The sequence below is a fragment of the Salipiger bermudensis genome (assembly GCF_017309175.1).
GTDB classification, from domain to species: domain Bacteria; phylum Pseudomonadota; class Alphaproteobacteria; order Rhodobacterales; family Rhodobacteraceae; genus Salipiger; species Salipiger bermudensis.
Genome location: NZ_JAEKJV010000008.1, coordinates 1 through 111,795 on the forward strand (window position 1 = coordinate 1; position 111,795 = coordinate 111,795).

At 66.2% G+C, this 111,795-nt stretch carries 113 protein-coding genes (1 of these 113 only partly in view); 51 read left to right on the forward strand and 62 right to left on the reverse strand.

The genetic code is table 11. The features are described from left to right. Positions 1-430: 430 nt before the first annotated feature. A complete protein-coding gene (locus tag JF542_RS12010; protein ID WP_207076022.1) occupies positions 431-895 on the reverse strand; it encodes a hypothetical protein in 465 nt (154 codons plus the stop codon). On the opposite strand from JF542_RS12010, the gene JF542_RS12015 reads away from it, so the two are divergent. Continuing rightward, positions 894-1,496 (forward strand): Cap15 family cyclic dinucleotide receptor domain-containing protein, encoded by a 603-nt coding sequence (locus JF542_RS12015; RefSeq protein ID WP_207076023.1) that lies wholly within the window; start codon positions 894-896, stop codon positions 1,494-1,496. The two genes, JF542_RS12010 and JF542_RS12015, sit on opposite strands and share 2 nt — an antisense overlap. A 348-nt stretch (positions 1,497-1,844) precedes the next feature. Here JF542_RS12015 and JF542_RS12020 read toward each other — a convergent pair whose 3' ends face one another. Continuing rightward, positions 1,845-4,133, reverse strand: a complete 2,289-nt coding sequence (locus JF542_RS12020; protein ID WP_007793162.1) for an adenosylcobalamin-dependent ribonucleoside-diphosphate reductase — start codon at positions 4,131-4,133, stop codon at positions 1,845-1,847. Positions 4,134-4,290: 157 nt separating this feature from the next. Here JF542_RS12020 and JF542_RS12025 point away from each other — a divergent pair, with 157 nt between their 5' ends. Further along, positions 4,291-4,722: a DUF1489 family protein gene (locus JF542_RS12025; protein ID WP_007793165.1), complete on the forward strand. Its 432-nt coding sequence runs from the start codon at positions 4,291-4,293 to the stop codon at positions 4,720-4,722. A 9-nt stretch (positions 4,723-4,731) separates the two neighbouring features. Here JF542_RS12025 and JF542_RS12030 read toward each other — a convergent pair whose 3' ends face one another. The 10 genes from JF542_RS12030 to JF542_RS12075 all read right to left on the reverse strand — a co-directional run bounded on the left by JF542_RS12030 (position 4,732) and on the right by JF542_RS12075 (position 16,849). Next, the gene (locus tag JF542_RS12030; protein ID WP_242533729.1) at positions 4,732-5,247 is read right to left on the reverse strand and encodes a YdcF family protein; all 516 of its coding nucleotides are present in this window, start codon (positions 5,245-5,247) and stop codon (positions 4,732-4,734) included. Positions 5,248-5,457: 210 nt separating this feature from the next. Continuing rightward, positions 5,458-6,534, reverse strand: a complete 1,077-nt coding sequence (locus tag JF542_RS12035; RefSeq protein ID WP_007793173.1) for a BMP family ABC transporter substrate-binding protein — start codon at positions 6,532-6,534, stop codon at positions 5,458-5,460. Further along, positions 6,531-7,307 (reverse strand): ion transporter, encoded by a 777-nt coding sequence (locus tag JF542_RS12040; protein WP_242533730.1) that lies wholly within the window; start codon positions 7,305-7,307, stop codon positions 6,531-6,533. The genes JF542_RS12035 and JF542_RS12040 overlap by 4 nt, the downstream gene beginning before the upstream one ends. 27 nt (positions 7,308-7,334) lie before the next feature. Beyond that, the gene (locus JF542_RS12045; RefSeq protein WP_207076024.1) at positions 7,335-8,243 is read right to left on the reverse strand and encodes an ABC transporter permease; all 909 of its coding nucleotides are present in this window, start codon (positions 8,241-8,243) and stop codon (positions 7,335-7,337) included. Continuing rightward, on the reverse strand, positions 8,243-9,328 hold the full coding sequence (locus JF542_RS12050) for an ABC transporter permease (RefSeq protein ID WP_007793181.1): 1,086 nt from the start codon (positions 9,326-9,328) through the stop codon (positions 8,243-8,245). The genes JF542_RS12045 and JF542_RS12050 overlap by 1 nt, the downstream gene beginning before the upstream one ends. 87 nt (positions 9,329-9,415) lie before the next feature. Continuing rightward, positions 9,416-10,939: an ATP-binding cassette domain-containing protein gene (locus JF542_RS12055; RefSeq protein WP_207076025.1), complete on the reverse strand. Its 1,524-nt coding sequence runs from the start codon at positions 10,937-10,939 to the stop codon at positions 9,416-9,418. Further along, positions 10,906-11,856 (reverse strand): xanthine dehydrogenase accessory protein XdhC, encoded by a 951-nt coding sequence (xdhC, locus tag JF542_RS12060; protein ID WP_207076026.1) that lies wholly within the window; start codon positions 11,854-11,856, stop codon positions 10,906-10,908. The genes JF542_RS12055 and xdhC overlap by 34 nt, the downstream gene beginning before the upstream one ends. Continuing rightward, positions 11,846-14,302 carry a xanthine dehydrogenase molybdopterin binding subunit gene (locus tag JF542_RS12065; protein WP_207076027.1) on the reverse strand — a complete coding sequence of 819 codons (2,457 nt, stop codon included), beginning with the start codon at positions 14,300-14,302 and terminating at the stop codon, positions 11,846-11,848. The genes xdhC and JF542_RS12065 overlap by 11 nt, the downstream gene beginning before the upstream one ends. Further along, positions 14,299-15,681, reverse strand: a complete 1,383-nt coding sequence (xdhA, locus tag JF542_RS12070) for a xanthine dehydrogenase small subunit (protein WP_207076028.1) — start codon at positions 15,679-15,681, stop codon at positions 14,299-14,301. Before xdhA ends, JF542_RS12065 begins: the two co-directional genes overlap by 4 nt. A 193-nt stretch (positions 15,682-15,874) precedes the next feature. Then, complete coding sequence (locus tag JF542_RS12075) at positions 15,875-16,849, reverse strand: alpha/beta hydrolase (protein ID WP_207076029.1); 975 nt, start codon at positions 16,847-16,849, stop codon at positions 15,875-15,877. Between the two features lie 278 nt (positions 16,850-17,127). Here JF542_RS12075 and dnaE point away from each other — a divergent pair, with 278 nt between their 5' ends. Further along, entirely contained in the window at positions 17,128-20,652 is a 3,525-nt protein-coding gene (gene dnaE / locus JF542_RS12080) for a DNA polymerase III subunit alpha (protein ID WP_207076030.1), read from the forward strand. A 33-nt stretch (positions 20,653-20,685) separates the two neighbouring features. On the opposite strand, the gene JF542_RS12085 is transcribed toward dnaE, so the two are convergent. Beyond that, positions 20,686-20,892 (reverse strand): SlyX family protein, encoded by a 207-nt coding sequence (locus tag JF542_RS12085; RefSeq protein WP_207076031.1) that lies wholly within the window; start codon positions 20,890-20,892, stop codon positions 20,686-20,688. A 312-nt stretch (positions 20,893-21,204) separates the two neighbouring features. Here JF542_RS12085 and hisS point away from each other — a divergent pair, with 312 nt between their 5' ends. The 4 genes from hisS to JF542_RS12105 all read left to right on the forward strand — a co-directional run bounded on the left by hisS (position 21,205) and on the right by JF542_RS12105 (position 25,586). Further along, positions 21,205-22,677, forward strand: coding sequence for a histidine--tRNA ligase (hisS, locus tag JF542_RS12090; protein ID WP_207076032.1), 1,473 nt, complete (start codon positions 21,205-21,207; stop codon positions 22,675-22,677). After that, positions 22,668-23,756: an ATP phosphoribosyltransferase regulatory subunit gene (locus tag JF542_RS12095; RefSeq protein WP_207076033.1), complete on the forward strand. Its 1,089-nt coding sequence runs from the start codon at positions 22,668-22,670 to the stop codon at positions 23,754-23,756. The genes hisS and JF542_RS12095 overlap by 10 nt, the downstream gene beginning before the upstream one ends. After that, a complete protein-coding gene (gene hisG / locus JF542_RS12100) occupies positions 23,753-24,445 on the forward strand; it encodes an ATP phosphoribosyltransferase (RefSeq protein WP_007793209.1) in 693 nt (230 codons plus the stop codon). The genes JF542_RS12095 and hisG overlap by 4 nt, the downstream gene beginning before the upstream one ends. A 211-nt stretch (positions 24,446-24,656) precedes the next feature. Beyond that, positions 24,657-25,586, forward strand: coding sequence for an L-lactate dehydrogenase (locus JF542_RS12105; RefSeq protein WP_007793212.1), 930 nt, complete (start codon positions 24,657-24,659; stop codon positions 25,584-25,586). A 7-nt stretch (positions 25,587-25,593) separates the two neighbouring features. Here the strand turns inward: JF542_RS12105 and JF542_RS12110 are convergent, their stop codons facing one another. After that, positions 25,594-25,818, reverse strand: coding sequence for a YdcH family protein (locus JF542_RS12110; RefSeq protein ID WP_207076034.1), 225 nt, complete (start codon positions 25,816-25,818; stop codon positions 25,594-25,596). Positions 25,819-25,973: 155 nt separating this feature from the next. Between JF542_RS12110 and JF542_RS12115 the strand changes: the two genes are divergently transcribed. Next, positions 25,974-26,384: an Hsp20 family protein gene (locus tag JF542_RS12115; protein WP_007793217.1), complete on the forward strand. Its 411-nt coding sequence runs from the start codon at positions 25,974-25,976 to the stop codon at positions 26,382-26,384. 4 nt (positions 26,385-26,388) lie between these two features. Then, a complete protein-coding gene (locus JF542_RS12120; protein WP_007793219.1) occupies positions 26,389-26,616 on the forward strand; it encodes a DUF1150 family protein in 228 nt (75 codons plus the stop codon). 43 nt (positions 26,617-26,659) lie between these two features. Here JF542_RS12120 and ribD read toward each other — a convergent pair whose 3' ends face one another. From ribD to JF542_RS12140, 4 genes are all read right to left on the reverse strand, one after another. After that, on the reverse strand, positions 26,660-27,766 hold the full coding sequence (gene ribD / locus JF542_RS12125; protein ID WP_340689155.1) for a bifunctional diaminohydroxyphosphoribosylaminopyrimidine deaminase/5-amino-6-(5-phosphoribosylamino)uracil reductase RibD: 1,107 nt from the start codon (positions 27,764-27,766) through the stop codon (positions 26,660-26,662). Next, positions 27,763-28,233 (reverse strand): transcriptional regulator NrdR, encoded by a 471-nt coding sequence (gene nrdR, locus JF542_RS12130; RefSeq protein ID WP_007793225.1) that lies wholly within the window; start codon positions 28,231-28,233, stop codon positions 27,763-27,765. The genes ribD and nrdR overlap by 4 nt, the downstream gene beginning before the upstream one ends. 139 nt (positions 28,234-28,372) lie before the next feature. Beyond that, complete coding sequence (locus JF542_RS12135) at positions 28,373-28,792, reverse strand: secondary thiamine-phosphate synthase enzyme YjbQ (RefSeq protein WP_207076035.1); 420 nt, start codon at positions 28,790-28,792, stop codon at positions 28,373-28,375. Positions 28,793-28,851: 59 nt separating this feature from the next. After that, a complete protein-coding gene (locus JF542_RS12140) occupies positions 28,852-29,103 on the reverse strand; it encodes a hypothetical protein (RefSeq protein WP_207076036.1) in 252 nt (83 codons plus the stop codon). Between the two features lie 128 nt (positions 29,104-29,231). Between JF542_RS12140 and JF542_RS12145 the strand changes: the two genes are divergently transcribed. Then, a complete protein-coding gene (locus JF542_RS12145) occupies positions 29,232-29,906 on the forward strand; it encodes an SDR family oxidoreductase (RefSeq protein ID WP_207076037.1) in 675 nt (224 codons plus the stop codon). Between the two features lie 82 nt (positions 29,907-29,988). Here the strand turns inward: JF542_RS12145 and JF542_RS12150 are convergent, their stop codons facing one another. From JF542_RS12150 to JF542_RS12175, 6 genes are all read right to left on the reverse strand, one after another. Beyond that, on the reverse strand, positions 29,989-30,369 hold the full coding sequence (locus JF542_RS12150) for a hypothetical protein (protein WP_007793237.1): 381 nt from the start codon (positions 30,367-30,369) through the stop codon (positions 29,989-29,991). 48 nt (positions 30,370-30,417) lie between these two features. Then, positions 30,418-30,696, reverse strand: a complete 279-nt coding sequence (locus JF542_RS12155) for an HlyU family transcriptional regulator (RefSeq protein ID WP_207076038.1) — start codon at positions 30,694-30,696, stop codon at positions 30,418-30,420. Positions 30,697-30,726: 30 nt separating this feature from the next. After that, positions 30,727-32,712: an RNA polymerase sigma factor RpoD gene (rpoD, locus tag JF542_RS12160; protein ID WP_207076039.1), complete on the reverse strand. Its 1,986-nt coding sequence runs from the start codon at positions 32,710-32,712 to the stop codon at positions 30,727-30,729. 143 nt (positions 32,713-32,855) lie between these two features. Continuing rightward, positions 32,856-34,814 (reverse strand): DNA primase, encoded by a 1,959-nt coding sequence (gene dnaG / locus JF542_RS12165; protein WP_207076040.1) that lies wholly within the window; start codon positions 34,812-34,814, stop codon positions 32,856-32,858. 81 nt (positions 34,815-34,895) lie between these two features. Further along, the gene (locus JF542_RS12170; RefSeq protein ID WP_007793252.1) at positions 34,896-35,186 is read right to left on the reverse strand and encodes a hypothetical protein; all 291 of its coding nucleotides are present in this window, start codon (positions 35,184-35,186) and stop codon (positions 34,896-34,898) included. 95 nt (positions 35,187-35,281) lie between these two features. Then, on the reverse strand, positions 35,282-36,718 hold the full coding sequence (locus JF542_RS12175; protein ID WP_207076041.1) for a Glu/Leu/Phe/Val family dehydrogenase: 1,437 nt from the start codon (positions 36,716-36,718) through the stop codon (positions 35,282-35,284). Between the two features lie 389 nt (positions 36,719-37,107). On the opposite strand from JF542_RS12175, the gene JF542_RS12180 reads away from it, so the two are divergent. From JF542_RS12180 to JF542_RS12190, 3 genes are read left to right on the forward strand one after another with little or no spacing between them, the layout of a single operon-like run. Next, positions 37,108-38,487: a TadE/TadG family type IV pilus assembly protein gene (locus JF542_RS12180; RefSeq protein ID WP_224887934.1), complete on the forward strand. Its 1,380-nt coding sequence runs from the start codon at positions 37,108-37,110 to the stop codon at positions 38,485-38,487. Then, positions 38,484-39,020 carry a TadE/TadG family type IV pilus assembly protein gene (locus JF542_RS12185; protein ID WP_207076043.1) on the forward strand — a complete coding sequence of 179 codons (537 nt, stop codon included), beginning with the start codon at positions 38,484-38,486 and terminating at the stop codon, positions 39,018-39,020. Before JF542_RS12180 ends, JF542_RS12185 begins: the two co-directional genes overlap by 4 nt. 14 nt (positions 39,021-39,034) lie before the next feature. Then, the gene (locus JF542_RS12190; RefSeq protein ID WP_207076044.1) at positions 39,035-39,760 is read left to right on the forward strand and encodes a TadE/TadG family type IV pilus assembly protein; all 726 of its coding nucleotides are present in this window, start codon (positions 39,035-39,037) and stop codon (positions 39,758-39,760) included. 76 nt (positions 39,761-39,836) lie between these two features. Here the strand turns inward: JF542_RS12190 and JF542_RS12195 are convergent, their stop codons facing one another. Together JF542_RS12195 and JF542_RS12200 are read right to left on the reverse strand one after the other, a co-directional pair. Next, on the reverse strand, positions 39,837-40,328 hold the full coding sequence (locus tag JF542_RS12195) for a hypothetical protein (protein WP_207076045.1): 492 nt from the start codon (positions 40,326-40,328) through the stop codon (positions 39,837-39,839). Positions 40,329-40,350: 22 nt separating this feature from the next. Beyond that, positions 40,351-41,184 carry a prephenate dehydratase gene (locus JF542_RS12200; protein WP_207076046.1) on the reverse strand — a complete coding sequence of 278 codons (834 nt, stop codon included), beginning with the start codon at positions 41,182-41,184 and terminating at the stop codon, positions 40,351-40,353. A 131-nt stretch (positions 41,185-41,315) separates the two neighbouring features. Here JF542_RS12200 and JF542_RS12205 point away from each other — a divergent pair, with 131 nt between their 5' ends. The 5 genes from JF542_RS12205 to JF542_RS12225 all read left to right on the forward strand — a co-directional run bounded on the left by JF542_RS12205 (position 41,316) and on the right by JF542_RS12225 (position 47,843). Beyond that, positions 41,316-41,825 carry a c-type cytochrome gene (locus tag JF542_RS12205; protein ID WP_007793272.1) on the forward strand — a complete coding sequence of 170 codons (510 nt, stop codon included), beginning with the start codon at positions 41,316-41,318 and terminating at the stop codon, positions 41,823-41,825. A 209-nt stretch (positions 41,826-42,034) separates the two neighbouring features. Then, positions 42,035-43,939: an extracellular solute-binding protein gene (locus JF542_RS12210; RefSeq protein WP_207076047.1), complete on the forward strand. Its 1,905-nt coding sequence runs from the start codon at positions 42,035-42,037 to the stop codon at positions 43,937-43,939. Positions 43,940-43,946: 7 nt separating this feature from the next. Then, positions 43,947-45,032 carry a microcin C ABC transporter permease YejB gene (locus tag JF542_RS12215; RefSeq protein ID WP_207076048.1) on the forward strand — a complete coding sequence of 362 codons (1,086 nt, stop codon included), beginning with the start codon at positions 43,947-43,949 and terminating at the stop codon, positions 45,030-45,032. Between the two features lie 97 nt (positions 45,033-45,129). Further along, the gene (locus tag JF542_RS12220; RefSeq protein WP_040545067.1) at positions 45,130-46,254 is read left to right on the forward strand and encodes an ABC transporter permease; all 1,125 of its coding nucleotides are present in this window, start codon (positions 45,130-45,132) and stop codon (positions 46,252-46,254) included. Continuing rightward, the gene (locus JF542_RS12225) at positions 46,251-47,843 is read left to right on the forward strand and encodes an ABC transporter ATP-binding protein (RefSeq protein WP_207076049.1); all 1,593 of its coding nucleotides are present in this window, start codon (positions 46,251-46,253) and stop codon (positions 47,841-47,843) included. The genes JF542_RS12220 and JF542_RS12225 overlap by 4 nt, the downstream gene beginning before the upstream one ends. 54 nt (positions 47,844-47,897) lie before the next feature. Here the strand turns inward: JF542_RS12225 and hemN are convergent, their stop codons facing one another. After that, positions 47,898-49,253, reverse strand: a complete 1,356-nt coding sequence (hemN, locus tag JF542_RS12230) for an oxygen-independent coproporphyrinogen III oxidase (protein WP_207076050.1) — start codon at positions 49,251-49,253, stop codon at positions 47,898-47,900. A gap of 106 nt (positions 49,254-49,359) precedes the next feature. On the opposite strand from hemN, the gene fnrL reads away from it, so the two are divergent. Continuing rightward, positions 49,360-50,106 (forward strand): transcriptional regulator FnrL, encoded by a 747-nt coding sequence (gene fnrL, locus JF542_RS12235; RefSeq protein WP_007793291.1) that lies wholly within the window; start codon positions 49,360-49,362, stop codon positions 50,104-50,106. Between the two features lie 9 nt (positions 50,107-50,115). Here the strand turns inward: fnrL and JF542_RS12240 are convergent, their stop codons facing one another. Together JF542_RS12240 and JF542_RS12245 are read right to left on the reverse strand one after the other, a co-directional pair. Then, entirely contained in the window at positions 50,116-50,466 is a 351-nt protein-coding gene (locus tag JF542_RS12240) for a DUF1428 domain-containing protein (protein WP_207076051.1), read from the reverse strand. Between the two features lie 160 nt (positions 50,467-50,626). After that, a complete protein-coding gene (locus JF542_RS12245; protein WP_207076052.1) occupies positions 50,627-51,466 on the reverse strand; it encodes a universal stress protein in 840 nt (279 codons plus the stop codon). Positions 51,467-51,669: 203 nt separating this feature from the next. Here JF542_RS12245 and ccoN point away from each other — a divergent pair, with 203 nt between their 5' ends. Genes ccoN through ccoP form a run of 4 tightly spaced genes read left to right on the forward strand, consistent with a single transcriptional unit; the run spans position 51,670 to position 55,129 of the window. Continuing rightward, the gene (ccoN, locus tag JF542_RS12250) at positions 51,670-53,283 is read left to right on the forward strand and encodes a cytochrome-c oxidase, cbb3-type subunit I (protein ID WP_007793301.1); all 1,614 of its coding nucleotides are present in this window, start codon (positions 51,670-51,672) and stop codon (positions 53,281-53,283) included. A 14-nt stretch (positions 53,284-53,297) separates the two neighbouring features. Beyond that, positions 53,298-54,026, forward strand: coding sequence for a cytochrome-c oxidase, cbb3-type subunit II (ccoO, locus tag JF542_RS12255; protein WP_207076053.1), 729 nt, complete (start codon positions 53,298-53,300; stop codon positions 54,024-54,026). A 9-nt stretch (positions 54,027-54,035) separates the two neighbouring features. Then, entirely contained in the window at positions 54,036-54,236 is a 201-nt protein-coding gene (locus JF542_RS12260) for a CcoQ/FixQ family Cbb3-type cytochrome c oxidase assembly chaperone (RefSeq protein WP_007793304.1), read from the forward strand. Between the two features lie 11 nt (positions 54,237-54,247). Further along, positions 54,248-55,129, forward strand: coding sequence for a cytochrome-c oxidase, cbb3-type subunit III (gene ccoP, locus JF542_RS12265; RefSeq protein ID WP_007793306.1), 882 nt, complete (start codon positions 54,248-54,250; stop codon positions 55,127-55,129). A gap of 202 nt (positions 55,130-55,331) precedes the next feature. Here the strand turns inward: ccoP and JF542_RS12270 are convergent, their stop codons facing one another. Then, the gene (locus tag JF542_RS12270) at positions 55,332-55,469 is read right to left on the reverse strand and encodes a hypothetical protein (RefSeq protein WP_007793308.1); all 138 of its coding nucleotides are present in this window, start codon (positions 55,467-55,469) and stop codon (positions 55,332-55,334) included. 99 nt (positions 55,470-55,568) lie between these two features. On the opposite strand from JF542_RS12270, the gene JF542_RS12275 reads away from it, so the two are divergent. The 5 genes from JF542_RS12275 (at position 55,569) to ccoS (ending at position 60,822) form a co-directional block, all read left to right on the forward strand. Then, positions 55,569-56,444 carry a LysR substrate-binding domain-containing protein gene (locus JF542_RS12275; protein WP_207076054.1) on the forward strand — a complete coding sequence of 292 codons (876 nt, stop codon included), beginning with the start codon at positions 55,569-55,571 and terminating at the stop codon, positions 56,442-56,444. Positions 56,445-56,539: 95 nt separating this feature from the next. Next, positions 56,540-57,973, forward strand: coding sequence for a cytochrome c oxidase accessory protein CcoG (gene ccoG / locus JF542_RS12280; protein WP_007793315.1), 1,434 nt, complete (start codon positions 56,540-56,542; stop codon positions 57,971-57,973). Then, on the forward strand, positions 57,973-58,434 hold the full coding sequence (locus JF542_RS12285; RefSeq protein WP_207076055.1) for a FixH family protein: 462 nt from the start codon (positions 57,973-57,975) through the stop codon (positions 58,432-58,434). The genes ccoG and JF542_RS12285 overlap by 1 nt, the downstream gene beginning before the upstream one ends. Before the next feature lie 4 nt (positions 58,435-58,438). Beyond that, positions 58,439-60,625, forward strand: a complete 2,187-nt coding sequence (locus tag JF542_RS12290; RefSeq protein ID WP_207076056.1) for a heavy metal translocating P-type ATPase — start codon at positions 58,439-58,441, stop codon at positions 60,623-60,625. Between the two features lie 35 nt (positions 60,626-60,660). Continuing rightward, positions 60,661-60,822, forward strand: coding sequence for a cbb3-type cytochrome oxidase assembly protein CcoS (gene ccoS / locus JF542_RS12295; RefSeq protein WP_007793324.1), 162 nt, complete (start codon positions 60,661-60,663; stop codon positions 60,820-60,822). Positions 60,823-61,069: 247 nt separating this feature from the next. Here ccoS and JF542_RS12300 read toward each other — a convergent pair whose 3' ends face one another. Together JF542_RS12300 and JF542_RS12305 are read right to left on the reverse strand one after the other, a co-directional pair. Further along, positions 61,070-62,650 (reverse strand): GMC family oxidoreductase, encoded by a 1,581-nt coding sequence (locus JF542_RS12300; protein ID WP_207076057.1) that lies wholly within the window; start codon positions 62,648-62,650, stop codon positions 61,070-61,072. A gap of 121 nt (positions 62,651-62,771) precedes the next feature. Then, positions 62,772-63,230: an Lrp/AsnC family transcriptional regulator gene (locus tag JF542_RS12305; protein WP_207076058.1), complete on the reverse strand. Its 459-nt coding sequence runs from the start codon at positions 63,228-63,230 to the stop codon at positions 62,772-62,774. Positions 63,231-63,366: 136 nt separating this feature from the next. On the opposite strand from JF542_RS12305, the gene ald reads away from it, so the two are divergent. After that, on the forward strand, positions 63,367-64,479 hold the full coding sequence (ald, locus tag JF542_RS12310) for an alanine dehydrogenase (protein ID WP_207076059.1): 1,113 nt from the start codon (positions 63,367-63,369) through the stop codon (positions 64,477-64,479). A gap of 77 nt (positions 64,480-64,556) precedes the next feature. Here ald and JF542_RS12315 read toward each other — a convergent pair whose 3' ends face one another. The 3 genes from JF542_RS12315 to JF542_RS12325 form a co-directional block, all read right to left on the reverse strand. Further along, the gene (locus JF542_RS12315) at positions 64,557-65,444 is read right to left on the reverse strand and encodes a cation diffusion facilitator family transporter (RefSeq protein WP_224887923.1); all 888 of its coding nucleotides are present in this window, start codon (positions 65,442-65,444) and stop codon (positions 64,557-64,559) included. Between the two features lie 122 nt (positions 65,445-65,566). Further along, positions 65,567-65,989: a large conductance mechanosensitive channel protein MscL gene (gene mscL, locus JF542_RS12320; protein WP_007793342.1), complete on the reverse strand. Its 423-nt coding sequence runs from the start codon at positions 65,987-65,989 to the stop codon at positions 65,567-65,569. A 372-nt stretch (positions 65,990-66,361) separates the two neighbouring features. Continuing rightward, entirely contained in the window at positions 66,362-66,811 is a 450-nt protein-coding gene (locus JF542_RS12325) for a YtoQ family protein (protein ID WP_207076060.1), read from the reverse strand. Positions 66,812-67,048: 237 nt separating this feature from the next. On the opposite strand from JF542_RS12325, the gene JF542_RS12330 reads away from it, so the two are divergent. From JF542_RS12330 to JF542_RS12355, 6 genes are read left to right on the forward strand one after another with little or no spacing between them, the layout of a single operon-like run. Then, the gene (locus JF542_RS12330) at positions 67,049-68,095 is read left to right on the forward strand and encodes a rod shape-determining protein (RefSeq protein ID WP_040544317.1); all 1,047 of its coding nucleotides are present in this window, start codon (positions 67,049-67,051) and stop codon (positions 68,093-68,095) included. A 42-nt stretch (positions 68,096-68,137) separates the two neighbouring features. Continuing rightward, on the forward strand, positions 68,138-69,046 hold the full coding sequence (mreC, locus tag JF542_RS12335) for a rod shape-determining protein MreC (protein WP_007793351.1): 909 nt from the start codon (positions 68,138-68,140) through the stop codon (positions 69,044-69,046). Further along, positions 69,039-69,578 (forward strand): hypothetical protein, encoded by a 540-nt coding sequence (locus JF542_RS12340; protein ID WP_007793354.1) that lies wholly within the window; start codon positions 69,039-69,041, stop codon positions 69,576-69,578. The genes mreC and JF542_RS12340 overlap by 8 nt, the downstream gene beginning before the upstream one ends. Then, positions 69,575-71,494 carry a penicillin-binding protein 2 gene (gene mrdA, locus JF542_RS12345; RefSeq protein ID WP_207076061.1) on the forward strand — a complete coding sequence of 640 codons (1,920 nt, stop codon included), beginning with the start codon at positions 69,575-69,577 and terminating at the stop codon, positions 71,492-71,494. The genes JF542_RS12340 and mrdA overlap by 4 nt, the downstream gene beginning before the upstream one ends. Next, entirely contained in the window at positions 71,491-72,630 is a 1,140-nt protein-coding gene (rodA, locus tag JF542_RS12350; RefSeq protein ID WP_007793361.1) for a rod shape-determining protein RodA, read from the forward strand. Before mrdA ends, rodA begins: the two co-directional genes overlap by 4 nt. Before the next feature lies 1 nt (position 72,631). Further along, positions 72,632-73,564, forward strand: coding sequence for a 2-hydroxyacid dehydrogenase (locus JF542_RS12355; RefSeq protein WP_207076062.1), 933 nt, complete (start codon positions 72,632-72,634; stop codon positions 73,562-73,564). 179 nt (positions 73,565-73,743) lie between these two features. Here the strand turns inward: JF542_RS12355 and JF542_RS12360 are convergent, their stop codons facing one another. From JF542_RS12360 to ccrA, 5 genes are all read right to left on the reverse strand, one after another. Then, entirely contained in the window at positions 73,744-74,139 is a 396-nt protein-coding gene (locus tag JF542_RS12360) for a PaaI family thioesterase (RefSeq protein ID WP_207076063.1), read from the reverse strand. Then, positions 74,136-75,671, reverse strand: coding sequence for an ATP-dependent DNA helicase (locus tag JF542_RS12365; RefSeq protein ID WP_207076064.1), 1,536 nt, complete (start codon positions 75,669-75,671; stop codon positions 74,136-74,138). The genes JF542_RS12360 and JF542_RS12365 overlap by 4 nt, the downstream gene beginning before the upstream one ends. 60 nt (positions 75,672-75,731) lie before the next feature. Beyond that, a complete protein-coding gene (locus tag JF542_RS12370; RefSeq protein WP_207076065.1) occupies positions 75,732-76,403 on the reverse strand; it encodes a helix-turn-helix transcriptional regulator in 672 nt (223 codons plus the stop codon). Positions 76,404-76,407: 4 nt separating this feature from the next. Beyond that, entirely contained in the window at positions 76,408-76,734 is a 327-nt protein-coding gene (locus JF542_RS24410; RefSeq protein ID WP_224887917.1) for a hypothetical protein, read from the reverse strand. Between the two features lie 86 nt (positions 76,735-76,820). Next, positions 76,821-78,107, reverse strand: a complete 1,287-nt coding sequence (gene ccrA, locus JF542_RS12380) for a crotonyl-CoA carboxylase/reductase (protein ID WP_007793377.1) — start codon at positions 78,105-78,107, stop codon at positions 76,821-76,823. Positions 78,108-78,538: 431 nt separating this feature from the next. On the opposite strand from ccrA, the gene JF542_RS12385 reads away from it, so the two are divergent. From JF542_RS12385 to deoD, 3 genes are all read left to right on the forward strand, one after another. Continuing rightward, positions 78,539-80,536 carry a protein meaA gene (locus JF542_RS12385; protein ID WP_207076066.1) on the forward strand — a complete coding sequence of 666 codons (1,998 nt, stop codon included), beginning with the start codon at positions 78,539-78,541 and terminating at the stop codon, positions 80,534-80,536. 176 nt (positions 80,537-80,712) lie between these two features. Then, on the forward strand, positions 80,713-81,024 hold the full coding sequence (locus JF542_RS12390) for an H-NS histone family protein (protein WP_007793383.1): 312 nt from the start codon (positions 80,713-80,715) through the stop codon (positions 81,022-81,024). Continuing rightward, a complete protein-coding gene (gene deoD / locus JF542_RS12395; protein ID WP_007793387.1) occupies positions 81,024-81,728 on the forward strand; it encodes a purine-nucleoside phosphorylase in 705 nt (234 codons plus the stop codon). The genes JF542_RS12390 and deoD overlap by 1 nt, the downstream gene beginning before the upstream one ends. 22 nt (positions 81,729-81,750) lie before the next feature. On the opposite strand, the gene JF542_RS12400 is transcribed toward deoD, so the two are convergent. The 8 genes from JF542_RS12400 to JF542_RS12435 form a co-directional block, all read right to left on the reverse strand. Next, positions 81,751-82,596, reverse strand: coding sequence for an urea carboxylase-associated family protein (locus JF542_RS12400; protein WP_207076067.1), 846 nt, complete (start codon positions 82,594-82,596; stop codon positions 81,751-81,753). Positions 82,597-82,666: 70 nt separating this feature from the next. Next, positions 82,667-83,353, reverse strand: coding sequence for an ABC transporter ATP-binding protein (locus JF542_RS12405; protein WP_007793396.1), 687 nt, complete (start codon positions 83,351-83,353; stop codon positions 82,667-82,669). Next, positions 83,350-84,099: an ABC transporter ATP-binding protein gene (locus tag JF542_RS12410; RefSeq protein WP_207076068.1), complete on the reverse strand. Its 750-nt coding sequence runs from the start codon at positions 84,097-84,099 to the stop codon at positions 83,350-83,352. Before JF542_RS12410 ends, JF542_RS12405 begins: the two co-directional genes overlap by 4 nt. After that, entirely contained in the window at positions 84,092-85,072 is a 981-nt protein-coding gene (locus JF542_RS12415; protein WP_207076069.1) for a branched-chain amino acid ABC transporter permease, read from the reverse strand. The genes JF542_RS12410 and JF542_RS12415 overlap by 8 nt, the downstream gene beginning before the upstream one ends. Further along, positions 85,069-85,989 (reverse strand): branched-chain amino acid ABC transporter permease, encoded by a 921-nt coding sequence (locus tag JF542_RS12420; RefSeq protein ID WP_207076070.1) that lies wholly within the window; start codon positions 85,987-85,989, stop codon positions 85,069-85,071. The genes JF542_RS12415 and JF542_RS12420 overlap by 4 nt, the downstream gene beginning before the upstream one ends. A gap of 48 nt (positions 85,990-86,037) precedes the next feature. Further along, positions 86,038-87,174, reverse strand: a complete 1,137-nt coding sequence (locus tag JF542_RS12425) for an ABC transporter substrate-binding protein (RefSeq protein WP_207076071.1) — start codon at positions 87,172-87,174, stop codon at positions 86,038-86,040. A 197-nt stretch (positions 87,175-87,371) separates the two neighbouring features. After that, positions 87,372-87,569: a hypothetical protein gene (locus JF542_RS12430; protein WP_007793410.1), complete on the reverse strand. Its 198-nt coding sequence runs from the start codon at positions 87,567-87,569 to the stop codon at positions 87,372-87,374. A 70-nt stretch (positions 87,570-87,639) separates the two neighbouring features. Beyond that, positions 87,640-87,798, reverse strand: coding sequence for a hypothetical protein (locus tag JF542_RS12435; RefSeq protein ID WP_007793412.1), 159 nt, complete (start codon positions 87,796-87,798; stop codon positions 87,640-87,642). A gap of 269 nt (positions 87,799-88,067) precedes the next feature. Here JF542_RS12435 and JF542_RS12440 point away from each other — a divergent pair, with 269 nt between their 5' ends. Further along, positions 88,068-88,844 carry a transglutaminase-like domain-containing protein gene (locus tag JF542_RS12440; protein ID WP_207076072.1) on the forward strand — a complete coding sequence of 259 codons (777 nt, stop codon included), beginning with the start codon at positions 88,068-88,070 and terminating at the stop codon, positions 88,842-88,844. Positions 88,845-88,911: 67 nt separating this feature from the next. On the opposite strand, the gene JF542_RS12445 is transcribed toward JF542_RS12440, so the two are convergent. From JF542_RS12445 to JF542_RS12495, 11 genes are all read right to left on the reverse strand, one after another. After that, the gene (locus tag JF542_RS12445; RefSeq protein WP_007793417.1) at positions 88,912-89,691 is read right to left on the reverse strand and encodes a succinate dehydrogenase iron-sulfur subunit; all 780 of its coding nucleotides are present in this window, start codon (positions 89,689-89,691) and stop codon (positions 88,912-88,914) included. Between the two features lie 139 nt (positions 89,692-89,830). Beyond that, a complete protein-coding gene (locus tag JF542_RS12450) occupies positions 89,831-90,151 on the reverse strand; it encodes a hypothetical protein (protein ID WP_007793422.1) in 321 nt (106 codons plus the stop codon). A gap of 10 nt (positions 90,152-90,161) precedes the next feature. Then, positions 90,162-90,404, reverse strand: a complete 243-nt coding sequence (locus tag JF542_RS12455) for a hypothetical protein (RefSeq protein ID WP_242533734.1) — start codon at positions 90,402-90,404, stop codon at positions 90,162-90,164. A 188-nt stretch (positions 90,405-90,592) separates the two neighbouring features. Continuing rightward, a complete protein-coding gene (sdhA, locus tag JF542_RS12460) occupies positions 90,593-92,398 on the reverse strand; it encodes a succinate dehydrogenase flavoprotein subunit (protein ID WP_207076073.1) in 1,806 nt (601 codons plus the stop codon). Between the two features lie 18 nt (positions 92,399-92,416). Then, positions 92,417-92,788, reverse strand: a complete 372-nt coding sequence (locus JF542_RS12465) for a succinate dehydrogenase, hydrophobic membrane anchor protein (protein ID WP_007793430.1) — start codon at positions 92,786-92,788, stop codon at positions 92,417-92,419. A 14-nt stretch (positions 92,789-92,802) separates the two neighbouring features. Continuing rightward, a complete protein-coding gene (gene sdhC, locus JF542_RS12470) occupies positions 92,803-93,198 on the reverse strand; it encodes a succinate dehydrogenase, cytochrome b556 subunit (protein ID WP_007793433.1) in 396 nt (131 codons plus the stop codon). Between the two features lie 230 nt (positions 93,199-93,428). After that, on the reverse strand, positions 93,429-93,632 hold the full coding sequence (locus tag JF542_RS12475) for a hypothetical protein (protein WP_144266889.1): 204 nt from the start codon (positions 93,630-93,632) through the stop codon (positions 93,429-93,431). 99 nt (positions 93,633-93,731) lie between these two features. After that, complete coding sequence (locus tag JF542_RS12480; RefSeq protein ID WP_207076074.1) at positions 93,732-94,763, reverse strand: MaoC family dehydratase; 1,032 nt, start codon at positions 94,761-94,763, stop codon at positions 93,732-93,734. Next, the gene (locus tag JF542_RS12485; protein ID WP_207076075.1) at positions 94,763-94,966 is read right to left on the reverse strand and encodes a DUF1737 domain-containing protein; all 204 of its coding nucleotides are present in this window, start codon (positions 94,964-94,966) and stop codon (positions 94,763-94,765) included. Before JF542_RS12485 ends, JF542_RS12480 begins: the two co-directional genes overlap by 1 nt. Before the next feature lie 16 nt (positions 94,967-94,982). Beyond that, a complete protein-coding gene (locus JF542_RS12490) occupies positions 94,983-95,528 on the reverse strand; it encodes an NnrU family protein (RefSeq protein WP_207076076.1) in 546 nt (181 codons plus the stop codon). 42 nt (positions 95,529-95,570) lie between these two features. Next, positions 95,571-96,422 carry an HpcH/HpaI aldolase/citrate lyase family protein gene (locus JF542_RS12495; RefSeq protein ID WP_207076077.1) on the reverse strand — a complete coding sequence of 284 codons (852 nt, stop codon included), beginning with the start codon at positions 96,420-96,422 and terminating at the stop codon, positions 95,571-95,573. 283 nt (positions 96,423-96,705) lie between these two features. Between JF542_RS12495 and JF542_RS12500 the strand changes: the two genes are divergently transcribed. The 12 genes from JF542_RS12500 (at position 96,706) to lpdA (ending at position 109,736) form a co-directional block, all read left to right on the forward strand. Beyond that, positions 96,706-97,026: a hypothetical protein gene (locus tag JF542_RS12500; protein ID WP_007793449.1), complete on the forward strand. Its 321-nt coding sequence runs from the start codon at positions 96,706-96,708 to the stop codon at positions 97,024-97,026. 275 nt (positions 97,027-97,301) lie between these two features. Further along, complete coding sequence (gene mdh / locus JF542_RS12505; RefSeq protein ID WP_207076078.1) at positions 97,302-98,264, forward strand: malate dehydrogenase; 963 nt, start codon at positions 97,302-97,304, stop codon at positions 98,262-98,264. 62 nt (positions 98,265-98,326) lie between these two features. Next, complete coding sequence (locus JF542_RS12510; RefSeq protein WP_207076079.1) at positions 98,327-99,163, forward strand: putative nucleotide-diphospho-sugar transferase; 837 nt, start codon at positions 98,327-98,329, stop codon at positions 99,161-99,163. Positions 99,164-99,648: 485 nt separating this feature from the next. Continuing rightward, positions 99,649-100,842, forward strand: a complete 1,194-nt coding sequence (gene sucC / locus JF542_RS12515; protein ID WP_007793459.1) for an ADP-forming succinate--CoA ligase subunit beta — start codon at positions 99,649-99,651, stop codon at positions 100,840-100,842. An 87-nt stretch (positions 100,843-100,929) separates the two neighbouring features. Then, complete coding sequence (locus JF542_RS12520) at positions 100,930-101,280, forward strand: hypothetical protein (RefSeq protein ID WP_007793462.1); 351 nt, start codon at positions 100,930-100,932, stop codon at positions 101,278-101,280. A 145-nt stretch (positions 101,281-101,425) separates the two neighbouring features. After that, positions 101,426-102,310 carry a succinate--CoA ligase subunit alpha gene (sucD, locus tag JF542_RS12525; RefSeq protein WP_007793465.1) on the forward strand — a complete coding sequence of 295 codons (885 nt, stop codon included), beginning with the start codon at positions 101,426-101,428 and terminating at the stop codon, positions 102,308-102,310. Positions 102,311-102,503: 193 nt separating this feature from the next. Then, positions 102,504-105,476, forward strand: coding sequence for a 2-oxoglutarate dehydrogenase E1 component (locus JF542_RS12530; RefSeq protein ID WP_207076080.1), 2,973 nt, complete (start codon positions 102,504-102,506; stop codon positions 105,474-105,476). A 4-nt stretch (positions 105,477-105,480) separates the two neighbouring features. Then, a complete protein-coding gene (odhB, locus tag JF542_RS12535) occupies positions 105,481-107,019 on the forward strand; it encodes a 2-oxoglutarate dehydrogenase complex dihydrolipoyllysine-residue succinyltransferase (RefSeq protein ID WP_007793471.1) in 1,539 nt (512 codons plus the stop codon). A gap of 200 nt (positions 107,020-107,219) precedes the next feature. Continuing rightward, the gene (locus JF542_RS12540) at positions 107,220-107,456 is read left to right on the forward strand and encodes a hypothetical protein (RefSeq protein WP_207076081.1); all 237 of its coding nucleotides are present in this window, start codon (positions 107,220-107,222) and stop codon (positions 107,454-107,456) included. Positions 107,457-107,458: 2 nt separating this feature from the next. Next, positions 107,459-107,851: an MAPEG family protein gene (locus tag JF542_RS12545; RefSeq protein ID WP_007793478.1), complete on the forward strand. Its 393-nt coding sequence runs from the start codon at positions 107,459-107,461 to the stop codon at positions 107,849-107,851. Between the two features lies 1 nt (position 107,852). Further along, the gene (locus JF542_RS12550) at positions 107,853-108,242 is read left to right on the forward strand and encodes an MAPEG family protein (RefSeq protein WP_207076082.1); all 390 of its coding nucleotides are present in this window, start codon (positions 107,853-107,855) and stop codon (positions 108,240-108,242) included. Positions 108,243-108,341: 99 nt separating this feature from the next. Beyond that, on the forward strand, positions 108,342-109,736 hold the full coding sequence (gene lpdA, locus JF542_RS12555) for a dihydrolipoyl dehydrogenase (protein WP_007793485.1): 1,395 nt from the start codon (positions 108,342-108,344) through the stop codon (positions 109,734-109,736). 82 nt (positions 109,737-109,818) lie between these two features. Here lpdA and JF542_RS12560 read toward each other — a convergent pair whose 3' ends face one another. The 3 genes from JF542_RS12560 to JF542_RS12570 all read right to left on the reverse strand — a co-directional run. Further along, on the reverse strand, positions 109,819-110,613 hold the full coding sequence (locus JF542_RS12560) for an intradiol ring-cleavage dioxygenase (protein WP_242533735.1): 795 nt from the start codon (positions 110,611-110,613) through the stop codon (positions 109,819-109,821). 84 nt (positions 110,614-110,697) lie between these two features. After that, positions 110,698-111,300, reverse strand: a complete 603-nt coding sequence (locus JF542_RS12565; protein ID WP_207076083.1) for a pyridoxamine 5'-phosphate oxidase family protein — start codon at positions 111,298-111,300, stop codon at positions 110,698-110,700. Further along, positions 111,287-111,795, reverse strand: the 3' portion of a protein-coding gene (locus JF542_RS12570) for a lysophospholipid acyltransferase family protein (protein ID WP_207076084.1). It continues 226 nt past the right edge of the window; the window shows 509 of its 735 coding nt (coding positions 227-735); the start codon falls outside the window, past its right edge; its stop codon occupies positions 111,287-111,289. The genes JF542_RS12565 and JF542_RS12570 overlap by 14 nt, the downstream gene beginning before the upstream one ends.

Below are 111,795 nucleotides of genomic sequence, written 5' to 3' on the forward strand. Positions count from 1 at the left end.
AGCTCCATCAGAGCCATTCTGTCGTCGGTCATCGTCATCTCCGTCTCAGGTTTCAGGTGTCGCAACCCGAACCTTCTCCGAAGATCGACGGTGACCGCCAGCGTCGCATGTGGCGACGCCCGCGGATTCCTACACCACGCTATGGGGCACTATCGATCAATTTATTCAGGTTTTGCATCAAGTAGACATTTGATCAGACATTTCAGCGCGAAACTGCACACTGCCGGAAGTCAACTCAACCACATTCAAGCATCGGAAATCCGTCCCGTCAGCGCATGTCCAGAATTCGGGCTACCTGCATACTGCAGCATTTGCACTACGTGCTGAGTGTCCGCCGCGGGCCGCTACTACTAGGACAGGCCAATGGGTTGATTATGGCAGGGCGCCAATGGATGAGGACGCTAATACGCTTGAAAGGGGCGATTGTTTGTCATCTTAGTAAAATGTGGTGTCCGTGCACGAATTTACTGACGGTATTATTAGATGCCAAGTAAACTGCGTCGATGCCCTCAACCGTCGACATCGCGAGTCCACTGTTGAAAGCCGAGCCGCGGTTCGCCTCTTGGCAGGCCCCATTGTGAGGAGGAAAAAGGCGGTATGACCAACCTCGGATGGCATAATCTTCAGAGGTGCGGCTTCTCCCTACCAAAATTGCTCCATCGTGGACAGCGGGGTTCAGCTCAATGGCAGCGTCAATTTGGACATGAAAACTGTCCATAACGCTTGAGGCAATGGGGGGCGCAGGCACCCTCAACATCGCAGCTGTGTGTGGTGGAGCTCCTTCACCTGTGAAAAAACACACGATCAGAGTTGAGTGCGACTGGCGCTCATCGACAGTGGCCAGCATAAGTTGATCAAGATCATCACCATCGTCGCAATCTTGAGTATCCACCATGCTTCACCTTTTGCCTTTTAAAATTATGTCTATTGCCTTGATTGCAGGCGTGACGTCACTGGTCATGCTTATGGTATACTTAGGCGTTTACGGGAATAACGTCGTAGACGACTACTTGTCGATAATGAAATTGGTATCCTACGGCATCACCGGCTTTCCGCTGCTATTCTATCTAGCGTGGCGTTGGGTGCCGCAAGTGCAAGCAGTCATATTCCCCTACTTGGGAGGCGTCTGGGAAGGGTCGCTCACATATGATGGCATAAACGGGAAAGGTGAGCGCAAAATCACGCTGACCATCAATCAAACTCCGTTCCACGTGAGCTTGATCCTTGATAGCGAGGAGTCCGTCTCGAGGACCCTATCCGCTCAAGCAGATCGTGATGCAGGCGCAAACCGAGATCGTGTATATTACGTCTTCCAGAACGAGCGCAAGGAGGGGGCAAAAAACCCCGGCATCAAGTATCGAGGGCTTGCCGTTTTGGGTATTCAGGCTGGCACTCAGCTCACCCTAGCTGCAGATTACTTCACGGAGACCAGAAGTACGGGGCAACTACACCTTTTTACTCAGAAACCTCACCCTTGGTGGAGCCTCTGGAAATAAGTTCACTCTCTTGTGAGACGTCGGGCGATCTTTTGGTTCGGAGGGTGCTGCGTAGAAAACGGCAAGGTCGGGTTCGAGAGAGCTGCGCTGCGGCACCCGTGGCGCAACGTCGGCAATGGACCGCACCCACTTTCTGCGCCTGACTTCGTTCATACGATCACATGACGCGCAACGAATGTCGACTTGGCCTGCTGCCCAGAACAACACCACCAGGCGTCGCCACAGCCAGACATGCAAACGGCCTCGGGTGCTCCCCGAGGCCGTTTCTTGATCATCTCAGCCAAAATGACCTTGTGAGACGGTTAGGTCATGTCGCGTGGCACGCCACATATAAGTAACCCCTTCAGCTCACCCACACTTCGAGTGCCCGCAGCTCGAGCAGGTCATGCAGCCCTCGACCATCATCATCGAGAACTGGCCGCAGGACGGGCACGCCTTGCCGCGGGGCGCGTCGAGGCCGACGACCTTGGCCTGCGGATCGGTCTTGAGACCCATGCCCTCGCCCTCGAGAAAGCCGGTGGCGATCAGGTGACGCTCGATCACGCCGCCGATGGCCGCCAGGATCGACGGGATGTACTTGCCCTGCACCCAGGCGCCGCCGCGCGGGTCGAACACCGCCTTGAGCTCCTCGACCACGAAGGACACGTCACCGCCGCGCCGGAACACCGCCGAGATCATCCGCGTGAGTGCCACGGTCCAGGCGTAGTGCTCCATGTTCTTCGAGTTGATGAAGACCTCGAAGGGGCGGCGATGACCGCCGACGATGATGTCGTTGATCGTCAGGTAGATGGCGTGCTCGCTGTCGGGCCACTTGAGCTTGTAGGTCTGCCCCTCGAGCGCCTGCGGACGGTCCAGCGGCTCGGCCATGTAGATCACGTCGCCATGCGGCTGGTTGGGCTCTGCCGCCGGCGTCGCGACCGCCTCGGGCGCCGCCTTCTTCTCCTCCGACACCGACAGGACCGAGCCGGTCACGTCGTTCGGACGATAGGTGGTGCAGCCCTTGCAGCCGGTCTCGTAGGCCTGCATGTAGACGTCCTTGAACGCCTCGAAGGAGATGTCCTCGGGGCAGTTGATGGTCTTCGAGATCGAACTGTCGATCCATTTCTGCGCCGCCGCCTGCATGCGCACGTGATCCTGCGGATCAAGCGTCTGGGCGTTGACGAAGTAGTCCGGCAGCTCGGCGTCGCCCTTCAGGTCGCGCCACATCTGGACCGCGTAATCGACCACCTCTTCCTCGGTCCGGGTGCCGTCCTTCTGCAGCACCTTGCGCTTGTAGGCATAGGCGAAGACCGGCTCGATGCCCGACGAGACGTTGCCAGCATAGAGCGAGATCGTCCCGGTGGGCGCGATCGAGGTCAGCAGCGCGTTGCGGATGCCGTGGGTGCGGATCGCCTCGCGCACGTCCTCGTCCATGTTCATCATGTTGCCCGAGGCGAGGTACTTCTCGGCGTCGAAGAGCGGGAAGGCGCCCTTCTCTTTCGCCAGCTCGACCGAGGCAAGATAGGAGGCGCGGGCGATGCGGTGCAGCCAGTCCTCGGTCTGGGCGGCGGCCTCCTCGGAGCCGTAGCGCAGCCCCTTCATCAGCAGCGCGTCGGCAAGACCGGTGACGCCAAGGCCGATGCGGCGCTTGTTCTGAGCTTCTTCTTCCTGCTCGGGCAGCGGGAAACGCGAGGCGTCGACCACGTTGTCCATCATGCGCACGGCGGTGGCGACGAGCGTTTCCAGCGCCGCGTCGTCGATCTCGGCCGCGTCGGTGAACGGGTCGGTGACCAGCCGCGCGAGGTTGATCGAGCCCAGCAGGCAGGCACCGTAGGGCGGCAGTGGCTGCTCGCCGCAGGGGTTGGTCGCGGCGATCTGCTCGACATAGTTGAGGTTGTTGGCCTCGTTGATGCGGTCGATGAAGATCACGCCGGGCTCGGCGTAATCATAGGTCGCCTTCATGATCTTGTTCCACAGGTCCCGCGCCTTGACGGTGTGATAGACCTTGCCGTCGAACTTGAGATCCCAGGAGCCGTCCGCCTTCACCGCTTCCATGAACGGATCGGTGACCAGCACCGACAGGTTGAACATGCGCAGCCGCGCGCTGTCGGACTTGGCGGCGATGAACTGCTCCACGTCGGGGTGGTCGCAGCGCATGGTGGCCATCATCGCGCCGCGGCGCGAGCCCGCCGACATGATGGTGCGGCACATGGCGTCCCAGACATCCATGAACGAGAGCGGCCCGGAGGCGTCGGCGGCAACCCCGTGCACGATCGCGCCCTTGGGCCGGATGGTCGAGAAATCGTAGCCGATTCCCCCGCCCTGCTGCATCGTCAGCGCAGCCTCCTTGAGCATGTCGAAGATGCCCGACATGCTGTCCGGCACGGTGCCCATGACGAAGCAGTTGAACAGCGTCACCGAGCGCGCGGTGCCGGCGCCGGCGGTGATGCGGCCTGCGGGGAGGTATTTGAAATCCTCAAGTGCCTCGAAAAACGTCTCTTCCCAGCGCTCGGCGTCTTTCTCGACAGAGGCGAGCGAACGCGCGATGCGGCGCCAGCTGTCCTCGACGCTCATGTCGATCGGGGTACCGTCCGCCTCCTTGAAGCGGTACTTCATGTCCCAGATCTGTTCGGCAATGGGGGCGGCGAAACGGCTCATGGCAGCGGAATCCTCTTTGGCAGAACAGGCCTGATAGCAGGCACGAAGCTAGCACGTCCAGAGCCTTCGAGACAGACTCGCATCGACGTTACGCCACCACTACTTGCAACCGATCCGGGGCAAACTACAATATGCTGCGGCATCTGTGGAGGACTCTGTGGACAAGTTCACGCACCTGATAAAGCTCAGCGCCGGGACCGAAAGCCTCGAGACGCTCGCGGCCTGGCAGGCCAGCCGCGCCGCCCAGACCGAGGACGGCCTGCCGCGCCACGTCACCCGGATGTGGCCGCGCCGCGAGGCCGAGGTGCTGAACGGCGGCAGCATCTACTGGGTCTTCAAGGGTCTGATCCAGTGCCGCCAGCCGATCCTGCGGCTCGATCCGGTGACCGGCTCGGATGGCGTGGAGCGCTGCGCCATCGTGCTGCAGCCGGGGCTGATCCGCGTCACCACGGCGCCGCGGCGACCGTTTCAGGGATGGCGCTACCTCGCCCCGGAGGATGCCCCCCGCGATCTTCCAGCCAACCGCCAGGACGAGGACGCGCTGCCGCCGGAACTGGCCGGTGCGCTGGCCGAGATCGGCGTGCTCTGAGCGGCCACGCTAGCGCCCTGCCCCACGCAGCCAGTACCAGACAAACGCCGGGATCTCGCGCAGCACCGCCCTTGCCTGAGCGCGCACCCGCGCGCCCCGGAGGCCCGGCGCCGCCCCGCGTGCCCTGAGCCCCAGCCGCCGCGCCACCAGCAGCGCTCGCGGCAAGTGATAGGCCTCGCTGACGATCACCACGTCGCGCGCGCCCATCTCTTCCAGAACCGGGAGCGCGAGACGCAGGTTCTCCTCCGTCGTGGTCGACCGGTCCTCCCGGAAGAGCGCCTCCTCCGGCACCCCCGCCTCGCGCGCCAGCCGGCAGATCACCTCGGCCTCGGACGGCGCATGCGCGCCCTCTCCTCCACAGCCGAGGATCGCCCCGACCTCGTCCGACTGCCACAGCGCCACCGCGCGCTTCGCCCGCCGCCGCAGCGTCGGAGACGGCTCGCCGCCCGGCCACACCGCTGCCCCGAGCACCACCGCCACCGGCAGCGCCGACCTCTGCTCTTCTCTACGTCGACAAATACTCAAATCCCGACCATCCCGGCCCTCACCACCACTGGGCACACGCACCGCAGCGCCCGCCCGATCCCGCAGCCACCCCGCGCCCCACCTCCTTCGAGACGCGCCGCGCTCCTGTCTTCTCTACGTCGGTAAATACTCACATCCCGACCGCCCCAAGCAAAAGCACCGCCGGGCAGATGCGCCGGCGGTGCCAGTGACCAGTCAAAGCCCAAGAGCTCAGTTCGGGATCGAGCCGCTCACGCCTTCGACGTAGAAGTTCATGCCCGCCAGCGTGCCGTCATCGGCGACTTCGCCCTCGGCGAGCCAGGCCGAGCCGTCCTGCTTGTTGATCGGGCCGGTGAACGGGTGGTAGGCGCCGGACGCGATGTCGTCCTTCATCTGCGTCACGTGGGCCAGCACGTCCTCGGGGATCGGGCCGGTGAACTCGCCGATGCCGACCATGCCGTCACCAATGCCCTGCCAGGTGTTGTGGCTCTCCCAGGTGCCGTCGAGGACCGCCTGCACGCGCTCGATGTAGTAGGGTGCCCAGTCGTCGATGATCGACGAGATCCGCGGCGTCGGCTTGTACTCGGCCATGTCGGCGGCCTGGCCGAAGCCGTAGGCGCCGGCCTTCTCGAGCACCGCCAGCGGCGCGGTGGAGTCGGTGTGGGCCAGCACCACGTCGGCACCCTGGTCGAGCAACGCCTGCGTTGCGTCGGCTTCCTTGGCCGGGTCGAACCAGGTGTTGAGCCAGACCACGGCGATCTCGACATCGGGGTTGGCCTGCTTGGCGTGCAGGTAGGAGGAGTTGATGCCGCGGATCACTTCCGGGATCGGGAAGGAGCCGATATAGCCGATCTTGTTGGTCTCGGACATCGCGCCGGCAAGATAGCCGGTGATCGCGCGACCCTCGTAAAAGCGCGCCGAGTAGGCCGAGACGTTGTCGGCGGTCTTGTAGCCGGTGGCGTGCTCGAACTTCACGTCAGGGAACTTCTCGGCGACGTTGATGGTGGGGTCCATGTAGCCGAAGGAGGTGGTGAAGATCAGGTCGGCGCCGGACAGCGCCATCTGGGTCAGCACGCGCTCGGCATCGGCGCCCTCGGGCACGCTCTCCTGCTCGATCACCTCGATGGCATCGCCGAAATGCTCCTTCATCTGCATCGCGGATTCGTGGTGGTGCTGCGACCAGCCCCCGTCGTTCACCGGCCCCACATAGACGAAACCGATCTTCGGCACGTCCTGTGCGAAGGCGGTCCCGCCCATCACGAGGCCGAGCGCCGCGGAGGCGGCGAGAAGCGTTCTGCGTTTGATCATTCTTGGTCTCCCATTGGTTTTTCAGTCTTTGTTGGTGTTTCGGTCTGCGTACCCTGCGAAGGGCGCTCCGGGCGCGGCTTCTGCCGCAGCAGTTCCGAGGTGATGATCCCGGCCGGAATGGCGACGATACCCACCCCGATCAGCACCGTGAGCCCAGTGAAGATGCGCCCCCCCGCGGTGATCGGGTAGACATCGCCATACCCCACCGTGCTCAGCGTTGCGAGCGCCCACCACATGCATTTCGGGATCGACCCGAATTTCTCCGGCTGCGCCTCGTGCTCGAAGAAATGGATCCCCACCGACGCCACGAAGAGCACCAGCACCGCCACCGCGGTGAACAGGATCAGCTCCTCGCGCGAGGCGCGCAACGCGTCCTCGAGCCGGCGCGAGGCGCGGCGCAGACGCAGCAGCTTCAGCAGCCGGAACACCCGCATCAGGCGCAGCACGCGCAGGCTCTGGGTCTGCGGTTGCAGAAGCAGCAGCCCCGGAAGCACCGAAAGCAGGTCGACGATACCCCAGAAGCTCAGCGCGTAGCGCCATCGCGACGGCGCCGCCCAGAGCCGCAGAAGGTACTCCCCTGCGAACACTCCGAGGATGGCGAACTCGGCCCAGCCGAGCAGGCGATGGATCAGCGGAGGCAGGCTGTCCATGCTCTCCAGCGTAAGCACCACCGCCGAGAGGATGATCACCCCGTAAAGCCCCCAGAGAATGCGCGCGCCGAAGCGCGGGTCGCGCCCGTCGAGCGCCGCCTGCACCCGCGCCTTGCCCTTCATATGCCTTTCCCTCCCCGGCATCGCGCCTCACGAGCTGGCGTGGAACGGCCGGCCAAGCGAGCCCGGCGCGCCATGCGCCCCGCGCGCCGAGATGACGACCAGCACGAGGATGGTGATCAGGTAGGGCGACATCGACAAGAGTTCGACCGGCACCGTGGTGCCAGCAGCCTGCAGGTTGAGCTGGATCACCGTGACGCCGCCGAACAGGTAGGCCCCCACCAGAACGCCCAGCGGCCGCCACGACGAGAACACCACGATGGCCAGCGCGATCCAGCCGGCGCCGGCGGTCATGCCCTCGGTCCATTGCGGCACCCGCACGAGGCTGACATACGCGCCGCCGAGCCCGGCGCAGGCGCCGCCGAAGGCGATCGCCGCCATGCGCACCCGCACCACCTTGTAGCCCAGCGCGTGGGCGCTCTCGTGATCCTCCCCCACCGCGCGCAGGATCAGGCCGGCGCGGGTGTACTTGAGGAAGGCCCAGACCGCGACGACCAGCGCGAGACTCAGGTAGACGACAAAGTCATGCGAGAACAGCATCCGCCCGAGCACCGGGATGTCGCCCAGCACGGGGATGTCGAGCTTGGGCAGGTTCGGCGCCCGCTGGCCCTCGTAGTTGGAGCCGATCAGCGCCGAGAGGCCCAGCCCCACCAGCGTCAGTCCGAGGCCGGTGGCGACCTGGTTCGACAGGAGGTACTGGGTCAGGAGGCCGAAGCTCAGCGACAGCACCGCCGAGGCGACGGCCGCGCCGAGAAAGCCCAGAAGCGGCGAGCCGGTCGAGACGGCGATGGCAAAGCCCATCACCGCGCCGGTGATCATCATGCCCTCGACCCCGAGGTTCAGCACGCCGGATTTCTCGGTCACCAGCTCGCCGATGGCGGCCAGCAGGATCGGCGTCGCCGAGACCATGATCGAAGCAACGAGAAGAACGGGATCCATCACGCCACCTCCCGTCCGACAAAGCGGATGCGGTAATTCGTGAACACGTCCGTGGCGAGCAGGAAGAACAGCAGCATGCCCTGAAAGAGCTGGATCGATGCGCCGGGCAGGCCCAGCATGAGCTGCGCCAGCTCGCCGCCGATATAGGTCAGCGCCATCAGCAGTCCCGCGAGCAGTATGCCGAACGGGTTGAGCCGTCCGAGAAAGGCAACGATGATCGCGGTGAAGCCATAGCCCGAGCCGAAATCGATGCTGATCTGACCCGCGGGCCCGGTGACCTCGAACAGCCCCGCCATGCCGGCCAGCGCCCCCGAGACGCCAAGGCAAAGCAGCACGATGCGCACCGGGTTCACCCCCGAGAAGCGCGCCGCGCGCGGTGCCTCGCCGGTCAGGCGGATGTTGAAGCCCTGGATGTGGCGCGCCATCAGCACGTAGGCGCCGATCACCGCGATGAAGGCCGCGACCACGCCCCAGTGCATGCCGGTATTGGCGATGAGCTCGTCATTGAACACCGCCGGCCATTGCTTGAAGTTGCGCGAGCCCGGGAAGCCCTGCCCCTCGGGATTGCGCAGCCAGCTCGAGGAGGCCGAGGCGAGGATGTTCTCGGCCACGTAGACCAGCATCAGCGAGACGAGGATCTCGTTGGTGCCGAAGCGCGTCTTGAGCAGTGCCGGGATCATCGCCCAGAGCCAGCCGCCCAGCGCGCCCGCCACCACCATCAGCGGAAACAGCAGCACGCTGTCGGACGGGTAGAAGGCGAGCCCCACCGCGGCGCCGATCACCGCCCCCATGATGTATTGCCCCTCGGCCCCGATGTTCCAGATCCCTGCCCGGAAGCCGACCGAGAGCCCGATGGCAATGAGGATCAGCGGCCCCGCCTTCACCAGCAGCTGCGGCCGCGAATACGAGGCGAATTGCGGGTGAAACAACGGATCCCAGAAGATCGTGCGGATCGCCTCGAGCGGCGGCTTGCCGAGCGCAGCGAACATGATGCCGCCAACGATCATCGTCAGCAGCACGGCCAGCACCGGCGTCAGCGCGGTCCAGAGCGTCGAGGGCTGCGGGCGTTTCTCCAGCCGGATCATGCGCGCGCCTCCGGAAGATTTTTCGCAGGAAAAATCTTCGCGTCCGCCCTCGAGTCACAGAGTTTTCGGACGAAAACTCTGCTGCGGTCAGCGATCCACATGGGCCACCTCCATGTCATGCGCACCGCCCATCATCAGGCCGATCTTCTCGATATCCAGCTCGCTCACCGCGCGGGTCGGCGACAGCCGCCCCTCGTTCAGAGCGCCGAAGCGGTCGGAAATTTCCATCAGCTCGTCCAGATCCTGGCTGATGCAGATGATCGCCGCGCCCTTGGCGGCCAGGTCGAGCAGCGCCTGACGGATCGCCGCCGCCGCCGCCGCATCCACGCCCCATGTGGGCTGGTTCACCACGAAGACATCCGGATCCTGCTGGATCTCGCGGCCGACCACGTATTTCTGCAGGTTGCCGCCCGACAGCGCCCGCGCCGCCGTGCCCGGCCCCGGCGTGCGCACGTCGAAGCGCTCGATCACCTCCTCGGCAAAGCCCGTGGCACGGCCCCAGTCGATGAAGCCGTTCGAGACCAGTCCCTTCCGCCGCGAGGCGGTCAGCACGCCATTCTCGGTCAGGCTCATATTGGGGGCCGCCGCATGTCCGAGACGTTCCTCGGGCCCAGACAGAAGCCCCGCGTCGCGGCGCGCCATAGGCCCGGCCCGGCTGATGTCCTCACCCTTGAACCAGATCGCCCCCTTGGGCGCCAGCCGCTCGCCCGACAGCGCCATCAGCAGCTCGTCCTGCCCGTTGCCGGCGACGCCGCCGATCCCCAGCACTTCGCCCGCGCGGACCTCCAGCGAGACCTCCCGCAGCGGCGTGCCGAAGGCGCCCGGTGCCGGCATCGAGAGCGCGTCGCACTTGAGCAGCACCGCGCCCTTCTCGGCGCTGCGCGCCTCGGGCGTGGCAAAGCTCGAGCCCACCATCATCTCGGCCATCTGCCGCGCGGTGACGTCGCGCGGCGTGCAGGTGCCGACATTCTTGCCCAGCCGCAGGATCGTCGCCTCGTCGCAGAGCGTGCGGATCTCTTCGAGCTTGTGCGAGATATAAAGGATGGACGTGCCCTCCGCCTTCAGCTTGGCCAGCGTCTCGAACAGGATCTCCACCTCCTGCGGCGTCAGCACCGAGGTCGGTTCGTCCATGATCAGGAGCCGCGGGTGCTGCAGCAGGCAGCGGATGATCTCGACCCGCTGGCGCTCGCCCGCCGACAGCGTGCCCACGGTGCGCGAAGGATCGAGCGGCAACCCGTAGGTCTCCGAGACCTCGCGGATCTGCCGCGCCAGATCGCGGGGTTTGGGCGGGTTCTCCATGCCCAGCGCCACGTTCTCGGCCACGTCCAGCGCCTCGAAGAGCGAGAAATGCTGGAACACCATCGCCACGCCCGCCCGGCGCGCGTCCGAGGGCTTGCCCGGCGTGTAGGCGCTGCCGTCGAGCAGCATCTCGCCGCGATCGGGCTTCACCAGGCCGAAGATCATCTTCACCAGCGTCGACTTGCCGGCGCCGTTCTCGCCCAGCAACGCGTGGATCTCGCCTTTCTGGATCTCGAAGGAGACGTCGTCATTGGCCACGACGCCCGGATAGGCCTTGGTCAGGCCCCGGATGCTGAGAAGTGTGTCTGCCACGCCTGTCCATCCCCTGTTTCACGGTTGAGTAGATGCGCAGCCACCCCGATGGCAATGGCCTGCGGGTGCTTGCCGTAGGATTTCTGCCCAATTGGGCAGCAGATGCGCGCGATCCGGGCATCAGGATGACCCAGCGTCGCCAATCGCTTGCGGAACCGGGCCCATTTCGTCTCGGACCCGATCAGCCCGGCAAAGCCGAACCCGTGCTCCAGCAATGCATGGCACAGCGCGAAATCGATCTCGTGGCTGTAGGTCAAGATCAGGTGCTCGGCGCTCTCGGGCGCGTGGCGCACCAGACGCTCCGGCTGCGCCGCCGGCACCACGGTCACCCCCTCGGGCACCTCCTGCGGAAACCGCTCGGGCGCGGTGTCGATCCAGGTGATCGCCAGCTCCGGCAAGGGCGCCAGCGTCGCCACCACGGCGCGTCCCACATGGCCCGCGCCCCAGATCCAGAGCTGCCGCTCGGCCCGTGCCACCGGCTCGACCATCCAGCCCTGCACCAGCTGCGGCTCGGGGCGCACGCCCTGTCCCCGCGCCCGGTCGATGAGCCGCCGCACCGCCAGCGGCATCTCCCCCGGCCCGCGCACGATCACCTCCTGCCCCCCGAGCGCCGCGACCCGCGCGGCATCGAAATGCTCGGTCAGCAGCACCACCGCGCCGCCACAGCACTGCCCCAGAGACGGCCCCAGCGGATGGCGTGTCAGCCCCTCGCGACCCAGCGCCGCCTCCGCCGCCGCCAGCTCGAGCGCGCCGCCACCGATGGTGCCGAACTGCGCCAGGCCACCGCCCTCGGCCCAAACCAGCATCGCCGTGCCCGGGCCGCGTGGCACCGAGCCCGCGACCTCGGCCACGACCACACGCGCCACCCGCCCATGCCGGTCCACCGCGCGGCGCAACGCCTCCAGATCAAAGCTCATCGCGCACCGCCCGGATTGCCTTCAGCACGCGCTCCGGTGTCGCCGGCGCGTCGAGCGCCGGGTAGCGCGTGCCGCAGGCCGCCACCGCGTCCGACAGCGCCAGGAAGGCCGAGATGCCCAGCATGAACGGCGGCTCGCCCACCGCCTTGGAGCGATAGATCGTCTCTTCCTCGTTGCGGCCTTCCCAGAGCGCCACGTTGAAGATCTCGGGCCGGTCGGAACAGGCCGGGATCTTGTAGGTCGAGGGCGCATGGGTGCGCAGCCGCCCGTCCTCGTCCCAGACCAGCTCCTCGGTGGTGAGCCAGCCGGCGCCCTGCACGTAGCCGCCCTCGATCTGGCCGATATCCAGCGCCGGGTTCAGCGAGGCGCCGCAATCGTGCAGGATGTCGGTGCGCAGGATGCGGTACTCGCCGGTCAGCGTGTCGAGCACCACCTCGGTGCAGGCCGCGCCATAGGCGAAGTAGAAGAACGGCCGCCCCTGCCCCTTGATCCGGTCCCACGCGACCTTGGGCGTCTTGTAGAACCCGGTCGACGACAGGCTCACCCGCCCCTCGTAGCAGAGCTTGGCCGCCTGCGCGAAGCTCATCGTCTCGCTTCCGACCGTGACCTCCCCGCCGGCAAAGACCACTTCCGAGGTCTTGGCCTGGAATAGCCCCGCCAGGTGCTCGGCCATGCGGTCGCGGATGGTGTCGCAGGCGGCCTTGACCGCCATGCCGTTCAGGTCCGAGCCCGAGGAGGCGGCGGTGGCCGAGGTGTTGGGCACCTTGGCGGTGTCGGTCGCGGTGATCCGCACCATATCGAGCGGCAGGCCGAACCGCGCCGCCGCCACCTGTGCCACCTTCTGGAACAGCCCCTGCCCCATCTCGGTGCCGCCATGGTTCAGCGCCACCGAACCGTCCTGGTAGACATGCACCAGCGCACCGGCCTGGTTGAGATGGGTGAGCGTGAAGGAGATGCCGAACTTCACCGGCGTCAGCGCGATGCCGCGCTTCAACAGCGGCGTGTGGGCGTTCCACTCCGCCACCGCCGCGCGCCGCGCCGCGTAATCGCAGCTCTCCGCCAGCCGCTCCGTCAGCCCGCCGAGGATGAAATCCTCCACCGGCTGACCGTAATGCGTCACCTGCCCCCACGCCGGAACCGCCGGCGCAGCCCCCTCCGGCACGCTCGAAACCGCCCCGCGCGAGGTCAGGTCCTCTTCCGCGGCAGCCTGTTTCTCCTGGCCGGAAATATCCTCGGGGGGAGGTGCCTGCTCCGCAGGCGCCCGGGGGGCAGACAGCCCCCCGTCCGGGCTCTCGACCGCGCCGACATCGGAGTAATAATTCAACCGCCGGATCTCGAGCGGATCGCGCCCCAGCGCATGGGCCACGTGGTCGAGCACCCGCTCGATCCCCAGCATGCCCTGCGGCCCGCCAAAGCCGCGATAGGCGGTGGCGCTCTGGGTGTTGGTCTTCAGCCGGTGGCTCTCGACCCGCAGGCTGGGAATGTCATAGGCGTTGTCCGAGTGCAGCATGGCCCGGTCCGCAACCGGCAACGACAGATCCTGCGCCCAGCCGCAGCGCGCATATTGCACGAAATCCACCGCCTTGAGGCGCCCGTCGCCGTCGAAACCGGCGCTGTACTCGATACGGAAATCATGGCGCTTGCCGGTGATCACCATGTCATCGTCGCGGTCGTAGCGCATCTTGGCGGGCCGTCCGGTCTCGGCCGCCGCCACCGCGCAGGCAATGGCCAGCGCGTTGCCCTGGCTCTCCTTGCCGCCGAAACCGCCGCCCATGCGCCGGGTCTCGACCCGCACGCCATGCATCGGCAGGTGCAGCGCGTGCGCAACCTTGTGCTGGATCTCGCTCGGGTGCTGGGTCGAGCTGTGCACCAGCAGGTCGCCGTTTTCCTGCGGCAGAACCATGGCGGCCTGCCCTTCGAGGTAGAAATGCTCCTGCCCGCCCATCTCGAGCGTGCCCGAGACCGTGTGCTCCGCCTCGGCCATGGCGGCGTCGGCGTCGCCTTTCTCCCAGATCCGCGGGCCGTCCTCGAAGCGGCTGTCGGCGGCCATCGCCTCGTCGACGGTCAGCACCGCGTCGCGCGGCTGGTAGCTGATCTTCGCCTTGCGCACCGCCTTGCGGGCAGCAAGATGGCTGGTCGCGGCCACCATGAAGACCGGCTGGCCCACGTAATGCACCGAGGCCCCGGAAAGCAGCGGCTCGTCATGCAGCGAGGGAGAACAGTCGCAATCCGAGGGCAGGTCCTTGGCCTCCCAGACCTTCACCACGCCGGGCGCACGGCGCACCTCGGAAAGGTCGATCTCGCGGATCCGGCCCGAGGCGATCTCCGACAGACCGAAGGCCATGTGCAGGCAGTTCGACGGCACGGGGATGTCGTCGATGTAGCGGGCCTTGCCGGTCACATGCAGCGGCGCCGCGTCATGCGGCAGCGGTTTCGTAACGCTCATGCCCGCACCTCCCGGACGTCTGTGGCCGCGCCCATGTCCTCGAGCAGGCAGCGGGTAAGCATGTTGCGCGCCGCGGCGAGCCGGTACTCGGCATTCGCCCGCATGTCCGAAAGCGGCGCGAAATCCTGCTCCCACGCGTCCCACGCGGACACCACCGCCTCGTCATTCCACGGCTTGCCGGTCAGCGCCGCTTCGACCGCGGCGGCGCGCTTGGGGATGCCCGCCATGCCACCAAAGGCGATGCGGGCCGTCACGACCTTGCCGTCCTCGACGGTCACGTTGAACGCGCCGCAGACCGCCGAGATGTCCTGATCGAAACGTTTCGAAAGCTTGTAGACCTTCAGCCGATCGGGCTGGCGCGGGATCGTCACCGCCTCGACGAACTCGCCCGGGTAGCGATCCTGCTTGCCGTACTCGATGAAGAACTCCTCCAGCGCCATCTCGCGCCGCGTGTCGCGGAAGCGCAGGTGCAGCCGCGCGCCCAGCGCGATCAGCGCCGGGGGGTTGTCCCCGATCGGCGAGCCGTTGGCGATGTTGCCGCCGATGGTGGCGGCGGCGCGCACCTGCGCCGAGCCGTAGCGGCGCAGCATCCCGGCATAGCTCGGGTAGTGCTCCCGCATCAGATCGAGCACCCGGTCCATGGTGACGCCGGCCCCGATCCGAATGGCCTCATCCGTGACCTCGATCTGCTGCAGGTCCTCGCAGCGGTTGAGAAAAATCACCTCCGGCAGCTCGCGCAGCTGCTTGGTAACCCAAAGCCCGACATCGGTGGCGCCGGCGACGATGGTGGCCGAGGGGTGCTTGGCCACCAGCTCGGCCAGCTCATCGCTGCTTGAGGGCGAGTGCGCGCTGAGATCGGCGGACGAGACCTGCCCGGCCACCTCGGGAAGCGCGGGCTCTTCCATCCAGTCCGGCACCGGCGCGTCGGCGGCGGCCTCGGCCGCGCGCACGATGGGGGCGTAGCCGGTGCAACGGCAGAGATTGCCCGCCAGCGCGTCATCGAAGTGGGTGTCGCCGACCTTGTGCGCCTTGGCCATCGAGACCACGAATCCCGGCGTGCAGAAGCCGCATTGCGAGCCGTGATGCGTGACCATCGCTTCCTGCACCGGGTGCAGGCTGCCGTCGGGGCCGGCGAGCCCCTCGACGGTGCGCAGCGCCTTGCCATGCAACTGCGGCAGGAACAGGATGCAGGCGTTGAGTGCCCGCGAGCCGTGCGCGTCGGTGACCATCACCGTGCAGGCGCCGCAATCGCCTTCGTTGCAGCCTTCCTTGGTGCCGCTGAGACCACGCTCCTCGCGCAGCCAGTCGAGAGCCGTGCGCGTCGGGGATACGCCGCGCAGCTCCACTCTTTCCCCGTTCAGAAGAAAGCAGATATCCATATGAAGAACCCGCCGCGATACCCCGTCCCTGTCATGCACACCCTCGATGCGGCGTAGAAAGCGTGCGGACCTTTATCGATCCGCTACAGGCTAGGTTCCGGGTTTCCCGCTTGGCAAGAGGAAAATGCCCATTTGAGAGGCAGATGGGCGGAGGGTGCCACCAAACTTGGCGTCACCCTCCAAGGTCGCGCCATCAGCTGGCGCCGGCCTCATCGGGTTGGCGGAAATCGCGAGTGAGGAAGTCGGTGACGCACTGCACCGGCGCGGACTGGCCGACGATGGTGTTGTGATCCGCGTTCTCGAAGATCTCGATTCGACCTTCGGCCCAGACATCCGCCAGCGGCTCGAGATCCTCTGCCGGAGCAGCGTAGTCGTTGCGCGCATGCACGGCGAGCATCGGCTCGGAACGCGTTGCGGCGATGGCACGCCATGGCGCCTCGGCCGGGTACGGGGCGCTCAGACGGACGACCTCGTCGACGAAGCGCTCGAGACAGTCGCCTTCGATGCCGTATTGGGAGCCGCCGAGCCGCAGCAGCTTGCGCTGGTCGAGTGGCGCCGAGATGAGCACCACGCGGCCGCATTCTAGCCCGTCCTCGAGCGCGAAGATCAGACCGTTGGCACTGACGCAATGGGCGATCGCTCCGTCATAGGGGCCATGGGTCCGGGCGCAGTCGTGGATCGCACGGGTGATGTCGGCGATGCTGCACGGGTCCCGATCGGGCTCGATATGGCCCGGAAGCAGCAGCGCATCGACTTCGGCGCCCGCGTTCTGCAGCGCGCGGATCATGCGGCCGAACTGGCGCACATTGCCGTCATGGCCATGCACCAGAAGGATGCGCTGACCGGTGGGCTCGGCCATCGGAGCGTGGCGCAGCACCGCCGCCGCCTCGCCCGAGGGCAGGAACTCGGCCTTGCCCGCACCGCAGAGCCGGGCACGGTCGATATTGGCTGCAGAGCACAGGTAGCGCTTCGCCAGATGCCGGGCGGTCAGGCCCGGTGCCAGCTTCGCCGCAGCCAGAAGCGCCTTGCGGCGGCGCTCGCTGGTCCGGGTCGAGAGGCCCGCGCGCCGCTCGGGCGTTTGGCCGTAGGTCGGCATCTGGCCGGCGCCGGTCTCGGCGAAGGTCATGCCAGTGATGTCGGGAGAATAGGAATCGAGAGCCTTGTCCATTGCCATATGCCGCGCTCGGAAGGGGGAGAAACCCGGACCGTCTATGTAGGACCGCAGCGCAACACAAGGCGCCACGGCAGGGAAGAAGTGTCGTGTCACCCAAAGTCACCAGAAACTGAGGGGAAAATTGGGCAAACTCGCTATCGAAATGTGGTGATTGGGGTGGATTCCGTCCGACCATGGCCCTCACCGAGCGATGCCGCAGGCGCGCGGCGCGAAGACACCGGGGCGTGAGTCGGGTCTTTCGCCGGGCGCGGGCGCGCCATAATGTCGGGCGCATGGCAGATCCCCGATTCATCCACCTCCGCGTTCACACCGAATACTCCCTGCTCGAAGGCGCCATCCGCCTGAAGAAGCTTCCCGGCCTCTGCGAGGCCATGGAGATGCCCGCCGTGGCGGTGACCGACACCAACAACCTGTTCTCGGCGCTCGAGTTCTCGGTGACCGCGAGCGGCGCCGGGGTGCAGCCGATCGTCGGCTGCCAGGTCGATCTGCGCTACGTGCAGCCGGCCCCGGGAGAACGCCCGAAGGCGCCGGCGCCGGTGGTGCTGCTGGCCCAGAACGAGCGCGGCTACGAGAACCTGATGAAGCTCAACTCGTGCCTCTACCTGCGGCGCGACGGCGAGCTGGCACATGTGCTGCTGGACGAGCTCGAAGAGTATGGCGAGGGCGTGATCTGCCTCTCCGGCGGACCAGACGGCCCGGTCGGCCGCCTCCTGCGCGAGAACCACCGCGCCGCGGCGCAGACCCTGCTGACCCGGCTGCACCAGATCTATCAGGACCGGCTCTATGTCGAATTGCAGCGTCATCCCGGCGAGGACGGCCTGCCCGAGGCCGAGCGCCTGACCGAGCGCGGCCACGTGGAGATGGCCTACGAGATGGGCATCCCGCTGGTGGCGACCAACGACGTGTATTTCCCTAAGGAGAACATGTACGAGGCGCATGACGCGATGATCTGCATCGCCGAGGGCGCCTATGTCGACCAGCAGGAGCCGCGCCGGCGGCTGACCCCGCAGCACTACCTCAAGACCCCGCAGGAGATGGCGACGCTCTTCGCCGATTTGCCCGAGGCGCTGGAAAACACCGTCGAGATCGCCAAGCGCTGTGCCTTCATGGCCTACCGCCGCGATCCGATCCTGCCGAAATTCGCAGATGACGAGGTGGTCGAACTGCGCCGTCAGGCCAACGAGGGTCTGCAGAAGCGCCTGTCGGTGATCCCGCACGCGGTGACGGTGGAGAAATACCAGGAGCGGCTCGATTTCGAGCTCGGCATCATCGAGGGCATGGGCTTTCCAGGCTACTTCCTGATCGTTGCCGACTTCATCAAATGGGCCAAGGATCACGACATTCCCGTCGGTCCCGGCCGGGGCTCGGGCGCGGGCTCTCTGGTGGCCTACGCACTGACCATCACCGACCTCGACCCGCTGCGCTATTCGCTGCTGTTCGAGCGCTTCCTCAACCCCGAACGGGTCTCGATGCCGGACTTCGACATCGACTTCTGCATGGACCGCCGAGAAGAGGTGATCCGCTACGTTCAGGAGAAATACGGCCGCGACAAGGTGGGCCAGATCATCACCTTCGGCGCGCTGCTCTCCAAGGCCGCGGTGCGCGACATGGGCCGGGTGCTGCAGATGCCCTACGGCCAGGTCGACCGGCTGTCGAAGATGATCCCCGTGGAGGGCGTGAAGCCTGTCTCGATCGAAAAGGCGCTGCAGGACGAGCCGCGCCTGCGCGAGGAGGCCGAGCGCGAGGAGGTCGTCGACCGGCTGCTGAAATACGGCATGCAGGTCGAGGGGCTGCTGCGCTCCGCCGGCACCCACGCCGCCGGCGTGGTCATCGCCGACCGCCCCACCGACGAGCTGGTGCCGCTCTACCAGGATCCACGCTCGGACATGCCGGCGACCCAGTTCAACATGAAATGGGTGGAACAGGCGGGTCTGGTGAAGTTCGACTTCCTCGGCCTGAAGACGCTCACGGTGATCCAGAACGCCGTCGACCTGATCCTCAAGTCCGGCCGCCCCATCCATGTCGCCGCCGACGGCACCCAGCTCTACGAGCCGGCCGAGGGCGGCGAGAACCAGATGAACCTCATCCCACTGGATGACGACAAGACCTACAAGCTCTACGCCTCGGCCAAGACCGTCGCCGTGTTCCAGGTGGAATCCACCGGCATGATGGACGCGCTCAAGCGCATGAAACCGACCTGCATCGAGGACATCGTGGCCCTCGTGGCGCTCTATCGTCCCGGCCCGATGGAGAACATCCCGGTCTATTGCGAGGTCAAGAACGGCCAGCGCGAGATCACCTCCGTGCACCCCTCGATCGACCACATCCTTGCCGAGACCCAGGGCATCATCGTCTACCAGGAACAGGTGATGCAGATCGCCCAGGAGATGGCGGGCTACTCGCTCGGCGGCGCCGACCTGCTGCGCCGCGCCATGGGCAAGAAGATCAAGGAGGCGATGGACGCCGAGCGCCCGAAGTTCGAGTCCGGCGCCGCCAAGAACGGCGTCGAGAAGAAGAAGGCCACCGAGGTCTTCGACCTGCTCGAGAAATTCGCCAACTACGGCTTCAACAAGTCCCACGCCGCCGCCTACGCGGTGGTGAGCTACCAGACCGCCTGGCTCAAGGCGAACCACCCGGTCGAGTTCATGGCCGGCGTGATGAACTGCGATATCCATCTCACCGAGAAGCTGGCGGTCTATTTCTACGAGACCAAGAAGGGCCTCAAGCTCGACTACATCCCGCCCTGCGTGAACCGGTCCCAGGCGAGCTTTGACGTCGAGGACGGCAAGCTGGTCTATGCGCTCGGCGCGCTGAAGAATGTCGGGCTTGATGCGATGCGGCTGGTGGTCGAGGGGCGCCGCTCCGTGCCCGAGGACCCCAGGAGCCCCGACAAGCCTTTCGTCAACGTCTACGATTTCGCCCGCCGGGTCGATCTCAAGCGCGTCGGCAAGCGGCCGCTCGAGATGATGGCGCGGGCCGGCTGCTTCGACCAGCTCGACCGCAACCGCCGGCGGATCTTCGAATCGCTCGACGCGCTGGTCGCGTATTCCGCCGCGATCCACGAGCAGAAGGCCTCGGCGCAGGTGTCGCTCTTCGGCGAGGCCGGCGACGACCTGCCCGAGCCGCGGCTGTCGCCGGCGCCCGACTGGCTGCCCGCCGAGCGGCTCTCGGAAGAGTTCAAGGCGATCGGCTTCTATCTCTCGGGCCACCCGCTCGACGATTACATGCCGGCGCTCAAGCGTCGCGACGTGCTGACGCTGGACGAGGTCGAGGACAAGGCCCGCGGCGGCGCCTGTATCGCCAAGATGGGCGGCGTGGTGGCGGGCCGGCAGGAGCGCAAGTCGGCCAAGGGCAACCGCTTCGCCTTCGCCCAGCTCTCGGACCCGAGCGGCGCCTACGAGGTGACGATCTTCTCGGACACGCTGGAAAAGGCGCGCGACCTGCTGGAGACCGGCACCAAGGTGGTGGTCACCGTCGAGGCGACGATGGAGTCGGACCAGCTGAAGCTGCTGGCCCGCTCCTTCGGACCGGTCGAGCAGGTCGTGGCCGATGCCGGCGCCGCGGGCATGAAGATCTACATCGAGAATCCCGACACCGTGGCGCAGGTCGCCTCGGTTCTGGGCCGCGCCGCCGAGCAGATGCCGCGCGCCGGGCGCGGCCCGGTGCGGCTGTGCTTCGCAGGCTCCGGCTTGCCGGGTGAGGTCGAGATGGATCTCAGGCAGGAATTCCCCGTCACCCCCGAGATCAAGGGCGCGGTGAAATCGCTCGACGGCGTGATGGCGGTGGAGGATTTCTGAGCCGGACGCCTCACCCCGGCCGCGCGCCGCGCCTCAGTAGTGCGGCGGGCGCTCGTCGCCCATCACCACCGCGCCGACCCCCTCGTCCTGCCGCGCCGCCTCGCGCTCGAGCAGCAGCGCCACACGACGGGTGAGCAGCGCGATGTCGCAGTCCTGACGCGCCACGGTCTCGGAAAGATCATCCACCGCCCGCTCGAGATAGGCGATGCGTTCCTGCAGGCTGTCGGTGTCGCTTGGCATGTCTCCGGCTCCTTTTGTCGCGCCACATAGGCCGCGCCGCTTATGCCGCGCCGCGCGGCTTGGAAAGGGCGTATGGGGGCGCTGCCCCCCCGGCCTGGCGGCCTCCCCCCGGGATATTTTGTGCCAGAAGAAACCAGGGCGGGTGGGGAGCGCGGCGCCCCTGTCTTCTTCTGGCTCTAAATATCCCCGCCGGAGGCACCCGACGCAAGCCGCAGGATGTAACGCCGGGCCGCTGCACACCGCCGGTCGCTTGCCCCCGCACGCGCAAGCGGCTAAGGGGGGCGCGCAATCTGGACGAGCCCGGAGCCCGCCATGGCCAAAGTGAAAAAAGCCCCCCGCCCCAAGGCACAGACGCCGAAGGGCTTCCGCGACTATTTCGGTCCCGAAGTGACCGAGCGCGCCGAGATGCTCGAGGCCATCGCCGGGGTGTATCATCGCTACGGCTTCGATGCGCTGGAATCGAGCGCGGTGGAGACCGTCGAGGCGCTCGGCAAGTTCCTCCCCGATGTCGACCGGCCCAACGAGGGCGTGTTCGCCTGGCAGGACGAGGACGAGAGCTGGATGGCGCTGCGCTACGACCTGACGGCGCCCTTGGCGCGGGTCTATGCCCAGCACCGCAACGACCTGCCCCTGCCCTATCGCCGCTACGCCATGGGCCCGGTCTGGCGCAACGAGAAGCCCGGCCCAGGCCGCTTCCGCCAGTTCTACCAATGCGACGCCGATACCGTGGGCGCCGCGAGCGTCGCGGCGGATGCCGAGATCTGCGCCATGCTGGCCGACACGCTGGAAGTGGTCGGCATTCCGCGCGGCGACTATCTGGTGCGGGTCAACAACCGCAAGGTGCTGAACGGCGTGCTCGAGACCATGGGGCTCGAGGATGACGCGCAGCGCGACGCGGTGCTGCGCACCATCGACAAGTTCGACAAGGTCGGCGAGGCCGGCGTGCGCGAGCTGCTCGGCAAGGGCAGGCTCGATGCCTCGGGCGCCTATATCGACGGCGTGGGCCTGTCGGACGCGCAGGCCGAGCCGGTGGTCGCCTTCCTGACCTCCAAGGGTGCCGATGCCGCCGCCACGGTGGCCAACCTCCGCGCCGCTGTCGGCAGCTCCGAGATCGGGGCCGAGGGGGTCGACGAGCTCGAAGAGATCGGCGCGCTGCTGGCGGCGCAGGGCTATGGCCCCGACCGCATCGAGATCGACCCCAGCGTCGTGCGCGGCCTTGGATATTACACCGGCCCGGTCTTCGAGGCCGAGCTGACCTTCGAGATCTTCGACGAGAAGGGCCGCAAGCGCCAGTTCGGCTCGGTGGCCGGTGGCGGACGCTACGACGATCTCGTCAAGCGCTTCACCGGTCAGGCGGTGCCTGCCACCGGCGTCTCCATCGGCGTCGACCGGCTGCTGGCAGCGCTGCGCGAGAAGGGCCGCATCGGCGGCGCCGTGCAGGGCCCCGTGGTGGTGACGGTGATGGATCGCGACCGCATGGCCGATTACCAGGCCATGGTGGCCGAGCTGCGCAACGCGGGCATCCGTGCCGAGGTCTATCTCGGCAATCCGAAGAATTTCGGCAACCAGCTCAAATATGCCGACAAGCGCAGCTCGCCGGTCGCCGTCATCGAGGGCGGCGACGAGAAGGAGCGCGGCGTGGTGCAGATCAAGGACCTGGTCCTCGGCGCCAAGCTGGCCGAGAGCGCCAGCCTCGAGGAATGGAAGGAGCGCCCCTCGCAATACGAGGTGGCGCGCGGCGATCTGGTCGCCAAGGTGAGAGAGATCCTGAACCAATGGGCGTGACCACCGCGCAGGAACGCGCCGAAGCCGTCCGCCTGCGGGCCCGGTTTCTCGAGGCCGGGGCCGAGAATGTCGACTGCGCCATCCTGCAGCCGGCGGAAACCCTGCTCGACCTTTATGGCGAGGACATCCGCGCCCGCACCTACGTGACCCACGACCCCGCCCGCGGCGAGGTCATGCTGCGGCCCGACTTCACCGTGCCGGTGGTTCAGATGCACATGGAGACCGGCGCCGCGCCGTCGCGCTACACCTATGCCGGCGAGGTCTTTCGCCGCCAGGAAGAGCATCCCGAGCGCGCGCCGGAGTATTTCCAGGTCGGCTTCGAGCTGTTCGCCGATGACGATCCGGCGCAGGCCGATGCCGAGGTCTTCGCGCTTTTCGCCGAGACGCTGGCGCCCTATCGGCTGCGCGCGGTGACCGGCGATATCGGCATCCTGACCGCCGCCGTGGCCGGGCTCGAGACCTCCGAGCGCCGCCGGTCCGCGCTGATGCGCCACATCTGGCGTCCGCGCCGGTTCCGCGCTCTGCTCGACCGCTACTCGGGCCGCAGCCCGGTGCCGCCGTCGCGCAAGGCCTTGCTGGCCGCAGAGAACCCGATGGACACCGCAGCCCCGGCGATCGGCCTGCGTTCGGAGACCGAGGTCGCCGCGCGCATCGCCGCGCTGCGCGAGGACGCCGCCGAAGGCCCGCTCTGCGAGAGCCAGGTGGCGCTGATCGACACGCTGCTGGCGGTGCGCGAGACCTGCTCCTTTGCGTTGGAACAGCTGCATGACATCGCCGTCGACATGCCGGCGCTGCTGCCGGCGGTCGAGCGCTTCGAGCGCCGCTGCGAGGCGCTTGCGGCACGCGGGATCGACGTGGCCACGCTGGAATTCGAGGCAAGCTACGGGCGCAGCTCGATGGAATATTACGACGGCTTCGTCTTCGGCTTCGTGCCCACCGCGCGCCCCGACCTGCCCCCGGTGGCCACCGGGGGGCGCTATGACGCGCTGACCGAGCGGCTGGGCAATGGCCGCGCCGCCCCGGCCGTGGGCGGGGTCATCCGTCCGGGGCTGCTTCTGCAGACGGGAGAGCGGGCATGAGTGTGAAGCTTGGGGTGCCCTCGAAGGGCCGCCTGATGGAGAAGACCTTCGACTGGTTCGGAGCCCGTGGCGTGGGCCTTGCCCGCACTGGCAACGACCGGGAATATGCCGGCGCGGTGGACGGGGTCGAAGGCGTCGACCTGGTGCTGCTCTCGGCAGGAGAGATCCCGCGCGAGCTGGCTGCCGGGCGCATCCACCTTGGCGTCACCGGCACCGATCTCATCCGCGAGAAGCTGGTGCAGTGGGACCAGAAGGTCGAGCCGCTGGCCGAGCTGGGCTTCGGACAGGCCGACCTGATCGTCGCGGTGCCCGCCTGCTGGGTCGATGTCGATACGCTCGACGATCTCGACGCGGCGGCGGCGGCGTTCCGCGCCGAACACGGCTTCCGGATGCGGATCGCCACCAAGTATCACCGGCTGGTGCGCGAGTATCTGCGCCATGGCGGCGTGGCGGATTACCAGCTCGTGGACTCGCAGGGCGCCACCGAGGGCACGGTGAAGAACCTTACCGCCGAGGCGGTGGCCGACATCACCTCGACCGGAGACACGCTGCGGGCCAACCACCTCAAGGTGATCGACGATGAGCCCGTGCTGCGCAGCCAGGCGACGCTGTTCCGCAGCCGCACCGCGAAGCTCGATGAAGACGAGCGCACGGTGCTGCGCACGCTGATGGCAAAGCTCGACGTCTGAAGGGCGCTGGCTCCGCCGCCTTTCATTCTCAGGCACTGCAGATCGAGGCGGGCTTGAATCCGCGCAGGCGGCGCTCGGAGCTTTGCCGAGGCCACTTCTCGCCAATTCTCTGGGCCATCCCTGCCCCGAAGACCCGCACAAGGACCCCCGCCCCTATCGCCCTCGCCGTTAGCGTGCAAACCTCCTCCCGACAGCACTGAGGAGAATCGTCATGAAGATCGGGATCGTGGGCGCGGGCATGGTGGGCTCCGCGGCGGGCTACGCGCTCGCACTGCGCGGCGGCGCCAGCGAGATCGTCCTCGTCGACCGCAACATGGCACTCGCAGTGGCGCAGGCCGAGGACATCGCCCATGCGGTGCCCTTCGCCCATCCCTGCCGGGTCTCGGCTGGCGACTACGACGCGCTCGAGGGCGCCGATCTGGTGATCCTCGCCGCCGGCGTCGCACAGAAGCCCGGAGAAGACCGGATCAGCCTTCTGTCGCGCAACGCCGAGGTCTTCGCGCAGGTCATCGCGGGCGTGCAGAAGGCCGCCCCGGAGACCATGTTGCTGGTGGCCTCGAACCCGGTCGACGTGATGACCGAGGTGGCGCTGCGCATCTCGGGCCTGCCGCGCGAGAAGGTCATCGGCTCGGGCACCATCCTCGATACCGCGCGTTTCCGCAGCCTGCTGGGCGACCATCTCGGCGTGGCGCCGCAATCGGTGCATGCCTACGTGCTGGGCGAGCATGGCGACTCGGAGGTGCTGGCCTGGGCCTCGGCGCGGGCCGGCTCGGAGCCGGTGGCGCGCTTCGGTGTGCAGGTGGGTGCCGCGATCACCCAGTCGGTGCGCGAACGCATCGATGAGGGCGTGCGCCGCGCTGCCTACCGCATCATCGAGGGCAAGGGCGCCACGTGGTACGGCATCGGCGCGGGGCTTGCGCGCATCGTGCAGGCGGTGCGCGACGACCAGCGCAGCGTGCTGTCGGTCTCGATCGTGACACCGGAGGTCGAGGGCGTGACCGATGTGGCGCTCAGCCTGCCCCGCGTGGTCGGCCGCAGCGGCGTGATGACCACACTGCTGCCGGAACTGGCCGAGGACGAGGCAAGCGCGCTGCGCCGCTCGGCGGAGATGCTCAAGCAGACCGCGCTCAGCCTCGGCTGAGCAGCCCTCAGGCGATGATGTCGGGGGTCAGCCGGTCTTCGATGAGGGCGATCTTGTCCTTCAGGAACAGCTTCTTCTTCTTCAGACGTTGAAGCGTCAGCTGGTCGCCCATGCCGCGGTCCTGCAGGGCCGCGATGGCGTCGTCGAGATCGCGGTGTTCGCGTTTGAAGACCTCAAGCTCGACACGCAGCACTTCCTCGGTTTTCATCGAGATGTCTTGCGGCGTCTCCATGCGGGCAAACTCCTTGCGATACAGACCCCTTAGATAGCAAGTCCAATCGCTCTGGCAAAGCCCTTGCGGATATTCCGGGGGCTTCCCATATTGATTTCAGTCGGGTTGCCGAATGCGGGGCCCGGCGGACGGTCGCTTTCTGCAAAGGACATGTCATGAGCAAGATGACTTTGGGTTCCTACCCGCACATGCTCGGCTTCGAGCAACTCGAGCGCCTGCTGGAACGCACGGCGAAATCGAGCGAGGGCTATCCGCCCTTCAATATCGAACAGACCTCGGAACGCTCCTACCGGATCACGCTTGCCGTGGCCGGGTTCTCGGAAGACGACCTGTCGATCACTGTCGAGGATCGCCAACTGGTGATCCGCGGGCGGCAAGGTGACGACGGCAGCGAACGCATATTCCTGCATCGTGGCATTGCCTCGCGACAGTTCCAGCGCAGTTTCGTCTTGGCCGACGGCGTAGAAGTGGGCGAGGCTGTCATGGAGAATGGCTTGCTGCACGTGGATCTGACCATCTCCCGACCCGAGACGGTGGTTCAGACGATCTCGATCAGAAAGGGGTAATTCGATGAATACCAAGTACGAATTCCAGACACCGGGCGAAGAGCGCATCGTCTACGTGCGTGCCGTCGCCGCCGGAGACCTCCCGGAAGAGATCCAGGGCCAGCTTGGCGGGCTTGAGACGCTCTATGCGGTGCACAATGCGGAAGGCGAGCGTCTTGCGCTGGTCAAGGACCGCAAGCAGGCCTTCATCCTCGCGCGGCAGAACGATTTTGCGCCGGTGACGGTGCACTGAGTGCACATGCGGCGGGGCTGAGCCCCGCCAGCCTTGGGGCCGGTCAGCGTTGTGCGGCCCCGCCGCGGCGCCAGCGATGCAGAACATCGCCGCCGACCGCCCGAACCTCTTCCAACTCGAAACGCGGTGCCTCGGCCAAACGGTCGACACCCATGGCGCCGATCCCCGGACGGCCCTCGGCGCCCACGGCGATGCCGGCGGTAAAGCCCACGAGCTCGTCGACCAGATCCGCCGCCAGGAGCGAGGCGGCCAGCTGCCCCCCGCCCTCGCAGAACACCCGCGTCAGCCCTTCCTTGCCCAGCGCCGAAAGCAGCGCATGGGGGTCGATGCGGCCACCAGAGACTTTGCACTGAAGCAGCTTGGCGCCGCAACTCTGCCATGCCCGCTTCGTCATCGACGCTGCGTCCGAGCCGTGCGCCAGCCAGACTGGCACCTCGCGGGCAGAGCTGGCCAGCGTGCTCATCAGCGGCACGTCGATGAGCCGCGAGACGATCACCCGCACCGGCTGCTGCACCTCGCCCCAGCCGCGCACGGTGAGCGCCGGATCGTCGGCGCGCGCCGTCCCTGCCCCCACCATCACCGCGTCATGGCTGGCCCGCAGGCCGTGCACGTAGCGCCGCGCCTCGGGTCCGGTGATCCACTGGCTCTCGCCCGTGGCGGTGGCGATGCGGCCGTCGAAACTGTTCGCAAGCTTCAGCGTCACCAGCGGCCGCCCGTGATCGTTGCGCAGGAAGAAGCCGGCGTGATCGCGGGCCGCCTCCTCCGCCAGCACGCCCGTGGTCACCTCGATGCCATGCTTGCGCAGATGCGCAAACCCCTGCCCCGAGACCCGCGCGTCATTGTCCGCAAGCGGTGCGACGACCCGCGCCACGCCGGCCTTCACCAGCGCCTCGGCACAAGGCGGCGTCTTGCCGTGATGCGAGCACGGCTCGAGCGTCACGTAGGCGGTGGCGCCGCGCGCCGCCTCGCCGGCCTGCGCCAGCGCCTGCGGCTCGGCATGGGGCCTGCCCCCGGGCGCGGTGGCGCCACGTCCGACGACGCGTCCATCCTTGACGATGACACACCCAACCGCCGGGTTGGGCCAGCACTGGCCCATCCGTCTCCGGCCCAACCGCAGGGCGTGGGCCATGTGCCGGAGGTCGTCGGTCACTTCTCGGCAGTCGTCGCGTCAGGGCGCAGTTCGCTGACGAACTTGTCGAAATCGTCCGCCGCCTGGAAGTTCTTGTAGACGCTGGCAAAGCGCACATAGGCGACAGTGTCGATGCGGGCGAGCGTCTCCATGACGATCTCGCCGATCTGCTTCGAGGGGATGTCGGTCTCGCCGAGGCTCTCGAGGCGGCGCACGATGCCGCTGATCATCTGATCCACGCGCTCGGGCTCTATGGGGCGTTTCTGCAGCGCGATGCGGATCGAGCGTTCGAGCTTGTCGCGATCGAAATCCTCGCGCCGTCCGTTCGACTTGATCACCACGAGATCGCGCAGCTGCACCCGCTCGTAGGTGGTGAAACGGCCACCGCAGGCCGGGCAGAAGCGACGGCGCCGGATCGACACGTGCTCTTCCGCCGGTCGGGAATCTTTCACCTGCGTGTCGATATGTCCGCAAAACGGGCAGCGCATGCCTGTCCCCCTATCCGTTTGGTGTCTGCCTCGGCGTGGGGTTACGCCCCACTTATCCACAGCCACTATAGGGGAGCCGCCAGAGATTGGGTAGAGGATAATTTGAGCAACTAGATGAGGGGGGGTGAGCGCCCAGCCCTCAGGCGAGATGTGCGGCGACCTCGCGCCGGTGCGCTGCATCCCGATGTTCGAAAAGGTAAATTCCCTGCCACGTTCCAAGCACCATGCGGCCCCGGCTGACCGGGATCGATAGCGAAACCGGCATCATTGCAGCCTTGATATGGGCCGGCATGTCGTCCGGCCCTTCGTAGGTATGGGTGAGGTAATCCATCGACGGATCACTCGAAGGCGGCACCAGCCGATGGAAGTAGTTTCGCAGGTCGGTCTGCACCTCGGGATCGGCATTCTCCTGTATCAGCAGTGAGGCAGAGGTGTGGCACACAAAGAGCGTGAGCAGCGCATCGTCCCGCTTTTGAGCAGAGACCCAACTCGCCACCTCGCGAGTGAACTCGTAGAGCCCTTGCCCACTGGTCTGTATCGAGAATGTCGTTTGCGCCATGCGCGTGCCCCTTTACCCGCTTTCTAGCGCGGAAGCAGGCGGGCGGCCAGCCGAGCCGATCAGGCCTCGCTCACGACGCAGGCAACCTGCGGCAGCTCGGCGGTGTCGTCAAACAGGATCGGCGAGCCGCCATCGGTCACTGCGGGCATCTGACCAACTTCGCGGAGTGTTTCGCGGCAGTCTGCAAGCTCGTCCGCCGACACGCTGATTTCGATCACCTCGGGCTCGTCGGTCATCAGCGCTTCGGTCGCAGCGAAGGCGGCGACGGAAACGCAGGTGGCTGCGGCGGTCAGGACGAAAAGGCGGGTCATGGCAGAAGATCCTCCGATGTTGCCCATTTAACGCAGTCTGGCGCGGCTTGGTTCCGACCAGCTTGAGAGCATCCGCAACCACACGACCTCACAGGCGTTGTGGGACAGAAGAAAATCGGAGGTTTCAAATGACCCGCAAGACCCTCTTCATCACTGGCGCAAGCTCGGGCATCGGCGCCGAAACCGCGCGCAAGGCGGTCGCGGCCGGCTGGAATGTCGGCCTCTTTGCCCGCTCCGAGGATAAGCTCTCGGCGCTGGTGGACGAGCTTGGCGAGCACGCGCTGTCGCTTCCGGGCGACGCCACCTCGCTCGAGGCGCAGACCAAGGCGATGGCGAAGCTCGCCGAACACTTCGGCGATGTAGATGCCGCCTTCGCCAATGCCGGCATGGGCGTCTCGGGCGCTGGAACACTGGCCGGTGACCCCGAGGAGTGGCAGAGCATGGTCCAGCTCAACGTGATGGGCGTGCTGTGGACCGCCAAGGCCGCCTCGACCTACTTCAAAAAGAATGGCGGGCACCTGCTGCTGACCGGCTCCGCGGCGGGCCGCACGCACATCAAGGGCTCGGTCTATAGCGCGACCAAGTGGTTCGTGCATGGCTATGGCGGCAATCTCGCGGAGGAATTCCGCGAGTGGGGCGCACGGGTGACCGTGGTGGCGCCCGGCATGGTCGACACGCCGTTCTTCGACGAGGCCAAGCCCGACAAGCTCAAGCCCGAGGACATCGCCGAGGCCGTGGTCTACGCGCTCGGCGCCAACAAGCGCGCCAATGTGCAGGAAGTCTTCGTCGTGCCGAGCGGCTGAGGTCCTTCATAGCCGCAAAGAGAAAGGCCCTCGCGAACCATCGCGAGGGCCTTTCAGTGTCCGCTCCGGTAGAAAGCGCCTGTCAGGCCGTCTCGCGCGAGCGCAGGTGCGGAACGAGGCTCGCGGCCAGCACCAGCTCGGCCGCGACCGTGAGCCATGTCAGCCACCCCGCGACGCCCCGCAGCGTCGCCTGGGCGCCGATCAAGGCGAGCCCGAGATAGACGATGATCAGGCCGATCACGATCGCCTGTCGCGCCTCCGAGCGCGGCGCGTTACGCGACAGCATGAGCATCGCCGCGATGCCAAGGAAGACCACCGAGGCACGGCGCGTCATGAAGACGGCACCCGGCAGAGCCTCCTGTCCGAACACCCACAAGGGCGCGAAGGGCAGCAGCAGGTAGGTGGCGAACAGCGCCGCGAGCACGGCGGCATGGATCTGGCAGGTGGTGCGATAATCAGGCATGAGCCGGAGTTAGCGGCCGCTGCCCCGCCGTCAAGCCTTGGGGCGCGCTCAGCCGAAGAGCCGCGCGCCCTGCTCGTCGATCATCTGCTTGGCCTTGCGGATCGAGGCCTGCTCGGCCTCTTCCCGGTCACGGATGACATCGGCACGGACGAGGTGATGGGTCTTCATTTCCCCATCGACCTCGGCCTCGATCAGCGCCGCGATGCGGAACTGGCCCTCGGCGGGCATGGGTTCCGGAGTGATCCGGAACCCGTTGTAGTCGATGGTTTCGGCCTTGGGTTCCGGTTTCGGACCGCCACCGCCGAAGAGACGCGACAAGAGCGACATCTGCCCTCTCCTTCCCGGCCCGCGCGGGCCTTACTGGTCGAGGAAGCTGCGCAGCTTGCGCGAGCGGCTCGGATGCTTGAGCTTGCGCAGCGCCTTGGCCTCGATCTGACGGATCCGCTCGCGCGTCACCGAGAACTGCTGGCCGACCTCTTCCAGCGTGTGGTCGGTGTTCATGCCGATGCCGAAACGCATCCGCAGAACCCGCTCCTCGCGCGGGGTGAGCGAAGAGAGTACGCGGGTGGTGGTCTCCTTGAGGTTTTCCTGAATGGCGCTGTCGAGCGGCAGGATGGCGTTCTTGTCCTCGATGAAATCGCCAAGCTGCGAATCTTCCTCGTCGCCGATCGGCGTTTCGAGCGAGATCGGCTCCTTGGCGATCTTCATCACCTTACGGACCTTCTCGAGCGGCATCTGCAGCTTCTCGGCCAGCTCCTCCGGGGTCGGCTCGCGGCCGATCTCGTGCAGCATCTGGCGGCCGGTGCGGACCAGCTTGTTGATCGTCTCGATCATGTGCACCGGGATACGGATGGTGCGCGCCTGGTCGGCGATCGAGCGGGTGATCGCCTGGCGGATCCACCACGTCGCGTAGGTCGAGAACTTGTAGCCCCGGCGATACTCGAACTTGTCGACAGCCTTCATCAGGCCGATGTTGCCTTCCTGGATCAGGTCGAGGAACTGCAGCCCGCGGTTGGTGTATTTCTTGGCGATCGAGATCACCAGGCGCAGGTTGGCCTCGACCATTTCCTTCTTGGCCTGGCGCGCCTCTTTCTCGCCCTTCTGCACCTGACCGACGATGCGGCGGAATTCGCTGATATCGAGGCCGACATACTGACCGACCTGCGCCATGTCCGAACGCAGCCCCTCGATCTTGTCCTCGAAACGCTCGATCAGCATCTGCCAGCCGCGACCAGGCTTTTCCGACATCCGCTCCACCCAGTTCGGGTCGAGCTCGTGGCCGCGATACTCGTCGATGAACTCGCGACGGTTGATGCGGGCCTGATCGGCAAGCTTCACCATGCTCGAGTCGATCGACATGATACGGCGATTGATGCCGTAGAGCTGGTCGATCAGCGCCTCGATGCGGTTGTTGTGCAGGTGCAGGCCGTTCACCAGCTCGACGATCTCGGAGCGGAGCTGCTGGTACTGGGCCTCGTCGGCCTGCGAGAAGGACCCGTCCTCGTTCAGCGTCGCGCTGATGCGGGCGTCCTGCATGGCGGCGAGCTGCTCGTAATCGCCGGCAATGCGCTCGAGCGTCTCGAGCACGCGCGGCTTGAGCGCGGCCTCCATCGCGGCGAGCGACATGTTGGCCTGCTCTTCGTCGTCGTCATCATCGTCGCGGGCGATGGGATTGCCGTCGGCGTCGTATTCCGGCTCGTCCTTCTTGGGCTTTTCAGCGGTGGCGGCCGTGGCGTCGACAACCGGCTCCTCGAGCCCGCCCTCTTCGTCCATCTGGTTGCCGAAGGTGGTCTCGAGGTCGATCACGTCGCGCAGCAGGATCTCTTCTTCGAGAAGTTCCTGGTGCCAGATGGTGATCGCCTGGAAGGTCAGCGGGCTTTCGCAAAGCCCGAGGATCATCGTGTTGCGGCCGGCCTCGATGCGCTTGGCGATGGCGATCTCGCCCTCGCGCGACAGCAGCTCGACCGAGCCCATCTCGCGCAGGTACATGCGCACCGGGTCATCGGTGCGGTCGAGCTTTTCATTGGCGCCCGAAGACAGCGCGACGTCACGCCCCTTGGAGGCGTCGACCAGTTCGGTCGAGCCCTTGTTGGCGTCTTCCTCGGCCTCTTCGTCTTCCTCGGTGACTTGGATGCCCATTTCCGAGAGCATCGACATCACATCCTCGATCTGGTCGGACGAGACCTGATCGGGGGGAAGGACCTGGTTGAGCTGGTCGTAGGTGATGTAGCCACGCTCGCGCGCCTCGGCGATCATCTTTTTGACCGCGGCCTGGCTCATGTCGAGGCTGTGAGCATCGTCCTGAGTTTCCGGCTTGGCGTCGTCGTTGTCTTTGGCTGCCATTTAGAGCTCCGTCAAAGGGAGGCGGCCGGACTGGCCGGCGGTCGCAAAGGATAGATTGATTCGTTGCTGCGAATCATGGGGGGAATCAACTGATTCGGCCACCCGTTTACCCCGTTTTCCTCCAGTTTTCCCTCTCCGCACAGTTAGTTCCCGTGCTTGGAAAAGCGAATCTGTTCCGTTAGCGCCTTGAAGGCGTCTCGTTCGTCCTTGTCCAATCGGGCCCCGTTGGGCCCGAAATCGTAATCCATCTCGCCCTCGTCCTTGCGCAGCACCGCCTCGTTGCGGGCCTTTGCGGCCTGGGCGAGGCGCCAGGTCAGCGCCTCGTCGGCGAGGTGTTCCAAGTCTTCCTCGGCTTCGGCGATCTCGGCCGCGGCGCCGGAGCGCGCGGTGATCTTCGACAACTCCTCGGCCACGGTCATCCGTGCCAGTTCGATGTCACCGGGTCGTCGCACACAGGGAACGACCGCGACATGGCGTGCCGCGAGCAGGTTTTCAAGGGGCTCGGGCCCGATTCTGTACTCCGCCTCCTCGCGCAGGGCGGCGGCGCTGTCGGCATTGTTGCGCAACAGCACGTCGCGCAGCGAGGCGCGTACCGGGTCGGTACAGTTGAGCATTTCCAGCCCCTGCTCGAACTCGGCGATCAGCTCGGGCGTCGAGAGCAGCACGGCGAGGATCACCGCCTCGCGCAGCTCGTTCTCCGCGGTGTCGCCGGCGGCGACCAGCAGCGAGCTCTTGACGCTGGCGCTTGGCGGCGCGGGCGCATTCCAGGCGCGGCGCGGGCCGCCAGAGCCGCCGCCAAACGCCCGCTTGGGGCGTTGCGGGCGGAACAGCTGGAAGCGCAGTTCCTTGATCTCGTCACCGTAATGGCGCCGCAGGCCCGGGTCCTGGATCTGGCGCAGCACGTCGCGCAGCCGCGCATCGAGCGCCGCCTTGCGCTCGGGGCTGTCGAACACCTTGCCCTCGGTCTCGCGCCGCCAGAGCAACTGCACCATCGGCATGGCGCCCTCGAGCACCTTGCTCACCGCCCCCGCCCCTTCGGCGCGCAGCAGGTCGTCCGGATCCTTGCCCTCGGGCATCAGCGCGAAACGCAGCGTCTTGCCCGCCTGCAAGAGCGGCAGGGCGAGGTCGATCACCCGGTAGGCGGCGCGCAGCCCTGCCTTGTCCCCATCAAGCGCCACGATCGGCTCGTCGGTGATGCGCCAGAGCAGCTGCATCTGGGTCTCGGTCACCGCCGTGCCCAGCGGCGCCACCGAGGCGCCGAACCCGGCCTCGGAGAGCGCGATCACGTCCATGTAGCCCTCGGCCACGATCAGCGGCTGGCCCTTGCCCGCCGCCTCGCGCGCGGGCGCATGGTTGTAGAGGTTGCGCCCCTTGTCGAAGAGCTCGGTCTCGGGTGAGTTGAGGTACTTGGCGTTGTCGCGCGGATCCATGGCGCGGCCACCGAAAGCGATGGCGCGGCCACGGGCATCGCGGATCGGGAACATGATGCGGTTGCGGAACACGTCGTAGGGCGCCTTGCCCCGGTCCGAAGCCTTGGCCAGCCCCGCCCCGAGGATCAGGTCCTCGGCCACGCCCTGCCCGCGCAGGTGATCCCAGAGATTTTGCCAGCCCTCCGGCGCGAAGCCGATCTCGAAGCGGTCGCGCACGTCTTCCTTGAGGCCGCGCCGGTCGAGATAGGCGCGCGCCTCGGTGGCGGCGCCGGCGCGCAGCTGCATGCGGAAGAAGCGCACCGCCTGCTCCATGACCTCGGAAAGCTGCTCGCGGCGGTCGGCCTTCTTGGCAGCCTGCGGATCGCGCGCCGGCATCGGCATCCCGGCCTCGCGGGCAAGGATCTCGATCGCCTCCATGAACTCGACATTCTCGCTCTCGCGCACGAAGGAGATCGCGTCACCCTTCGCGTGGCAGCCGAAGCAGTAGTAAAAGCCCTTGCGGTCATCGACGTGGAAGGAGGCCGACTTTTCCTGGTGGAACGGGCACGGCGCCCACATGTCGCCCTTGGCCTGGTTGGACTTGCGATTGTCCCACATGACCTTGCGCCCCACGACCTGAACCAGGCTCGTGCGGTTGCGCAGCTCGTCTAGGAAACCGGGGGGCAGACTCATGTTGCGAATATCGGGCCAGCGGCGGGCCGAGTCCAGATGGTCTGAGCAGCTTGTCTCAAATACACGGCACCTGACCGCGCATCACTGCGCGAGGCACTGGGCCTCCCACGCCGCGCCGACCTCGTCGGTAAGCTGATCCTCGGGCAGCGACCAGATCCAGTCGGCCAGCATGTCGCCGGCGCCACGGTCACCGATCTGCTCGCGCAGGGCCGCGCGGGCCTTCGACTTTGCAGCCCCCTGCTTGCGCGCCTCGACCGCCTGCATGACGATGCCCGCGGACTCCGCGCAGGCGGCAGCCTTGTCCTGCTGCGCATCGGCGGCGGCGGGAAGACTGGCCAGAAGACCAAGGGCGAGGGTCAGGCGAAGGATCATGGCGCGGGCTCCTGCTGTGAATTCGACGGCCAGAGCCATAGCGCGGGCTGGCGGCGCTGTCACGCCGCCCCGGCAAGGCTCTGCTCGGCCCGGGTTCAGAGCCCCTTGGCGCGGTAGCTGCTCGCCACCCGGTCGATGGCGACGATGAAGGCGGCAGTGCGCAGGTCGGTGACATCGTCGCGCCCGTGCCACACCTCGCGCATCGACTGGTAGGCGATGCGCATGGTGTCATCGAGCCCCGAGCGCACCAGCTCGAGTTCGTCGGCGCCGCGCAGGTACTTTTCCTTGAAGCTCGGCGTCAGGCTCCAGGCGTCGCCCAGCATGTGATCGAGCCGCTCGAGCTCGTCGACCACGAGCTGGTGGCGCGACTCCTCCTGGCGCCGCTGCATCCGGCCGAAGCGGATGTGGCTGAGGTTCTTCACCCATTCGAAATAGCTCACCGTCACACCACCGGCATTGGCATAGAGATCGGGAATGATCACCGTGCCGCGATTGCGCAGGATGTCGTCGGCGCCGGCGGTGATCGGGCCGTTGGCGGCCTCGATGATCAGCTTGGCCTGGATCTGGTGGGCGTTGGTGAGGTTGATCACCCCCTCGAGCGCCGCGGGGATGAGGATATCGCAATCGCTCTCCATCACGCTGCCGCCATCGGCGACGCTGTTGGCCTCGGGGTAGCCGCGCAGCCCGCCATGGCGCACCAGCCAGTCGCGCACCCGCTCGACATTGAGGCCACTGGGATCGTAGAGCGCGCCGTCGCGTTCGATGATGCCGACGATCAGCGCGCCGTCATCCTCGGACAGGAACTTGGCGGCGTGGTAGCCCACGTTGCCGAGCCCCTGCACCACCACCCGCTTGCCTTCGAGCTTGCCCGAAAGGCCGGCGACGGCGACATCCTCGGGATGGCGGAAGAACTCGCGCAGGGCGTATTGCACGCCACGCCCTGTCGCCTCGACCCGACCGGCGATGCCGCCCGCATTGAGCGGCTTGCCCGTCACGCAGGCGCGCGAGTTGATGTCGGTGGTGTTCATGCGGGCGTATTGATCGGCCATCCACGCCATCTCGCGCTCGCTGGTGCCCATGTCGGGAGCGGGCACGTTCTGGCTCGGATTGATCAGGTCGCGCTTGATCAGCTCGTAGGCGAAACGCCGGGTGATCTGCTCGAGCTCGTACTCGTCGTAATCGCGCGGGTTGATGCAGAGCCCGCCCTTGGAGCCGCCGAACGGCGCCTCGACCAGAGCGCATTTGTAGGTCATCAGCGCCGCCAGTGCCTCGACCTCGTCCTGATCGACCGCCGAGGCGTAGCGGATGCCGCCCTTGACCGGCTCCATGTGTTCGGAATGCACCGCGCGGTAGCCGGTGAAGGTGTGAATCTGGCCGCGCAGCCTTACCCCGAAGCGCACCGTGTAGGTGCCGTTGCAGACCCTGATCTTTTCCTCGAGCCCCGGGGGCAGGTCCATCAGGGCCGCGGCCCGATTGAACATCAGATCGACGCTCTCGCGGAACGTCGGCTCATTCGCCGGTGCTGCGCACATGGTATCTCCTCCCTCGGCCGCCTGCCCTGTTGCGGGTCATGATCGGCTGTTGGCGTTAACTCTAGTTTGCCAGAATCGTTTGGCAAAACCCTTTTTGCGCCGGATTCGAGAAGCGGAATTCATGGTTCATTAGCGCTAGCGCGGGGCATTGTCCTCAGCGCCGCAACAACGCCGAAAGTCCGGCCGGTTTTGTCCGCAGTAAGCTCAGTAGTTGCAAGAGTTTACCATCAAATTGGCCCCAATTTGGCCATGATGGCGGGGCATAACCAATGCCGTCGCAGGAATGTATCGAGTGGGGCTTCCCGGAAAAATTCCGGGGGGAAGGAGTCGGGAAAATGAAGCAGATTTATGCTTTCGGAGGCGCGTGCCTCCGACGGACGGATACCGCTGTGTCCGCTCTCGTCGCACAGCTTCAGGGCTTTCGCCGGGCCGAATCGGGCAGCATGACGATCATGGCGGTCGCCTTGTCGCTGCTGATGATGATCTTCGGCGGCATCGGCATCGACATGATGTATGCCGAGCTTCAGCGCACCAAGATCCAGAACACGCTCGACCGCGCGGTGCTTGCGGCCGCCGACCTCGACAACGAGCTCGACGCGCAAGGCGTCGTCGAAGACTACATGTCCAAGATGAGCCTGGCCGATGCGCTGGTCTCGGTCAATGTCGACGAGGGGCTGAACTACCGCACCGTCACCGCCGACGGCTACCGCACCATGCCGTCGAACTTCATGCAGCTGATCGGCATCGAAAACATGCAGGCCGGCGGCCACTCGCAGGCGATGGAGCGCATCAACAAGGTCGAGGTCTCGATGGTGCTCGACATCTCGGGCTCGATGGATGACGGCGACAAGATGGCCGAGCTCCAGACAGCCGCGTCCGATTTCGTCGATACGCTGCTCGACGACGGCTCCGAGGATCTCGTGTCGATCTCGCTGGTGCCCTACTCCGAGCACGTGAATGCCGGACCCGAGATCCTGAGCTATCTCAACGTGAACTACATGCACGACGACTCGTACTGCCTCGAGATGCCGAACAGCGCCTTCAACTCGGCGGCGCTCGACCTCTCGCTGACCTACGATCAGATGCAGCACTTCCAGTGGAACTATTCCGGCAGCAACTCGCTGACAGACACGGTCTGCCCGCGCTACGCCTACGAGCAGATCCGCCCCTGGAGCCAGGACGCGGGCGCGCTCAAGACGCAGATCAGCCAGCTGCAGCCGCGCGCCGGCACCTCGATCTTCATGGGCATGAAATGGGCCAGCGCCCTGCTCGACCCGTCGACCCGGCCCATCGCGTCCGGCATGATCGCCGACGGCACCGTCGACGCGGTGTTCGAGGGCCGGCCGGTCGCCTACTCCGATACCGACGTGCTCAAGACCATCGTGCTGATGACCGACGGCCAGCACGACCGCTCGTTCCGGATCCAGAACTGGGCCTACAACGACGAGAACGAGGTCGAGCACTGGTCGCAGTACAACCTTTGGCACTACCTGAATTATTACGTGAACTCGTGGAACCGCAGCAGCTTCTATTACCAGAAATATGACGCTGCGACCGGCGACACGCTGCTCAGCAGTGTCTGTACCGCCGCCAAGAGGCAGGGCATTCTGATCTGGTCCATCGGTTTCGAGGTGTCGGACCACGGGGCCAACGTGATGGAGAGCTGCGCCTCTTCGCCGGCACACTTCTTCCGCGTCGAAGGCGTCGAGATCTCCGAGGCCTTCTCGACCATTGCCCAGACGCTGAACCAGCTGAGGCTGACCCAATGATCGCCCGCATCGCCAAGACCCTCCGCCGCTTCCGCAAGAGCGAAGACGGCTCAGCGGTCGTCCCCTTCGCGCTCTGGATGCCGATGATGGTGGGCATCGCCCTGTCGACCATCGAGGTCGGCGCGATGACGCTGCGCCACACCCAACTCGAGCGGGCGCTGGATCTGACCGTGCGCGAAGTAAAGCTCGGCACCGGCCACACCTACACTCATGCGCAGCTCAAGCAGATGATCTGTGACCGGACAACAATTCTCGGCGATTGCAGCACGATGCTGCATCTCGAGATGATCGGCCTCGACATGCGCGACTGGACCGACCCGCCGTCCAGCATCGAGTGCACCGATGTCGCGCTCGACGTGACGCCGCAGCGGACTTTCGAGTTTGGCCAAGAGCATGAAACCATGCTCCTGCGGGCCTGCTACAAATACAAGCCGATCACCCCGGTCTCGCGCATCGGGTCCCCCGTGAAGCTTGATGAGAACGGCTTTACCGGTGTGGTGTCGACCTCCACCTTCGTTCACGAGCCGATGTAAAGGAGGAGAGAGACATGAATACGACAACGATCAAGGCCCTTCTCCGCAAGTTCCGCCGAGACAATGAGGGATACGTCACCATCGAGGTGATGTTCATGCTGCCGGTGCTCTTCGTGCTGTTCGGCGCGGCTTGGGTCTATTTCGATGTGTTCCGCCAGCAATCGGTCAACCAGAAGGCCAACTACGCCATCGGCGACATGCTCTCGCGCGAGACCGAGGAAATCGACGACACCTTTATCGACAACAGCTTCAAGCTGTTCGGCGTGCTCACCAAGAACGTCACCGAACCAGATGAACTGACCGGGCGCTACAGCGCCGATCTTCGGATCACCGTGGTCGAGTACAACGCCAACAGCCGCAAGTACTCGGTGGTCTGGTCAGCAGCACGCGGCGAATATGAAGAGCTCACCGGGAACGAGGCAGACAACTACGCCAACCGGCTGCCGGTCATGGCCAACAACGGTCAGGTGATCATGGTCGAAGCCAGCGAGGACTATTACCCGATCTTCAACGTCGGCCTCGATCCGCTCGAGCTCAAGACCTACAGCTTCACCCACCCGCGCTATGCGCCGCAGGTGCTGTTTGCCGGTGCCCAGGGCGAAAACAATGGCTGGGGCAATGGCGACCAGGACGCCCCCGGCGAATCGCTGTGCAACAACAACGCCGAGAACGCGACAGATTGCAGCAACGAGGACGGCTCCAACAACATCGAGCCCAATCGCGGCCACGGTCGCGGCTGATGGCAATGGTCACGGGCGGCCTTGACGGCGAGGACGCCCGTCGGTCGCGGGCGGCGCCCGCGGTCAGAGCAGCGCGCTAGAACTGCGCCTCACCCTTGTGACGCGCCACAAGCATCGACAGCGCATCCGCCATCGGCTTGGTGTCGCGCCCGGCGGTGACGCCGCCCACGGCGACCCGCTTGCCCATCCGCCACCACAGCCCGGGCTGCCAGGCGCGCGGCTGTTTCTCGTTGAGCTGAATCAGGAAGCCGTTCGAGGGCTTCATGGCGAACATCGAGCGGTCGACCTTGGCGATGTCCTCGACCCGCGCCAGCACTGCGCCGGAGCTGTCGCTCAGCCCGTGCTCGGTGAGGATCAGCTCGCGCCCGGTGGCACGCCACATCATCTGCGCCATCCACAGCGCCGCGACGCCGAGCAGCAGAAGCACCGCCTGCCAATAGATCTCGGCCGGGGGCTCGGCCACCAGCAGCCACAGCAGCAGCGCACCGAGGGCGGCCAGCGTGCCCACGCCGATGACCCGGCGCGCCGGGGTCGCGCTGACCCGCGCGATGATCTGGGTGTCGTCCATGTCGTCTCCCCTCCCCGGAGCGTCAGTCGCGCCGCGGATCGCGGGGATAGACGCCGAGAATCTCCAGTCGATTGGTGAAATACTCAAGCTCGTCCAGCGCGCGCTTCACCGCCGAATCCTCGGGATGACCCTCGATATCGGCGTAGAACTGCGTCGCGGTGAAGGAGCCGTTGACCATGTAGCTCTCGAGCTTGGTCATGTTGACGCCGTTGGTGGCGAAGCCGCCCATCGCCTTATAGAGCGCCGCCGGGATGTTGCGCACCTCGAAGATGAAGGTGGTCATCATGCCATGGGTGCCGCGGCGCGTCAGGTCGGCCTCTTTGCCCATGATCAGGAAGCGCGTGGTGTTGTGGGCGTGGTCCTCGATATGCTGCGCAAGGATCTCGAGCCCATAGGTCTCGGCGGCGAGGTCAGAGGCCAGAACGCCCTCGTCGCGCATGCCGCCCTCGGCCAGCTCGGCCGCCGCACCGGCGCTGTCCGCCGCCGCCTCGCCCTTGATGTCGTATTTCTCGAGAAAGCTCGCCGCCTGCGGGATCAGCACCAGATGGGCGCGCACCTTCTTCAACTCTTCGAGCTTCACCCCGGGCAACGCCATCAGGCTGATATGCACCCGTACAAAGGCCTCGTCGACGATGCGCAGGCCGCTTGCGGGCAGCAGACGGTGGATGTCGGCCACCCGACCATAGGTGGTGTTTTCCACCGGCAGCATCGCGAGCTTGGCGCGGCCGCTCTGCACCGCGTCGATCACCTCTTCGAAGGTGTGGCAGGGCAGTGCCTCCATGTCGGGCCGGGCATCGCGGCAGGCCTCGTGCGAATAGGCGCCAAGCTCTCCCTGAAAGGCGATCCGATCGGTCATGGGTGCGTCCAATTCTCTCTTTATCGATGCGCAATGGCCTCTTGCGCGATTGGTCGCGGCTTCTATACCTTGCCAGACGACAAGGGAAGCCGTAGACACCGGCCGGAGGACATTCTTGGGACACACAGCATATGTTTGACACGATGACGATTACCAAAGCGGTAGGCGGACTCTGCGGTGCGCTTCTGATCTACCTGCTGGGCAACTGGGTTGGCGAGTCACTCTACAGCACGGGTGGCGGCCACGGTGAGGAGCACGCGGCTGCATACGTCATCGACACCGGCAGCGAAGGCGCTGCCGAACCGGAAGAGGAAGTGGATTTCGCCACGCTGATGGCCGAGGCGGATGCCGGTGCCGGCGAGCGTGTCTTCGGCAAGTGCCGCGCGTGCCACAAGCTCGATGGTTCCGACGCCACCGGCCCGCACCTGAATGGTGTGGTGGGCCGCGAGATCGGCGCCGTTGGCGGCTTCGGCTATTCCGGCGCGCTCGACCAGGTGGGCGACGTCTGGAGCCCCGAGAACCTGTTCGCCTTCCTCGAGAGCCCGCGCAACACCGCGCCGGGCACCACGATGAGCTTTGCAGGTCTCAACAAGCCGGCCGACCGGGTTAACCTGATCGCCTATCTTCAGGGCACCAACTGATCCCAGAGATCGGTTTTCGAATTCCGAAAGGCCGCGCTTCGCCGCGGCCTTTTTCGTTGCTCGTTCCTGTCTCGCACAGCGCCGCCGCGACACGGCGAAATCGCGCGTCGTTCACGCAAACTCTAGCAAACACCGCTTGAATGTGGTCGCCGCGCACCCTTAGCTTACATCAACCGGCACGGAAGAAGCCGCCAGCAAGGGGAGCCCAGATGATCCGAACGATGACGCGCGCCGCCACCGCCCGACCTGCCCTGTCCCTCGGATCAGCGCTATTCGCTCTCAGCCTTGCGCTTTCGGCCCCGGGCGCCTTGGCCCAGGACGGCACGCAGGATGGCGAGACCATCATCACCTCGCACGGCGTCTCGTCCTTCGGCGAGCTGAAATATCCCGAAGGTTTCGCGCATTTCGACTACGTGAACCCGGAGGCCCCCAAGGGCGGCGAGATGTCGACTTGGGCGTTCGGCACCTTCGACAGCCTCACCCCCTACATCCTCAAGGGCAACGCCGCCGCCATGTCGACGGCGTTCTACGACAGCCTGCTCACCGGCACGCTGGACGAGCCCGACAGCATGTACGGCCTCGTCGCCGAGAGCGTCGAATACCCCGAGAGCCGCGAGTGGATCATTTTCCACATGCGCCCCGAGGCCACGTTCCGCGACGGCACGCCGGTCACCGCCGAAGACGTGGTGTTCTCGTTCAACATCCTCGTCGAGAAGGGCTTGCCGAGCTTCCGCGTGCAGTTCAACGACATCGAGAAAGCCGAGGCGCTCGACGAGCACACGGTGAAGTTCACCTTCGATCCCGAGGGCCCGCTGCGCGAGCTGCTGATGACCGCGGGCGGCCTGCCGATCTTCTCCAAGGCCTATTACGAGGATCGCGACTTCGCCGAGAGCAGCCTCGAGCCGCCGATGGGCTCGGGCGCCTACGAGCTGCTGTCGGTCGATCCCGGCCGCTCGGTCGCCTACAAGCTGCGCGACGACTACTGGGCCAAGGATCTGCCCGTGAACGTGGGCCAGAACAATTTCGACATCCTCCGCGTCGAGTATTTCGCCGATTACACAACTGCCTTCGAGGCCTTCAAGGGCGGTGCCTATACCTACCGCGAGGAGTACCAGTCGCGGATCTGGGCCACCGGTTACAACTTCCCGGCCATCGAGGAGGGCACCATCGAAGTCGAGACCCTGCCCGACGGCCGCCCCGCCGGCACCCAGGGCTTCTGGTTCAACCTGCGCCGCGAGAAGTTCCAGGATCCTCGCCTGCGCGAAGCGATCGGCATGGCGTTCAACTTCGAATGGGCGAACGAGAGCCTGTTCTACGGCCTTTATGACCGCACCGACAGCTTCTGGGAAAACTCCCAGACCCTGCAGGCCACCGGCATGCCGTCCGAGGCCGAGCTGGAACTGCTCGAGCCGATCCGCGAGCACATCCCCGAGACGGTGTTCACCGACGAGGCCTTCACCCCGGCCACCTCGAGCTCGACCGAGCTCGCCGACCGCCGCACCCTGCGGCAGGCCGGTCGGCTGCTGAACGAGGCCGGGTGGGAAGTGGGCGATGATGGCTTCCGCTACAAGGATGGCGAGCGCCTGACCATCGAGGTGCTCAATGACAGCCCCTCCTTCGAGCGCATCATCAACCCCTATATCGAGAACCTCAAACGCCTCGGCATCGAGGCCCGCGCCAACCGGGTTGATGCCGCCGAAGCGCAGGAGCGCCAAAAGAACTTCGAGTACGACATCGTCACCCAGCGCTTCGCCATGAGCCAGACGCCGGGCGACGAGCTGCGCTCGGTCTTCGGCTCGGAAACCGCCGACGTGCCCGGCTCGTCGAACATCGCGGGGCTGAAGAACGAGGGCGTCGACACGCTGATCCGCGCCATCGCCGATGCCGAGAGCCGCGAGGCGCTGACCACCGCGGTTCATGCGCTCGACCGGGTGCTCCGGGCGATGCACATCTGGGTGCCACAGTGGTACAAGGGCGTGCACAACATCGCCTATCTCGATGCCTATAGCCGCCCCTACGAGGACACCCCGCCCGCCTACGGACTCGGCGTGATGTCGCTGTGGTGGTGGGACGAAGACAAGGCCGCCGAGCTGCGCGCCGCAGGAGCACTGTAAGCCGGCCATGGGCGCCTATATCCTAAGACGACTGCTGCTGATCATCCCCACGTTGCTGGGCATCATGGTCATCAATTTCACGCTGGTGCAGTTCGTGCCCGGCGGCCCGATCGAACAGATCATCGCCCAGGTGCAAGGCCAGGGCGACGTGTTTGAGGGTTTTGCCGGCGGTGGCGGCGAGGTCGCCTCCGGCAGCGGCGGCGGAAGCGACGAATATGCCGGCGCCCGCGGCCTGCCGCCCGATTTCATCGAGGAGCTCGAGCGCGAGTTCGGCTTCGACAAGCCGCCTGTCGAGCGTTTCTTCAACATGCTGTGGAACTACATGCGGCTCGATTTCGGCGAGAGCTACTTCCGCTCGATCAGCGTCATCGATCTGGTGCTCGAGAAGATGCCGGTGTCGATCTCACTTGGCCTGTGGTCGACGCTGATCGCCTACGCCATCTCGATCCCGCTCGGCATCAAGAAGGCGGTTCAGGATGGCGGCACCTTCGACACCTGGACCTCGGGCGTGATCATCGTGGCCTATGCCATTCCCGGCTTCCTTTTCGCGATCCTGCTGCTGGTGCTCTTCGCCGGTGGCTCCTACTGGCAGATCTTCCCGCTTCGCGGCCTCACGTCGGACAACTGGGAAATGCTGAGTTGGCCCGCGAAGATCGCCGACTATTTCTGGCACATCGCGCTGCCGGTGATCGCCTCGACCATTGCCGCCTTCGCCACGCTGACGCTGCTGACCAAGAACAGCTTTCTCGACGAGATCAAGAAACACTACGTGATGACCGCCCGCGCCAAGGGCCTGACCGAGCGCCGGGTGCTCTATGGCCACGTCTTCCGCAACGCCATGCTGATCGTCATCGCCGGCTTCCCGGCGGTGTTCATCGGCGTGTTCTTCTCGGGCAGCCTGATCATTGAGACGATCTTCTCGCTCGACGGGCTGGGCCGTCTCGGCTTTGAGGCGGCGGTGGCGCGCGATTACCCGGTGATCTTCGGCACGCTGTTCATCTTCGGCCTGATCGGCCTCGTGGTCGGCATCCTGTCGGACCTGATGTACGTGCTGGTCGATCCGCGCATCGACTTCGAGAAGCGGGAGGGCTGAGATGAGCTACGAGCCCGATCCCGTGCGTACCGATGACGGCCGCGAGGGCGGAGGCGGCATCCGCCCCAACCCCGAGCCCGGCAAGCCGGTGGCGCCGATGCCGAAACCCGGCCGCTTCGCGCTGTCGCCGCTGAACCAGCGGCGCTGGCGGAACTTCCGCAAGAACGGTCGCGCCTTCTGGTCGCTGGTGATCTTCACCATCCTCTTCACCCTGTCGCTGTTTGCCGAGTTCATCGCCAACGACAAGCCGATCCTCGTGAACTACCGCGGCGAGTACCGGATGCCGATCTTCTCCTTCTACCCGGAGACCGCGTTTGGCGGCGATTTCCGCACCGAGGCGGTCTATCGCGACCCCGAGGTTCAGTGCCTGATCAAGACCGGCGGGCTCGACATGTGCTTCGACGACCCCGAAGGCCTGATCGAGGCGGTGGATGCCGGCGAGACGCTGGAGGGCGACTTCGACAAGGGCTGGATGCTCTGGCCGCCGATCCCCTACAGCTTCAACACCCCCGTCGACCGTCCCGGCGCCGCCCCCCTGCCGCCCAATGCGCAGAACTGGCTTGGCACCGACGACACCAAGCGCGATGTCGCCGCGCGGGTGATCTATGGCTTCCGCCTGTCGATCCTCTTCACCCTGATCGTGACGGTCAGCGCCTCTCTGATCGGCGTCGTCGCGGGCGCGCTGCAGGGCTATTTCGGCGGCTGGCTGGACCTCATCTTCCAGCGCGTGATCGAGATCTGGTCGGCGACTCCGTCGCTCTACGTCATCATCATCCTCTTCGCGATCCTGGGCCGAAGTTTCTGGCTCTTGGTGATCCTCACCGTGCTGTTCGGCTGGACCGCGCTCGTGGGTGTCGTGCGGGCCGAGTTCCTGCGCGCACGCAACCTCGAATACGTGCGCGCCGCCAAGGCGCTCGGCGTGTCGAACGCCACCATCATGTTCCGCCACATGCTGCCCAACGCCATGGTCGCCACGCTCACCATGCTGCCCTTCATCGTGACCGGCACGATCAGCACGCTCGCGAGCCTCGATTTCCTTGGCTTCGGCCTGCCCTCCTCGGCACCGTCTCTGGGCGAGCTGACACTGCAGGCCAAGCAGAACCTGCAGGCTCCGTGGCTGGGCTTCACCGCCTTCACCGTCTTCGCGCTGATGCTCTCCCTGCTCGTCTTCATCTTCGAAGGCGTGCGCGATGCCTTCGACCCGAGGAAGACCTTCTCATGAGCACGCTTCTCGAGGTGAAAGACCTCGTCGTCAGCTTCCGGCAGGACGGCAAGGAGACCCGCGCGGTCAAGGGCGTCTCCTTCGACCTGCAAAAGGGCGAGACCGTCGCGCTGGTGGGCGAGTCGGGCTCGGGCAAGTCGGTCACGGCGCTCTCGACCGTGTCGCTTCTGGGCGATGCCGCCCGCGTCGAGGGCTCGGTCACCTACAAGGGCAAGGAGATGATCGGCGCGCCGGGCAAGCTTCTTCGCGAGGTGCGCGGCAACGACATCAGCTTCATCTTTCAGGAGCCGATGACCTCGCTGAACCCGCTGCACACCCTGGAGAAGCAACTTTCGGAGAGCATCGCCCTGCATCAGGGTCTGACCGGCGACAAGGCGCGCGCCCGGATCATCGACCTGCTCAACAAGGTGGGCATCCGCGATCCCGAAAGCCGGCTCTCGGCCTATCCGCACCAGCTCTCGGGCGGGCAGCGTCAGCGCGTGATGATCGCCATGGCGCTGGCCAACGGCCCCGACCTGCTGATCGCCGATGAGCCCACCACGGCGCTCGACGTGACCATCCAGGCGCAGATCCTCGAGCTTCTGGCCGAGCTCAAGGAGGCCGAGCACATGAGCCTCCTGTTCATCACCCACGACCTCAACATCGTGCGCCGCTTCGCCGACCGGGTCTGCGTGATGAAGCAGGGCGAGATCGTCGAGCAGGGCCGCACCAAGGATATCTTCGATAATCCGCAGCACCCCTATACCCGGATGCTGATCTCGGCCGAGAGCACGGGACTGCCCGATCCGGTCGAGACCGGATCGGAAGAGATCGCCAGCGCCGACCATCTGAAGATCTGGTTCCCGATCCAGCAGGGCTTCCTGAAGAAGACCGTGGGCCACGTGAAGGCCGTGAACGACGCAAGCTTCACCGTGCGCGCCGGCGAGACCGTGGGCATCGTCGGCGAAAGCGGCTCGGGCAAGACCACGCTGGCGCTCGCCATGATGCGGCTGATCCAGTCCGAGGGCGGCATCACCTATCGCGGGCAGGACGTGCGCGGCTGGTCGACCCGGCAGCTGCGCAAGCTACGCTCCGAGATCCAGATCGTGTTCCAGGACCCGTTCGGCTCGCTCTCGCCACGCATGACCTGCGAACAGATCATCGCAGAAGGTCTGGGCGTGCACGGCTCGCCTGATGGCAAGCCTGCCTCTCAGGCGGTGGACGAGGTGATGCGCGAGGTGGGGCTCGACCCGGCCAGCAAGCACCGCTACCCGCACGAGTTCTCCGGCGGTCAGCGCCAGCGCATCGCCATCGCCCGCGCCATGGTGCTGCGGCCCCGGCTGGTTGTGCTCGATGAGCCGACCTCGGCGCTCGACATGACGGTGCAGGTGCAGATCGTCGACCTCCTGCGCGAGCTTCAGCGCAAGTACGACCTCGCCTACCTGTTCATCTCGCACGACCTCAAGGTGGTGCGCGCCATGAGCCACAAGATCATCGTGATGAAGCAGGGCGACGTGGTCGAGATGGGCGAGGCCCGCGAGGTCTTCGAGCGCCCGAAATCCGACTACACCCGCAGGCTCTTTGCCGCCGCCTTCGAGCTGGCCGGCTAGAGACGCGAAACGCCCGGCCCTCTCGCGAAGGGCCGGGCGCGTCTCTCTATCAGATCAGACCGCCGAGCTGTGACCGGCCTTGGACAGGTCGTAGGCATCGAAATGGCGCGCGATCATCCGCGTCAGGGGCCGCGCCTCGACCGGCACGAAAAGCCCGTCTTCGGTGATCTCCAGCAGCCCCTCGAAGGCATTGTTCACCCGCTTGAACATGGCATTCAGCGCGCTCTCACTGATGCCGTAATCGCGCATCAGCTCGCCCGAGCGGATTCGGAAATCGCACATCAGCATCTCGATCATCCGCGCCCGCAGCGTGTCTTCCCCGCTGAAGGCGTGGCCTTTCGCGGTGGCGAAGCGCCCGTCGCGGATCGACCCGGTATAGACACCGGTCGAAGGCGCGTTCTGCGCGTAGCCCTGCGGGAATTTTGAGATCGACGAGGCCCCGAGCCCGATCAGCACCTCGGAGGTGTCATCGGTATAGCCCTGGAAATTGCGCCGCAGCCGCCCGGTCTTCTGGGCGATGGCGAGCCCGTCATCGGGCGCCGCGAAGTGGTCGATGCCGATCTCGGCATAGCCGTCCCAGACGAAGAGCCTGCGCGCGGTGTCGAAGAGGTCGAGCCGCTCGGACGGGGTGGGCAGCGCCTCGGAGGGGATCATCTGCTGGCGCTTGGCCATCCACGGCACATGCGCGTAGCCGTAGAGGGCTACCCGGTCGGGCGCGAAGGAGAGCAGCTTCTGCACCGTTTCGGTGATACGCGAGCGTGTCTGGTGCGGCAGGCCGTAGAGGATATCGGCGTTGAGGCTGTGCACGCCGCGCTCGCGGATCATCTCGACCGCTTCGCGGGTCACGTCGTAGCCTTGCGGCCGTCCGATGGTCTGCTGGATCTCCTCGTCGAAATCCTGCACCCCGATCGAGGCGCGATTCATGCCGCCTGCGGCCAGAACATCCAGCCGCTCGCCATCCAGTTCGTTGGGGTCGATCTCGACCGAGAACTCGGCATTGTCGGCGAACTCCGCCACCTCGTGCACCTTGTCGATCAGCGCCCGCATGAGATCCGGCGACAGCAGAGTCGGCGTGCCGCCGCCCCAATGCAGACGCGACAGCTTCACGCCACGCGGCAGGTGCCGCTTGAGCAGGTCGAGCTCGGCCTTGAGGGTTTCGACATAGGTCTCCACCGGACCAAGCGTCGCGGTGCCCTGCGTCCGGCAGGCGCAGAACCAGCAAAGTCTGCGACAGAACGGCACATGCAGGTAGAGCGATACCGTTCCGTTTTCCGGCACGGCCTCGATCCAGGAGGCAAATTGCCCCGGTGTGACCGCATTCGAGAAATGCGGGGCTGTGGGGTAGCTCGTGTACCGGGGGACCTTCGCGTCGAAGAGCCCCAACCGCGAGAGTTGTGTTCGAGTGTTCATGCGCTTACATTTAGAAAGGAGCCACTAGCGCAACTTTGACCCAGATCAAGACCGCGTATTCGTTTCGATCTTCCGTCGGGCCAGTAGACAGGATTGTTCTAAAATTATGCTTAACGAACGCAGCCTCTCCGTTTCGCAGGAATGCGCCGAGTGCCCGATCCGTCACAGAGCCGTCTGTGCGCGCTGCGAGTCGGATGAACTCGAGCGCCTGGAAGAGATCAAGTACTACCGGAAGTTCGAGGCCGGCCAGACCGTTATCTGGTCCGGCGACCGGATGGATTTCGTCGGCTCCGTGGTGTCGGGCATCGCCACCCTGACGCAGACGATGGAAGACGGGCGCACCCAGATGGTGGGCCTTCTGCTGCCGAGCGATTTCGTCGGCAGGCCCGGCCGCTCCAATGCCGCCTATGACGTGGTTGCGACCACCGATCTGGTGATGTGCTGCTTCCGCAAGTCGCCCTTCGAAGAGCTGATGCGCCAGACCCCGCACATCGCCCAGCGATTGCTGGAGATGACCCTCGACGAGCTCGACGCCGCGCGCGAATGGATGCTGGTGCTGGGGCGCAAGACCGCGCGCGAGAAGATCGCCTCGCTGCTGTCGATCATTGCCCGCCGCGATGCCTCGATCAACATGACCACGGCGCATGGCAACATCGTCTTCGACCTGCCGCTGACCCGCGAGGCGATGGCCGATTACCTCGGCCTGACGCTGGAAACCGTGAGCCGGCAGATCTCGGCGCTGCGCAAGGACGGGGTCATCGAGCTCGAGGGCAAGCGCCACGTCACCGTGCCCGACATGTCCCGCCTGCTCGAAGAGGCCGGCGACGACGCCGATGGCGGCGTCTTCGCCTGAAGCTTGGTCTCAGGCTTCGAACAGGGTCTCGAAGCCGCCGAAGATCATGCGCTTGCCGTCGAACGGCATGTCCATCATCTCGCCCCAGCGCGGATCTGTCTCCATCGAGGCCCAGCAGGCATCGCAGGTCGCCTTGTCAGGCCAGAGGATCCAAGAGAACACCACCGCCTCGCCCTCCTGACGCTTCACCGCCATCGGAAGGGACGTCACCTCGCCGTCGGGCACATCCGCTTCCCAGCATTCACGAATGCCGGTGGCGCCGTAATCCTTGAACAGCTGCCAGCTCTTCTCTGCACTGACGCGATAGGCGTCCTTGTTCTCGATCGGAACGGCGGCCATGAAACCGGATACGTAGGACATGAGTGATGCCTCCCTTTTGCAATCGGGGGAAGCGTAGCCCGGCCCGGTCATGCGCCCAAGTCTACGGTGCCCCGGCTCGGCGGTTTCGCGCCGCCCGCAAACGAGAAAGGCGGCGCATGATGCGCCGCCCCGTGTTCTGCGTCTTGCGGTCTGATCCAGCTCAATGGGCCAGGAAGACCGGCACCTCCGCCTGTTCGAGCATGTTGCGGGTTGCCCCGCCGAGGATCGCTTCGCGGAAGCGCGAGTGGCCATAAGCCCCCATCACGATCATGTCCGCATCAAGATCCTGCACGTGGCGGCAGAGCACGTCCGACACCCGCGGCATGGTCTTCGACAGCACGTCGATCTCGGTCTTGACGCCGTGCCGTGCGAGGTACTGCGACAGCGCCCCGCCCGGATCCGAGCGGTTCGGCCCATGCTGCGGCGGATCGATGACCACCACGTGCACGTTGTCGGCGCTCTGCAGCAGCGGAAGCGACGCCCGAACCGCGCGCAGCGCCTCGTTGCTCTCGTTCCAGCCAATCACGACGCGCGACGGCGTCGCGGTCGGGGTGACCGTGTCGGGCACCACCAACACAGGGGTCTGGCCCTCGAAGAGCGCCCCCTCGGTCACCGGCTCGAGCTCGACGCCATGTTCCTTGCCATAGGGCTTGGGCAGCACCACGAGATCGGCAAAGCGCGCCCGACCGGCCACGTGGCGGCCGATATCCGCAAGCTGCGCGACGCCGTCCTCGACCGCCCAGCGCGCCTCTTTCTTGCCCAGCGCGGCGCGGACAACGCCCGCGAGCTTCTCGGCATCGGAGGTGGCGCGGGTGATCGTCTCCTGCAAAATCATCGCGTTGGCACCGGCGTAATAATAGCCGGTCTGGGTCCGGTCGACGCCAAAGCACAATGCATCGAGATGCGCATCCCAGCCGGCGGCGAGTGCGGCGGCATGGTCCACGGTCGACTGGGCCAGGGCCTCGTCGCTGACCACGGTAAGAATTGTCTTGTAGCCCATCTTTTCGTCTCCTCGGAAGTTCTGTGGCCTCGCTCACACTCTACGGCGGCGCGAATGACCGCACTTTGACAATGCTCAAGGCCTTGGGCGGAAAGCCTTGATACAGATCAAAGTGATCCGGGAGGGAAATCCGCATTAACCGGTCAGTCTAAAACCGCCCGCGCGGCAACGAATCGTGCGGGAGAGAGACGAAGGGACGAACAATGATCAATTACCTCAAGCTCATCTTGCTTGGCGTGGTGGCGATCTTCTCGCTGATCGCGGCCAACTACGCTCGGGATGCGGCTTACATGGTCCACGCCATCATCATCTTCCTGGTGACAGCCGGGCTTTTCCTGTGGACCCTCCGCCAAACCGATGAACCCGTACCCGCCAAGGTGCTGGAAACCTCCTATCTCGACGGCGTGGTACGCTACGGCGTCATCGCCACAGCCTTCTGGGGCGTGGTGGGCTTTGCCGCCGGCACCTTTATCGCCGCGCAGCTCGCCTTCCCGGTGCTCAATTTCGACTGGGCCCAGGGCTACATGAACTTCGGCAGGCTGCGTCCGCTGCACACATCGGCGGTGATCTTCGCCTTCGGTGGCAACGCCCTGATCGCAACGTCCTTCTACGTCGTCCAGCGCACCTCGGCCGCCCGTCTCTGGGGCGGCAACCTCGCGTGGTTCGTGTTCTGGGGCTACAACCTGTTCATCGTCCTCGCCGCGACCGGCTACCTGCTCGGTGGCACCCAGTCGAAGGAATATGCCGAGCCCGAATGGTACGTCGATCTCTGGCTGACCATCGTCTGGCTGGCCTATCTCGCGGTCTTCGTCGGCACCATCGTGAAGCGCAAGGAACCCCACATCTACGTGGCGAACTGGTTCTACCTGAGCTTCATCATCACCGTCGCCATGCTGCACGTGTTCAACAACCTCAGCATCCCGGTCTCGATCTGGGGCTCCAAGTCGGTGCAGGTGTTCTCGGGCGTGCAGGACGCGATGACCCAGTGGTGGTACGGCCACAACGCCGTGGGCTTCTTCCTGACTGCGGGCTTCCTCGGCATGATGTATTACTTCGTGCCCAAGCAGGCCGAGCGCCCTGTGTTCTCCTACAAGCTCTCGATCGTGCACTTCTGGGCGCTGATCTTCATCTACATCTGGGCCGGTCCGCACCACCTGCACTACACCGCCCTGCCCGACTGGGCCTCGACCCTCGGCATGGTGTTCTCGATCGTGCTCTGGATGCCCTCCTGGGGTGGCATGATCAACGGCCTGATGACCCTCTCGGGCGCCTGGGACAAGCTGCGCACCGACCCCATCATGCGAATGCTGGTGATCTCGGTCGGCTTCTACGGCATGTCCACCTTCGAAGGCCCGATGATGTCGATCCGCGCGGTGAACTCGCTGTCGCACTACACCGACTGGACCATTGGCCACGTGCACTCCGGCGCGCTTGGCTGGAACGGAATGATCACCTTCGGTGCGCTCTACTTCCTGACGCCCAAGCTCTGGAACCGCGAGCGTCTGTATTCGCTCAGCCTCGTGTCCTGGCACTTCTGGCTCGCCACCATCGGCATCGTGCTCTACGCCGCCTCGATGTGGGTGACCGGCATCATGGAAGGCCTGATGTGGCGTGAGGTGGATGCCAACGGCTTCCTGGTGAACTCCTTCGCCGACACCGTGTCCGCCAAGTTCCCGATGTATGTTGTCCGCGCCCTCGGCGGTGGCCTCTACATCACCGGCTCGATCATCATGTGCTACAACCTCTGGATGACCGTGAAGCGGGCACCGGCCGTCGAGGCCAGCGCTGCGGCTGCTCACGCCACCCCGGCCGAATAAGGAGGGCCGAGACAATGAGCATTCTCGACAAACACGGAATCCTCGAGAAGAACGTCACCCTGCTGGCCATCTTCGCCTTCCTGGTGGTGACCATCGGGGGCCTGGTCCAGATCTTGCCGCTCTTCTACCTCGAGAACACCATCGAGGAGGTCGAGGGCATGCGGCCTTACACGCCGCTGGAGCTGGCCGGGCGGGACATCTACATCCGCGAGGGCTGCTACGTCTGCCACTCGCAGATGATCCGCCCGATGCGCGACGAGGTCGAACGTTACGGCCACTACTCTCTGGCGGCGGAGTCGCAATACGACCACCCGTTCCAGTGGGGCTCGAAGCGGACGGGGCCCGACCTCGCCCGCGTCGGCGGCCGCTACTCGGACGAGTGGCACGTCGACCACCTGCGCGATCCGCAATCGGTGGTGCCGGAATCGGTCATGCCCAAGTACGGCTTCCTCGAAGCCAAGCTGATCGAGGGCGAGCACATCCAGGACCTGATGTCGACGCATCGCTTCGTGGGCGTGCCCTACACCGAAGAGATGATCGAGGCCGGCTTCCAGGACTTCCTGGCGCAGTCGAACCCCGACAGCGACTATGACGGGCTGCTCGAGCGCTACGGCGACGACGTCAACGTGCGCAACTTCGACGGCCAGCCCGGGATCTCCGAGCTCGACGCCCTGATCGCCTACCTTCAGATGCTCGGTACGCTGGTCGATTTCTCGACCTTCGAACCCGATGCAAGCCGCTGAGGTCGCGTGATGGATCCAGAGCTTTACAACACGCTGCGTCACTTCGCGGACAGCTGGGGCCTGCTGGCGATGTTCGTCTTCTTCCTTGGTGTGATCGTCTGGGCCCTGCGCCCGGGCAGCCGCAAGACCCATGAGGACGTCGCCAACATCCCGTTCCGCAACGAAGACAAACCGATCGCGCCCCATAAGGCCGACCCCGCCCAGGACTGAGGAGACGGGACATGAGTGACAACAACAAGAAAGACGACCAAGACTACGAGACGACCGGCCATTCCTGGGACGGCATCGAGGAGTACAACAAGCCGCTGCCGAAGTGGTGGCTGATGATCTTCTATGCCTGCATCGTCTGGGGCGTCGGTTACACCATCGCCTACCCGGCCTGGCCGGGCGTGCGCACCGCGACCGCCGGCCTTCTGGGCTGGTCGACCCGCGGCAATGTCGAACAGGCGATCCAGGATCACGAGGCCGAACTGGCGCCGATCAACGAGCGTCTGGCCTCGGCCGAGCTGACCGAGATCGCCGGCGACCCCGAGCTGAACACCTACGCGCAGAACGCCGGCGCCGCGGTGTTCCGCACCTGGTGCGCCCAGTGTCACGGGTCGGGTGCGGCCGGTGCAAAGGGTTATCCCAACCTGCTGGACGACGACTGGCTCTGGGGCGGCACGATCGAGGACATCCACTACACGGTGACCGCGGGGATCCGGAACGAGGACACGGATGAGGAGTGGCTTCGCCAGTCCGCGATGCCGGCTTTCGGTCGGGATGACTTGCTCAGCGGTGAAGAGATCGATCAGGTCGTCAACTTCGTCATGACGCTCTCGGGCGAAGAGCCCCGGGATGCCTCGCTGGTCGAGGCCGGTGCCGAGGTCTACGACATCAACTGCGCCTCCTGCCACGCAGAGGATGGCACCGGCGACCGGATGCAGGGCGCGCCGAACCTGACCGACGCGATCTGGCTCTATGGCGGCGATTACGAGACGCTGCACGAGACGGTCTACAACGCCCGTTACGGCGTCATGCCTGCGATGGGCGGGGCCGATCTGAGCGAAGCGGAGATCCGCGCCGTGGCCACCTACGTCCACGGGCTCGGCGGGGGCGAATAACCCCTCCAGAGAAAACCTTCGGGCCGCAAGGCCCGGAGGCCAGCGCCGGTGCCCCACCTGTTCGCGCGTTTCCAGGGGCACCGGCGCTTTTTTGTGCCCAAACGGCAGCACTCGTACGAGGGATACCTGAGAGTAAGGGCCCACCCTCGATGCGATCAAGAGCGGGCCCCGAAATCCTCACTGAACGATGTATCTTTTTGTGTCACCAGCGGCGCGCTTCCTGGCGGCCATTGGTGCGGCGCAGCCTCTCGGCCTCGTTGCGCTCGCTGACGCTCCAGCGGCGCTTGTCCTGCTCCAGACGGCTGGCAGTCATGAAAGATTTTGCGTAGATCCCGAGCATATCGCTTCTCCTGTTCTGGCGTTTTCCTACGCTCATACTTGACGCATTGCTGCGTTTCGGGCGAGTCAGGAAGAATGCACCTATGTAAGCTCACCTGACATGGACTGGTCTGCCCTCCCGCCTCTCTCGGCGCTGCGCGCCTTCGCCGCCTATGCCGATTGCGGTTCGGTCGCCGAGGCGGGCGGCGCGCTCAATGTGAGCCACGCGGCGATCAGCCAGCAGATCCGCAACCTCGAAACCCACATGGGCGTGCCCCTGCTCGACCGGCACGGGCGGCGGATGCGGCTCAGCGCCGAGGGCGAGCGGCTGGCCGAGGCGCTGCTCGAGGGCTTCGGAACCATGCTGCAGACCACCCAGGAGCTGACCGGGCGGGATGCCGACCGCCCGCTCGAGATCTCGGCGACGCCGGGCTTTGCCGCGGTCTGGCTGATGCCTCGCCTGCCGCTGTTCCGCAGCCGCCACCCCGAGATCAGCCTGACCATCGACCCCTCCGCCGCGCTGCGCACGCTCGAGCCCGGCGGGCTCGACGTGGCGATCCGCTATGGCAATGGTGACTGGCCGGGGCTCGAGAGCACGCTTCTGGTGCTCTCGCCCATCGTCGTGGTCGCCGCCACCGACCTCGTCGGAGAGTGCGAGATCGCCAGCCCCGCAGACCTGCGCCCGTTCCCGTGGCTGCAGGAGCTTGGCACAAACGAGGCCACCGACTGGTTCGCCGAGCATGGCGTCGAACAGGACCGCAGCCGCGGCATGACCGGCCTGCCCGGCAACATGATGATCGAGGCCGCAAGGCAGGGTCAGGGCGTGGCGATCACCGCCCGGCTCTTCGTCGAGCCCGACATTCAGGCCGGGCGGCTGCGCCTGCTGTTCGAGGACACCCGCAAGAAGGGCTATTATCTCGTGACCCGCCCCGGGGTCGCCCGCCCGCCCCTGCGACACTTCGTATCGTGGCTGCGACGGGAGGCCGTCAAAGCTTAATCGGGGATGTAGATATTGATGCATATCAATGTTTGCGCGACCCACCGGCGCGAAAAGGACCGACAACAGGCAAACCGACACCGGAGCGAATCCCCGTGGCTGAGACCCATCAACCTGCCCCCTCCCTCTACGAGGCGCGCGAGCCGATCTTCCCGCGCCGCGTGAGCGGGACATTCCGCAATCTCAAATGGTGGCTGATGGGGCTGATGCTGGGCATCTACTACATCACCCCGTGGATTCGCTGGGACCGTGGCCCGGAACTGCCCGACCAGGCGGTGCTGCTCGACCTCGCCAACCGTCGCTTCTTCTTCTTTTTCATCGAGATCTGGCCGCACGAGTTCTACTTCGTCGCCGGCCTTCTGGTGATGGCCGGGCTCGGGCTCTTCCTCTTCACCTCGGCGCTCGGGCGGGTCTGGTGCGGCTATGCCTGCCCGCAGACCGTCTGGACCGATCTCTTCATCCTGGTCGAGCGCTGGATCGAGGGCGACCGCAACGCCCGCCTGCGCCTGCACCGGCAAAAGAAGATGGACGCCCGCAAGCTGCGCCTTCGGATCACCAAATGGGTGGCGTGGTTCCTGATCGCGCTGGCCACCGGCGGCGCGTGGATCTTCTACTTCACCGACGCCCCGACGCTGATGGTCAATCTCGTGACCGGCAATGCCCATCCGGTGGCCTACACCACCATGCTGGTGCTCACCGCTACCACCTTCGCCTTCGGCGGCTTCGCCCGCGAGCAGATCTGCATCTATGCCTGCCCGTGGCCGCGCATCCAGGCCGCGATGATGGACGAGGACACGCTGACCGTGGGCTACCGCGACTGGCGCGGCGAGCCGCGGGGCAAGCACCGCAAGGGCGCCGGCGCCGAGAACCTCGGCGACTGCATCGACTGCCACGCCTGCGTCAACGTCTGCCCGATGGGGATCGACATCCGCGATGGCCAGCAGCTCGCCTGCATCACCTGCGCGCTCTGCATCGATGCCTGCGACGACGTGATGGAGAAGATCGGCAAGCCGCGGGGCCTGATCGACTACCTCGCCCTCTCCGACGAGACCCGCGAACGCGCCGGCGAGACGCCGCGACCGGTGTGGAAGCACGTTTTCCGCCCCCGGGTGATCCTCTATACCGCGCTCTGGTCGCTGGTCGGCGTCGGACTGCTGGTGGCGCTGGTGCTGCGCCCCGATGTCGAGATGACCGTCGCCCCGGTGCGCAACCCGACCTTCGTGGTGCTCTCGGACGGCTCGATCCGCAACACCTACGACGTGCGCCTGCGCAACAAGCATGGCGAGGAACGGCCCTACGCGCTGTCGATCGCCGACAATGACGGGCTTGCCATCACGCTCGAGGGTGAGGACGATCTTATCGTCGATGTGCCCGCCAACGAGACCTACCTGCAGCGCGTCTACGTGACCGCCCCGAGCGGCAGCCCGGAGGCGCAGGCCGAGCGCACCGGCTTCGAGCTGCGGCTCGAGGACACCACCACCGGCCACAGCGCCACCAAGGACACCGTGTTCAACGGACGGGACAACTGATGACCAAGGATTTCAAACTCACCGGCTGGCACGTTCTGGCCATCTTCGTCGGCGCCTTCGGAGTGATCATCGCGGTCAACCTGGCGCTGGCCTTCAACGCGGTGAACACCTTCCCCGGCCTGCAGGTAAAGAACTCCTACGTCGCCAGCCAGACCTTCGACGACCGACGCGCGGCGCAGGAGGCGCTCGGCTGGACGGTCGAGACCAGCCACGAGGACGGCCTCCTCGCCCTCGCCATTATCGATGAAAAGGGCTACCCGGTGCGCCCGGCCGGCTTCTCGGCCAAGGTCGGCCGCACCACCACGGTGCGCGACGACCGCGAGCCCGCGTTCCGCTTCGATGGCCGCGCCTACGTGGCCGAAGATGCGCTGGCGCCGGGCTACTGGAACATCTGGCTGACCGCAGAGGCCCATGACGGCACCCTCTTCGAGCAGCGCCTGGAACTCTACGTCAAGGAATGACGCGATGACCGCAGCGATGCGCCCGCAGGTCTCGGCCTGCCCCGCCTGCTCTGCCGCTCCCGCCGCCGAGGCCCTGGCCGAGGCGCAGCTGCCCGATGACAGCCACGTGGTGTTGTCGCTGCCGACCATCCATTGCGCCAACTGCATCCGCGGCGTGGAGGCCGCGCTCGCCGCTGCCCCGGGCGTGCGCAGCGCCCGCGTCAACCTCACCATGAAGCGCGTGGCAATCGAGGCCGATGCCGGGCTCAGTGCCGAGGACCTGATCCCGGTGGTCACCGCCGCCGGCTACGAGGCCCACGAGCTCGACACCGGCGCGCTCTCGGCCACCCAGACCGACAAGGCTGGTCGCGACCTCTTGATGCGGCTCGCGGTGGCGGGCTTCGCCATGATGAACGTCATGCTGCTGTCGATCTCGGTCTGGTCCGGCGCCGAAGGCCCGACCCGCGACATGTTCCATTGGGTGTCGGCGGCGATCACACTGCCGACCATTGCCTTCTCGGGGCAGATCTTCTTCCGCAACGCCTGGAGCGCGCTCCGCGCCGGTCGGCTCAACATGGACGTGCCGATCTCGCTCGCGATCCTGCTAGCGGTGGTGACCTCGCTCTGGGAGACCTCGCTCTCGGGCGAGCACGCCTATTTCGACGCCGCCATCGCGCTGACCTTCTTCCTGCTGACGGGGCGCTATCTCGACCATCGCACCCGCTCCATCGCGCGCTCCGCCGCCGAGGAACTGGCGGCGCTCGAGGTGCCGCGCGCCTGGCGCCTGACCGACGATGGCGAGGAGCAGGTCTCGGTCGCCGATCTGCGCATCGGTGATCTGCTGCGGGTGCGCCCCGGCGGGCGCATGCCGGTCGATGGCGAGATCGCGGAGGGCCAGTCCGAGCTCGACCGCTCTCTGCTCACCGGCGAGACGGTACCGGTCTACGCGGCGCCGGGCACGCTGGTCAGCGCCGGCGAGGTCAATCTCACCGGCCCGCTGGTGGTGCGCGCCAGCGCCGTGGGCCGCGAAACCTCGCTGCATCGCATGGCGGATCTGGTGGCGGTGGCCGAGTCGGGCCGCGCCAACTACACGCCGCTGGCCGACAAGGCCGCCAAGCTCTACGCGCCGGGCGTGCACATCCTCTCGGCCCTCGCCTTCATCGGCTGGTATCTCTACACGCAGGATTTCCGCGTCGCGCTCAACATCGCGGCGGCGGTGCTGATCATCACCTGCCCCTGCGCCCTCGGCCTCGCGGTGCCCGCAGTGACCACCGCCGCGTCGGGGCGGCTGTTCAGGAAGGGCCTTCTGATCAAGGACGCCACTGCGCTCGAACGCCTGTCCGAGATCGACACGGTGGTGTTCGACAAGACCGGCACGCTCACCGCCGGTGCGCCCGAGGTCACCAATGTCGAGGATTTCACCCGCGCCGATCTCGAGATCGCGCTGGCGCTGGCCGAGGGCTCGTCCCACCCGCTCTCGGTCGCGCTGACGACCGCCCTGCGCGCCAGGGGGCTCGCCCCCGCCCCGGTGACCGGGATCACCGAGGTGCCGGGCCACGGCACACAAGGCCTCTGGCAGGGCCGCCGCGTGCGGCTCGGCCGCGCCGCCTGGGTCGGCGGCGGCAGTTCGGACCTCACCGCCACCTGGCTCGCCGTGGGAGACGGCCCGGCGCAGGTCTTCACCTTCGCCGACAGCCTGCGCGACGGCGCCGAGGAAACCGTGAGCGCGCTCATCAAGGCCGGCAAGCGGGTGATCCTGATCTCCGGCGACAGCACCGCCGCGGTCGAGGCGCTGGCGCGCCGGCTGGGCATCCCGCAATGGATCGCCGAAGCACTGCCGCAGGACAAGGCCGCCCGCATCAAGGCGCTCACCGATGAAGGCGCGCGCGTGCTGATGGTGGGCGACGGGCTCAACGACACCGCGGCGCTCGCCGGCGCGCATGTGTCGATCTCGCCGGCCACGGCGCTCGACGCCGCCCGCGTCGCCTCCGACATCGTGCTGCTCGGCAACTCGCTCGCCCCGCTGCCCGAGGCGCTGACCCTGTCGAAGAAAGCCACCCGCCGCATCCGCGAGAACTTTGCCATCGCCACGTGGTACAACGTCATCGCCGTGCCGCTGGCCATCGCCGGGCTGTGCTCGCCGCTGATCGCCGCGCTTGCGATGTCCGCCTCGTCGATTACCGTGTCGCTGAACGCGCTCCGCCTGCGCTGACCAAGCCGCAAGCCCCCAAGCCCCAAGGACCCGCCATGAACATCCTGCTCTACCTGATCCCGATCTCGCTCTTCCTCGGCGGCATGGGGCTGCTGTTCTTCGTCATCACAGTGCGCACCAAGCAGTATGACGACCCCGAGGGCAACGCCGCCCGCATCCTCTCGGGCCAGTACGACGACAAGCCCAAGCAGGACTGACCCCCCTCACGCTGCCCTCCCGCAACCCTGCTCCTTCTCTACGTTGAAAATACTCCCGCCGGAGGCATCCCGCACCCGCCAGACACGCCAGGGCCGGGCTCCCTCCGAACAACGCCCCCAAAAGGCGGGCATTCCCGATCACCGGCCGCCCCGGCGCCACGCCCCGCTCTTCTCTACGTCGCAAATACTCCCGCCGGAGGCGTCCCGAGCCTGCCACCGGCCCAACGGCCCGGCAGGCGCGCCCCGGTCATCCACGCAGGATCATTTCCGCCGCCTTTTCGGCGATCATGATCGTGGGCGCGTTGGTGTTGCCGCTGGTGATGGTCGGCATGACGCTGGCATCGACCACCCGCAGCCCGTCGAGCCCCTTCATCCGGCATTCCGCATCGAGCGGCGCCGCCTCGTCCAGCCCCATGCGCACCGTGCCCACCGGGTGGAAGATCGTCGTGCCCACGTCGCCGGCGGCTTGCGCCACCTCCGCGTCCGTCTGGTGATCCGCCCCCGGCTTGACCTCTTCGGGGGCGTATTTCGCCATTGCCCCTTGCGTCATGATGCGGCGCGACAGGCGGATGCTGTCCACCGCGACGCGGCGGTCGCCCTCGGTCGAGAGGTAATTCGGCGCGATCACCGGCGCATCCTTGGGATCGTTCGAGGCCAACCGAATCGTGCCGCGGCTCTCGGGGCGGAGGTTGCAGACACTGGCGGTGATCGCCGGGTAGCTGTGCAGCGGCTGGCCGAAGGCGTCGAGCGACAGCGGTTGCACGTGGAACTCCACGTCCGGCGTGGTGAGCCCCTCGCGGGACTTGGCGAAGGCGCCGAGCTGCGAGGGCGCCATCGACATCGGTCCGGAGCGCCGGGCCACGTATTCCAGCCCGATCGCCAGCTTGCCCATGAGCGAGTTGGCCATCTGGTTGAGGGTCTTGGCCCCGGTGAGGCGCCATGCGCAGCGCAGCTGCAGGTGGTCCTGCAAGTTGCCGCCCACTCCGGGCGCGTCGTGCCGCACCTCGATCCCGTGCGCGCGCAACTCCTCTGCCGGACCGATGCCCGAGAGCTGCAGCAGCTGCGGCGAATTCACCGCACCGGCCGAGAGGATCACGTCGCCGCCGCAGCGCGCCTCGCGCGGCTGGCCGCCCTGCTCGTAGGCCACCCCCACGACCTTGCGGCCCTCGAAGATCAGCCCGGTGACATGGGCATGGGTCTCGACCCGGAGGGTCTCGCTGTCGGTGGTGCGCAGGAAGGCCTTGGCAGTGTTCATCCGCCAGCCGTTGCGCTGGTTCACCCTGAAATAGCCCACGCCCTCGTTGTTGCCGGTGTTGAAATCGGTGACCTTGGGCAGCCCGGCCTCGTGCGCCGCCTCCATCCAGTCGTCGAGCACCGGCCAGTGCAGGCGCTGGTTCTCGACCCGCCATTCGCCGCCCGCGCCGTGCATCTCGCTCTCGCCCTCGACGAAGTCCTCGCTCTTCCTGAAATAGGGCAGCACATCGTCCCAGCCCCAGCCCGCAAGGCCCATCTGGCGCCAGCCATCGTAATCCGCCGCCTGCCCGCGCAGGTAGAGCATGCCGTTGATCGACGAGCAGCCACCCAGCACCTTGCCGCGCGGGTAAAGCAGCGAGCGGCCGTTCAGCCCGTCATCTGGCGCGGTGCGGTAGCACCAGTCGGTGCGCGGATTGTCGATGCAGTAGAGGTAGCCCATCGGGATGTGGATCCAGTGATAGGTATCGCGCCCGCCCGCCTCGAGCAGCAGCACCCGGCGCCCGGCCTCGGCCAGCCGCTTGGCCAGAACACAGCCCGCGCTGCCCGCTCCGATGATGACGTGATCCCAAGACATGCTGCCCTCCCCCGGCATGCGTACCGGCCATTCAATTGTCTGACATTTGATATGTCAGACAATTGAGCCCCGCGCAACTGCTTGCGCGGAAGGACCAGCATGTTCGCGCAACCGCGAGGCGTCAGACCGGCAGGGCGGTGGTCTTGAAGACGGTGCGCAGCGCGAAGCTCGACTGCATCTGCGCCACGCCGGGCAGACGGGTCAGATGCTGTCGGTGGATGCGGGCGAAATCCTCGGTATCCTCGGCCACGACCTTGAGGATGTAATCGGCGCTGCCCGCCATCAGGTGGCATTCGAGCACATCGGGAATGCGCGAGACCGCCTTCTCGAACGCCTCGAGCACCTCGTCGGCCTGCGCACTGAGGGTGATTTCGACGAAGACCGTGGTCGGCATGCCCATCCTGCGCGCGTCGAGCAGCGCCACGTAGCCGCGGATGATGCCTTCGCTCTCGAGCCGTTGCACCCGGCGGTGGCAGGCCGAGGCCGAAAGATGCACCTGCTCGGAGAGCTCGGCATTCGACATGCGCCCCTGCTTTTGCAGCACGCGCAGGATGCGGCGGTCGATATCGTCGAGGTCCATTGGCAGGTTCTTTCACGAGACGGCGGAATCTTCGAAGGTTCTGCGAAGAACCCGGGCTGCAAAGCACCAAATCCGGCGGGAAATTGCAAGCCGCGGCTGTCACGCTGATCCCAGAGAACTTAGGGAGGACTCAGCCATGAAACTCGGATGCCCCACAGAGGTCAAAGCGCAGGAATACCGCGTCGGCCTGACGCCCAACGCCGCGCGCGAAGCGGTGTCGCAGGGCCACGAGGTGCTGATCCAGAGCGGCGCCGGGCTCGGCGCCGGCTTCGAGGATGACGACTACGTCGCCGCGGGCGCCACGATCGTCGGTACCGCGCGGGAGGTCTTTGACGCGGCCGAGATGATCGTCAAGGTCAAGGAACCGCAGCCGGCCGAGCGCGCCATGCTGCGCGAGGGGCAGCTGCTCTTCACGTATCTCCACCTCGCGCCCGACCCGGCCCAGACCGACGACCTGCTGGCCTCGGGGGCCACCTGCATCGCTTACGAGACCGTGACCGACGACCGTGGCGGTCTGCCGCTGCTGGCGCCGATGTCCGAGGTCGCCGGGCGACTGGCGCCGCAGATGGGGGCGTGGTCGCTGCAGAAGGCCAATGGCGGGCGCGGCGTGCTGATGGGCGGTGTGCCCGGCGTGGGCCCGGCCAACGTGGTGGTGGTGGGCGGCGGCAATGTCGGCACCCACGCGGCCCGCATCGCCGCCGGCATGGGAGCGCAGGTCACCGTGCTCGACCGCTCGCTGCCGCGGCTGCGCTATCTCGATGACGTGTTCGGCACCACCTTCCGCAACCGCTACTCGACCGAGGGCGCACTGGTCGAGCTCCTGCCGGAGGCCGACATGGTGATCGGCGCGGTGCTGATCCCCGGCGCCGCCGCGCCCAAGCTGATCAGCCGCGAGATGCTGGGGCTGATGAAGCCCGGCGCGGTGCTGGTGGACGTGGCCATCGACCAGGGCGGCTGCTTCGAGACCTCGCGGGCGACGACCCATGACGATCCGGTCTACGAGGTCGACGGCATCCAGCATTACTGCGTCGCCAACATGCCCGGCGCGGTGCCGCGCACCTCGACCATCGCGCTTGGCAACGCCACCCTGCCCTTCGTGATGGCGCTGGCGAACAAGGGCTGGCGGAAGGCCTGTGCCGAGGACCGTCACCTGCTTGCGGGGCTGAACGTGCACGCGGGCCAGCTCACCAACGCGCCGGTGGCCGAGGCGCTGGGGCGCGACTTCGCGGCGCCGGAGAGCGTTCTCTGAGGAGGCGTTACGCCGGCGCCTGACGGGCGCCGGCACGCGCTGACCATCTGACTTTGATAAACGGGCGTTCCCGGAGCTCAGAGCACCACGATGCCGCTGTGCTTGGCCTTGTGTTCGGGCTCGACATGGATCGTCACCCGGCTGCCCTCGAAGCTGGCATGCAGCGCGTGCTCGAGGCGGTCGCAGATGTCATGCGCCGCGTCCACCGTCATCTCGCCCGGCACCACGAGGTGGAACTCCACGAAGAGGGCACTGCCGGCGCGGCGCGAGCGCAGGTCATGCGCCTCGACCGCGCCCTCGGCATTGGCCGAGATCAGCGCCCGCATCTGCTCGAGCTCTCCTTCCGGCGCAGCCTCGTCCATGAGCCCGCCGACCGAATGGCGCATCACCTGCCAGCCGGCCCAGAGGATGTTGACCGCCACCAGCGCCGCCAGCGCCGGGTCGAGCCAGCTCCAGCCTGTCAGCACCGCCGCGACGATGCCGATGGTGACACCCACCGAGGTGAACACATCCGTGAGCAGATGCTTGCCGTCGGCCTCGAGCGCCGGAGAGTAGAGCCGCCGCCCGGCACGGATCAGCACGAAGGACCAGACCGCGTTGATCACGCTGGCCACGAGGTTGATGCCGAGCCCGAGCCACGGATCATCGATGATGCGCGGCGCCTGCCAGGCGCCCCACGCCTCGCGTAGGATCAGGATCGCCGCGACGATGATCAGCACGCCCTCGAGCACGGCGCTGAAATATTCCGCCTTGTGGTGCCCGAACGGGTGATCCGCGTCCGCCGGCTGCGCCGCGATGCGCAGTGCCACCAATGCGGCCAGCGCCGTCGCCACGTTGACGATGCTTTCGAGCGCGTCCGACAGAAGAGCCACCGAGCCGGTGAGCCACCAGGCCAGCGTCTTGATGGCAAGGACCACGAGGCCCACGACGACGCTGCCGCAGGCGATTTTGATGGCTCGGCTCATGGCACCCTCTTCGCTGATCCGGGTCTGTTAGCGAAGCGACACGCACCGCGCAACCGGTCGCAGCGGGAGGCCGGGCTGCACGGGGCGAAAGGCTTGCGGGCGCCCGAGGACGCCCACGCGGCTTACTTCTTCAGCGCGTCGCGGATCTCGATCAGGATGTCGAGCTGCGACGGCCCGGTCGGCACCTCGGGGGCGACCTCGTCGGGCTTCTCGGCGGCGGCCTTCACCCGGTTCACCATCTTGACCAGCATGAAGACCACGAAGGCGATGATGAAGAAGTTGATCACCGCCATGATGAACTTGCCGACCGCGAAGACCGGCGCGCCGGCCTCGGTCGCCGCGTCGAGCGAGGCATACTCGTTGCCGTCGAGCGCGTAGAACCAGCCGGTGAAATCGATCCCGCCAGTGAACAGCGCGATGATCGGGTTGAGGATGTCGCCCACGAGCGACTGCACGATGGCGGTGAAGGCGGCCCCGATGATGATGCCCACCGCCATGTCCATGACATTGCCCTTGGCGATGAAATCCTTGAATTCGTTGATCACGGTCACGTTCCTTGTGATGACTGACACTGATGACACCCGGCTCTGCTGCATCGCGGCACAACCCACGCGCGATCCTGCCACGGCTGGCGTGGCGCGTGAAGCGGCAAGGTCCGGAGCCTTGCCCCCGCGGTGCACATTCGGCACGGTGCGGCCTGCCTCCGGCGGGAGTATTTTTCGACGTAGAGAAGAACAGGGACGCGCCCGAACCATGCCTGCCGAGAGGTGCGCGGCGAGCGATGCGGCCTTGCCCGACGGGGCGCGGGCGGCAATGGCTGCGCTGCCTCCGGCGGGCGTATCCGGCGACGTCGAGAAGATGCGGGCGCGCCTGCCCGGCCGGTCGTGGCAAGGGCGGGCGCGCTGCCGGCGTCGGGCTCAGGCCGGCAGGGTGCCGGTCAGCACGTAGCGCAGGATCTCGACCACCTCGCCCGGCTCGCGGGCCACCGCGAGGGCGGCGGCGTCGACCTCCTTGAGGGCGTGGTCATGCTCGGCCGGCTGCAGGATGATCAGCGACTTGCCGAGCGCGGCGGCGTAGCCGGCATCGAAAGCGGCGTTCCACTGCTTGTACTTGGCGCCGAAGCGCACCACGACCACGTCGGCATCGGCGATGCCCTTGCGGGTGCGGATGGCGTTGACCTGCGCGCCCTTGCGGTCGTGCCAGAACTTGCTGTCCTCGGCGCCGAGGATCGCCACGCCGCAGTCGTCGCTGGCGGCGTGATCGGTCACCGGCGCCGAGAAGGTCACGTCGAGCCCCTGCGCGCCCTCGATGATCTGCTCGCGCCAGTCGGTGTGGATCTCTCCGGAAAGATAGACGGTCAGTCCCATGCCTGTCCCCTTGCTTGCGTTCCCCCGAGCTATGCCAGCCCGGGCGCCGCGCAACAAGGCCGCGAGGCGGTCTCCCGGAACTGCACAGCGCCTGCACGCGGGCCAAAAATTGCGGCGGTTTCACGCTGATTTGCGCGAGCCAGCCCCTTTCGCCATCGTCCGAGCGGTCCTATAAGGGCTTCGGCTTGGGCTCGGGAAGAGTCGCGGGCCCATCCTATCATTGGGGCAGGACGTTATATGTTTGGACTGGACAGACTCATGGGCGCCTTCTCGGCGGACATGGCAATCGACCTCGGGACCGCAAACACGCTGGTCTACGTCAAGGGACGCGGGGTCGTGCTGTCCGAGCCTTCAGTCGTCGCCTACCACATCAAGGACGGCGTCAAGAAGGTGCTTGCGGTGGGCGAAGACGCCAAGCTGATGCTTGGCCGGACCCCCGGCTCGATCGAGGCCATCCGGCCTATGCGCGAAGGCGTGATCGCCGATTTCGACACCGCCGAGGAGATGATCAAGCACTTCATCCGCAAGGTGCACAAGCGCTCGACCTTCTCGAAGCCGAAGATCATCGTCTGCGTGCCGCACGGCGCCACCCCGGTCGAGAAGCGCGCCATCCGCCAGTCGGTGCTGAGCGCCGGCGCCCGCAAGGCCGGGCTGATCGCCGAGCCCATCGCCGCGGCCATCGGGGCCGGCATGCCGATCACCGATCCCACAGGCTCGATGGTGGTCGATATCGGTGGCGGCACCACCGAGGTGGCGGTGCTGTCGCTGGGCGACATCGTCTATGCGCGCTCGGTGCGCGTGGGCGGCGACCGCATGGACGAAGCCATCGTCAACTACCTGCGCCGCCAGCAGAACCTGCTCGTGGGCGAATCCACCGCCGAGCGCATCAAGACCTCGATCGGCACTGCCCGCATGCCCGATGACGGGCGCGGCTCGTCGATGCAGATCCGCGGCCGCGACCTGCTGAACGGTGTGCCGAAGGAAACCGAGATCAGCCAGGCGCAGGTGGCAGAGGCGCTGTCCGAGCCGGTGCAGGCGATCTGCGAGGCGGTGATGACCGCGCTCGAAGCAACCCCGCCGGATCTTGCCGCCGACATCGTCGACCGTGGCGTGATGCTCACCGGAGGCGGCGCGCTGCTGGGCGAGCTCGACCTGGCGCTGCGCGAGCAGACCGGGCTGGCGGTGTCGATCGCCGACGAGAGCCTGAACTGCGTGGCGCTCGGCACCGGCAAGGCGCTGGAATACGAAAAGCAGCTGCGGCACGCCATCGACTACGATTCGTGACGGCCCTTCGCGGAGCCGCCCGCCGACGCTAAGATGAGTTGAATGGCGAAGCATGGGACCAATTCCGAGGACTATGCCGGTCCGCTGAAGCGCCTGCTTCTGGCGGTCCTGCTGTTGTGCCTCGTCGGCCTGTTCATCTTCTGGCGCATCGACAGCCCGCGGGCCGAGCGGTTCCGGGCGCAGATCGTCGACACGGTGATGCCGGGCTTCGACTGGGCCATGGCGCCGGTCACCGGCGCGGTGCGCATCCTGCGCGACTTCCAGAGCTACCAGCGCATCTACGACCAGAACCAGGAGCTGCGCCGCGAGCTGCGCCGCATGACCGCCTGGAAGGAGGCCGCGCTGCAGCTCGAGCAGGAGAACGCCCGGCTGCGCGACCTCAACAACGTGCGGCTCGACCCGCGGCTGACCTACATCACCGGCGTGGTGCTGGCCGATAGCGGCTCGCCGTTCCGTCAGTCGGTGCTGATCAACGTCGGCTCGCGCGACGGCATCGTTGACGGCTGGGCCACCATGGACGGCATCGGCCTCGTGGGACGGATCTCGGGCGTCGGGGCCAACACCAGCCGGGTGATCCTGCTCACCGATGCCACCAGCCGCATCCCGGCGATCATCCAGCCCTCGGGGCAGCGGGCGCTGATCACCGGCGACAACTCCGCCGCGCCGCCGATCGACTTTCTCGAGGATCCCGACCAGGTGCGCCCCGGCGACCGGATCGTCACCAGCGGCGATGGCGAGGTCTTTCCACCGGGGCTGCTGATCGGACAGGTGGCCGAGGATCCCGGCGGCCGCCTGCGGGTGCGCCTTGCCGCCGATTACGAACGGCTCGAGTTCCTGCGCGTGCTGCGCGACCACGGTGCGCGCCGGGTCGGCTCGCCCTCGGCGCTGATCCTGCCGGCGACGCCGCCGGCCATCGAGATGCCGCCCGCCCCGGTGCCCGGCGATGGCTGAGGCCCGCCCTGCCCGCATCTGGGTCATGCGCGCGGCCTTCATCGGGATCGCGCTTCTGGTGATGTTCTATCGCCTGCTGCCGCTCGACATGATGCCGCCGCGCTTTGCCGGGCCCGACGTCCTTGTCGCGCTGTGCTTTGCCTGGGCGCTGCGGCGGCCCGACTACGTTCCGGCGCTGTCGATTGCCGGCGTCATGCTGCTGGCCGACATCCTGTTCCAGCGCCCGCCCGGGCTCTGGGCCGCGCTGATGCTGCTGGCGGTCGAGTTCCTCAAGTCGCGCGACCGCCGCGACCGCGAGACCACCTTCCTGATGGAGTGGCTCCGGGTCGCGATCGTGCTGCTGGCGATCACGATCGCGTACCGTCTCGTGCTTGCCCTCTTGATCGTGCCGACCGGAACCGCTTTCCTGACCCTGATGCGATACGCCACCACCATCGCGGCCTACCCGCTCGTGGTGATCCTGTCGCAAGGTCTGCTCGGGGTGCGCCGGATGGCGCCGGGCGACTTCGATCATGCCGGGAGGAGCCTGTGAGACGCACACCACGGGACAGCGCCGAAAGCAGCCGCCGGATGACCCGGCGCGGCCTTCTGCTGGGCGGCGCCCAGATCGCCTTTGCCGGGGTGCTGGGGTTGCGGATGCGGCACATGCAGGTCGATCAGGCCGCCGAATTCCGCCTGATGGCGGAAGAGAACCGCATCAACATCCACCTCATCCCCCCCTCGCGCGGCCGAATTTTCGACCGCGAGGGCCGGCTCATCGCCGAGAACGAGCAGACCTACCGCATCACCATGCGACGCGAGGATGCCGGCGATGTCGAAGACGTCATCGGGCGGCTATCGGCGCTGGTCGACCTGCGGCCCGAGGATGTGTCCCGCGCACTCGAGGAGATGCGCACCTCGCCGCCCTTCCTGCAGGTCACCGTGGCCGACCGGGTCAGCTGGGAGGCGATCAGCCGTGTCGCGGTCAACGCCCCTGCCCTGCCCGGCGTCTATCCAGAGGTCGGCCTCAGCCGGTTCTACCCGCAACATGAGACATTCGCCCATGTGGTGGGCTATGTCGGCCCGGTCTCCGAGCGCGACCTCGCCCGCTACGAGGACCCCGAGCCGGTGCTGCGCATCCCGCGTTTCCAGATCGGCAAGGTCGGTGTCGAGGCCAAGTTCGAGGAACAGCTGCGCGGCTCCGCCGGCGCCAAGCGGGTCGAGGTCAACGCCGTGGGCCGCGTCATGCGTGAGCTCGACCGCCGCGAGGGCGAGGCCGGCGCCGACCTGCAGCTGACTCTAGACAGCGAGCTGCAGGACTACATCAAGGCAAGGCTCGGCGAGGAGAGCGCCTCGGCGGTGGTGGTCGATCTCGAGCATGGCGACGTTCTCGCCATTGCCTCCTCGCCGTCCTACGACCCCAACAAGTTCGTGCGCGGAATCTCGGTCGGCGACTACGGCGTCCTGCGCGAGAACAACCACCGCCCGCTGGCCTCGAAGACCGTGCAAGACGCCTATCCGCCGGGTTCGACCTTCAAGATCGTCACCGCGCTGGCGGCGCTCGAAGCCGGGCTGATCCGCCCGGACGAGACCGTCTATTGCCCGGGCCACATGGAGATCGGCTCGCGCCGGTTCCACTGCTGGAAGCGCGCCGGCCACGGCCACGTGAACCTCGAACAGAGCCTGCGCGACAGCTGCGACGTCTACTATTACGACCTCGCGCTCAAGGTCGGCATCGACCGCATCGCAGAGATGGGCCGCAAGCTCGGCCTTGGCACTGCCCCCGACGTGCCGATGTCGGCGGTCACCGCCGGCCTGATGCCCGACCGCGACTGGAAACGCCGCGAGCGAGGGGCCGAATGGCGCATCGGCGATACGGTGAACGCCTCGATCGGCCAGGGCTACGTGCTGACCTCGCCGCTGCAGCAGGCCATCATGGTGGCGCGCGTGGCCACCGGGCGCTCGGTCGAGCCGCGCCTCGTGCGCAGCGTCGGCGGCCTGCAGACGCCGTCTCGCGGCGGCACGCCGCTCGATATCGACGAAGCTCACCTCAAATTGATCCGCAAGGCGATGTTCGTGGTCTCCAACAGCCGCCGGGGCACCGCCTACCGCTCCCGCATCATCGCCGAGGACATGCGGCTCGCCGGCAAGACCGGCACCAGCCAAGTGCTCAACCGCGTGGTGCGCAACCAGGATGTGCCCTGGGAAGAGCGCGACCACGCGCTCTTCGTGAACTTTGCCCCCTATGACGCCCCCCGCATCGCCGTCTCGATCGTCGTCGAGCATGGCGGCGGCGGCTCCTCCACGGCGGCCCCCATCGCGCGCGACATCACGCTTCAGGCACTCTACAAGGGCACGCCGCCGCTCGAGGCCTACCCGGCCGGCGACCGCGAGCGCATCCAGGCCCAGCAGGAGCGGCTCGAAGCCGAGCGCGCCAAGCGCGCCGCCGAGACGGGGCGCCGGGCATGAGCTATCTCGAATATACCGTCAAGACGGTGCCCTCGGGCTGGCGCAAGGTCCTCTACCTGAACTGGCCGCTGATCATCCTGCTCACCGCGGTGGCCTGTGTCGGCTTCCTGATGCTCTACTCGGTCGCCGGCGGCGCACTGCAGCCGTGGGCCGAGCCGCAGATGGAGCGCTTCGGCCTCGGGCTCGCGGCGATGTTCATCACCGCGATGGTGCCGATCTGGCTCTGGCGCAATCTCTCCGCACTGATCTACCTCGTGGCGCTGGCGCTGCTCGTCGCGGTGGAACTGTTCGGCGCCGTGGGCATGGGGGCCCAGCGCTGGATCGATCTTGGATTCATGCGGCTGCAGCCTTCCGAGCTGATGAAGATCGCCCTCGTGATGGCACTCGCCGCCTATTACGACTGGTTGCCGATGAAGCGGGTGTCGCGTCCGATCTGGGTGATCGCGCCGCTGATCCTGATCCTCGCGCCGACCTTCCTGACCCTGACCCAGCCCGACCTCGGCACCGCCATCCTGCTGATGACCGCCGGCGGGCTGATGATGTTCCTCGCGGGCGTGCACTGGGCCTATTTCGCCGTGGTGATCGCTGCCGCGGGAGGCGGCATCTACACGGTATTCCTGTCGCGCGGGACGCCCTGGCAGTTGCTGAAGGACTACCAGTTCCGCCGCATCGACACCTTCCTCGATCCCTCCACCGACCCGCTCGGCGCCGGCTACCATATCACCCAGGCCAAGATCGCCATGGGCTCGGGCGGCTGGACCGGGCGCGGCTTCATGCAAGGTACTCAGTCGCGGCTCAACTTCCTGCCCGAGAAGCACACCGACTTCATCTTCAACACGCTGGCCGAGGAGTTCGGCTTCGTCGGCGGCTTTTCCCTGCTCGTGCTTTACGTCCTGGTCCTGTTGTTCTGCATCGTCGCGGCGCTGCAGAACCGCGACCGCTATTCCTCGCTGCTGATCCTCGGGATCGGCCTGACCTTCTTCCTGTTCTTCGCCGTCAACATGTCGATGGTCATGGGCCTCGCCCCGGTGGTCGGCGTGCCGTTGCCGCTGGTGAGCTACGGCGGCTCGGCGATGCTGGTCCTGATGATCGCGTTCGGACTGGTGCAGAGCGCCCACATCCACAGGCCCCGCTGACATGACCAACATCCTCTTCGCCGCCGGCCCCGACCTCTGGGCCGAATACGAGGCGCCGTTGCGCACCGCCCTCGAAGCGACCGGGCTCGACTACAGGCTCGCCTGCGAGGCCGACCCCGAGAGCGTCGACTACGTGGTCTACGCGCCCGGATCCTGGTTGCAGGACTTCACCCCCTATACGCGGCTCAAGGCGGTGCTGAACCTCTGGGCCGGGGTCGAGAAGATCACCCGCAACCCGACGCTGACCGTCCCTCTGGCCCGCATGGTCGACGAAGAGGGGCTGACGCAGGGCATGGTGGAATACGTCACCGGGCATGTGCTGCGCCATCACCTCGGTATGGATGCCTACATCGCCAACCCCGAGCAGGCGTGGCGCCCGGTCGTGCCGCCGCTGGCCGGCGAGCGTCCGGTCGGCATCCTCGGGCTCGGCACGCTGGGCTTGGCCTGCGCCGAGGCGTTGCGCGGGCTCGGCTTCCCGGTCACCGGCTGGTCGCGCAGCCCCAAGACCGTTGCCGGCATCACCACGCTGCACGGATCCGATGGGCTCTTCGAAGCCCTCGAGAACGCCGAGATCCTTGTGCTGCTGTTGCCCGACACGCCCGCCACCCGCGACCTGCTCGACACCGAGAGGCTCGGGCAACTGCCCCGCGGCGCGGTCATCGTGAACCCGGGCCGAGGCCCGCTGATCGTCGACGATGCGCTGATCGCCGCCCTCGACAGCGGCCAGATCGCCCACGCCACACTCGACGTCTTCCGTACCGAGCCCTTGCCGGCAGAACATCCGTTCTGGGCCCATCCAAAGGTCACCGTCACCCCGCACATTGCCTCCGAGACCCGGGTGCCCAGCGCCTCCCGCGTCATCGCGGAGAACATCAGGCGCGGCGAGGCGGGCGAACCGCTTCTGCATCTCGTGGATCGCGCCGCCGGCTACTGAGCCCCGCCGCGCACCCGGCCGCAGGGGCCGGCCTGCCTCCGGCGGGGATATTTAAAGCCAGAAGAAGACAGGGGCGCTGCGCCCTTCCCTTCTCTGGTTTTCAAATACCTCGGGGGTGAATTGGCGCTTGCGCCAAGAGGGGGCAGCGCCCCCTTTAGCCCGTGCCGCAGCCGCGACGCTCAGCTCGTGCGCTGCCGGAACACGCCGGTGCCTTTTGCGACCAGCGCGCCGGTGTCATCGCGAAGAACCGCTTCGGCGAAGAAGGTGCTGCGCCCTCCCCCGGTGCGAAAGCCCTCGCAGATCAGACGCGTACCGACGGGTCGACCGATATACTGCACGTTCAGCGACAGGGTCAGGGCGGTCTTGCGGATCTCCGCGTCACCGGTCCAGCACCCGCAGATGCCCATGGCGCTGTCGAGCAGGGTCGCGTGCACGCCGCCATGCGGGATGCCACCGCGATTGCCCAGCACCTCGGTGATCGGCATCTCGTAGCGGGCGTAGTCCTCGCGCCACTCCACCAGTTCGTAGCCGAGGTGACGGGCGAAGTTCGAGGGCATGTCGAGACCGTCGCTCATAGCAGATCGCCTTCCTGTGCTTCCAGTTCCAGTGCCACGGCCGGCGCCTTGAGGTCATCGGTCCGCAGAAGCCCCGAGGGCCGCGACAGGCGGTTGCGCACCACCCAGTGCAGCCGCTCGGAGGCGCGGGTGATCGCCACGTAGGCCAGCCGTTTCCACAGCGGCTGGCCGGCCTCGACCCGCCCCATGCGCGCCGCCACGAAAAGGTCGGGCGCGAAGACCTGCACCTGCTCCCATTGCGAGCCCTGCGCCTTGTGGATGGTCACCGCGGCGCCATGCAGGAAGGTCGCCCCCATGCGCGCCGCGAAGGGGATGAAGGGCTCCTCCTCGTCGGGCTTCTCGATCTTCACGATCGAGGCCGCGGAGACCTGCGGGTCGGGCGCGCCCATCACGTGCAGCCGCGAGAAGCCGGGCTTGCGCCCCGGCCCGAGATAGATCACCTGCGCGCCCTTGATCAGGCCGCGCGCCTCGAGATCGAGCCGCTTCTTGCGGTGCTTGAGCGGCAGCTCGAGCCCGTCGCAGATCAGCGGCTCGCCGGGCAGCAGCTCGGTCTCGGGCGCGTCGTGCACCGCGCGAAAGGCATTGATCAGCCGGATGCGCGTGGCGTTGCGCCAGACCAGCACCGGCGAGCGGGCCATCAGGTCGACCTCGACGCGCTGGCTCCAGACAACGCGGTCGTCCTGCCGCGCCTTCTCCTCGATCATACGCTCGAAATCCTGGAACTCGAGCGAGGGGTCCGCCAGCGCATGGGCGAGGTCGAGGATCGGGTTGTCGGCCTCCTGCCGGTGGATGCGGTGCAGCTCGAGCTTCTGTTCGTCGGGCACGCCGTCGAACACCATTTTGCCCGACTGGTTGACCGGCGCGAGCTGCGCGGGATCGCCGAACAGCACGAGGTTGGGGAAGATCTCCTGCAGGTCCTCGAACTGGCGGTCGTCGAGCATCGAGGCCTCGTCGACGAAGCCAATGTCGAGCGGCTCCTCACGGCGCTTCCAGCCGGTGATGAAATCGCTGCCCCGCAGACCGGCGGCGGCGAGCGCGGCGGGCACCGACTTGTGCGCCTCGTAGGAGGTGCGGGCGCGTTCCAGTGCCTCGGGGCTCAGATCCTCGATCTCGGGCTGCTCGACATTGCCCATCAGCCATTCGGCGATGCGCTCGTATTCGGGATCGTAAACCGGCGTGTAGATGATGCGATGGATGGTCGTCGCCGGCACCCCGCGCATGCGCAGCACGCTGGCCGCCTTGTTGGTCGGGGCCAGCACCGCGAAGCTGCGCTTGTCCCCCTTGCGGCGGCTCTCGTAATCGCCCGAGACGATCTCGGCCCCGGCGCTGTCCAGCGCCTTGCAGAGCTCCGACAGCAGCAGCGTCTTGCCCGAGCCCGCCTTGCCCATCAGCGCCATGACCCGCCCCGGCCCCTCCTTGGCGGGGACCACGGAGCCGTCGTCGAGATCGACGCCGGCCTCGCGCAGCATCTCTGCCACGCGGTCCCAGGCCTCGGCCTGGTCTTCGGAGAATGTCAGTGCGGGCAGATCCATGGCGCGGACCCTAAAGCCGCGCGCAGGCGAGGGCCAGAGCCCATCGCGCGCGGCGGGCGCCTAGAGCGCGATCAGCCCACAGCTCATCGCGCGGGCCACGGCGTGGGTGGTGTTGAGCGCCCCGAGCTTGAAACGCGCGCCTTCGATATAGACCCGCACCGTGTGCTCGGAGATGTTGAGCTCGGCGGCGACCTGCGCCCGGCTGAGACCGCTGGCGAGCAGGCGCATGGCGTCGAGCTCGCGCGGGGACAGCGCCACCGGGGCCTGGGTGGCCGGCCCCGGCATCAGCTCGAGCGCCTTGGCGTTGATGCCATGCGCCGCGAGGATCAGCTCTGCACGCCATTGCGCGATGAAGCTGGACCAGAGCGCATCCTCGCAGCTGTGGTTGACGGTGAAGAGCGCAAACTGTCCGTTCGGCCCGCGGATCGGGACGGTAAAGCCCTGATTGCCGAGGCCGTGCCGCAGCGCATCCTTGAGGAAGGCCCGGGCCGCTTTCGAGGACCAGTCGAGCGCCTTCCAGTCGACCGGATGGAAGCGTTGGAAACAGCCCTGGATCACCGGATCGACCCGCAGGTAGCCCTGCGCCACGTAGCGCGCGAGCCAGTCGGGCGTATAGGTGCCGCACCCGTACTGCGCCCCCTGCGCCCCAATCCAATGATAGACGAGGTGATCGATCCCCAGGCAATCCCTCATCTGTTCGGTGATGTGCTGGAGATCCTCCAGCCGCTGCACATTCTCAAGCGGGGCGATAAACCCTCCCGCTGCCGGTACCCTGTCCACTCGTCCCAATACCACGCTCCCCAGCAGACGACGCCAGTTCGACCTCTGCCACGGCCTGCGCGTCTGCGAGCTGCTCTGCCAGAGCCTCGAGCGCGTTGGCGCGTGCATATCCCCTGAGATCGGTCAGCACGTCGATGATCCATTCATGTCGCATGGAGAGCGTCTCCCCCACCAAGTTAACAAAAGGTAAACGCCAGCGTAGCAGCTGCACAATTCCCGATAAATTCACGCAAATCCCCTCCCCCGAAACGGTGGGGGCGCGCGCCGCAAACCGCTGATCCAACGCGGCCTTCCGCCCGGACACGGCAACGCCCGCGAACCGGATCACGATTCGCGGGCGTTTCTAGCAGGGTCAGCCTGAAGGAGCGGTTAACCGCGGGCCTCCAGCGCCTCCTCGAAGGTGCGCAGTCCGGTCTTGGGCGCCTGCACCAGCACCGACATGTTGCCGGGCTTGTGCTGGTTGCGTAGCATCTTCATGTGGGCGTCGGGGATCTCGTCCCAGCCGAACACCTCGGACATGCAGGGATCGAGGCGGCGCTCGACCATCAGGCGGTTGGCCGAGGCGGCCTGCTTGAGATGGGCAAAGTGCGACCCCTGCAGGCGCTTCTGGTGCATCCACATGTAACGCACGTCGAAGGTGCAGTTGAAACCGGTGGTGCCGGCGCAGATCACCACCATGCCGCCCTTCTTGCAGACCAGCGTCGAGACCGGGAAGGTCGCCTCGCCCGGGTGCTCGAAGACCATGTCCACGTTCACGCCCTTGCCGGTGATATCCCAGATCGCCTTGCCGAACTTGCGGGCCTCTTTCATCCAGTCATTATATTCCGGCGTGTTGACCGTGGGCAGCTGGCCCCAGCACTTGAAGTCCTTCCGGTTGATCACGCCCTTGGCGCCGAGGCCGAGCACGAAGTCGCGCTTGTCCTCTTCCGAGATCACCGCGATGGCGTTGGCGCCGGCCGTGTTGATCAGCTGGATCGCATAGGAGCCGAGGCCGCCCGAGGCGCCCCAGACCAGCACGTTCTGGCCGGGTTTGAGCTCGTGCGGGTGGTGACCAAAGAGCATCCGGTAGGCGGTGGCCAGCGTCAACGTGTAGCAGGCGCTCTCTTCCCAGGTCAGGTGCTTGGGGCGCGGCATCAGCTGCTGGGCCTGCACGCGGGCGAACTGGGCGAAGGAGCCGTCGCCGGTCTCGTAGCCCCAGATCCGCTGCGTCGGCGAGAACATCGGGTCGCCGCCGTTGCACTCCTCGTCGTCGCCATCGTCCTGGTTGCAGTGGATCACGACCTCGTCGCCGACTTTCCACTGCTTGACCTTGTCACCAACCGCCCAGACGATGCCCGAGGCGTCGGAGCCGGCGATGTGATACTCCTGCTTGTGCACGTCGAAGGGCGAGATCGGCACCCCGAGCCCGGCCCAGACGCCGTTGTAGTTGACGCCTGCCGCCATCACCAGAACCAGCACCTCGTGGCTGTCGACCTGCCAGGTATCGACCACTTCCTTCTGGAACGACTTGTCCGGCTCGCCATGACGCTCGCGGCGGATCGCCCAAGCATACATCTTCTTCGGCACGTAACCGAGAGGCGGCATCTCGCCGATCTCGTAGAGGTCTTTTTCCGGCGCATCGTAGGGCGCGATCCCGGTTTGCGTATCCAGAGCCATCGGGGCCTCCTTCCTCAAGTAATCCGTTGCGATCGTGTCGATCTTGTCTGGTCTTGTCCTCCGGCCCCGCGCCGCAGTGCAGAATCGCGGGGCTTCGATCTAGGGAGATACATTTGGCCACGCAACAATGCAACAACGACCAAGGTGTATTTTGTAATTTTATGACCGAGCGACCGCAGAAACTTGGATCGCTGCGACCAATGTCGAAGCCAAAGGCGCGGCCGAACCGCCGGCGATGCGCCCAGAATAGCGCTGAATCGGGGAATCCTTGGTAGAATTCGTGCCTGACACCGGGTTCACCTGACGCTGCGTCGCAAAACTGCCCGGCAACGCCGCAGCGCGGCGAATTGACGAGACATTTTATTTCGCATACCAAGTCCCGAACGCAACAAGCTTGCAAACACGATTCTGATCTGCCCACGGAGACCGACATGACGGACGTTCAGAAAGACAGCCCCCAAAGCGCCCCCGCGTCCAAGGCCGACCGGCCCTGGCTGATCCGCACCTATGCCGGCCATTCCACCGCGAAAGCGTCGAACGCGCTCTACCGCAGCAACCTCGCGCGCGGTCAGACCGGGCTTTCGGTGGCCTTCGACCTGCCGACCCAGACCGGCTATGACAGCGACCACATCCTGTCGCGCGGCGAGGTCGGCAAGGTCGGCGTGCCGGTCTGCCACCTGGGCGATATGCGCACCCTGTTCGAAGAGATCCCGCTCGAGCAGATGAACACCTCGATGACGATCAATGCCACAGCCCCATGGCTGCTCTCGCTCTATATCGCGGTGGCCGAGGAACAGGGCGCCGATGTCTCGAAGCTGCAGGGCACCGTTCAGAACGACCTGATCAAGGAATACCTCAGCCGCGGCACCTATATCTGCCCGCCGAAACCGTCGCTGAAGATGATCGGCGACGTGGCCGAGTACTGCTATACCAACGTGCCGAAATGGAACCCGATGAACGTGTGTTCCTACCACCTGCAGGAGGCCGGGGCGACACCCGAGCAGGAGCTGGCCTTTGCGCTTGCCACCGCCATCGCGGTGCTCGACGAGCTGAAACCGCGGGTCGCGCCCGAGGATTTCCCGGCGCTCTGCGGGCGGATTTCGTTCTTCGTGAATGCCGGCATCCGCTTCGTCACCGAGATGTGCAAGATGCGCGCCTTCGTCGATCTCTGGGACGAGATCCTCGAGACCCGCTACGGCGTGGAAGACCCCAAGTTCCGCCGCTTCCGCTATGGCGTGCAGGTCAACTCGCTCGGCCTGACCGAGCAGCAGCCCGAGAACAACGTCTACCGCATCCTGATCGAGATGCTTGCCGTGACGCTCTCCAAGAAGGCCCGCGCGCGTGCGGTGCAGCTGCCGGCCTGGAACGAGGCACTTGGCCTGCCGCGCCCGTGGGACCAGCAATGGTCGATGCGGATGCAGCAGATCCTCGCCTACGAGACCGACCTGCTGGAATTCGAGGATCTCTTCGACGGCAACCCGGCGGTCGACGCCAAGGTCGAGGCGCTGAAGGACGGCGCCCGCGCCGAGCTTGGCAATATCGACAGCATGGGCGGCGCGATCGGCGCGATCGACTACATGAAGTCGCGGCTGGTCGACTCCAACGCCGAGCGCCTGAACCGGATCGAGCGCAACGAGACCACCGTCGTCGGCGTCAACAAGTGGACCGAGGGCGAGCCCTCGCCGCTGGTCGGCGAGGATGGCGGCATCATGGTGGTCGACCCGGCGGTCGAGCAGGAGCAGATCGCCCGCCTGAACGCGTGGCGCGCCGAGCGCGACGAGGCCGCGGTAAACGCCGCGCTGGCCGAGTTGCGTGCGGCGGCGGCCGAAGGGCGCAATGTCATGCCCGCCTCGATCAAGGCCGCCAAGGCCGGCGTCACCACCGGCGAATGGGCCCAGCAGATGCGCAGCGTTCACGGCGAATATCGCGGCCCCACCGGGGTGTCGCGCGCGGTCAGCAACAAGACCGAGGGGCTCGACGATATCCGCGACGCGGTCGACGCTGTCAGCGACCGGCTCGGCCGCCGGCTGCGTTTCCTCGTCGGCAAGCCCGGGCTCGACGGCCATTCCAACGGCGCCGAGCAGATCGCCTTCCGCGCCCGCGATTGCGGCATGGAGATCGACTACGAGGGTATCCGCCTGACACCGGAACAGATCGTCGAGGCGGCCAGGACCGGTGCCCACGTGGTCGGCCTGTCGATCCTGTCGGGCAGCCACATTCCTCTGGTCGAGGACCTGATGGAGCGGATGCAGGCGGAGGGGCTTTCGGATGTGCCGGTCATCGTTGGCGGGATTATTCCCGACGAGGATGCAAAGCGCCTCAAAGCGATGGGCGTGGCAAAAGTCTACACGCCAAAAGACTTCAATCTGAACACCATCATGATGGATATCGTGACACTGGTCGATCCCCAGGCAGTCGCCGCGCAATAAAGCACTGCGCCCCCAATAATGGAGGAATTGTGAAGCCGCTCCCGGAAAAGGTGAGCGGCTTTATGCCTTTATGCAAACTTTCGCTCATCTGACACAGAATGTCCTCTTGAGTTTACCCGTTAAAAAGAAAAATACCAAAAGAGGAGGCATCCTACAGAATACCAAGGAGAATAAAAATGAACTTCGATCTCGAGTCCCTTTCGAAAGAAGAGCTCACCGAGCTCAAAACTGATGTCGAAAAGGCACTCAAGACAATTGACGCGCGCCGTCGCGCCGAAGCCAAGCGCGCCGCCGAGCAGGCCGCGAAAGAGTTTGGCTTCTCGCTCGAAGAGATCCTCGCGGCGAACGAAAAGAAGGGCTCGAAAGGCGCTCCGAAATACGCAAATCCCGCCGACCCGGATCAGACCTGGACCGGTCGTGGCCGCAAGCCCAACTGGGTCGTCGCCGCTCTCGAAGAGGGCAAGTCGATGGAAGATCTGGCGCTCTGATGACGGTCCATATCGGCGCAGAGCCCGGGCAGATCGCCGAAACGGTGCTGATGCCCGGCGATCCGCTGCGGGCCGAATGGGCCGCCAACACCTTTCTCGATGATCCGGTCTGTGTGAACCGCGTTCGTGGAATGCTGGGATTCACTGGCACCTGGAAAGGCAACCGCGTCACCATTCACGGCTCGGGCATGGGCATGCCAAGCCTGTCGATCTATGCCAACGAACTGATCCGGGACTACGGCGCAAAGACGCTGATCCGGATCGGTTCCTGCGGGGCGATGCAGGAACATGTGGGAATCCGCGACGTGATCGTCGCGATGACCGCCTCATCGCTGTCGACCCCGTCGCGCGGCATCTTCCGGGAATTGAACTTCGCGCCCTGCGCCGATTACGGCCTGCTCAATGCAGCGGTCGAGGCGGCGAAAGGCACCGGAGCCACTTGCCATGTCGGCGGGATTTATTCCTCCGACGTGTTCTATGATGAACGCCCCGACCTCACCGAGATGATGACGCGACACGGCATCCTCGGAGTCGAAATGGAAGCGGCAGAGCTTTACAATCTTGCTGCCCGCCACGGCGTGCGCGCGCTGGCCGTGCTTACCGTCTCCGACCACCTTCTCACCCAAGAGGCGCTGCCCTCCGAAGACCGGCAGAGCTCGTTCGGCGACATGGTGCAGATCGCACTCGAGGCGGCCTTCAGCTAAGGCCGCCTCCCCCAAGACAGGCTCAGCGCCCGTGGCTGCGGTCATATCCGTTGCGCGCGGGCGCCTGCCACCCCTCCAGAGCGCCTTCGCGCGGCGCCAGGATCTCGACCTGCAGCGGATGGCAGGCGGCGCTGTCCGAGCTGTGCTCGGACGAGCAATCGCCACCCGGGCAGGCGCTGAGCGCGCCCAGCAAATCAATTTCGGCAAAGAAGGTCAGTTGGTCGCCGGGGCGCACCGGGCTGGCCTTCATGAAATACTGCCCGGTGTCGCGGGTGAAGCCGGTGCACATGAACACGTTCAGCACGTCATGCACGTGTGGCTCGGCCTCGGCCAAGCTCATGCCAGTGGCGTCGGCCAGCGCCCGGATCAGGTTCGAATGACAGCAGTGATGGTACTGGGAGCCCGAGAGCAGGTTGCCGGTATAGGGATCGCAGCGCGTGCCGATCACGTCGTGCACCGAGCCGCCATATTGGTCGATCCCGTACCAGCCGAGCGTATCTTCGACGATGGTGGCCATCGGGCGCAGGTGCGGAAAGGCCGACCACATGCGCTCGCCGGTGGTCAGGTGCGTGCCGTGCAGCGCGCGGGTCTTGCCGGAATAGAAGCGCTCGGACAGGTCGTCGGCGTTCCACAGGTTGAGATCCCCGACCTGAGGGCCCTCGACGCTGGTGATGCGGAAGAATTGCCCGGCCTCGACGCGAAAGCTGCAGGCGTCGCGGGGCGCGGCGAGGACCGTCTCGATCACCTCGGCCCCCTCCAGCGCCTGCGCGTAGAGCGCCATGTCCGGCACCGGCAGCGTCTCGTTGGGATAGCAGATCACCGGCGCGGCGGCGCGGCGGGCTTCGGCATCGGCGGGGGCTTGGGTCATTTCGGGCGCTCCTCGATCAGTCTTCCCCGAAATGGCTAGTGAGCGACTGCAACGAAATCAATGGCCGCCCTCAGAGCCCGAGATGGCGCTCGCCGATCTCTGGCGTGAGCTCGGCCATGGTGCCCGACCAGACGCTGCGGCCGCGTTCGAGGATCACCGCGCGGTCACAGGCCCAGCGCAACTCCTTCAGCGACTTGTCGATCACCAGCAGCGCCATGCCGGTCTCGGCCTTGAGCGCTGCCACCGCCTGCCAGATCTCCTGCCGCACGGTGGGGGCGAGCCCTTCGGTCGCCTCGTCGAGGATCAACAGGCGCGGGTTGGTCATAAGGGCCCGGCCAATCGCCAGCATCTGCTGCTCGCCACCAGAGAGCGAGGCGGCGCGCTGGCCCCGGCGCTCGGCCAGGCGCGGGAACAGCGCCTCGACGCGGGCGGCATCCCAATGGCCCGGGCGCGCCGCGGCGATCAGGTTCTCGGTGACGCTCAGATCGCGGAAGCAGCGCCGCCCCTCGGGCACCAGCCCGATGCCCAGCCGCGCGGCGCGGTGGCTCGGCAGGCGCGACAGGTCGTGCCCGTCGAAGACCAGCGTTCCGTGGGCCGGCAGCATCCGGCAGATGCAATGCACCGTGGTGGTCTTGCCCATGCCGTTGCGGCCCATCATCGCCACCGCCTCGCCCTCGGCAATCTCGAGATCAACGCCAAAGAGCGCCTGGCTGTCCCCGTAGGAGGCGGTGAGGCGGTGCAGCGACAGCAGGCTCATGCCTCGTCCCCCAGGTAGGCGTCGCGCACCAGCGGGTCGCGGCGGATCTCGGCCACGCTGCCGGTGGCGATGACCTTGCCATAGACAAGAACGCTGATCCGGTCGGCTAGTGCGAACACCGCGTCCATGTCATGCTCGACCAGCAGGATCGGGGCCTGGGCCCGCAGCCCGTCGAGGAAGCCGGTGAGCCGCTTCGAGCCCTCCTGCCCCAGCCCAGCCATCGGCTCGTCCATGACGAAGGCTTTCGGCTCCAGCGTCAGGGCGACGGCCACCTCCAGCTGGCGGCGCTGGCCGTGGCTCAGCTCGGCGGTGCGCAGCTCGGAGAGATCGGCGATGCCCACCGCCTCGAGCGCCGCTTCGGCCCGGTCACGTAGGGCAGCATCGCGCGAGGCGCGCGAGAAGAACCGCCACGGCCGCCCCGAGGCCCCCAGCGCCCCCAAGAGCACGTTCTGCAGCACCGTGTCCTCCATCGCCAGCGCCGAGGTCTGGAAGGTCCGCGCCAGCCCGCGGGCGGCCAGCGCCTGCGTGCTCTCTTGCGTCACGTCGCGGCCAAGGAACTCGACCCGGCCCGCATCCGGCGCGAGCGAGCCGCAGATCTGCGCGATCAGGGTGGACTTGCCGGCTCCGTTCGGGCCGATCACCGCGTGGATCTCTCCGGCGCGCAGGTCGAGCGAGATGGCGTCGCTGGCCTGCAGGGCGCCGAAGGCTTTGCTGAGGCCGTGAGTCGCGAGAACCGGATCAGCCATCGCGCCGCCTCCCGGCGATCATGCCGACCACACCGCCCTTGCCGAACAGCACCACCATCAGCAGCACCAGCCCGAGGAAGATCTGCCAGTACTCGCTGACCCCGCCCAGCAGATGCTCGAGCAGCACGTAGATCCCCGCCCCCGCCACTGGGCCGAAGAGCCGTGCCACGCCGCCGATGATCACAAAGACCATGATCTCGCCCGACATCTGCCAGCTCAGCATGGTGGGCGAAACGAACCGATTGAGATCGGCAAAGAGTGCGCCTGCCAGCCCGGTGATGGCGCCCGAGATCACCAGCGCCACCAGCTGCAGCCGCCGCGGGTCGAGCCCCACGGCGCGCACCCGCTCGGGCACCTGCCGCGACGCGTCGAGCGCCAGCCCGAAGGGCGAACGCATCAGCCGCGCGTTGAAGGCAAGCACGAGGCAGAGCAGCACGAGGCACAGGCCGTAGAACTGGATCGGAACAAGCGTGTTGAGGCCGGGAAAGCCGTTGCGCACATAGATCGACAGCCCGTCCTCGCCGCCATAGGCCGGCCAGGAGATGGCGAAGAAATACATCATCTGACCGAAGGCCAGCGTGATCATGATGAAATAGACGCCCGAGGTGCGCAGGCTCAGTAGGCCGATGAGCAGCGCAGCAGAGGAAGAGGCCACGATCGCCACCAGCCAGATCACCGGCATCGACTTCGTGCCCTCGATAACGAAAGGCCACTCGATCAGCGGGGTGTAGCTCTGCGCGTGGCTGGCGAGGATGCCCATGGCATAGCCGCCGATGCCGAAGAACACCGCGTGGCCAAGGCTCACAAGCCCGCCCAGCCCCAGCGCGATATTGAGCCCGACGGCGGCCAGCGCGAAGATCACCGCGCGGGTGGCGAGCGTGATGGTGAACGGCTCGTCGGCGTAGAGTGCCCATCCCGGGATCACGATCAGCGCCAAGAGCAGCGCGCCGTTCAGCAGGCGTTCCCGGCTCATGTGCGCGCCCCAAAAAGGCCCGTGGGGCGCCAGATCAGCACGCCCGCCATCAGCACGTAGATCGCCATCGAGGCAAAAGCCGAGCCGGTGGCGGCGGCGCTGGCGGGATCGGTGAAAAGCTTGAAGAGCTCTGGCAGCAACACCCCGCCCAGCGTGTCAGTAAGTCCCACCAGAAGCGCCCCGATCAGCGCGCCCTTGATCGAACCGATGCCGCCGATCACGATCACCACGAAGGCAAGGATCAGCACCGGCTCTCCCATGCCGACCTGCACCGACTGGATCGCCCCCACCAGCGCCCCCGCCAGCCCCGCCAGCGCGGCGCCGATGGCGAAGACCAGCGTGTAGAGCTTCGAGATATCGACGCCGAGCGCCGCGATCATCTCGCGGTCGTTCTCGCCGGCGCGAATGCGGATGCCGAGCCGGGTGCGGGCGTTGAGCCACCACAGCCCCAGCGCCACCGCGATGCCCACGGCGATCAGCGCCAGCCGGTAGACCGGGTAGACGATGCCGCCGGGCAGCGTGACGGTGCCGGAAAGACCTGCGGGCATGTTGAGATAGAGCGGGAAGGAGCCGAAGAGCCAGCGCGTCCCCTCCGACAGGATCAGGATCAGCGCGAAGGTGGCCAGCACCTGATCGAGATGGTCGCGGGCATAAAGCCTGCGGATCACCACAAGCTCGATCAGCGCGCCCGCGGCCGCAGCCGCGGCCAGCGCCGCCACCAGCGCCAGCGCGAACGAACCGGTGGCGCCCGCGACGGCCGCCGCCGCGAAGGCGCCGATCATGTAGAGCGAGCCATGGGCGAGGTTGATCAGCCCCATGACGCCGAAGATCAGCGTCAGACCGGCAGCCATGAGAAACAGCATGACGCCGGATTGCAGGCCGTTCAGGACCTGTTCAGCAAGCAGGATCGGGGACATCTGGGGCCTTCGTCGTGTCGGGGGCCTGACGATCAGGCCCCCGCAGGATCAGTTCATCGAGCACTCGTCGACATAGGCCGAAGAGCGGTCCTCGATCGCGGTGGCGACGATCTTGTTGGTGTAGACCTCGCCCTCCTTGATGACCTCGCGGATGTAGATGTCCTGGATCGGGTGCTGGTTCGTATCGAAGCTGAACTCACCGCGCACACTGTCGAACTCCGCCGCCTTCAGCGCCGCGCGGAACGCCTCGGCGTCGGACGGCTCGGCGACGTCGAGCGCCGAGAGCAGCAGGTTGGCGGTGTCGTAGCCATAGGCGGCATAGAGCGACGGCAGGCGGTCGTACTTTTCCTCGAAGCCCGACACGAAGGCGGCGTTGGCCGCGTTGTCGAGATCCTTGGACCAGTTGGACCCGTTCTTCACGCCCATCGCCGCCTCGCCCACGGCCTGCAGGATGGCCTGATCGAAGGAGAAGGCCGGGCCCATCACCGGCAGCTCGACGCCACTGTCGGCATATTGCTTGAGGAACGAAATCCCCATGCCGCCGGGCAGGAAGAAGAAGATGCTGTCTGCGCCCGAGGCACGGATCTGCGCGATCTCGGCAGCGTAGTCGGTCTGGCCGAGCTTGGTATAGACCTCTCCCGCCAGCTCACCGCCGTAGAAGCGCTTGAAGCCGTTCAGGCTGTCCTGCCCCGCCGGGTAGTTCGGCGCCATGATGAAGGGGTTGGTATAGCCCTCGGACTTGGCGTAGGCGCCCGCGGCCTCGTGCAGGTTGTCGTTCTGGTAGGAGACCGAGAAATAGTTCGGGTTGCAGCCGCGCCCCGCCAGCTGCGCCGGGGCCGCGTTGGTCGAGAGGTAGAACTTGCCCTGCGCCGTCGCAGCCGGCACCACCGCCATGGCGAGGTTCGACCAGACGATGCCGGTCAGGATGTCGACCTTCTCGGACTGGATCATCTTGTCGGCCAGCTGCACCGCCACGTCGGGCTTGCGCTGATCATCCTCAATGATCACCTCGACGTCGTCGCGGCCGGCGGCCTCCATCGCCAGCATGAAGCCGTCGCGCGTGTCGATGCCGAGGCTCGCGCCGCCGCCCGAAAGCGTGGTGATCATGCCGATCTTGACTTCGGCCTGCGCGCTGGCGGCCATCGCAACGAGGCTCGCCGCCGCGAGAAGCGTTTTCATGGACATTCCGGAACTCCCTGTTCTCTTCCCTTATCCCCTGCCGGGTCTTGCGCCCGGCGTTGCGGGCAAGGGTTAACGGAAAAACCGGGGATGTCCATGCGCCAGCGCCCGGCACCGTTCAAGGGGCACCAGATTGCACGATCAATCGGTTCACAGGGAAAGACTCGGGGACTGGTCAGGCTGCGCGGGCGCTCTCGCGCCTCTCAGCCACGATCCCGGAAGCAGAGCTTCGGCACCTCGCCGGGGGTGCCCTCGGTCGCGGCACCGCAATGGATGCAGCGCCACTGGCTGGTGTCGCCCTGCCGGTACTCGCGCCACCGGCATTGCCGACGGTCGCGGTTCTTCATGTTGAAGACCAGCAGAATGACAAACGCGATAACGAGGCCGACAGCGAAAATCACCGCGGGCCTCGTTCGGGGAGTTCAGAAACCATGAGGGAAACCTAGCTCTGCCTTCCCGGCAGGCCAGCCCTCAGGCGGCCTGGTAGTAGGCGCAGGTGCCGGGCTCTTCATCGGCGACGCGGTCGGCGTCATGCACCAGAACCGGCTCGGGCTGGTAATAGGCATAGGCCTGCTCGAGGATGGCGAGGGCCTCGGCGGCGTCGATCTGTTGTTGGGTCTGGTCTTGCATCGGGTTGGCCTTTCGGTGTCGTGTCCGTCTTTCCTCCCCTTACAAGCCCTAGATAGACCTTGCTGCAGCGCAGCACACCCCCGATTGCTGCAAGTGCGAAATGCGCTGGATGCATGTTTCCCCTAGGTCCGCACGATGATGGCGCAGCCAACCATCCTTCCGGTTGCATCGCGTCCCGAATCCGGACAGGGAGCGCCGAATTGTTGTAGCGTGGCGGACAGAGCCGCCGCGCCCTCCCCCCAGACCGAGCCAAGGAAAGGACGAGCCCGATGCGCGTTTCGATCGACGTACAGATGCACTACAGCTTCACCGAGCCCAACACCGTGGCGCTGGTGCTCGAGGCGGCGCGGACCGAGGGCCAGACGGTCCTGAGCGAGAGCATGGATCTCGGCGATGCCGAGCTGCATCGCATCGAGGGCGATTGCGGTGTCGGCCAGCGCATCTGGGCGCGCATTCCAGGGCAGGAGATGCGCCTGAGCTACCGCTCCGAGGTCGAGATCACTCGCCCCGCGCTCGCGCTCGACGGGTTGGAGGCGCTGCCGCTGCATCTGATCCCGTCCGAGCCTGCCCCCTATATCCGGCCCTCGCGCTACTGCCAGTCGGACAAGTTCGTGGCCTTCGTCAACAAGCGCTTCGGGCATCTCGCAGGCGGTCGAAAGGTGGCGGCGATCCGCGACTGGATCGAGGCCGAGCTCTCCTACGTGCCCGGAAGCTCGGATTCCGACACCAACGTGCTCGAGACTTTCGCCGGGCGCGAGGGGGTGTGCCGCGACTACGTGCACCTGTTCTGCGCCATGGTGCGGGCGGCGCAGATCCCGGCCCGCGCGGCTGCCGCCTATGGCCCGGACGTGACGCCGCAGGACTTTCACGCCGTGGGACAGGTCTGGCTCGAGGATGGCTGGCATCTCGTCGACCCCACCGGCATGTGCCAAGCCGACAGTCTCGCGCTGATCGCCGTGGGCCGCGATGCCTATGACATCGCCTTCATGGAAAGCCAGGCGCCCGCAACACTGCTCTCGCAGAGCGTCTCGGTCGTCCGCGCCTGAGCCCCTGGTAACGGAAAACGCCGCTCCCCGAGGGGAACGGCGTTACTGTCTCGCGTTCGACCTGCGATCAGACGTGCCGGTTCAGCAGCATCTTCTTGATCTCGGCGATGGACTTCGCCGGGTTCAGGCCCTTCGGGCAGGTCTTGGTGCAGTTCATGATCGTGTGGCAACGATAGAGCTTGAACGGGTCTTCGAGCTGATCGAGACGCTCGCCGGTGGCTTCGTCGCGGCTGTCGATGATCCAGCGGTAGGCGTGCAGCAGCGCCGCCGGTCCGAGGTAGCGGTCCGAGTTCCACCAGTAGCTCGGGCAGGAGGTCGAGCACGAGGCGCACATCACGCACTCATACAGACCGTCGAGCTTCTTGCGGTCCTCGATGGATTGCTTCCACTCCTTCTCGGGACGGTTGGTCTTGGTCTCGAGCCACGGCATGATCGAGGCATGCTGGGCGTAGAAGTGGGTTAGGTCCGGGATCAGGTCCTTGACCACGGGCATGTGCGGCAGCGGGTAGACCTTCACGTCGCCGCTGATCTCGTCGAGACCGTAGATGCAGGCCAGCGTATTGATGCCGTCGATGTTCATCGCGCACGACCCGCAGATGCCTTCGCGGCAGGAGCGGCGGAAGGTCAGCGTCGGGTCGACCTCGTTCTTGATCTTGATGAGCGCGTCCAGAACCATCGGGCCGCACTTGTCCATATCGAGGTAGTAGGTGTCGACGCGGGGGTTCTCACCGGTGTCGGGATCCCAGCGGTAGATCTTGAACGCGCGCACGTTGGTCGCGCCATCCGGTTTCGGCCAGGTCTTGCCGGTGCGGATGCGGGAATTCTTCGGAAGCGTGAACTGAACCATGGCGAGCCTCTGCTTTCCTTTCGGTGAGTCTATGGGTTGGCAAGGTCCGGCCCGGACGACTTACCGGACCATACAAAATTTCGGGTCGGCGCGAAACGCGCCGTCGGTAACATGCTGTTGTGCGCAACGATGCTCATCGTCACGCCCCTGCCCCGGACAGAACCGCCGCGAGGCCCGTGGTGCTCAGGCAGGTGATGGTCTCGGGCTTCTGCACAACGTCGGCGACGATCTGGATCGAGCTTTCGGTGGGACCGCCGATGGTGTCGGCGGCAAGCGCATAGATCTGCGTCGCACTGGCGTTGTCGATGACGCAGTCGAGCACCGGCTCGACCGGGGCGCCGGGGAAGCGGTCCACCACGATCTTGGTCACCGTCGAACGCGCCGCACCGCGCGCGATCGCATCCTGGCTCTGGGTCGAGCAGGCGGCGAGCAACAGGGTGAGGAGAAGGATCTTGCGCAAGTCGGGTCTCCTAGAACAGCACGCGGTCGATGAGGTTGTCGCTCATGCACTCGCGGGTGCCCTGGGCAAAGAGGATGTCGGTGACGATGTCGTCGTTCAGTTCGGTCTGGCCGAGGGCCGAGTTCTCCGCCAGCGCCTGAAGCTGTCCTTGGCTGGCATAGTCCAGCGTGCAGGCGACTGCGGTGTCGGTCGGCACACCCGGCGCCTTTCTGGCGAGGATCGGCGCCACGGCCGAGCCCGCAACGTCCAGCATCAGGTCGTCGCCCGGCGGCGAGACCACGCTGCACCCGGCCGCCGCCCCCAGAATGAGGACAGCGAGCCCGGCGCGAATCGAAAGACCCGTCCGCGCCGAAGCGGCCTTGCCGCTGCTCCGGACGATACCGACACGCGCCACCACGTCGGTGGCGCGTTCCGGTCTCGAAGCGGAGCCCGTGGTGCACATCAGAACGTGCGGGCCTTCGGTGCGATCTTGGCGAGGCTGATGCCGCCCTTCTCTTCCTCGGTCAGCGGGTCCACGATCACCGGACGGTGCGTCAGGGTCACCTTGGTGTCGTCGACACGGCTGATCGTGTGGATGCGCCAGTTCTCGTCGTCACGCTCGGGGTAGTCCTCGTGGGCATGCGCCCCGCGGCTTTCCTTGCGCGCCTCGGCGCCCACGATGGTGGCGAGCGCGTTGGGCATCAGGTTGGTCAGCTCGAGCGTCTCCATGAGATCCGAGTTCCACACCAGCGAGCGGTCCGAGACCTTGATGTCGCCCATCTTGCCAGCGATCGCGGTCATCTTCTCGACACCCTCCTTGAGGGTCTTGTCGGTGCGGAACACCGCGGCGTCTTCCTGCATGGTGCGCTGCATCTCGAGGCGCAGCTCGGCGGTCGGCGTGCCGCCCTCGGCGTAGCGCAGCCCGTCGAACCGGTCGAAGGCCTTGTCCACCGACGGCTGGTTGAGCGCGTGGATCGGCGCGGCGCGGTCGACCACCTCGCCGGCGCGGATCGCGGCAGCGCGGCCGAAGACCACGAGGTCGATCAGCGAGTTGGAGCCGAGACGGTTGGCGCCATGCACCGAGGCACAGCCCGCTTCGCCCACGGCCATCAGGCCCGGCACCACGGCGTTGGGATCCTCGGAGGTCGGGTTCAGCACCTCGCCCCAGTAGTTCGTGGGGATGCCGCCCATGTTGTAGTGCACCGTCGGCAGAACCGGGATCGGCTCTTTGGTGACGTCGACACCGGCGAAGATCTTCGCGGACTCGGAGATGCCCGGCAGGCGCTCGGCCAGCGCTTCGGCCGGCAGGTGCGACAGGTTCAGGTGGATGTGATCCCCATGCTCGCCCACACCGCGGCCTTCGCGGATCTCCATGGTCATCGAGCGCGAGACGTAGTCCCGCGGCGCGAGGTCCTTGTAGGTGGGGGCATAGCGCTCCATGAAGCGCTCGCCTTCCGAGTTGGTCAGGTAGCCGCCTTCGCCGCGGGCACCCTCGGTGATGAGGCAGCCCGAGCCGTAGATGCCGGTCGGGTGGAACTGCACGAACTCCATGTCCTGCAGCGCGAGGCCCGCACGGGCCACCATGCCGCCGCCATCGCCGGTGCAGGTGTGTGCCGAGGTGGCCGAGAAGTAGGCCCGGCCATAGCCGCCGGTGGCCAGCACGACCATCTTGGCGTTGAACACGTGGAAGGTGCCGTCGTCGAGCTTCCAGCAGACCACGCCCTGGCAAACGCCGTCGTCGCTCATGATGAGGTCGATGGCGAAATACTCGATGTAGAACTCGGCGTTGTTCTTCAGCGACTGGCCGTAGAGCGTGTGCAGGATGGCGTGGCCGGTGCGGTCGGCGGCGGCGCAGGTGCGCTGCACCGGCGGGCCTTCACCGAACTCGGTGGTGTGGCCGCCGAACGGGCGCTGGTAGATCTTGCCTTCCTCGGTGCGCGAGAACGGCACGCCGTAATGCTCGAGCTCGTAGACCGCGGCAGGGGCAGAACGCGCGAGGTATTCCATCGCGTCGGTATCGCCGAGCCAGTCCGAGCCCTTGACGGTGTCGTACATGTGCCACTGCCAGTTGTCGGGGCCCATGTTGGACAGCGACGCGGCGATGCCGCCCTGTGCGGCGACGGTGTGCGAGCGGGTCGGGAACACCTTGGTCACGCAGGCGGTGCGCAGACCCTGTTCCGCCATGCCGAGCGTGGCGCGCAGGCCGGCGCCGCCGGCCCCGACGACCACGACGTCATAGTTATGCGTCTCGTATTCGTATGCAGCCATTTTTCTGGTCTTCCTGTCTCAGAGCGCGATCTTGACGAGCGCGAAGATCCCGCAGGCGATCATCAGGTAGGCGAAGCCGGCAAAGGCCATGATCAGCAGCTTGCGGGTGGTGCCGCCGGTGTAATCCTCGATCATCGTGCGGGCGCCCTTCTGGAAGTGGACCATGCCCACGATCAGCACCAGCGCGGTGAGGATGGCCGGGAACGGGCGCGACATGGTGTCGAGCGCGGCGTCGTAGCCGGAGCCCAGCGCGCGGCCGAAGACGATCAGCCATGTGGGCAGCATGAAGGCCAGCGCCACGGAGCTGACGATCATGAACCAGTGATGCTCGGCACCGGCGTGGGCCGAGCCCTTGCCTACGGCGCGCTTGCGGTCGGTCAGGTAACGCATCGGTCGTGCCTCCCTCAGATCCAGTAGATGATGACGGTGAGGACGGTCAGGACGACCGATCCATAAACGCAGGCCCAGCCGAGCTTTTCGGCGGTCTCGAGCTCGAGACCCTTGCCGGCGTCGAAGATCAGGTGACGCAGGCCACCGAGGTAGTGATACCAGACCGCCCAGAGCGATCCGAACATCACGAGATTGCCGACCCACGAGGTAATCCACCATTCGGCGGTCTCGAAGGCTTCCGGCCCTGCGGCGAGCGCGAGCAGCCACCAGATCACGAGCAGCGTCGCCACCATCAGGGCGTTCCCGGTGATCCGGATCATCACCGAGGTCACCGCGGTGAGCTGCAAGCGATAATACTGTACGAACATGAAGGGGGAGAGCGGGCGCTCGATCCGTTTAGCTTCGGCCATGGCTAGTCCTTTCGGTTCCCTTGTGAGGGCGTTCTAACGGTTTTTTCGCACCTCTGTCACCAGAGTGCACGTGCAGCAGGCGCGTTTTTTGATCGCTTTGATGAAAAATCCACGTGATCTGTGATCACACCTGAAAAAGTGTGATCACATATTGCGCGCTAACATCAGAAAAGCGGATGCAGGCGCAGCATCTTGATTCTGTCGGCAATGAAAGACCGGCGCGCAGGATGTTACTCGGGGAAGCCAAGCCGCTTGAGCGCAAGCGCACCCTGGCTGCGGCGCGCCGGGTCATTCGAGTGCAGATCGCGGTGAATGCGCGACACCAGCCCGCTCAGCTTGCGGTCCGCGGTCAGACGGCGAATGACGTTGGGCATGTCGCTGGGCGGCATATCAAGCACGTCCCTGGTGCCGTGCGGCAAGGGTGAAGCAGCCATGGTCTATCCTCCTGGCGTTATCCGAATCTCCTCCCCGCAAGGCGAGTTTAGCGGAGAGGAAACAATCAGGGTAACAAAAGGTTGACCGTTGGCTGCGACTTATTGCGGCATCAGGGCCCAGTAATCGAGGTCGAGCAGCACCTCGGGCTTGTACTTGCCATCCTCGCCGCGCAGCTCGAACGGCGCGCCGCCCTTGGTGGCCACCAGCCGCAGCCGGATCGCGCCGACGCCCGGCGCCGCCGTGTCGGCCTTATCGAGGACCTCGGACCATGCTTTCACGGTATCGCCCGAGAAGCACGGGTTGGCATGTGCCCCGCCATTCAGCCCCACGATCATCTGCGCGTTGGCCAGCCCGTTGAAGCTCAGTGCACGCGCCATCGAGATCACGTGCCCGCCATAGATCAGACGCTGTCCGTCAGGGCGGAAGGTGGCGTCGAAATGCACCTTGGCGGTGTTCTGCCAAAGGCGCGTCGCCATCATGTGCTCGGCCTCCTCGATGGTGACACCATCGACATGATCGATGGTCTCGCCGACCTCGTAGTCACCCCAGCGATGCGGCTCGCCCGACAATGTGAAATCGTAGCCCTCGAAGCTCAGCCCCTCGGGGATCACCAGATCCTCGGGCGCCAGCACCGTCTTCAGGTCCGGCAGCACCGTCTCGGGCGCCGGCGCGTCGAGGTCGTTCTTGCGCACCATCACCCAGCGGCAATACTCCATCACGGTCTCGCCGCGCTGGTTGGTGCCGGTGGTGCGCACATAGACCACCCCGGTCTTGCCGTTGGAGTTCTGCTTGAGCCCGATCACCTCCGAGGACGAGCGCAGCGTGTCGCCGGCATAGACCGGCTTCAGCCAGCGCCCCTCGGCATAGCCGAGATTGGCCACCGCGTTCAGGGACACGTCCGGCACGGTCTTGCCGAAGACCACGTGAAACGCCGCCAGATCGTCGATCGGCGACGCCGGCAGCCCGCAGGCCTGCGCGAAGGCGTCGGAGGAATAGAGCGCGTGCCGGGCCGGGTAGAGCGCATGGTAGAGCGCCCGCTCGCCGCCCGAGACGGTGCGTGGCACCGCGTGCTCGATCACCTGACCGATGCTATAATCCTCGAAGAACCGTCCCGGATTGGTCTTGGCCATCAATGCTCTCCCAGCTTGGTGTCGGGGGTGTAGGTGCCCTCGACCTCCTTCGTCACCGCCTGACCGCAGCGCATCACGCCGTTGGCCGCGTCGAAGGCATAGGTCGGCTCGCCATAGAGCTCCCAGCCCTTGTTGAGCGCCGCGGTGACCTTGTGGCAGAAGGCCGAAGTGTCGTCCTCGGAGAGGAAGCGGTAGAGTTTCATATGTCTTTCCAGTTCATTAACCGAAGGTCGGATAGCCGAGCCAGGTGTGGATGAAGCCGATCACGAAGAGCAGCACCACGCTGATCGCGAGGAACATCGCGTCCTTGCCGATGGAGCCCTTCTGCGGCGGGGTCCACTCCGGCTCGGCGCGGTTGATCACCACCATCTCGACGATGGCCCAGAGGCCAAGCCCGCCGAACAGCACGAAGGACGGCACGTCGCCGTTCACCAGCAGGTGCGCCACGGCCCAGAGCAGGAAGCCCGTCAGCATCGGATGGCGCATCTTGTAGAGCAGCGCGCCTTTCTTGGGGCCGGGCGAGGTCAGGTAGAGCGCGGCGATCATCAGCAGATTGTTGATGCCCACCGTGGCCGGGTGGCGCCCCCAGAAAAAGGCGCCCTCGGCCATGCGGTAGCCGAAGATCATCAGCAGGATCGCGGCGAGCAGCGCCAGAGCGACTGGGCCCTTGCCCTTGTCGCCCAAGGCGGCGCGCTGCGCCGGGGCCAGCCGCTTGAACAGGTGCGCGCCCCACCAGAGCGCGACGCCGAGAATGAGCAGGACCATGGGTGTCTCCTTTGGTCGGGTCTCTTTCCCGTCACCCTGCGATCATTCGGCCATGGCGGCAATGGCCTCCGCCTTGGCAAGCAAGGTCTGTGCCGTCGCGACGTGCAGGTTCTCGACGATCTTGCCATCGACCACGGCCACGCCCTGCCCCTGCTTCTCGGCCTCTTCGAAGGCCTCGATCTGGCGACGGGCCAGCTCGACCTCGGCCTCGGTCGGCGCGAAGGCGGCGTTGGTCACGGCGACCTGCGCCGGGTGGATCAGCGTCTTGCCATCGAAGCCCATGTCACGCCCCTGATCGCATTCCGCCTTCAGCCCGTCGTCATCCTTGAAGGCATTGTAGACGCCGTCGACGATGACGCAGCCGGTGGCCTTTGCTGCCAGCAGGCACGTCCCCAGTACGCTCTGCATCGCCAACCGGTCCGGGCGGAAGCGCGAGTTCAGCTCCTTGGCGAGGTCGTTGGTGCCCATGACCATACCCCAGAGCTGCTCGTGCGCGCCGATGGCGGCGGCGTTGAGGATGCCGCGCGGGGTCTCCATCATCGCCCAGATCGGCTTGTCGGTAAGCTTGGCCAGCGCGTCGAGCTGCTCGGGGCTCTCGACCTTGGGCAGCAGCACCGCATCACAGTCCATATCGTTGGCCGCCGCCGCATCATCGCGCCCCCAATGGGTCTCGAGGCCATTGATGCGCACGATCTTGGTCCGCTTGCCATAGCCGCCCTGGCGTAGCGCCTGCGCCAGCGTCTCGCGCGCGGTCTCCTTCTCACCCGGCGACACCGCGTCCTCCAGATCGAAGATGATGGCATCGACGGCGAGCGTGCGCGCCTTGTCGAGCGCGCGCTCCTTGGAACCCGGGATATACAGCACCGAACGGTAGGGGCGCATCGTGAGGTCCATGAGACTCCTCCTCCAAGAAGAAATAAAGTTGCGCGAAAATGGTCAGCAAATTCCGAAAAGTGCAAGAGCCTTTGCGCCGCAATGCAGAAAAAGGCGGCGCGACCTTGGTCCAGTATAGGGCGCCGCCGTCCCTTCGCCGTCTCGTTAACCTTTCCTTGAGCAATGCCGGTCAGCCTCTTTGCCAGGGTGGCGGGCGCTGACGGGGGCGCGGTCAGGCCTTGGAGGGGCAGCACCCGCATCGCGCGGCCGGGCCGGCGGTGCCGCATCCGAAAGGGGCAAGCCGATGAACGTGATGAACGCGAAAGCAGCGATGACCATGCTGGTTTTGGGGGCGGTGATTGTGCCGCAGGTCCTGCAGGCCCGCAGCCCAGCCTGTGCGCCGCGCGACACGGTGCTGCGCAAGCTTGCGGATACGTACGGCGAAACCCGTCAGAGCATCGGCCTCAACGGCGACAATGCGCTGGTCGAGGTCTTTGCCTCGGACGAGACCGGCAGCTGGACCATCACCATCACCTCCGGCGCGGGCCTGACCTGCCTGATCGCGAGCGGTCAATCCTTCGAGACCCTGGCCGAGCCGCTGCCCTCCGCCGACACGGACGCATGATCCGCAATGCGCGGCCGGCGGCAAGCGCAAGAATCGTTCAGATTGCGTGCAATCGCAGCGTTCGGCCTCGGGATCATCCCCTGATCGGCTGAAAACCCGGTTTGCACGCATCCCGGCAGCCCCGCGCTAACCCTTCGATTTTCTTGTCTTTAGCGCCACCAATCACGCCTCTGCGCGGGCGCGCGCGCCCGATGCTGCCATGCAGCACCCTTGCGTGTGGCCGGCCAAACCCTTACGCAAACGTCGGAATTCACAAATGGAGCGGAGACAGATCCATGGCCAGACCCAAGATCGCCCTGATCGGCGCGGGACAGATCGGCGGCACCCTCGCCCACCTCGCAGCCCTCAAGGAACTGGGTGACGTCGTTCTCTTCGACATCGCCGAAGGCACCCCCGAGGGCAAGGCGCTCGACATCGCCGAGTCCGGCCCCTCGGAAGGCTTCGACGCCACGCTGAAGGGCACCCAGGACTACGCCGACATCGCCGGCGCCGACGTCTGCATCGTGACCGCTGGCGTGCCGCGCAAGCCGGGCATGAGCCGCGACGACCTGCTGGGCATCAACCTCAAGGTCATGAAGTCGGTCGGTGAAGGCATCCGCGACAACGCTCCGGATGCCTTTGTCATCTGCATCACCAACCCGCTCGACGCGATGGTCTGGGCGCTGCAGAAATTCTCGGGCCTGCCCGCGAACAAGGTCTGCGGCATGGCCGGCGTGCTTGACTCCGCGCGCTTCCGCCACTTCCTCGCGACCGAGTTCAACGTGTCGATGAAGGACGTGACCGCGTTCGTGCTCGGCGGCCACGGCGACACCATGGTGCCCTGCGTCCGTTACTCCACCGTCGCCGGTGTGCCCCTGCCCGACCTCGTCGACATGGGCTGGACCACGCAGGAGAAGCTCGACGCCATCGTGCAGCGCACCCGTGACGGCGGCGCCGAGATCGTCGGCCTGCTGAAGACCGGCTCGGCCTTCTACGCACCCGCGACCAGCGCCATCGAGATGGCGGAAGCCTATCTCAAGGACCAGAAGCGCGTCCTGCCCTGCGCCGCCTATTGCGATGGCGACCTCGGCGTGAAGGACATGTATGTGGGCGTGCCCACCGTGATCGGCGCCGGCGGCATCGAAAAGATCATGAACATCAAGCTCAACAAGGACGAGCAGGAGATGTTCGACACCTCGGTCAACGCCGTGAAGGGCCTTGTCGAGGCCTGCAAGGGCATCGACAGCTCCCTCGCCTGATCAGCGTACAAGACAGGAAAGGGGCCTCTTCGGCCCCTTTTCTTCAGGAACCAAGGCCGCCAATGCAATCGAGCGAAACACTTGGCTTTGTCTATGCCGCAAAAGGGGCCAAGTACATTGACCTGGCTCTCAACTCTGCGAGAAGCCTGAAAGACAGCAACCCAGGTGCGACAGTACATCTCTACTGCGATTCGCACCCTGCCGAGGGGCACTGTTTCGACGCGGTTCACCTCCTGTCCGAGTCCCAGTCGAAGCGGCCGAAATTCGAAGCCTTGCGGCGCGCAGAGTTCGATCGCACCATCTATCTTGATGCCGACACGTTTGTCTGCGCCGACATTTCAGACATCTTCTTCACGCTGGATCGCTTCGACATTGCCGGAGCGCATGTCGTCCTGCGGAACTCTCGGCACAGCCATCGCACCCACAAGATACAATTTCCGAACAGCTTTCCGCAGATCAACACGGGCGTTCTGGCGATCCGAAAATCCCAGCGGATGTCGGATTTTCTGGCGCAGGTCGATGCCGAGATGGCAGCCGCTGACAGCGTCGTCGATCAACCGATCTTTCGGGAACTGCTGTGGCACAGCGATTTGCGGATCGCGGTGCTTCCGCCAGAGTACAACTTCAAGCGTATCAACGAAGTCGTAACGATGTCCTCCGCCTACTGCGCCCCTCGGATCATCCACGACTCGGATCTTCGAAGGCCGGACGGCAAGGCCGCGAACGACGCGACGACGCTTGAGGGCTTCTTGCGACGCGGCGCCTACAGGCACCTGATCGCGCTGCTGTCTGCAGACAAGTTCTTGTCACCCGGATCGCAGAAGAAGGTCTCCCCCCTCGCCCGGGTCCCGCGCGCGAAACGCCAAGGAAAGCTTCGAAAGCTCCTCGGCCTCGGATAATCAAGCGCGCTTCGCGGCTGTGCGCGGCTCAAAGGCCCTTGAATCGCCATGCGCCGCGCTGCCCATCGAGGCCGCCGATCAGCGGAGCTGAAGCGCCCCAACAGCGCTCGACGCCGATCACCTCCTCAGGCGCCTTTCCGAGCGCGCCTCAAGGCTCGCGGCTCGCCCTTTCCCGACATACCCGACGAGACCGCCCGCGCGCTGCAGCGGGCGCGGCCGTCGCGGGTCGCGTGGCGCGACAGCCGCGCTGCACTCTCACCAGTGCGGCGCGGACGAGTGATTCACCCAAACAAGCGCGAACCTGCAGGTCGGCGCTAACATCGCAGGCAATCCGGCAACTGTTGTGATCACAGGTCTAAATCGTGTGATCACAAAGGTCGAAAAATGCTCGTAATTGGAGGGGTCGGGCAATATTTCGATTAACGAGCGCCGATATGCATGGCTATACCGGCAGGGAAATCGCAGCAAGACGGGAAGATTCTTTCATGAACATCCATGAATATCAGGCGAAGGCGCTTCTGCGCGACTATGGCTGCCCGGTCTCCGACGGCCGTATCGTGCTGACGGCCAACGACGCCAAGACCGCCGCAGGCGAGCTCGACGGCCCGCTCTGGGTCGTCAAGGCGCAGATCCACGCAGGTGGTCGCGGCAAGGGCTCCTTCAAGGAACACGAAGCCGGTGAAAAGGGCGGTGTCCGCCTCGCCAAGTCGGTCGAGGAAGCCGCCGACGAAGCCAACCGGATGCTCGGCCACACGCTGGTGACCCACCAGACCGGCCCGGCAGGCAAGCAGGTCAACCGCATCTACATCGAGGACGGCTCGGACATCACCTCCGAATTCTACCTCGCGCTGCTGGTCGACCGCGTCACGTCGCGCATCTCGATCGTCTGCTCGACCGAGGGCGGCATGGACATCGAGGAGGTCGCAGCCTCGACCCCCGAGAAGATCCTCTCCTTCTCGATCGATCCGGCGGTCGGCTACCAGGGCTTCCACGGCCGCCGCGTCGCCTTCGCGCTCGGCCTCGAGGGCAAGGCCGTGCGCCAGTGCTCCAACCTGCTCGGCAACCTCTATCGCATGTTCACCGACAAGGACATGGAGATGCTGGAGATCAACCCGCTGATCCTGACCACCGAGGGCGAGATCAAGTGCCTCGACTGCAAGGCCGGCTTCGACTCCAACGCGCTCTACCGTCACCCTGACATCGTCGGCCTGCGTGACGAGACCGAGGAAGACCCCAAGGAACTCGCCGCCTCGCAGCACGACCTCAACTACATCGCCCTCGACGGCGAGATCGGCTGCATGGTGAACGGCGCGGGCCTCGCCATGGCGACCATGGACATCATCAAGCTCTATGGCGGCGAGCCGGCCAACTTCCTCGACGTGGGTGGCGGCGCGACCAAGGAGAAGGTGACCGAGGCGTTCAAGATCATCACCTCGGACGACAACGTCAAAGGCATCCTCGTGAACATCTTCGGCGGCATCATGCGCTGCGACGTCATCGCCGAAGGCGTGATCGCCGCGGTGAAGGAAGTCGGCCTGCAGGTTCCGCTGGTGGTGCGCCTCGAGGGCACCAACGTGGATCTCGGCAAGAAGATCATCAACGAGTCCGGTCTCGACGTGATCGCCGCCGACAACCTCAGCGACGGTGCCGAGAAGATCGTGAAAGCGGTCAAGGGCTGAGCCTGATGCGGTCGATGCAGCATATCGCGCTTTTCGCGGAACACTCCGCGGGCCTGGCGGGTTGCCTCCCGAAAGGAGAGTCCCGTCATGTCGATCAAGCTGCCCGGCCGCACCAATCTGCCCACCCTGTCCAACAAGGCGCTTCCCGCCAGTCGCGACCGGCTGATGCCGGTGGCCTATGCCGGCGGTCTGCTGGCAGTCGGCGCGGCGCTGTTGATTGCCAAGCCCCGCTTCGGACACGTGCCGCCGCCCAATCGCATGGGCGACGGACCGCGTCGCAGCCGTCTGCGCCGTGCGGCGCAGCGCGGCCGGGACGGGGTGCAGGCCTTCGCGCCCACCAACGTGACGGATTCGCTCGGTCGCTCGCTGATCCTCGGGGGCGTCGCGCTCCTGTTGGCGCGGGTGCTGGACGAGGTCGCGGGACGCGACGGGCAGTAACGCCTCACCTTCTCACGTCTGAGCATTCCGGACAGTGCGCGCCCGAGGGCTGCGCGCTGTCTTGTCGTGTCATCGGCCCGCATCTCGCGGCGCCGTCTCAAAACATGCGCCGCGCGCTCGCGGCCCAATAAGGAGAACGCCACCAATGGCAGTCCTCGTCGACGAAAACACCAAAGTCATCTGTCAGGGCTTCACCGGCTCGCAGGGCACCTTCCACTCCGAGCAGGCCATCGCCTACGGCACCAAGATGGTCGGCGGCGTGACCCCCGGCAAGGGCGGTCAGGAGCACCTCGGCCTGCCGGTCTTCAACTCGGTCCACGAAGCCGTGCACAAGACCGAGGCCAACGCCTCGGTGATCTACGTGCCGCCGCCCTTCGCCGCCGACTCCATCCTCGAGGCGATCGACGCCGAGATCGAGCTCATCATCTGCATCACCGAGGGCATCCCGGTGCTCGACATGATGAAGGTGAAGCGCGCCCTGATCGACAGCAAGTCGCGCCTGATCGGCCCGAACTGCCCCGGTGTCATTACCCCCGACGCCTGCAAGATCGGCATCATGCCCGGCCACATCCACAAGCGTGGCAAGGTCGGCGTCGTGTCGCGTTCGGGCACCCTGACCTATGAAGCCGTGAAGCAGACCACCGACCTCGGCCTCGGCCAGTCCTCGGCCGTGGGCATCGGTGGCGACCCGATCAAGGGCACCGAGCACATCGACGTGCTCGACATGTTCCTGGACGATCCGGAAACCGAATCCATCATCATGATCGGTGAGATCGGTGGCTCGGCGGAAGAAGAAGCCGCAGAGTTCCTCAAGGAGCAGAAGAAGAAAGGCCGCTGGAAGCCGACCGCTGGCTTCATCGCCGGCCGCACCGCCCCTCCGGGCCGCCGCATGGGCCACGCCGGCGCCATCGTCGCCGGTGGCAAGGGCGACGCCGAGTCCAAGATCGAGGCCATGAAGTCGGCCGGCATCGTGGTCGCGGACAGCCCCGCCACCCTCGGCGAAGCCGTCGTCAAGGCGATGGAAGCCTGAGGAAATATCTTCGCCCCGGGCTTGCGTCCGGGGCGACCGGCACAAATGTCGGTCATCAGCAACGCGTGGTCCGGGTTTTGCCCGGGACGCGCCATTGAAAAGCCAAGCAGATTGGCTGAGCATCACGACAGGCGCCGGGCGGTCCGGCCTCTTTCCTGCTGCTACAGCGATCGGTCAGAAAGGAAGACGCGCGATGACGGATCAGAGTCCCAACGACCAGTTCCACGCCTCCAGCTTCATGCAGGGCGCGAACGCGGAGTACCTCGAACAGATGTACGCCCGCTACGCCAACGACCCCAACGCGGTGGATGCCGCCTGGGCGGAGTTCTTCAGCGCCCTCGGCGATGACGAGACCAGCGTGAAGGCCGAGGCCCAGGGCGCCTCCTGGCACCGGGCCGACTGGCCGCCGACCCCGGATGACGATGTCACCGCGGCGCTGACCGGCGAATGGCCGATGCCGATGGCCCCCGCAGAAGCCAAGGGCGCCGGCAAGAAGATCGCCGACAAAGCCTCCGAGAAGGGCGTCAGCCTGACCGACGATCAGGTCAAGCGCGCCGTGCTCGACTCGATCCGCGCGCTGATGATCATCCGCGCCCACCGCATTCGCGGCCACCTCGCCGCCGATCTCGATCCGCTGGGCCTGCACGGTCGCGACCCGCATCCCGAGCTCGACCCCAAGGCCTACGGCTTCACCGACGCCGACATGGACCGGCCGATCTTCATCGACAACGTTCTGGGCCTCCAGATCGCGTCGCTGCGCGAGATCATGGGCGTGCTCAAGCGCACCTATTGCGGCACCTTCGCGCTGCAGTACATGCACATCTCCGACCCCGAGCAGTCCTCCTGGCTGAAGGAGCGCATCGAGGGCTACGGGAAAGAAGTGAAGTTCACCCGTGAAGGGCGCCGCGCCATCCTCAACAAGATGGTCGAGGCAGAGGGCTTCGAGAAGTTCCTGCACGTCAAGTACATGGGCACCAAGCGCTTCGGCCTCGACGGCGGCGAAAGCCTGATCCCGGCGATGGAGCAGATCATCAAGCGCGGCGGCAACCTCGGCATCAAGGAAGTCGTGGTCGGCATGCCCCACCGCGGCCGCCTGTCGGTGCTCGCCAACGTGATGAACAAGCCCTACCGCGCGATCTTCAACGAATTCCAGGGCGGCAGCTTCAAGCCCGAGGATGTCGACGGCTCCGGCGACGTGAAATACCACCTCGGTGCCTCCTCGGACCGCGAGTTCGACGGCAACGAGGTGCACCTGTCGCTGACCGCCAACCCCTCGCACCTCGAGGCGGTGAACCCGGTGGTTCTGGGCAAGGTCCGCGCCAAGCAGGACCAGCTCGGCGATGTCGAGCGCACCCAGGTTCTGCCAGTGCTGCTGCACGGTGACGCGGCCTTTGCCGGTCAGGGCGTTGTGGCCGAGTGCTTCGCTCTGTCGGGCCTGCGCGGTCACCGCACCGGCGGCACCATCCACATCGTGGTGAACAACCAGATCGGCTTCACCACCGCGCCGCACTTCTCGCGCTCCTCGCCCTACCCCACCGACAACGCACTGGTGGTCGAGGCGCCGATCTTCCACGTCAACGGTGACGACCCCGAGGCCGTGGTCCACGCCGCCAAGGTGGCCACCGAGTTCCGCCAGAAGTTCGGCAAGGACGTGGTCATCGACATGTTCTGCTACCGCCGGTTCGGTCACAACGAGGGCGACGAGCCCATGTTCACCAACCCGGTGATGTACAAGCAGATCAAGAAGCAAAAGACGACGCTGACGCTCTACACCGAGCGGCTGGTCAAGGACGGCCTGATCCCCGAGGGCGAAATCGAGGACATGAAGGCGGCGTTCCAGGCCCACCTCAACGAGGAGTTCGAGGCCGGCAAGACCTTCAAGCCGAACAAGGCCGACTGGCTCGATGGCCGCTGGTCGCATCTCGACAAGCAGAAAGAGGGCAACTACCAGCGCGGCGAGACCGCGATCAAGCCCGAGACGCTGAAAGAGATCGGCAAGGGCCTGACCACGGTCCCCGAGGGCTTCCCGCTGCACAAGACCGTCGGACGCTTCCTCGATCACCGCAAGAAGATGTTCGAGAACGGCGCCGGCTTCGACTGGGCGACCGCCGAGAGCATGGCCTTCGGCTCGCTTCTCACCGAGGGCTACCCGGTGCGCCTGTCCGGTCAGGACAGCACCCGCGGCACCTTCTCGCAGCGCCATTCCGGCCTGATCAACCAGGACGACGAAGAGCGCTACTACCCGCTCAACAACATCCGCGAAGGCCAGGCCCGCTACGAGGTGATCGACAGCGCGCTCTCGGAATATGCGGTCTGCGGTTTCGAGTACGGCTATTCGCTGGCCGAGCCCAACTCGCTGGTGCTGTGGGAAGCGCAGTTCGGCGATTTCGCCAACGGCGCCCAGATCATGTTCGACCAGTTCGTGAGCTCCGGTGAATCGAAGTGGCTGCGCATGTCGGGCCTCGTCTGCCTGCTGCCGCATGGCTACGAGGGCCAGGGCCCTGAGCACAGCTCGGCGCGTCTCGAGCGCTTCCTGCAGATGTGCGGTCAGGACAACTGGATCGTCGCCAATTGCTCGACTCCGGCGAACTACTTCCACATCCTGCGCCGTCAGCTGCACCGCAGCTACCGCAAGCCGCTGATCATGATGACGCCGAAATCGCTTCTGCGTCACAAGCTGGCCGTGTCCAACGCCGAGGATTTCGTCACCGGTTCGAGCTTCCACCGCGTGCTCTGGGACGATGCGGAGAAGGGCCATTCGGAAACCACCCTGAAGCCCGATGCCGAGATCAAGCGCGTCGTGATGTGCTCGGGCAAGGTCTATTACGACCTGCTCGAGGAGCGCGATGCCCGCGGCCTCGACGACGTCTACATCCTGCGCATCGAGCAGTTCTATCCCTTCCCGGCGCTGAGCCTCGTGAAGGAGCTGGAACGCTTCAAGGGCGCCGAGATGATCTGGTGCCAGGAAGAGCCCAAGAACCAGGGCGCCTGGACCTTCATCGAGCCCAACATCGAATGGGTGCTGGGGCGCATCGACGCCACCCACAAGCGGCCGGTCTACGTGGGCCGCGCCACCTCGGCCTCGCCCGCCACGGGTCTGGCCAGCCAGCACAAGGCACAACAAGAAGCGCTCGTGAACGAGGCGCTGACCATCGAAGGGAATTGAGACTATGACGACCGAAGTGCGCGTCCCCACGCTCGGGGAATCCGTGACCGAGGCAACGGTGGCCACCTGGTTCAAGAAGCCTGGCGACAGCGTTGACGTGGACGAGATGCTCTGCGAGCTGGAAACCGACAAGGTGACCGTCGAGGTCCCCTCGCCGGTGGCCGGTGTGCTCGAGGACATCGTCGCCAATGAAGGCGATACCGTCGGCGTCGATGCGCTTCTCGCCAACATCGCCCCCGCGGGCGAGGCCGGCTCGACCACCGTCGAGGAACGCCCCTCCGCCGCCAAGTCCTCCTCCGAAGAGGCGCCGGCCTCCGGCGGTGACGCCCCGGTCGACGTGATGGTCCCGACCCTGGGCGAGTCCGTCTCCGAGGCCACCGTCTCGACCTGGTTCAAGAAGGTCGGCGACAGCGTCGAGCAGGACGAGATGCTCTGCGAACTCGAGACCGACAAGGTCTCGGTCGAAGTGCCCGCCCCGGCCTCCGGCACCCTGACCGAGATCCTCGCCGAGGAAGGCGCCACCGTCGAAGCCGGCGGCAAGCTTGCAGTCATGTCCGGCGGTGCCGGTGGTGCTGCCAAGGGCGCCGTCGAAGCCCCGGCGCCGAGCTCCGCCTCTGCCGCCGAGCCCACCACCTCGGGCCGCGGCGATGTCGAGGATGCGCCGTCGGCCAAGAAGGCGATGGCCGAGGCCGGTCTCGACCCGAAGGACGTCAAGGGCACCGGCAAGGACGGTCGCGTCATGAAGGAAGACGTCTCGGCCGCGATCGCCGCCGCCAAGTCGGCCCCGGCCGCCTCGTCCGCCCCGGCCCAGCCGCAGCGCGCGCCGAGCCCGGCCGAGGATGCCGCCCGCGAAGAGCGCGTCAAGATGACCCGCCTGCGCCAGACCATCGCGCGCCGCCTGAAGGACGCTCAGAACACCGCCGCCATGCTCACCACCTACAACGAGGTGGACATGACCGAGACGATGGCGCTGCGGAAGCAGTACAAGGACCTGTTCGAGAAGAAGCACGGCGTGCGTCTCGGCTTCATGTCCTTCTTCACCAAGGCCTGCGTGCACGCGCTGAAGGAAGTCCCCGAGGTCAACGCCGAGATCGACGGCAACGAGGTGGTCTACAAGAACTTCGTTCACATGGGCATCGCCGCGGGCACCCCGCAGGGTCTCGTGGTGCCGGTTCTGCGCGACGTCCACGAGAAGTCCTTCGCCGAGATCGAAGGCGAGATCGCCGAGAAGGGCAAGCGCGCCCGTGACGGCAAGCTCTCGATGGCCGAGATGCAGGGCGGCACGTTCACCATCTCCAACGGTGGTGTCTACGGCTCGCTGATGTCCTCGCCGATCCTCAACCCGCCGCAGTCGGGCATCCTCGGCATGCACAAGATCCAGGACCGCCCGATGGTCGTCAACGGCGAGATCAAGATCCGCCCGATGATGTACCTCGCGCTGAGCTACGATCACCGCATCGTCGACGGCAAGGGCGCCGTGACCTTCCTCGTCCGCGTCAAGGAAGCGCTCGAGGATCCGCGTCGCCTGCTGATGGATCTCTGATCCCGATCCCCGGGCGGGCCCGTCCCGCCCGGGATCCCCTTTCGGAGAGGGTTCATGCAGCGCAGCCCCGCGACCAGATCGACCACGCGCCCGACGGCCTCCGCCAGAGCCGCCTCCGCCCCCCGATGCCTCGCCGGCATCTGCCGCCGCGCTAGCTTCAAGATTCCGTCCAAGATGACCTTACAAACGGAGACCTGAGCATGGCCACGCAGCTTCTTCTTCACTTCCCCGGCTTCGATGAAGCCCAGTTCGACAGCGATGCCGAGAACCGCGCCAATGCCGGTCTTACCCTGCTGCAGCGCTGGACCGAGGAAAGCGGCCCCGGCCATTGGCTGCTGTTTTCCGTCAACGACCTGCCCAAGGCCAAGGGCTGGCTCGAGAAGAGCTCGGCACTCGGCCACGGCCCCGCCGCCTCGCATGTCCTGAGGACCGCCTGAGCATGAGCCCCGAACTCGCCGCCCTCGCCGCAACCGCCTTCATCCAGCTCGCCGCGGTGCTTTGGTCGCAACGCGCGCTCGAGGCCGATATCGGCCATGACGGCAACACCGGCACCCGCGAGGGGCTCGACGACCGCCTCTCCGAGCACACCAAGCGCCTGCGCCGGGCGCTGGCCAACCACACCGAGAATATCGGCCTGTTCATCATCGCCGTGGTGCTGGTCGAATTCACGGCCAGCAACGGCTGGATCACCGGGCTCGCCGCCTGGATCTTCGTCGCGGCCCGCGCCCTCTACCTGCCCGCCTACGCCTTCGGCTGGGTGCCGTGGCGCTCGGTGATCTTCATGGCGGGTTTTCTCTCCTGTTTCGTCATGATCATCGCGAGCGTCTTCTGACATGACCCCCGAGCTCACCGCCCTCGTCCTCGCCGCCCTTCTGCAGATCGCCCAGTTCGCCCTGTTTTCGGTGCTGGCCCAGCGACAGGTCGGCCCGAAATACGCCGCCTCGCCGCGCGACACACCACGCCAGCTTACCGGCTATGCTGGCCGCGCCCAGCGTGCCATGAACAACCATTTCGAAGGGCTGATCCTCTTCACCATAGCGGTGGTCGCCGTCACCTATGCCGACCAGACCTCGGCGCTCACCGTGCTCTGCGCGCTGGCCTATCTCGGCGCCCGCCTGCTCTACATCCCCGCCTATCTCTTCGGCTGGGCGCCCTGGCGCTCGCTGATCTGGGTGGTGGGGCTCGTTGCGACTGCCGTCATGCTCGTGGCGGCGCTCTTCTGATGAGGCCTCTTCTGGCCTGAAATATCCCGGGGTGAATGCGGCGCAGCCGCAGAGGGGCAGCGCCCCTCCCCGCCTAGACGACAAGGAAAGGACTACCACATGGCACAATACGACGTCATCGTCATCGGCGCGGGTCCCGGCGGCTACGTTGCCGCCATCCGCTGCGCCCAGCTCGGCCTCAAGACCGCCTGTGTCGAGGGCCGCGAGACCCTCGGCGGTACCTGCCTGAACGTGGGCTGTATCCCCTCCAAGGCGCTGCTGCATGCCAGCCACCAGCTGCACGAGGCGGAAGAGAACTTCGCCAAGATGGGCCTCAAGGGCAAGGCGCCCTCGGTCGACTGGAAGCAGATGCTGTCCTACAAGGACGACGTCATCGGCCAGAACACCGGCGGCATCGAGTTCCTCTTCAAGAAGAACAAGATCGACTGGCTCAAGGGCTGGGGCTCGATCCCCGAAGCCGGCAAGGTCAAGGTCGGCGACGAGGTCCACGAGGCCAAGAACATCATCATCGCCTCGGGCTCCGCGCCCGCTTCGGTGCCCGGCGCAGAGGTCGAGATCGACGAGAAGGTCGTGGTCACCTCCACCGGTGCGCTCGAGCTGCCGAAGATCCCCAAGAAGATGGTGGTGATCGGCGCCGGCGTGATCGGCCTCGAGATGGGCTCGGTCTACAAGCGCCTCGGCTCCGAGGTCACCGTGATCGAGTTCCTCGACACCATCACGCCCACGATGGACACCGAGGTGCAGCGCAACTTCAAGAAGATGCTGACCAAGCAGGGCCTCGAGTTCACTCTCGGCGCGGCGGTGTCAAAGGTCGAGACCAAGGGCGGCAAGGCCAAGGTCACCTACAAGCTGCGCAAGGATGACAGCGAGCACAGCGTGGATGCGGACGTGGTGCTCGTCGCCACCGGTCGCAAGCCCTACACCGAGGGTCTGGGCCTCGACGCGCTCGGCATCGAGACCACCAAGGGCGGCCAGATCAAGACCGACAGCCACTGGGCGACCAGCGTCAAGGGTGTCTACGCCATCGGCGACGCCATCGAGGGCCCGATGCTGGCCCACAAGGCCGAGGACGAGGGCATGGCCTGCGCCGAGGTCATCGCAGGCAAGCATGGTCACGTGAACTACAACGTGATCCCGAGCGTGATCTACACCCACCCCGAGGTCGCCTCGGTCGGCGCCACCGAGCAGGAGCTCAAGGACGCCGGCAAGGCCTACAAGGTTGGCAAGTTCTCCTTCATGGGCAACGGCCGCGCCAAGGCCGTGTTCGCCGGCGACGGCTTCGTCAAGCTGCTGGCGGACAAGGAAACCGACCGCATCCTCGGCTGCCACATCATCGGCCCGGCGGCCGGCGACCTGATCCACGAGGTCTGCGTGGCGATGGAATACGGCGGCTCGGCCGAGGACCTGGCGCTGACCTGCCACGCCCACCCGACCTTCTCGGAAGCGGTGCGCGAGGCAGCGCTGGCCTGCGGCGACGGCGCCATCCACGCCTGATCCGACCCACCGGTCGAAACGGAAAGGCCCCCGCAGCGTTCTGCGGGGGCCTTTTTCGTGGCATCTCTGCGCAGCTGCCGGCTCAGCCGTCGCGCCCGGGGATGAAGACCTCGCTCGCGCCACCGCGCGACGGGCGCCGCGTGGCGCGCTCGGGGCCTCCGCCCTGCGGGTCGATCCCGACCACCAGCGCCGCATCATAGCGCGCCTGCTGTTCCCGGATCGCCGCGAAGGCGCCCTCGCCCGCCTGCTGCGCGATGCCGTCATTGCCGTTCATCGTATCGCGCTCCGCCGAGCGGTCGTTGTAGGGCGGCACCGCGAGGTAGAGATACTGGCTCAGCGCGTCGGGGAAGAAAATCTGGCTGGTGAGCACCGTGCTCTCGTCGAGAAACACCTTGTAGTGGATGTGGGTCGTGCGCCCGCGATACCAGCCGGGATACATCGTGTCGAAACTGACCAAACCGTTCTCGTCAGAGATCTGGGTGCCGCGCAGGAAGGTTTCGCCGCTGGTGTCGTTGGTGCCGTCGCTGCCCTGCCTCGCGTAGCCCGAGTAGTTGCCCTGCGCATCGCAATGCCAGATATCGACCCGCGCCTCGGGCACCGGCCGGCAATCCGCCGTCACCACCTGCATCTGAAGCCGCAGCGGCACGCCCTTGCGATCCTCGGTGATGTCGGCGCGCAGCAGTCGTTCGTCGACGTAATACGGCCCCTCGGTGACCTCGGGCAGCACCATGCAGACATTCGGTGTCAGCAGCCCCGCCGCGCTGGCCTGTGCCCGCGCCTTGCTCGGGAACACCCCGACGCCGGTCGCCACGACCGGAGAGGCGGCGAAACCGGCGAGCATGGCACGGCGGGTGGGGCGAGGGGTATCGGCGGACATGGAAACTCCTGAATTATGAAACTCAGAAGTTCAACGTGGCTGCCCCCCGGTCCCGTTCCCCGGTTCCGAAAATAATATGTCTGCTCACCAAAGTGTGTTGCGCGCCCGCTCCGGGTACTCCCGCTCCCACGCGCCGGCCTCGATCTCGCCGCTGGTCATCTCGTCGAGGATCTCTCCAAGGCTTGGCGTCGCGGCGCTGTCGTCGCGCCCCCAGAGGCCGGAGCGCAGCAGCGCCTTCGGGCATTGCGCATAGACCTCGGCGATCTCGATCACCGCCACCGTGGTCGGCAGCATCGACTTGCGCCGGAAGCGCTCGCGCAGCGCCGCGTCATCGGTGAGCCACGCGGTGCCGTTGACGCGCACCACCACGTTGTCGCCGGGCACCATGAACATCAGCGAGATACGCCCGTCCGAGACGATGTTGCGCAGGCTGTCGAGCCGGTTGTTGCCGCGCCAGTCCGGCAGCGCCAATGTGCCGGGATCGAGCTCGAGCACCACCGGGCCGTCATCGCCACGCGGCGTGCCGTCGGTGCCATCGGGGCCGACGGTCGAGATCACGCAGAAGCGCGCGGCCTCGATCCAGCGCTGGTAGGCCGGGGTCAGCCGCTGCGCCACCTTGCGCAGCGCCGCGTCCGAGGGCGTACCGTAGAGCGCCTCGAGCTCGGCGCTGTCCTCAATCCTGCGCATGCGGCTCCGCCTCCTGGTGCAGCGCCTCGCTGGCGGTCTCGACCTCCTGCTCGAGCCGGGCGAGGAAGGCGTGCTTCGAGAGCCCCGGCTCGATCACCGGCAGGAACTCGACCACGGCAGTGCCGGGCTTGCGGTAGATGCCCTTGCGCGGCCAGAACAGGCCCACATTGGTGGCCGCCGGCACGCAGGGCTGGCCGGACTGCTGGTAGAGCAGCGCCGCGCCGACCTTGTAGGGCGCCTTGACGCCCGGGGCGACGCGGGTGCCCTGCGGGTAGATGATCAACTGGCCGGGCTCGATGGCGCCGCGATCCACGTCCTTCAGCATCTGCGAGATCGCCGCACCACGCTTGCCGCGATTGACCGGCACGCAGCCGATGCGCATGGCATATTGCCCCAGCACCGGGGCCCAGAGCAGCTCGCGCTTCATGATGAACTTGCCCGCCGGGACGGCGCCGAAGATCAGGATGATGTCGAGGAAGCTCTGGTGCTTCGAGG

Bases quoted from the DNA above. Each gene is read 5' to 3' on its own strand.
- JF542_RS12015 (WP_207076023.1), top strand. From the start codon at position 894: ATGCTTCACCTTTTGCCTTTTAAAATTATGTCTATTGCCTTGATTGCA.
- JF542_RS12010 (WP_207076022.1), bottom strand. From the start codon at position 895: ATGGTGGATACTCAAGATTGCGACGATGGTGATGATCTTGATCAACTT.
- JF542_RS12020 (WP_007793162.1), bottom strand. From the start codon at position 4,133: ATGAGCCGTTTCGCCGCCCCCATTGCCGAACAGATCTGGGACATGAAG.
- JF542_RS12035 (WP_007793173.1), bottom strand. From the start codon at position 6,534: ATGATCAAACGCAGAACGCTTCTCGCCGCCTCCGCGGCGCTCGGCCTC.
- JF542_RS12040 (WP_242533730.1), bottom strand. From the start codon at position 7,307: ATGAAGGGCAAGGCGCGGGTGCAGGCGGCGCTCGACGGGCGCGACCCG.
- JF542_RS12045 (WP_207076024.1), bottom strand. From the start codon at position 8,243: ATGGATCCCGTTCTTCTCGTTGCTTCGATCATGGTCTCGGCGACGCCG.
- JF542_RS12050 (WP_007793181.1), bottom strand. From the start codon at position 9,328: ATGATCCGGCTGGAGAAACGCCCGCAGCCCTCGACGCTCTGGACCGCG.
- xdhC (WP_207076026.1), bottom strand. From the start codon at position 11,856: ATGAGCTTTGATCTGGAGGCGTTGCGCCGCGCGGTGGACCGGCATGGG.
- JF542_RS12065 (WP_207076027.1), bottom strand. From the start codon at position 14,302: ATGAGCGTTACGAAACCGCTGCCGCATGACGCGGCGCCGCTGCATGTG.
- xdhA (WP_207076028.1), bottom strand. From the start codon at position 15,681: ATGGATATCTGCTTTCTTCTGAACGGGGAAAGAGTGGAGCTGCGCGGC.
- JF542_RS12075 (WP_207076029.1), bottom strand. From the start codon at position 16,849: ATGGACAAGGCTCTCGATTCCTATTCTCCCGACATCACTGGCATGACC.
- dnaE (WP_207076030.1), top strand. From the start codon at position 17,128: ATGGCAGATCCCCGATTCATCCACCTCCGCGTTCACACCGAATACTCC.
- JF542_RS12085 (WP_207076031.1), bottom strand. From the start codon at position 20,892: ATGCCAAGCGACACCGACAGCCTGCAGGAACGCATCGCCTATCTCGAG.
- hisS (WP_207076032.1), top strand. From the start codon at position 21,205: ATGGCCAAAGTGAAAAAAGCCCCCCGCCCCAAGGCACAGACGCCGAAG.
- JF542_RS12095 (WP_207076033.1), top strand. From the start codon at position 22,668: ATGGGCGTGACCACCGCGCAGGAACGCGCCGAAGCCGTCCGCCTGCGG.
- hisG (WP_007793209.1), top strand. From the start codon at position 23,753: ATGAGTGTGAAGCTTGGGGTGCCCTCGAAGGGCCGCCTGATGGAGAAG.
- JF542_RS12105 (WP_007793212.1), top strand. From the start codon at position 24,657: ATGAAGATCGGGATCGTGGGCGCGGGCATGGTGGGCTCCGCGGCGGGC.
- JF542_RS12110 (WP_207076034.1), bottom strand. From the start codon at position 25,818: ATGGAGACGCCGCAAGACATCTCGATGAAAACCGAGGAAGTGCTGCGT.
- JF542_RS12115 (WP_007793217.1), top strand. From the start codon at position 25,974: ATGAGCAAGATGACTTTGGGTTCCTACCCGCACATGCTCGGCTTCGAG.
- JF542_RS12120 (WP_007793219.1), top strand. From the start codon at position 26,389: ATGAATACCAAGTACGAATTCCAGACACCGGGCGAAGAGCGCATCGTC.
- nrdR (WP_007793225.1), bottom strand. From the start codon at position 28,233: ATGCGCTGCCCGTTTTGCGGACATATCGACACGCAGGTGAAAGATTCC.
- JF542_RS12135 (WP_207076035.1), bottom strand. From the start codon at position 28,792: ATGGCGCAAACGACATTCTCGATACAGACCAGTGGGCAAGGGCTCTAC.
- JF542_RS12140 (WP_207076036.1), bottom strand. From the start codon at position 29,103: ATGACCCGCCTTTTCGTCCTGACCGCCGCAGCCACCTGCGTTTCCGTC.
- JF542_RS12145 (WP_207076037.1), top strand. From the start codon at position 29,232: ATGACCCGCAAGACCCTCTTCATCACTGGCGCAAGCTCGGGCATCGGC.
- JF542_RS12150 (WP_007793237.1), bottom strand. From the start codon at position 30,369: ATGCCTGATTATCGCACCACCTGCCAGATCCATGCCGCCGTGCTCGCG.
- JF542_RS12155 (WP_207076038.1), bottom strand. From the start codon at position 30,696: ATGTCGCTCTTGTCGCGTCTCTTCGGCGGTGGCGGTCCGAAACCGGAA.
- rpoD (WP_207076039.1), bottom strand. From the start codon at position 32,712: ATGGCAGCCAAAGACAACGACGACGCCAAGCCGGAAACTCAGGACGAT.
- dnaG (WP_207076040.1), bottom strand. From the start codon at position 34,814: ATGAGTCTGCCCCCCGGTTTCCTAGACGAGCTGCGCAACCGCACGAGC.
- JF542_RS12170 (WP_007793252.1), bottom strand. From the start codon at position 35,186: ATGATCCTTCGCCTGACCCTCGCCCTTGGTCTTCTGGCCAGTCTTCCC.
- JF542_RS12175 (WP_207076041.1), bottom strand. From the start codon at position 36,718: ATGTGCGCAGCACCGGCGAATGAGCCGACGTTCCGCGAGAGCGTCGAT.
- JF542_RS12185 (WP_207076043.1), top strand. From the start codon at position 38,484: ATGATCGCCCGCATCGCCAAGACCCTCCGCCGCTTCCGCAAGAGCGAA.
- JF542_RS12190 (WP_207076044.1), top strand. From the start codon at position 39,035: ATGAATACGACAACGATCAAGGCCCTTCTCCGCAAGTTCCGCCGAGAC.
- JF542_RS12195 (WP_207076045.1), bottom strand. From the start codon at position 40,328: ATGGACGACACCCAGATCATCGCGCGGGTCAGCGCGACCCCGGCGCGC.
- JF542_RS12200 (WP_207076046.1), bottom strand. From the start codon at position 41,184: ATGACCGATCGGATCGCCTTTCAGGGAGAGCTTGGCGCCTATTCGCAC.
- JF542_RS12205 (WP_007793272.1), top strand. From the start codon at position 41,316: ATGTTTGACACGATGACGATTACCAAAGCGGTAGGCGGACTCTGCGGT.
- JF542_RS12210 (WP_207076047.1), top strand. From the start codon at position 42,035: ATGATCCGAACGATGACGCGCGCCGCCACCGCCCGACCTGCCCTGTCC.
- JF542_RS12215 (WP_207076048.1), top strand. From the start codon at position 43,947: ATGGGCGCCTATATCCTAAGACGACTGCTGCTGATCATCCCCACGTTG.
- JF542_RS12220 (WP_040545067.1), top strand. From the start codon at position 45,130: ATGCCGAAACCCGGCCGCTTCGCGCTGTCGCCGCTGAACCAGCGGCGC.
- JF542_RS12225 (WP_207076049.1), top strand. From the start codon at position 46,251: ATGAGCACGCTTCTCGAGGTGAAAGACCTCGTCGTCAGCTTCCGGCAG.
- hemN (WP_207076050.1), bottom strand. From the start codon at position 49,253: ATGAACACTCGAACACAACTCTCGCGGTTGGGGCTCTTCGACGCGAAG.
- fnrL (WP_007793291.1), top strand. From the start codon at position 49,360: ATGCTTAACGAACGCAGCCTCTCCGTTTCGCAGGAATGCGCCGAGTGC.
- JF542_RS12240 (WP_207076051.1), bottom strand. From the start codon at position 50,466: ATGTCCTACGTATCCGGTTTCATGGCCGCCGTTCCGATCGAGAACAAG.
- JF542_RS12245 (WP_207076052.1), bottom strand. From the start codon at position 51,466: ATGGGCTACAAGACAATTCTTACCGTGGTCAGCGACGAGGCCCTGGCC.
- ccoN (WP_007793301.1), top strand. From the start codon at position 51,670: ATGATCAATTACCTCAAGCTCATCTTGCTTGGCGTGGTGGCGATCTTC.
- ccoO (WP_207076053.1), top strand. From the start codon at position 53,298: ATGAGCATTCTCGACAAACACGGAATCCTCGAGAAGAACGTCACCCTG.
- JF542_RS12260 (WP_007793304.1), top strand. From the start codon at position 54,036: ATGGATCCAGAGCTTTACAACACGCTGCGTCACTTCGCGGACAGCTGG.
- ccoP (WP_007793306.1), top strand. From the start codon at position 54,248: ATGAGTGACAACAACAAGAAAGACGACCAAGACTACGAGACGACCGGC.
- JF542_RS12270 (WP_007793308.1), bottom strand. From the start codon at position 55,469: ATGCTCGGGATCTACGCAAAATCTTTCATGACTGCCAGCCGTCTGGAG.
- JF542_RS12275 (WP_207076054.1), top strand. From the start codon at position 55,569: ATGGACTGGTCTGCCCTCCCGCCTCTCTCGGCGCTGCGCGCCTTCGCC.
- JF542_RS12285 (WP_207076055.1), top strand. From the start codon at position 57,973: ATGACCAAGGATTTCAAACTCACCGGCTGGCACGTTCTGGCCATCTTC.
- JF542_RS12290 (WP_207076056.1), top strand. From the start codon at position 58,439: ATGACCGCAGCGATGCGCCCGCAGGTCTCGGCCTGCCCCGCCTGCTCT.
- ccoS (WP_007793324.1), top strand. From the start codon at position 60,661: ATGAACATCCTGCTCTACCTGATCCCGATCTCGCTCTTCCTCGGCGGC.
- JF542_RS12300 (WP_207076057.1), bottom strand. From the start codon at position 62,650: ATGTCTTGGGATCACGTCATCATCGGAGCGGGCAGCGCGGGCTGTGTT.
- JF542_RS12305 (WP_207076058.1), bottom strand. From the start codon at position 63,230: ATGGACCTCGACGATATCGACCGCCGCATCCTGCGCGTGCTGCAAAAG.
- ald (WP_207076059.1), top strand. From the start codon at position 63,367: ATGAAACTCGGATGCCCCACAGAGGTCAAAGCGCAGGAATACCGCGTC.
- JF542_RS12315 (WP_224887923.1), bottom strand. From the start codon at position 65,444: ATGAGCCGAGCCATCAAAATCGCCTGCGGCAGCGTCGTCGTGGGCCTC.
- JF542_RS12325 (WP_207076060.1), bottom strand. From the start codon at position 66,811: ATGGGACTGACCGTCTATCTTTCCGGAGAGATCCACACCGACTGGCGC.
- JF542_RS12330 (WP_040544317.1), top strand. From the start codon at position 67,049: ATGTTTGGACTGGACAGACTCATGGGCGCCTTCTCGGCGGACATGGCA.
- mreC (WP_007793351.1), top strand. From the start codon at position 68,138: ATGGCGAAGCATGGGACCAATTCCGAGGACTATGCCGGTCCGCTGAAG.
- JF542_RS12340 (WP_007793354.1), top strand. From the start codon at position 69,039: ATGGCTGAGGCCCGCCCTGCCCGCATCTGGGTCATGCGCGCGGCCTTC.
- rodA (WP_007793361.1), top strand. From the start codon at position 71,491: ATGAGCTATCTCGAATATACCGTCAAGACGGTGCCCTCGGGCTGGCGC.
- JF542_RS12355 (WP_207076062.1), top strand. From the start codon at position 72,632: ATGACCAACATCCTCTTCGCCGCCGGCCCCGACCTCTGGGCCGAATAC.
- JF542_RS12360 (WP_207076063.1), bottom strand. From the start codon at position 74,139: ATGAGCGACGGTCTCGACATGCCCTCGAACTTCGCCCGTCACCTCGGC.
- JF542_RS12365 (WP_207076064.1), bottom strand. From the start codon at position 75,671: ATGGATCTGCCCGCACTGACATTCTCCGAAGACCAGGCCGAGGCCTGG.
- ccrA (WP_007793377.1), bottom strand. From the start codon at position 78,107: ATGGCTCTGGATACGCAAACCGGGATCGCGCCCTACGATGCGCCGGAA.
- JF542_RS12385 (WP_207076066.1), top strand. From the start codon at position 78,539: ATGACGGACGTTCAGAAAGACAGCCCCCAAAGCGCCCCCGCGTCCAAG.
- JF542_RS12390 (WP_007793383.1), top strand. From the start codon at position 80,713: ATGAACTTCGATCTCGAGTCCCTTTCGAAAGAAGAGCTCACCGAGCTC.
- deoD (WP_007793387.1), top strand. From the start codon at position 81,024: ATGACGGTCCATATCGGCGCAGAGCCCGGGCAGATCGCCGAAACGGTG.
- JF542_RS12400 (WP_207076067.1), bottom strand. From the start codon at position 82,596: ATGACCCAAGCCCCCGCCGATGCCGAAGCCCGCCGCGCCGCCGCGCCG.
- JF542_RS12405 (WP_007793396.1), bottom strand. From the start codon at position 83,353: ATGAGCCTGCTGTCGCTGCACCGCCTCACCGCCTCCTACGGGGACAGC.
- JF542_RS12410 (WP_207076068.1), bottom strand. From the start codon at position 84,099: ATGGCTGATCCGGTTCTCGCGACTCACGGCCTCAGCAAAGCCTTCGGC.
- JF542_RS12415 (WP_207076069.1), bottom strand. From the start codon at position 85,072: ATGAGCCGGGAACGCCTGCTGAACGGCGCGCTGCTCTTGGCGCTGATC.
- JF542_RS12420 (WP_207076070.1), bottom strand. From the start codon at position 85,989: ATGTCCCCGATCCTGCTTGCTGAACAGGTCCTGAACGGCCTGCAATCC.
- JF542_RS12425 (WP_207076071.1), bottom strand. From the start codon at position 87,174: ATGTCCATGAAAACGCTTCTCGCGGCGGCGAGCCTCGTTGCGATGGCC.
- JF542_RS12435 (WP_007793412.1), bottom strand. From the start codon at position 87,798: ATGCAAGACCAGACCCAACAACAGATCGACGCCGCCGAGGCCCTCGCC.
- JF542_RS12440 (WP_207076072.1), top strand. From the start codon at position 88,068: ATGCGCGTTTCGATCGACGTACAGATGCACTACAGCTTCACCGAGCCC.
- JF542_RS12445 (WP_007793417.1), bottom strand. From the start codon at position 89,691: ATGGTTCAGTTCACGCTTCCGAAGAATTCCCGCATCCGCACCGGCAAG.
- JF542_RS12455 (WP_242533734.1), bottom strand. From the start codon at position 90,404: ATGCTGGACGTTGCGGGCTCGGCCGTGGCGCCGATCCTCGCCAGAAAG.
- sdhA (WP_207076073.1), bottom strand. From the start codon at position 92,398: ATGGCTGCATACGAATACGAGACGCATAACTATGACGTCGTGGTCGTC.
- JF542_RS12465 (WP_007793430.1), bottom strand. From the start codon at position 92,788: ATGCGTTACCTGACCGACCGCAAGCGCGCCGTAGGCAAGGGCTCGGCC.
- sdhC (WP_007793433.1), bottom strand. From the start codon at position 93,198: ATGGCCGAAGCTAAACGGATCGAGCGCCCGCTCTCCCCCTTCATGTTC.
- JF542_RS12475 (WP_144266889.1), bottom strand. From the start codon at position 93,632: ATGGCTGCTTCACCCTTGCCGCACGGCACCAGGGACGTGCTTGATATG.
- JF542_RS12480 (WP_207076074.1), bottom strand. From the start codon at position 94,763: ATGGCCAAGACCAATCCGGGACGGTTCTTCGAGGATTATAGCATCGGT.
- JF542_RS12485 (WP_207076075.1), bottom strand. From the start codon at position 94,966: ATGAAACTCTACCGCTTCCTCTCCGAGGACGACACTTCGGCCTTCTGC.
- JF542_RS12490 (WP_207076076.1), bottom strand. From the start codon at position 95,528: ATGGTCCTGCTCATTCTCGGCGTCGCGCTCTGGTGGGGCGCGCACCTG.
- JF542_RS12495 (WP_207076077.1), bottom strand. From the start codon at position 96,422: ATGGACCTCACGATGCGCCCCTACCGTTCGGTGCTGTATATCCCGGGT.
- JF542_RS12500 (WP_007793449.1), top strand. From the start codon at position 96,706: ATGAACGTGATGAACGCGAAAGCAGCGATGACCATGCTGGTTTTGGGG.
- mdh (WP_207076078.1), top strand. From the start codon at position 97,302: ATGGCCAGACCCAAGATCGCCCTGATCGGCGCGGGACAGATCGGCGGC.
- JF542_RS12510 (WP_207076079.1), top strand. From the start codon at position 98,327: ATGCAATCGAGCGAAACACTTGGCTTTGTCTATGCCGCAAAAGGGGCC.
- sucC (WP_007793459.1), top strand. From the start codon at position 99,649: ATGAACATCCATGAATATCAGGCGAAGGCGCTTCTGCGCGACTATGGC.
- JF542_RS12520 (WP_007793462.1), top strand. From the start codon at position 100,930: ATGTCGATCAAGCTGCCCGGCCGCACCAATCTGCCCACCCTGTCCAAC.
- sucD (WP_007793465.1), top strand. From the start codon at position 101,426: ATGGCAGTCCTCGTCGACGAAAACACCAAAGTCATCTGTCAGGGCTTC.
- JF542_RS12530 (WP_207076080.1), top strand. From the start codon at position 102,504: ATGACGGATCAGAGTCCCAACGACCAGTTCCACGCCTCCAGCTTCATG.
- odhB (WP_007793471.1), top strand. From the start codon at position 105,481: ATGACGACCGAAGTGCGCGTCCCCACGCTCGGGGAATCCGTGACCGAG.
- JF542_RS12540 (WP_207076081.1), top strand. From the start codon at position 107,220: ATGGCCACGCAGCTTCTTCTTCACTTCCCCGGCTTCGATGAAGCCCAG.
- JF542_RS12545 (WP_007793478.1), top strand. From the start codon at position 107,459: ATGAGCCCCGAACTCGCCGCCCTCGCCGCAACCGCCTTCATCCAGCTC.
- JF542_RS12550 (WP_207076082.1), top strand. From the start codon at position 107,853: ATGACCCCCGAGCTCACCGCCCTCGTCCTCGCCGCCCTTCTGCAGATC.
- lpdA (WP_007793485.1), top strand. From the start codon at position 108,342: ATGGCACAATACGACGTCATCGTCATCGGCGCGGGTCCCGGCGGCTAC.
- JF542_RS12560 (WP_242533735.1), bottom strand. From the start codon at position 110,613: ATGTCCGCCGATACCCCTCGCCCCACCCGCCGTGCCATGCTCGCCGGT.
- JF542_RS12565 (WP_207076083.1), bottom strand. From the start codon at position 111,300: ATGCGCAGGATTGAGGACAGCGCCGAGCTCGAGGCGCTCTACGGTACG.